The sequence below is a fragment of the Desulfocurvibacter africanus subsp. africanus DSM 2603 genome, assembly GCF_000422545.1.
Classification (GTDB): Bacteria; Desulfobacterota; Desulfovibrionia; order Desulfovibrionales; family Desulfovibrionaceae; genus Desulfocurvibacter; species Desulfocurvibacter africanus.
In genome coordinates this window covers 1-115,343 of the sequence record NZ_AULZ01000013.1, presented here as the reverse complement: position 1 = coordinate 115,343, position 115,343 = coordinate 1, and the positions used below count along the sequence as shown (strand labels likewise).

Here is a 115,343-nt window from a genome sequence, read left to right as displayed (position 1 = left end):
CGACGTGAACGCCGGCCTGCTCATCACCTTCGTGAATATCATCGGCGGCATCCTCATCGGCATGATCCAGAAGGACATGAACTGGATGGAGGCCGCCCAGATCTATACCCTGCTGACCATCGGCGACGGTCTGGTCTCAACCATCCCTTCGCTCATCATCTCGACCTCGGCCGGCATCATTGTTTCGCGCGCCGCGGCCGAAGCCAAGATGGGCGAGGAATTCCTGGCCCAGTTGACCTTCCATCCGCGGGCTCTCAAGCTCGTGTCGGCCATTCTGCTGGTTTTCGCGATCGTGCCCGGCATGCCCACGGTGCCGTTCCTTGTCCTTTCGGTATTGATCTTCGTCGTCTCCAAAGCCACCCAAGTGCACCGTGATTCCGTGGACAGTCTGGCTCCCGATAGAGGCAAGGCCAGCGGTAAACTCGGCTCCAAGTCCGGCGCCAAGGCCTTGCCGGGCGGCAAAGCCGGCGAGCAGCCTTCGAGCCTCGACACGCCGGAGGAAGTCCAAGCCCTGCTGCCCCTCGACGTGCTGGAGCTGGAAGTGGGTTACGGGCTCATCCCGCTCGTGGACGAAGAGCAGAACGGCAACCTGCTGGCGCGCATTCGCTCGATCCGCCGCCAGTTCGCCCTGGACATGGGCGTGATCGTGCCCTCGCTGCACCTGCGTGACAACCTGCAGCTCAAGCCGGGACAGTACACCGTGGTCATCAAGGGCAATGAGGTGGCCTCGGCCGAAATCCTCATCGACCATCTGCTGGCCATGGATCCGGGCGACGTGAAGCACCGCATCAAGGGCATCGAGACGCGCGAGCCGGCCTTCAACCTGCCGGCCCTGTGGATACCCGAACGTCAGAAGGAAGAAGCCATGCTCGCCGGATATACCGTGGTCGATCCCTCGACGGTCATAGCCACGCACCTGACCGAGGTATTCCGGCATAATCTGCACGAGTTCCTGGGTCGCCAGGAGATTCAGAGCCTGCTGGACCACTTGGCCAAACGCGCGCCCAAGGTCGTGGAGGAACTGGTGCCCGATATCCTGCCCCTGGGCAGCGTGCAGAAGGTGCTCCAGAACCTGGTCAAGGAAAACGTATCCATCCGCGACCTGCTGACAATCGTGGAGGCCATGGCCGACTTCGGCTCGGCCGTAAAAGATCCGGACCAGCTCACGGAGTATGTGCGCGGCAGACTGAGCAGGACCATCATCAAGCCCTACCTGGGCGGCGACGGCACCCTGTCCATGATCACCCTGCACCAGAGCCTGGAGCGCGTGTTTCAGGAAAACCTGCGCCAGACCGATCATGGCGCGTATCTGTCCATGGACCCCATGCAGGCCCAGCGCATTATCAAGGCCATCAGCAAGACGCACGAGAACGCCGTGGCCGGCGATGGTCAGCCGGTGCTGCTCACCTCGCCCTCCGTCAGGCCGCATCTTGCCCAGCTCATCACCAGGTTCATTCCGAACCTGCCGGTGATATCGCAGGCTGAGATTCCGTCGGAAATCCGTCTCCAAACCTTAGCAGTGGTGAACGTCGACAATGCAAGTTAGAATCTTTCGCGGCGCCGATTCTTCGGCAGCACTGGCACAGGTCAAGGCGGAACTCGGCATTGAGGCCGTGATCCTCGAGACGCGCGAGGTCATGGATAACGGCCGCAAGATGTGCGAGATCACCGCCGCCCTCGAACGCAATGTCGGCATGACCCGGGCCAAGCCGTCCGAGGCCTACGGAGATATGTCCTCCGTCAGCGCCCTGACGGGCGGTCCCGGAGCGGCGGCGCCCGAGTGGCACCGGGAATGGAGCGAGATCAAAAGCTGCCTCATGAGTCTCATGGGCAAGCAGCTCGACAAGGACAAGCTTTCGCCCAGGCAACGCCAGGCCTTGGATTACCTGGAGCGCGAGGGCGTGGACCCCAAGATCGGCGTGACCCTGTACAAATGCCTGGTCCTGGACAAACAGACCTCGCTTCTGGCCGCCCTGGCCGAAATCCTGTCCGTCCGGCCGTTGACGCTGGCCTCCTGGCCGGAAAAGATCCACTGCGTGGCGGGTCCATCCGGAGCTGGCAAGACCACCACGGTCATCCGCATGGCCCTGGCTGCCCAGCAGGAAAAGCCCGACCTGCGCATCTGCCTGGTCAATGCCGACGACCGCCAGGCCAGGGGGCGATTGGTGCTGCGGCACTACTGCGAGCTGTCCGGCTTCTCCTACCGCGAGGCGGGCAGCCGCGAGGACATCCTCAAGCTGCTGGACGAGGCCGACAATTTCGACCGCATCTATGTCGACCTGCCCGGCATGAGCGGCCCCCAGGTCCTGTCCGAGCGCCTGACGCTGCTGGGCCTTTCGGAAGTGGACGAATGCGCGTTCCATCTGGTACTCAGCCCCCACTACGGCAAACCCCAGCTGGATCACTTCCTGCGCGCCTTCTCCTTCGCCAGGCTCTCCTCCGTCATCTGGACCAAGCTGGACGAAGCCGCCAGCTTTGGCGGCCTGATAAACGTTGCCGACTCCTGCAGGGTGCCGATTTCCGCCGTGTCCTGGGCCGCGGGATTCAAGGATTGCATGGCCCCGGCGGAAAACATGCTCCTGTGGAAACTCATCTTCAAGCATGAGCTGCCTTGCGGGCAGGCTCCTGAAAAGCTACACGCGTAACTCCCAAAGGAGCTGCGAAACCTCATGGCATCATCTTTTCCTTTAGTCTTTTCAGTTACTTCGGGCAAAGGCGGCGTGGGCAAGACGAACATTTCCGTCAATTTGGCCTACTGCCTGTCCAAGCTTGGCAAACGTGTGCTCCTGCTGGACGCCGACTTGGGCTTGGCCAACGTGGATGTCCTGCTCGGCTTGGCTCCGAGCCTTAACCTCTTCCATCTTTTCCACGAAGGGGCGCGGCTCGATGACATCATCTACGCCACGCCGTACGGCTTCCCCATCTTGCCCGCCTCCTCGGGCGTGAGCGAGATGCTGGAGCTGTCCACGGGGCAGAAGCTCGAACTGTTGGAGTCCATGGACACCCTGGAGGACAAGCTCGATTACCTCATCGTGGATACGGGAGCCGGCATCAACGAAAACGTGCTCTACTTCAACCTGGCCGCCCAGGAAAAGCTCATCGTGCTCACTCCGGACCCGACCTCGCTGACCGATGCCTACGCCCTGATCAAGGTGCTCAAGTACAATCACGGCGTGGAGCGATTCAAGGTCCTGGTTAACATGGCCCCAAGCCCGAGCGCCGCGCGCGAGGTCTATATCAAGCTCTACCGCGCCTGCGACCAATTCCTGAGCGGCGTGTCTCTCGATCTCCTTGGCTCCGTGCCTTTCGATCCTGCTGTCAGGCAGGCGGTCATACGACAACAGCCGTTCTGCCATCTGCTCCCTCAGAGCGAGGCAAGTGCGAGCCTGCGTCAGGCGGCAGAGCGTATCACAACATGGGAAGCTGCGACGGAACTCGATGGTAACATCAAATTCTTCTGGAAAAAAATTCTGTTCCAGGAACAGTCCGTGGCTTGAGCTGGACTCCGGACAGACGCGTTGGGAAAACTTCGCCTCTCAGGATAGGGAGGAGATAGTCAGGCACTATGGCCCGAAAATCAAAATCATGGCCTTGCGCCTCAAGGCCAAGCTGCCCCAGACGGTAGAGCTTGGCGAGCTCATGAGCGCCGGAAGCCTGGGACTCATGGAGGCCTTGCAGAAGTTCAATCCCGAACTGCGCATCAAGTTCGAGACCTACGCCGAAAGCCGCATCAAGGGCGCCATGCTCGACGAGTTGCGGCGCATGGACTGGTACTCGCGGGGCCTGCGACAGCGCCTTCGGCTCATGGAACACACCGTACGCGAGATCGAGCAGGAGACGGGCCGGCCGGCCACGGTGCAGGAGATCGCCAAACGCACCGGTCTGAGCGAGAAGGATGTGGACATGGGCCTGGAGATGCTTCAAAATCAGCTCTGCCTGAGTCTTGATGCCATTTCCGAATGCGTGGCCTCCGTAAGTGATGCCGGCGTGGATGGCGACCCATATCAAAGTGCGGCATTCCAGGAACTTATTGACAAAATTACTTTGCTTATCGATGAATTGACCCCCAGGGAAAAACTGGTGCTCTCGTTGTATTACGGAGAGGAGCTGAACATGCGCGAAACGGCCAACGTAATGGAGATCACCGAGGGCCGCGTGTCCCAGCTCCACAGCCAGGCCTTGGGCAAACTCCGCAAGCTGTTCAAAGACCAGTACAATCTGGACGCTTATTGAGGAATCAAATGGCCTATGATGTAAATATGCAGGTGCTCGTTGTGGACGACTTCCCCACCATGCGCCGAATCATGAAGGATATCCTGCGTCAGCTCGGCTTCCAGAACATCGTCGAGGCGGAGGATGGAGTCATGGCCTGGGAAATCTTGGGAAAGCAGCCCATCGATTTCATCGTCGCCGACTGGAACATGCCCAAAATGACCGGCATCGAGTTGCTGCGCAAGGTTCGCCAGAGCAAGGACTACCAGAATATGCCTTTTCTCATGGTCACGGCCGAGGCCCAGCAGGAAAACATCATCGAGGCGGTTCAGGCCAAGGTCTCCAACTACGTCATCAAGCCGTTCACTGCCGACATACTCGAGCAGAAGATTGCCAAAATCTTCGCCTAGAGCTGACGCGAAACTCGTGGCGGACTGGAACCGACAACCATGATGCCCATCCTTCTGGCAGCAGACGCCAGCACCTCCCCGGATAAGACCGATACCAGCAAGCCCAAGGCCATGCTGGATCCAAGCAGTATTCAGGGCCAGGACCAGGCGCGGTCCAATCAGAAGGTCGAACTCGATCTGGATGACGCGCCCTTTCTCGATGAACCCGAGGAAGAGGAAGCGCCGCAGGAGTTCTTTGCCGAAGCCCAGGCCGAGGAACTGACCATTGCGGCGCCAAAGCCGGAAAATGCTCTCATCAAGCTGCTCAAGGACAAGAAGCTGCGCTGGCTGCTCTTGGCCTTGCTTCTGCTGGCGCTGCTCACCTTGACCACGGTCAAATTCATCCTCCCGGTGATTGAACTCAAGGAAGTGGCACAGGTTGAGGTCAAGCCCGTGCCCGAAGAGGAGGTCGAGGAACCCGCGCCCCCACCCCCACCCACGGAGTCCGAGGTCCAGGAGTTCGTCTTGGGCCTGGAGCCCTTCTGGGTCGAGAAGGTGGATGCCAAAGGCCAGGTGCACTTCCTTCATCTCAAGTTCGCCTTCACTTCCTTGAGCCCCGCTCTGGAGAATGAGGTCAAAATCAAGGCGCTGCTCCTGCGTGACGCCATCTATTACTATCTCAAGAATAAAGATTTTGAATTTCTGGCCGATACGAAAAACATAGAGGCTCTTAAGGCGGACCTCGTGTCGGTGCTCAACCAGTATTTGGGCAACGACCAGTTGGATACCATCTATGTAGAAAAGTACCTGGTCCAATGACATGCCGACTCCCTTGGATCTCTCGACGCTCATCGCCCAGATGCCGCATGTGTCAAAAGTGCAGAGCGCGACCGCGTCTCATCCGGACGCGCAACAGGCCGTTCTTGCTCAGCATGTGGCCGAGTTGCACAAGCGTCAGAACAGGATGATCGAGAAGGTCCAGAAGAAGGAGTCTTCCGCCCAGGTACACAAGGACAGTAACCCCAACGAAAAACGCAGCCTCGACCTTTCGGACGGCAGGAAGCGCGACGGCGGAGAGGGTGACCAGGAACAGGCTCCTTCGGCGTCCTCTCCCTGGGCCGGCAACATCATCAATCTCGAAATTTGAACGCGCAACAGCAAGGATCCCCTCCAAGTCATGTCCCTATCCAACTGGCTGTTATTGGCCTTGAGCGTAACAGAAGTCATGCTGCTTGGCGTGGTCATCTTCTTTTTCATGCGCCTCAAGCAGTCCGAGGCCATTCTTTCCCAACTACAGAGCAAGCAGGATGACCTGCTCAACAAGTTGCGCTTCAACGCCCAGCTTGAGCAGGAACTCGTATCCACATTCCAGCATCGCCAAGCCGAACTGATCGACCTGGACGCCAAAATCGAGGAACGGGCCAAGGACCTGCGGCGCATCATCAAACAGGCCGAGCAGTACTCCCGTTCGCCTCAGTTCCTGCGCGAGGTCATCCTGACCGGCTGGCGTAGCGGCAAGTCCGCCTCGGAACTGGCTCGCTCCACCGGGCTGAGCGTGGACGAGGTGGAACTCATCATCGGCCAAGCCAAATCCTGAGCGGATCAAACCGTGCGCGTGACTGGCGATGGCGGCGGTGGCCGGCCTGGCCAGGGTTTCTCCGGCGGCGACCGCGCCACGGACTTCCGGCGCAGTCACCGCGTGGGTCAAATCGTGCGGGGCGTGGCCCTGCGCACAGAGCCGAACCAAACCGGCCAGGCGGCTTTGCCCCATCTCGCCAATTTTTCCTGGTTGCGCATCGACGGCCATGAACTCCTGGCCAACGTGGGCCGGAACGTGGCCACGGGCGAAATCCTGATCCTGCGCATCGACGCGCTGGAACCGGACATTATTCTGCGCGAGCTGCGCGGTGACTCCGCAGCCGGTGTCGCGCTAAGCCGGCTCGTACCCACCTTTCGCGCCACGCGAGACCGCTTCGAGGCATTGTTGTGCGGCTTGCCAGACTGGCCAGATGCATTATTGGCTGTGTCTGCCCATGGACGCCAAGCCTGTTTCAACGAAATGCTGCAAGCCGACATGAGCCTGTTGGAAGCATATCTCGGCGTGCTGGAACTAGAGACGGCCTTGGACGTTCATTTGGCGAGCGCGCACGTCGCGCCGCACGGCGCCGCCCTACCGGAAGCCTCTGATGGGCAAACCCTGCGCTTTGCCTACCGCCCCTGGCTCCTGCCGGGTTTCCGCCAGTGCGAGTTGTTGACCTCTACCGCAACCGAGCCTCTTGATTATCCCAGCGCCATGCGCGAAACGCGGCTGAGCTTTGATTGCCCCGGTCTCGGACAGGGCGAACTGCGTTTGCTGCGCAAACACCCGCAAGCCGGCTTCCGCATCGGGCTAGCCGCGCCTAAGGCCGCACAGGCTTTGTCCTCGTCCCTGCAGGCCTGCGCCGAAGCCCTGGCGCAGCATGTGCCTGCCGACTTCCTGGGCGTATTCCGGTTAAGCGGCCTCACGGGTTTAGCCGCACTCCTGGACGCCGACACGCCCATTACCTATGGCCGTCGGATTTGAGTAGAGAACCAATGATGCACCAATTGCCTTTCGCTCCCAATGCGCCGTGGCTCGCGCCCCTGGCCGGCTTTTCGGACCTGCCCTTCCGCCTGCTCTGCCGCGAACTGGGCGCCGCTGTCACCGTGACCGAGATGATCAGCGCCAGGGGTCTGGTCTACGACAGCCGTAACACCCAGCCAATCCTGGCTACCGATTCCGCTGACTCGCCCCTGGTCGCGCAGCTCTTCGGCTCCGAGCCCAAGTTTATGGGCCAGGCCACGGATATGCTGCTGGCGCGTGGCTTCACCTGGTTCGACCTCAACTGCGGCTGCTCCGTGCCAAAGGTGGTCAAGACGGGCAGCGGCGCGGCACTCATGAAGGACCCTGACCTGCTCCTGGCCGTAGCCAAGGCCATGGTCGAGCGCGCGAGTCCGTTTCGCGTGGGCGTGAAGATGCGCCTGGGCTGGAATCCTTCCGGGGAGAACTACCTGGAGGTCGCCAAGGCCCTGGAGCAGGCGGGCGTCGGTTGGCTGACCCTGCACCCGCGCTATGCGCAGCAAGGCTTCTCCGGCCAGGCGGATTGGGCTGCGGTTGCCCGTCTGCGCCAAAGCGTGTCCATCCCGGTGTTGGCCAGCGGCGATCTGTTCACGGCCGAGGACGCCGTGCGTTGTTTGCAGGAGACCGGGGCCAGCGGGGTCATGTTTGCCCGCGGCGCTCTGCGCGACCCCGCCGTGTTCATGCGCCTGCAAGCAGCGCTCAACGGAGGCCAGGCTTCCGTGCCGAGCCTGGCCTGGATCATCCGCCGCCACGTGCAGCTCATTCACGAGCATGGCCTGCCTTCGCGCGAGCTGCTCAAGATGCGCACCATCGTGCCGCGCTACGTACGCCACATCGATGGTTGCAAGGAGTTGCGCCAGCGTCTGGTGATGTGTTCCTCCTGGGAGGAGCTGGAGCACATTGTACGGGATATCGAACGGATTGAAGCCTGCCCGCTCGTATGAGCGTGGAGTGCTGGACTAGTGACGATAGAAAAGGATTGACGCAACCGACTGCGTCATTCAAGAATCAGACGTAAGTATCATTCACTTTAGTAGCTCCACCAGAGGCATTCCATGGCCCAGCATAATATTCTTCTTGAAGCCGGCACCAACGAGCTTGAGATCGTCGAGTTCTACATCGACGAGCAGACTCCGGACGGCCAGTCCTACAAAGGCTACTACGGCGTCAACGTGGCCAAGGTCCTGGAGATCATCCGCCAGCCCACCATCACCGAGGTGCCGCAGGTTACGCATTCGTCCATTCTGGGCGCCTTCAACCAGCGCTCGCGTATCATCCCGCTGGTCGACCTGGCCATATGGCTCGACAAGACCCGCACCGAGCCCCTGGAGCCCAAGGTCATCGTCACGGAGTTCAACGCCGTGACCACCGGCTTCCTCGTTTCGGGCGTCACGCGCATTCACCGCATGAGCTGGGAGTCCGTGGAACCGCCAAACCGCTATGTCTCCTCATTTTCCAGCGACTCCATCACCGGCGTGGTCAAGATCGACGGCCGCATCATCTTCATCCTGGATCTGGAAAAAATCGTGGCCGAGATCAATCCGGGCATGCGCATGCGCCTGAATGCCGAATCGCGGAAAGGCGAAGGCGCGCGCTACCGGGCTATGGTCGTGGACGATTCGGCGCTCATTCGCAATATGCTCAAGTCACTGCTGGAGGGCGCCAACTTCAGCGTCGAGACCGCCGAAAACGGACGAGAAGGCTGGGATCGCCTGCAGGGCTACAAGGAACGTGCGGACCGCGAGGGTCGCGACCTGCCTGAATTCATCCAGATCGTCATCTCGGACATCGAGATGCCCAGCATGGACGGCCATTCCCTCACCAAACGCATCAAGGAGGACCCGGAGCTGCGCAGGCTGCCCGTGGTGCTCTTCTCCTCGCTGATATCGGACAAGCTGCGCCACAAGGGCGAGGCCGTAGGCGCGGACGACCAGATCACCAAGCCGCAGATCAACGAACTTGCCACACGTTCCAAGGAACTCATTGCCGAGCGCTTCGGCATCCCGGCGTAAAGATAAGCACACAACGTTCAAGGCCCCGCCGGAGTCGATCCGGCGGGGCCTTTTCTTTCATGCAATGCCAGGTCAGCAGATCCTGGGCAATTGCTCGCCTTCCAGCATGGACAGCATCCGGTGGCCGCCAAGAGGCGTGCGCATGACGACCTTGCCGGGATTCTCGGCCGTGACCGTGCCGATGCGCGCGGCATCCTTGCCCAGCGGGTCGGCGCGCAGGATGGACAGCGCGGCATCGGCCTGGGCTTCGGGCAGGATGCAGATGAACTTGCCCTCATTGGCCAGGTAGAGCGGGTCCAAGCCCAGGAAAGAGCACCCGGCCTTCACGGCCTGTTTCACGGGCAGGCTGGATTCCTCGATGAGGCAACCCGCGCGCGATTGACCGGCGATCTCGTTGAGCGTCGTGGCCAAGCCTCCGCGCGTTGGGTCGCGCAGCACGTGAATGTCGGGCAGGGCCTCAAGAAGCTTGAGGATAAGATGGCTCAGACAAGCCGAGTCGCTCTCCACCGGCGCATCGAAGGCCAGCCCCTCGCGCTGGGACAGGATGGTCAACCCGTGGTCGCCCATGCTGCCGCTGACCAGGATCGCATCGCCGGGACGGGCGCGATCGCCAGAGGGCGGAGTTTCGACCATGATCTGGCCTATGCCTGTGGTATTGATAAAAATCTTGTCGGCCTGACCGCGCGGCATGACCTTGGTATCACCCGTGACCACGGCCACGCCAGCCGCATCTGCAGCCTGGCCCAGGGAGGCCACGATGCGCTCCAGGTCGGCCATGGGCAGGCCCTCTTCCAGGATGAGCGCGCAGGTCAGATAAAGCGGCCGTGCGCCGAGCATGGCCACGTCGTTGACTGTGCCATGCACGGCCAGAGAGCCGATATCGCCGCCAGGAAAGAAGATGGGATCCACAGTAAAGCTGTCCGTGCTCACGGCCACGGGGCCGCGCAGGTCCAGCACGGCCGCGTCGTTGAGCCGGGCCAGTTCCGGACTCCGGAAGTGACTCAGGAGCAGTTCGCCTATGAGCCGGTGCGAAGCCCGGCCGCCGCTGCCATAATCAAGAAGAACCTTGGCGTCGTTCATGTGTCACCCTGGTCTGGTCCGGCGTTAACGAACCTGGGGAGGGCTTTGCCCTCCCCAGACCCCACCCACCAGGGAGCATGGCCCCCTGGACCCCGTATTCGAGCCGGCCGGAGGAACCGGCCGGCTCGGGGCATATTCGGCCTAAGCATGGCGAGCTTGTCCCTCCCCGTGTGTGAGCGAACTCTCCGCCGCTTCGGCGGAGAGTTCGCTCACACAATGCGGGGGGTCTGGGGGAGTCGTTACTCCCCCAGCCGCCGGAGGCATCTTAATTCCTGACAAGCCGACGGCTACGCATCGAGCTGGTACTTGAAATACGCCGCGCAACTGCCCTCGGTGGAGACCATGCACGGCCCCACGGGCGTGGCCGGGGTGCAGGCCTTCTTGAACAGAGGGCACTGATCGGGCCGCATCTTGCCCTTGAGCACTTCGCCGCAACGGCAGCCCGGCAGGGGTGGCACTTCGGGCAAGGTGAGGTCCAGGGCGCGGAAGGCGTCGTGCTCGGCGTATTCCTCGCGAATAGCCAAGCCGCTGCCCGGAATGGTCCCGATGCCACGCCATAGGGCATCGGCCGGTTCGAAGACCTCGTACATGACCTGCATGGCCTTGGGATTGCCGGCGTCGGCAACCACGCGGCGGTACTGGTTGACCACTTCGTGGCCGCCGGTGTTCTTTTGACGCACCAGGAACAACAGGGCCTGAAGCAGATCCAGGGGCTCGAAACCCGTGATGGCCGCGGGCAGGCCGCAATCGTCACCCAAGAACTTGTAGGGGTCGAGGCCGATGACCGCCGAAACGTGTCCGGGCAGGATGAAGCCCTCGATGCGCATTTCCGGGTCACTCAGCAGACCGCGCAAGGCGGGAGGAACGAGCTTGTGGAAGGGCAGGACCTTGAAATTGGCGAGTTTTTGCTCGCGGGCGGCCTTGAGCGTGGCCGCCACGGCAGGAGCCGTGGTCTCGAAACCGATACCCAGGAAGACCACCTGCCGGTCCGGGAGCTTGCGGGCCAGTTCCAGGGAATCGAAGGGCGAGTAGACCACGCGCACGTCGGCGCCGTCGGCCTGGGCCGTCTTCAGATTGCGGCCTTTGGGACCCGGCACTTTCATGAGATCGCCGAAGGTGGCTATGGTCACGCCGGGACGGGCGGCCAGTTCCAGGTAAGCCGCCACCTCGCGGTCGTGAGTCACGCAGACCGGGCAGCCCGGCCCTGTCAGGTGCACCACGTTGTCGGGCAGCAGAGTATGGATACCGCTCTGGAAGATAGATACGGTGTGGGTGCCGCAGACTTCCATGAAGCGCACGCCCTTGGACTCTTTGTGGATAAGATCCAGCAGCCTCCGGCACAGCTCGGGATCGCGGAATTTATCAAGAAAGTTCAAGGTTCAGCCCTTCCTGGAACAGCTTGAGTGTGGCCAAGCCCTCCTCGCGGTCGATACGACGCAGGGCGAAACCGGCATGGACGATGACGAAATCGCCTACCTGGGGCTGCTCGTCGATGATGTCCAGGCGCACCTGATGGCGCACCTCACCGACGCGCACGTCGGCTACACTCTCGTTGATGGCCTCGATCTCCATTGGCACGGCAAGACACATGACGTGATCTCCTCCGCCTGATGGTGGCGCGCTGAAATGAAATGTATATCCGGCCCCAATGAAGTAAGCAGAGCACGCGGTCACGTCAATGCAAATAGCCGTCATGGACCGGAACCAAGGCATGGCAATGCCACGTCTTGGCGGCAAACTGGAGATGAACCGGAGGGCGGCTATGCCACTTTCCTGGGAAGCCCTGGCGGCTAGCTCTTCATGTTCACGTACTGCAGGGGCAGATCCAGATCGGTCGTCTTGAGCATCTGGATGACCTCCTGCAGATCGTCGATCTTCTTGCCCGTGACACGCACCTGCTCATCCTGGATGGACGGCTGCACCTTGAGGCCCTTGTCCTTGATCAGCTTGACGATCTTCTTGGCCATGTCCTTGGAAATGCCTTCAACGATCTTGACCTCGGCCTTGACCTGTCCCTTGGATGTGGGCTCGACCTTGCCCCACTCCAGGAACTTAGGATCCACCTTGCGCTTGGCGCAGTTGGCCGCGAGCATTTCCTTGAGCGCCTTGATCTTCATCTCGTCGCCTGTAAGCACGCTGATCTTCTTGTCTTTTTTGTTCAGATCAATGACCGTGGTCACGTTGCGGAAATCGTAACGGGTCTCGACTTCCTTGCGCACGTTGTTCACGGCATTATCTAATTCCTGCTGATCCACTTGGCTGACGATATCGAACGAAGGCATGTCCGCACCTCCAAAATTCGTTGTTCCGGAGGCAGGTGCATATCAGAGGGCGGCGCATTTTGCCAGGGGTCAAGAGCTCTCGGAGGCGGGTGCGCGCAGTAGCGAGCGCGCGACGGGAGTATGCTCGATGAGTTTGAGGATGACAACAGCCGAGCCGAGCTCCAGCGCATTACGCTCTTCGATGCGCCCTTCTATGTAGTGCTGGATGCGCCGCACGGCGCTGAGGGACTGGACCAGGCCCCTGCCGCCTCGTCCGGCGCGGCCCGAGCGTTTGAACGGACCGGGCCGCTTGGCTCGGCACGACTCGCGCAGGAGGTCCAAAAGAAGCCTTTGCCATTCCGGGCTCGGCCCCACATGACGGTCGAGGATCTCCCGGATGCGCAGTATGCCGTACACCATATCCTCCAGCCGGCCGTAGTCCCGACCCAGGATGTCGTTCATGCGCAAGCGCATCGCCATGTCCGGAGTTTCGGCAGTTCCACATTCGCCGTCATCCTGTATTCCCGAGCCGGCGGAACCGGCGGAACCGGCATAGTCGCTCATGCGCAGAAGCTTGGCCATACTCCTCCCGTGCCCTCGTAATAGCATGCGGCCCGATGAAATACCGTTCAACGGCCTTTTTGTCTGATCGGCCGAAAGCCAGGGAAGTTTAGGGGCTTGCGACCGGCTTGCCAAAGCAACCGCACTCTTTGCCTTTCGCGCCCATCCCTGCTAATTCTTAATGTCATGCTTGCGGCAACAGCGCAGGCTCGCCTTTACAGCAAACGAACCACCGGAGCCTTCATGGCCTCGCCCTTTCCTTCCCGCTGCCGCCCCGAGTGGCGCACTCCCTCGGACGCGGAGTGCATCGGCTTCTGGGATATTCATGGCATGCCTGAGCACATCCGCCGGCATAGCCAGATTGTGGCGGAAGTGGCCACCGCCTTGACCGTGCGCGCCCGGGAGCTGGGGGCCGCGGTCTGCGTGCAGACCGTGCGCGCCTCGGCCCTGCTGCACGACCTGGGCAAGGCCTATACGATCGCCTTCGGCGGCAACCACAGCCAGATCGGCGCTGCTTGGGCCTCGCAGCTTACGGGCAATCCGCTCATTTCTCACGGCGTCCTCCACCATGTGCACTGGCCCTTCGAGCCCGACGTGGAACGTTACTTCCTGCCCCTGGCCGTGCTCTATGCCGACAAGCGCGTGCGCCACGACGTCATCGTCTCCGTGACCGAGCGCTTCCAGGACATTGCCGAAAGATACGGCCTGACAGAGGACATCAGGGATAAGATTCTCCTGACCATGGAAAATTCCATTGAAGTGGAACAACGCCTTAACGAATACCTAAAGGTCGATCTCAATGCGTGTGCTTTTGATCGCGGGAGGCTGGTCCAACGAGCGTGAAGTCTCTTTGTCCGGCGCGGCAAAGATTCATGAAGCCCTGCTGCGGCTGGGCTGCAAGGTCACGCGCCTGGATCCCGCCGAACGCTTCGACGACATCCTGGAGCTTGCCTCGGACTCTGACTTCGCCTTCATCAACATGCACGGCACGCCCGGAGAAGACGGGCTCGTGCAGGCCATGCTGGAGCAGGTGGACTGCCCATACCAGGGCTCGGGCCCCAAGGCTTCCTTCCTGGCCTTGAACAAGGCCTGCGCCAAGCAGGTTTTCGCCCGCGCCGGCATTCCCACGCCGCGCTGGGAATACCTGCCTCGCAGGCCCCAGGCGGGCTGGAGCACGAAGCTGCGCTTCCCGCTGTTCGTCAAGCCGAACATGGGCGGATCGAGTCTGGACCTGTGCCGCGCGGATAATGCCGAGGAGCTGACCCCGGCCATTGAGCGCATTTTTTGCCGAGGAGAAACGGTCCTGCTGGAAGAGGGCGTGAACGGCCAGGAAGTCACCAGCGCCATCCTGGGCGAGAAAGCGTTGCCGCTCATTCTTATCCAGCCTGCCGGCTGCGCCTTTTTCGACTACCGCTGCAAGTACACGCAGGGCGGCGCCAAGGAGATCTGTCCCGCTCCCATCCCGGAGCGGACCGCCCGCCGCGTGCAGGAGCTGTCCATGCGCGCGCACAAAGCCATGGAGCTGCGCGGGTATAGCCGCTCGGACTTCATGCTCGAAGGCGATGAGCCCTATATCCTCGAAGTGAACACCCTGCCGGGCATGACTCCCACGAGCCTCGTGCCCCAGGCCGCACACGAGGCCGGGCTGGACTTCGATGCGCTCATCAAGCGGCTCATGGATCTGGGGCTGGAGGCCCATGGCCGCAAGTTCGAGATCTAGCCTGCACAATTTTCTGACAGCCGACCGGTCCAACTGACGGATCCGAGTGGAGAGCACATGGAAGGACCTTTGGCCATGAGCATTGCTCGCGCCATCTACGGCCTGGGCTGGACCATGGCCATGCCCCTGCTGCGCCGCCACAAGCGGCTGAGTCAGGGCTACGAACAGCGTACCTTGCAGGAGCCCCTGCCCGAGGCCGGATTATGGATCCAGGCCGCCTCCGGCGGCGAGGCCTACCTGGCCGCGGAGCTGCTGCGCGCACTGGCGGACGAGGTTCCCCGGTTCACGGCCCTGGCCACGACCAACACGGCCCAGGGCTTGACTATCCTGGAGCAAGCCGCTGCCGAATTGAATGGAGACGAACAGGGTCGCAGGCTTTACACGGCCTTTTGCCCGTTCGACAAACCCGGAACCATGGCCCGGGCGCTGTTCCAGGTACGGCCCAAGGTAGTGGTGCTCCTTGAATCCGAGTTGTGGCCAGGACTGCTCACGTCATGCCGAAAGCGGGGCGTGCCGGTGGTGCTGGTTAACGGCCGCATGCGGCCGCGCAGCCTGGCAGGCTATCTGGCGGCCCAGGGATTCATGCGCGCCATGGGCCCGCGCGAAGCGCTGGCTATCTCCAAGACCGACGCCATGCGCCTCGGCCTGCTCTTCGGCCGCGAGCGCGTCTCCGTCATGCCCAACATGAAGTTCGACCGCGTGCGCCTTGGCCAGGAACTGCCCTATGCCCGCAATCCCCTGGCGACCATTCTGCGCGCCGGCGCGCCCTTCGTGGTGCTCGGCTCCGTGCGCACTGAGGAGGAGCCTTTGGTGGAGCGCGTCATCGCCGGTTTGCTGCGCGCGCGTCCGGGCACGATCGTGGGGTTGTTTCCCAGGCATATGGAGCGCATCACGACTTGGCAGGAACGCCTGACGCGCATGCGCATCCGCTGGACGACGCGCGGCTCCATGAGCGGGCCGGCCTCTCCGGGCACGGTCATTCTCTGGGACGCCTTCGGAGAACTCGACGCGGCGTATCACCTGGCCCGCGCCGCCTTCGTGGGCGGGAGCCTCGTGCCTCTGGGCGGCCAGAACTTCCTGGAGCCCCTGGCCGCGGGCGTGGCTCCGGTCATCGGCCCCCACTGGGACAATTTCGCCTGGGTCGGGACCGGCCTCATGGACCAAGGCTTGGTCCGGGTGGCCCGTACTCCGGAAGAAGTTGCCGGTGTATTGGTAGCCGATCTCAACAAACCGAGACCCAGGGATTTGTTGCGCGCCCAGGTTGAGGAGTACGTATCCACTCGCCGGGGCGGCGCGAAATTCGCGGCCGGGCGTATTGCGAAGTATCTCAATACAGACTAAAAGGCATGGGTTTGCACGTTATGAAACTACCTCCATGCTACGGCATCATACCAGCGCGCTACGCATCGTCGCGTTTTCCCGGCAAGCCGCTTGCGCCTATACTCGGACGTCCCATGCTCTGGCACGTCCATACGCGCGCCAGACTTTGCCCCGAGTTGACGCGGGTCGTGCTGGCTACGGACGACGAACGCATCGCCCAGGCCTGCGCGGAACTGGACATCCCGGCGGTCATGACCTCGGGCAGCCATGAAAGCGGCACGGATCGAGTCCTGGAGGCCGCGACCATTCTGGGAGTACCCGACGAAGCCGTGGTGGTGAACATTCAGGGCGACGAGCCGGCCCTGGAGCCTGCCATGCTATCGGCCCTGGTGGCGCCCTTTGCCGACGAAACCGTGCGAGTGACCACGCTGGCCAAGGAAATTTCCGCCGAACGGGCCGCCAGCCCCAATCAGGTCAAGGTGGCCATTGCCAAGGACGGCCGCGCGCTTTACTTCTCCCGCGCGACCATACCGTTCCCGCGGGACAACGCGCAGGCCACGTATTTCGGACATATTGGACTGTATGCCTTCCGTATGGAGACACTCAGGCGTTTCGCGGAACTCGGGCCAAGCCCGCTGGAGTGCCGGGAAAAGCTGGAGCAGCTGCGCCTGCTCGAAGCCGGCATCCCCATCCGCGTAGTGCTTACCACATTCGACAGCTGCGGCGTGGACAGTCCCGAGGACATCCAGCACGCCGAGCGCATACTCACGGAGAAAACCGATGCGAGCCCTTCTTGCGCTTGAGGACGGCACCTGGTTCGAGGGCCGTTCTTTCACCGGAGCCGGCGAAACGAGCGGCGAGGTCATCTTCAACACCGGCATGACCGGCTACCAGGAGGTACTCACCGATCCCTCCTATGTGGGCCAGATGGTCTGCATGACCTACCCGCACATCGGCAACTACGGAGTCAATCTGGAGGACGTGGAGTCCGATCGAGTGCAAGTGGAAGCCTTCATCGTCAAGGAGTGCTGCCCGACGCCCTCCAACTGGCGGGCCAAGGAATCTCTGCCCGGCTACCTCAAGCGCCACCGAGTCATGGGCATCGAGGGCATCGATACCCGCGCGTTGACCAGACACCTGCGCATCCATGGAGCGCAGCGGGGCATCATTTCCACGGAGGAGAGCGACCCGGCCCGCTTGTCGGCCCGCGCCCGCGAGCTGCCTAGCATGGAAGGCCTGAACCTGGCCGACAAGGTCACGCCCAAGGGGCCCTACGTTTGGACCGGCACGGAACCCAAGCCCGTGACGCTTACGAATGGCCATTACGATTGGCCCGGAACCGGACCACGCGTGGTGGCTTTCGACTTCGGCATCAAGTGGAACATCCTGCGCCTGCTCGCGGCCCAGGGTCTGGATCTGCTCGTGGTGCCCGCGTCCTTCACCGCTGAGCAGGTGGACGCCCTGGCCCCCGACGCCCTGTTCTACTCCAACGGCCCCGGCGATCCGGCAGCCCTGCCCGACGTGGTGGGAAACCTGCGCATCTTGTCCGAGCGCTATCCAGTGGCCGGCATCTGTCTTGGTCACCAGCTTCTGGGCCTGGCCATGGGCGGCAGGACCTTCAAGCTCAAGTTCGGTCACCACGGCCTGAACCATCCCGTCAAGGACCTGACCACGGGCAGGATAGAGATATCCTCGCAGAATCACGGTTTTTGCGTGGACGTTAGCAGCTTGGATTTCCTTGAAACAACCCACGTGAACTTGAACGACGGGACCCTGGAAGGCTTCCAGCACAAGCACAAGCCCATCCTGGCCATCCAGCACCACCCTGAAGCCGGACCCGGTCCGCACGACAGCAGGTATTTCTTCTCCAGGTTCCGGGACATGATCCGAAGCTCCACGGGGAAGTAGCGGGCGAAAGATAAAAACCAAGGAACGCCCATGTCCAACGAACTGACCAAAGCGCGCGCGTTCGTCGCCGCCGTTACGCCCAATGTCAAGCAGCGCAAGCTCGTGCCTGCCGTGAACAGCCTTTACGAGGGCATCAGCATTCTCATGCGCAACCCGCTCATGAAAGCCGAGCGGGAAGAATTCTCCAGGCTTATCGAGGGCGCCGTCTATCAGCTCAGCATCGACCAGGAGCTGAAGAAGGTCTACCCGCTGGTCATCAGCTATGAGCCCGGGCGCGAAAAGGATCTCCTGAACACCCTGCGCGATATCCTCAATGTGCTCACCTCCGAGACCACGGGCAAGGTCAAGGAGATCATCGCCGACCGCGACAAGCGCAAACAGGAAATCCTGCTCAAGGTCCAGGGCATGCTCGACCGCGGCGAGGCAAGCCTGGCCAAGTCAACGGCCGACCGCCTCGTGGCCGATTTCGCCTCGGACATCTCCCTGCGCGCCGACATAGCCGATCGCTTCCTGCGCGCCGAGTGCTATCCCGAGGCCTTCGCGTACCTAGAGGAAGCCCTGCAGCAGGACCCCGAGGCCATCTACCTCTACAACCGCATCGGCATCGTCCTGCGCAAGATGAGGGATTTTCTCACGGCCGAGAAGTACTACATGCGCGCCTTGGAATTCACGGACCAGGACGAATACCTGCTTTTCAACATCGGCCGCATGTACGCCGACTGGAGGCGTTGGTCCAAGGTCAAGGAATATGCGGAGAAGGCCCTGGCCATCAATGAGGGCTTTGACGAGGCTAAAAAGATGCTGGCCTTCGCGGAAAAGAAAATCGGGGCGGAATAGCCGCGCACCCGGATTTGAAAATCCTAGGCTGCTTTCCTCGTAAATACGCGGAGATGGCCCGGAACCGGCTGGTTTCTTGCATTCGACCCCGAAGAGTCTGTCATCGCTGCCCAGGCGCCAGTATACGGCCTGAGCCCAAGCCCGCATAGGCAACCAGTGCTCCAGAACAGAATTCCCGCTACATTGGAGGTCCGCTCCGGACCCGTGAACAAGCGTGTCGGCTTCGGCGCGCCCTGCTTTCTGGTGGCCGAAATCGGCCAGAACCACCAGGGCGACCCTGCCAAGGCCCGTGAACTGGTCATGGCCGCAGCCCGCTGTGGAGCCGATGCCGTAAAGTTCCAGAAGCGCGACGTGGACGCCCTGCTCACCCGCGCTGGACAAGCGCGTCCCTACACCGGACCCAATAGTTTTGGCCCCACCTATGGCGAACACCGCCGGGCGCTGGAGTTGTCGCTGGACCAGTTGGCAGAATGCAAAACCCTGGCGGAGAGCCTGGGCCTGGTCTTTTTCGCCACGCCGTGGGATCCCGTAAGCCTCGACCAGCTCACCCGAATCGGCGTGGGCCTGCTCAAGATATGCTCGGCGGACGTGATCAACCTTCCGCTTATCCGCCAGGCAGCAGCGCTCCAGCTCCCCCTCATCATCTCCACCGGCATGAGCGTGCTGGCGGAGATCGACGCGGCCGTAGCCAATGCCACGCGTTTTCACGAACAGATCATCCTCTTGCACTGCAACAGCACCTATCCCTGCCCACCCGAGGAAGTATCCCTGCCGGTCATGGAGCTCATTCGCCGACGTTATGGCCTGCCCGTGGGTTACTCGGGACACGAACTGGGCCTGGGGCCATCCGTGGCCGCCGCGGCATTGGGCGCTTGCGTGATCGAACGCCATTTCACGCTGGACAGGCGACTACCCGGCACGGACCACCAGGCATCCCTGGAGCCCGCCGAGTTCGCCAGCCTGGCGAGCATGGTGCGTGACGTGGAGAAGGCCCGGCTGGTGGGTGAAAAGCAGGTCTTTGCCGGCGAGCGCAATGCGGCCGCCAAGCTGCGCAAGAGCCTCGTGGCTGCGCGCGACCTTCCGGCCAACCACCGCCTGGGCGCGGAAGATTTTCTGGCCAAGAGCGCCGGCGATCCTCGGGACGGCATCTCTCCCCTGGAGCTTGAGCGCATCATGGGCAAAAAACTGCTAGTTGCCGTGCGGCAGGATGAAATGCTTGCCTGGAATATGCTGACAGGCTAGTGGAATGCACTATGAACATCGTGCATTTCTCCAAGAATTCCCTGGCCGGCGCGCCCCATAGGCTGGCTTCCACGCTCCAGAAGCATACAGTGCACGATGTCCGGCTGATTGACCTTAAGCGCTACGACCCCAGAACCGAGCATGGCTGGTTCGAGTACGACATCATCTTCTCCGAGCAGCAGGAAGAAGCCATTGAGGTCGCGCGCAAGGCGGACATCATCCACCTGCACAACTACCTCGATCTGGACAGCCGCGATTTCGCGCCCATAGATTTCCGCGACCTGCGGCGCAAGGGCGCGCTCTTCGTCCGCCAGTACCATTCCACGCCTCAGATCGTCGCCAAGCACATGGGCAAGCGGCCCGAGGAGATCGTCGCCTTCGACGAAGCGCCTACCCTGGTCATCTCCCAATACCCCGAGCGCTTCTATCCCAAGGCGCGGGTGGTGCCCAACATCCTGCCCCACAATCAGCTCGAATACTCCCCGCTCGTGCCGGAGCGCGACGGCGAGCCCACGTTGGACATCGCCTTTGCGCCGTCCAAGCTTACCAGCGCCTGGGAAGACCGCTGGAACACCAAGGGCGCGCCCGAAACCATGGCCGTCATGGACCGAGTAATGGAGCTGACGGGCTGCTCGGCCCGCACGGTCAACGGCATGCCTCTGAGCGAGGTGCTGCACATCAAGCGCCATGCGCGCATCATCCTCGACGACCTGGTCAACGGCAGCTTTCATCTTTCGGGATTGGAAGGCGTCTGCCTGGGCAAGCCGGTGCTTTGCTACCTGGACGCACGCACCGACTTCGTTCTGCGTGAGATATCGGGCGCAGCGGAAAGCCCGTTCCTCAATGTGCGCCTGGAAGACGCCGTGGAGGTGCTGCACTATCTCGTGGAGCATCCGGCCGAAACCGTGGCTTTGGGCAAGGCCGCGCGCACCTGGGTCGAAACCTACTGGCGAGACGATCTCCTGGCAGTGCAGTACACCCACGTCTACAACCGCTTGGCCCAGAATCCCGATCTGATCACCCGCCAACGCGCCTTCTCCCTCGACTCGCCCGGGGCGGGCTTCAAGGCCGCCGTGCTGCCTGAACTGCTCTACCAGAGCCGACGCAAGCGCTACTTCTCCAGCTGAACCGTCCCGTTCAACCCAGCCGCTCCGCCAGTTCTATGGCCGCACGCAGGCTGCCGAGGTCCGCGATGCCCTGGCCGGCGATGTCGTAGCCTGTGCCGTGGTCCACGGAGGTGCGCACAAAGGGCAGGCCCAGCGTCACGTTGACCGCCTCGCCGAAGTGTATCAGCTTGAGCGGCCCCAGGCCTTGGTCGTGGTACATGGCCAGCACTGCCGAGAAATCGCCGCGCACGGCCCGATGGAAAACCGTGTCGGCAGGGAATGGGCCCTCCGCGGCAAAGCCTTGCGCTTTGGCCTCCTCGATGGCCGGGGTGATGGTGTCGATCTCCTCGCGGCCGATGTGGCCCCACTCGCCGGCATGCGGATTGAGGCCGCACACGGCAACCGGTGCGGAAAGGCCGAGCCGTCGCGTAAAATCGCACGTATGGCGCAGGGCGCGCAGTACGCTCTCGCGCGTTATGAGCCCAGGCACATCCTTGAGCGGCGGGTGCGTGGTGACCAGGCTCACGCGCAGCTTGGGTCCGCACAGGTGCATGGTGACCTCGTCCGGCCCAAGCCCGGCCCGACGTGCCAGGAATTCGGTGTGACCGGGAAAGTCGAAGCCCGCGTCCTGCAACATGGCCTTGTTGAGCGGACAGGTCACCAGGATTCCCGACCATCCGGAGAGCAGCAGGTCGCAGGCCAGATCCAGGCTGTGGCCCGCGACGAGGCCGCCTTCGGCAGAGCCTCGGCCCAGCGGAACGCTGATGTCCCCGACACCCTCAGGCTCTAGGAGATAGAGCCCAGGCGCAAGGTTATATTCGGACGCATTAGCCGCGTTTTCATTATGCCTCGTGACGCTCTCGTCCAGACGCTCCCAACTCAAATCCGGAGCGAAACGCCGGGCCATATCCGCCAGGGAGGACTCCTGACCGATGAGCACGACGGGCCTGTTCAGGGGCGGCTGTTGCGCGAAAAGGCGACAGGCCAGCTCCGGGCCCAGGCCTCCGGGATCGCCGAGCGTTACGAGCAGGGGTTTCACCATTTAAATACCTTCGTTTCCGCAGCCGGACAGGGCGACACCATGCACGCCCACATCAGGACTGACGCGGATAATCTTATTGATTTCTTAGAGCATTTTGCTTTTGAGAATGCTCTGCAAGCCATGCGTCGGCATGGCTTGCCGCCGCGTAGGCGTAGGCGCAATTTACTTGCGCCGTCAACGCCGGAGCGGGCGTCTTATAAGCAATCTGCCTTAAGCGGATCGGAACCAGAAAAGCCCTGTCTTGCGGACACAAGCCGTGAAGAGAAGCGCCACCAAACCAGGCCGCGCTTCTCTTCACGCTTTATCAGGCAGGCTTGAAGGCCACGGCAGCCAAGGGCGGCAGGACCAGCTCCAGAGTGGCGGGCCAAGGTTCGCGGCGCACGTCCAGCGCCATGGCTCCGCCTCCGTTGCCGACATTGGAACCGCCGTAGCAGGCTGCGTCGGTATTGAGTATTTCGCGCCACCAGCCGGCCATGGGGCAGCCGATGCGGTAACCCCCACGCACCACCGGCGTGAAGTTGAAGACCCACAAAATGGGTTCGCCCCGGCTGTCCTTGCGCAGGAAGCTGATGACCGAATTCTCGTAGTCCGCGAAATCCACCCACTCGAAACCGGGCCAGTCGTGGTCGGCCTCATGCATGGCCGGCTCGGCGCGCAAAAGCGCATTCAGGTCACGCACCAGGGCCATGAGCCCCTGGTGGGGCGGATAGCCCGTGACCTCCCATTCGAGCTGGCGCTCGCTGCTCCACTCGTTCCATTGGCCGAACTCCGCACCCATGAACAGGAGCTTCTTGCCAGGGTGGGCCCACTGGTAGGCGAAAAAGGCTCGCTGATTGGCGAACTGCTGCCAGTAGTCGCCAGGCATCTTGGCCAGCAGGGCCTTTTTGCCGTGCACCACCTCGTCATGGGAGATGGGCAGCACGAAGTTTTCCGAGAAGGCATAGAGCATGGAGAAGGTCAGGTTATTGTGATGATGAGCGCGGTGAATCGGCTCCTTGGAGATATATTCCAGGCTGTCGTGCATCCAGCCCATATTCCACTTGAAAGTGAAGCCCAGGCCGCCGGTATAGAGTGGACGGGAGACGCCCGGCCAAGCCGTGGACTCCTCGGCGACCATGATGGCGCCGGGGTAGTGCTCGTGCACCACGCGGTTCAGCTCACGCAGGAAGCCGATGGCTTCGAGGTTCTCCTTGCCGCCCTGTTCGTTGGGCAGCCACTCGCCTTCCTGTCGCGAGTAGTCCAGGTAGAGCATGGAGGCCACGGCATCGATGCGCAGGCCGTCGAAGTGAAACTCCTTGAGCCAGTAGAGCGCATTGGCGAAGAGGAAGTTGCGCACCTCGTGGCGACCGTAATTGAAGATGTAGGTGCCCCAGTCCGGGTGCTCGCCCCGTCGCCAATCTTCATGTTCGAAAAGGGCCGTGCCGTCGAAGCGGCCCAGGCACCATTCGTCCTTGGGGAAATGGCCCGGCACCCAGTCGAGGATGACGCCGATGCCGGCCTGGTGGCATTGGTCCACGAAGTAGCGCAGATCCTCGGGCGTGCCGTAGCGCGAAGTGGGCGCGAAATAGTGGCTGGTCTGGTAGCCCCAGGACTGGTCCAGGGGATGCTCGGCCAGGGGCATGAACTCGATATGCGTGAAACCCAGGTCGCGCACGTAGGGGATGAGCTTGTCGGCCAGTTCGCGGTAGGTCAGGAAGTTGCCGTAGCCGCCGCCGTTTACGCGCCAGGAGCCGGCGTGGACCTCGTAGATGCTCACTGGCCTGTTGAAGGGCAATCCTTGCTCGCGGCGGCGGGCCATCCACTCGCCGTCGCCCCAAACATATTCGTCCAGGTGCCAGAGGATAGCCGCGTTGCCCGGCCGGCGCTCGGCGTATAAGGCGTAAGGGTCTGTCTTGAAAACGACGCCGCCGCAGGCCTGTTCCACTGCGAGTTTGTAGAAAGCGCCTTTGTTCAGGCCGGCGATGACTCCCGCCCAGATGCCCGAGTCGGCCACCGGGTACAGAGGCGATACACCGGGCTGCCAGCAGTTGAAGTCGCCGACCACGCTAACCGCGCGCGCGTTGGGCGCCCAGACCGCGAAACTCCAGCCCTTGGGATAGCCTTGCTCGCTGGCTTCGGCCTCGCTTCCCCCGGCGGGATGCGCACCAAGAAGGCGGTATATGTCCCAATGCTCGCCGCGGCCGAAAAGATACAGGTCGAAAGGCGGGATGTATGCCGGTTCCGTGCTGCAATACTGCATGGATTAGTGCCTGCGCTTTTCTTCTGACCGCGCGCAATATGAAGAAACCAGGCCCGATCGCGGATTCGTCCTGGCGCAATGTTTTAGTATCCCACAATCGAAAGCTAAAGAAGCCCGCCCTGCATTATAAACTTGGCAATGTTTGAGCAAGCTGACCCGCTCTGCCCAGGGTTGCTTTGCGCTCACCCAAAACAGGCCTTCCTGCCCACCTACTCGTTTTGCAGCGGTCTTCTAAAGCATTTTGTATTTCAGACGCTCCCTTCGGCGTTGACGGCGGAATTACATTCCGCCTACGCCTGCGGGGCGACAAGCCATGCCGACGCATGGCTTGCAGAGCATTTTCAAAAGCAAAATGCTCTAAACCGAAACCACGGAATTCTCGCTGCCTGCGAAGGCGTTGTACTCATACCTGTCAGCCGCCGGGTCGTTGCGCCAGTCGCTCTCGCCGAGCAGATAGCGATACTGGTAATCCCTGCCGGCTTCGAGATCGATGGTCACACTGTACTCGCCGGCCTTGGAGCGCTTCATGGGTGTGGCGGAACGGTCCCAGTCATTGAAGTCGCCCACGAGTTGCACCGTGTCGACACCGTTCGTCACCTCCTTGGGCAGGGAGAAGCTTACCTTGCACAGGGGTTTTGTCTTCAAATATTTTTTCTTCAGTGCCATGTGATGTCTCCGAATTCCCGCCGACTCCAGGGACGGCGTCATGGGCGTTGCGCAACTTACGCGTCGGTGCGGTGGTTCCGCGCCGGAGAGCGTCTATATCTATAATCAATCATATACGAACTTTGTCACAGGTACGCAAGCGTCGCAGGTCAGGCAGACACCGGGGCGCATCAGATCAAGATCAGGCCTGGATCAAAGTCGGATCGGGCTGCACACGTGCTCCCGCTTCCCGGTAGACCTCCAGGTACTTCTCCGCAGCCTTGTCCCAGGTGAAATTCTCCTGCATGGCCCGCATGACCATGGCTTGCCATTGCCCCTGATCCTGAAACAGGCTCACTGCCCGCTGGATGGCTTCCAGGAATTGCCCGGGCTCGGATCGCTCGAAGGTGAAGCCCGTGGACCGTGGATCGGGATGGGGCACGATCGTGTCGCGCAAGCCGCCCACGGCCGTGGCAACGGGCGGAGTGCCATAGCGCAGGGCGTACATCTGGGTCAGGCCGCAAGGTTCGTAACGCGAGGGCATTAGGAAAATGTCCGCGCCGGCCTGGATGCGGTGCGCCAAGTCCTCGGTGTAGCCGACCTGCACCGCGAGCCGTCCGGGGTATTCCTCCATGAGCTCCAAAAGCCGGGCCTCGTAGCTCAGGTCGCCCTCGCCCAGGACGATAACGCCAACGCCCATGTCCATGATCCGCGACATGATCTCGATGAGCAGGTCGATGCCTTTCTGGTCGCGCAGACGGCCGATGAAGCCCAAAAGAGGCCTGTCCTCGAGCATGTCTGAGAGGCAAAACTCGCGCAGGAGCATCTGCTTGCAGCGGTGCTTGCCGCTCAACTCCTCGTGTCCGTATGCGCAAGGCAGGAACTTGTCGTCGCGCGGGTCCCACACGCCATAGTCCGCTCCGTTAAGGATGCCGCGCAACCGATACGAACGGGCGCTCAGGATGCCCTCCAGCCCGCAGCCGAAGTCGCAGCCCAGGATCTCGCGGGCATAGCTGGGCGAAACCGTGGTGATCATGTCCGAGTAGGCGATGCCGGCCTTGAGCAGCGAAAAGTCGCCGTAATACTCCACGCCGTCCATGTGCCAGGCCTCGTGGGGCAGGCCGGACTCCCAGAACAGACGCGAGGAGAAGCGACCCTGGAAGGCCAGGTTGTGAATGGTCATGACCGTGCGGGTCTCGCGCCAGTACGGATCGTTGCGGCGCATGAATTCCAGGTAAGCCGGCACCAGTCCGCTCTGCCAGTCGTTGCAGTGGATGATCTTGGGCGCCTCGCCCTGGCGGCGAATCCACGACAAGGCGGCACGGCAGAAGAAGTTGAAGCGCTCGCAGTTGTCGAAGTAGTCGCCGGCATGAGTGTTGTAATAGTAGCGACGGTCGAAATACTCGCCCCGGGAGACGAAGTAGACCGGCACGCCCTCATAGTCGGCTTGGTAGATCTCGGCCGTGGTGGACGGCCACGGATAACCCACGGGGCAGTCGTCCGAAACCAGGCGGAGCTGATAGTTGCCGGTGCGCAGCCGGCCGTAGAACGGCGTAATGACGGCCGCGGGAATGCCCCGGTCGCGAATGGCCAGCGGCAGGGAGCCGAGCACGTCGGCCAGGCCGCCGGTCTTTGAGAATGGGTATATCTCCGAGGTGACAAAGAGCACCTGGGTTGCCGTGGCCATGTAACCTCACAATCCCTTGCGGGCGTTGCAATCCTTGCTTGAGGTACGGATCATCGAATGGCCAGCCGCCGTAGCGTTTGCAGGTAGTCGTCGAGGATCCTGGCGTGATCGAAGACCATGGGCTCGGGCCATTTGCCCGGCGCGAATACCTCGACGCCTGCCGCGTCATCCCCGGCCTTGAGCTCCGTCGGATCGACGGCAACGGCGGTGAACACGGTGGAGATGGTGTGCAGCCTGGGATCCCTCGCCGGGTCGGAGTAGACGCCGAAAAGGCCCGTCAGCTCAACGCGCAGGCCGGTTTCTTCCCTGGCTTCGCGCACGGCCGCCTGCTCCGCGGTTTCGCCATAGTCGATGAAGCCCCCCGGCAGCGCCCATCCATGCGGTTCGTTGCGGCGCTTGACCAGGACCACGCCGCGACCAGGGATCATGATTATGATGTCCACCGTGGGTGTCGGATTACGATAAGACATGAAATACTCTCCTACCGCACCAATCTGGCGCGGCTTGACCTCGTTTCAAGCCGATCCTAAACTTTTTCAGCCAACCACCGTCGGCAGCGCGGTGCGCACAGCCATATTCGCGCATGCCTTGCGCCGTTACCATCCACATGGCATCGCTCAACCTTCACATAAAACATTACGCTACCTCATTAGGATAAATGCATAAGCATGACAACATCATAATCGTTCATCGCGGAGCGCTCGGAGATTTTTTCCTGGCTTGGCCCGCCCTGCGGCAACTCCGCCTGGGCCTGCCGCATCAGCCGGCGTACTGGCATGGCCGATCCGATCGGCTGCCCTGGCTTGCGCCGCTCGGTATCCAGCCTTGCCCAGCCCCTCTCGCCGCCGCCGTGGAATCCCTGCATCCGGGCGGACCATGGCCAGCGGCCCTGGAGCGCAGCCTTGTCGCCTGGTTCGGCCTGGCAGCTACCGCGCCGATGCAGGACGAAAGGCTCTGGTATCTGCAAGGCCTGCGCTCGGTCGACGTGCAAGCAGCAACCGTCTCCGTTTGCCAAAGCTATAGCCTGCAATTGGAAGGAAAGGGAATACGCCGGGCGGAAGGCTGGAAAAATGGCTGGCGGCAGGCCTTGCCCGCCTGGGATGGACCGGGAGCGAAACGCCTGGCCCTGCTCTTTTCCGGAGCCGGACACAGGCTAAAGCAATGGCCGCTGGTCAAATTTCTTGAACTGGCTCACAGGCTGGAAGAGCTGGGCTTATCCCCCTTGTTCGTGCTCGGCCCGGCCGAAGTCGAGCGGGGTCTCGATACGGACGGCAAACCCTCCGTGCGGCTTGAAGACCCGCTTCATCTGCAAGATTTGCTGCTCTCGACCCGAGTGGCGATCGGCAACGACTGCGGCCCCATGCACCTGGCAGGCAGGCTCGGCGTGCCTGGCGTGGCCGTGTTCGGGCCGACCTCGCGCACCATGTGGGCTCCCGAGGGCATCACGGCCCTGGCCGCACCGTCCGATCTGGCCCCCTGCCGTCCGTGCACCCTGACGACCCACGACCTGCGCTGCCAGGACCCCATCTGCCTGCGGGCGATCAGCGTGGATATGGTCATGCACGCCGTGGAGGATTCTCTTTAGAGCATTTTGCTTTTGAAATGCTCTGCAAGCCATGCGTCGGCATGGCTTGTCGCCCCGCAGGCGTAGGCGGAATGTAATTCCGCCGTCAACGCCGAAGGGAGCGTCTGAAATGCAAAATGCTTTAGAGGCTTGTGGGAATGAGAATGCTGCCGACCCTTGGACCAGAGGGCCTGTCCTTTGGAGAGGCGGCTGGCGGAAACGCCGCCAGTCTTACCGGAGATCCAGCCAGAGATAGGGGCATTGACCGATTGCAGGTCCCTAAAAATGAAACCGGCTCCATGGGGACCATCCCCATGGAGCCGGCTTCCGCAAAAAAAGGAAGGATGACTGATTCCCTTCTAGCAACTCGCGGGCCAAACTTCGTACCGCAGGTTGGTTTCTGCGTAGTAGGCTGAATCAGTGACCCTTTTGATCGATACTATGCCCGGAACGGCCAGATATTCCGGCCAGATTGGTTCAAATATTTAAACCCCAAAAGCGCAAAGTCCGAACCAGGGCTTCGAGCCGGTACAATTCTTTTTACTCGCCTGGCCCGCGCAGCCGGAAGCCTGCCTGCTCCAGGGCCTGCTCGGGCACTGCCCCGATACGCAAGACCTCCAACCGGCAGCATCCCAGCAGGCGCACCACCGTGGAAGCCGCCCCGCCCGAAGGCCAGGGGTGCTCAAGCACGGCGGCATCCACCTCCGCCAGCAAGGCCGGATCAAGATCCTCCGGCCTGGCAGCCGCCGGCCGGCCACTCAGGTTGGCGCTGGTGGCGATGAGCGGCGCGCCCGACTCCAAACAAAGAGCCGCGGCCGTGGCATGGGCGGTCCAGCGCAGGGAGGTCAGCCCTTCTGCATCCTTCACCTGCGGAGCCAGGTCCCGGCGCGCCGGCACGATGATGGACAAGGGGCCGGGCCAGAAGAGGTCCGCCAGACGCGCGAAGTCGGAGTCCTCCAGTTCAGTGACCAGGCCGACCTGCTCCCGCGAGCCCACCACCAGCGGCAGTGGTTTGCCCTCGGGCCGGCCCTTGAGCCGGCACACGCGCGCGGCAGCCTCGGGCAGGAAGGCGCTGCCCCCCAGCCCGTACAAGGTCTCGGTGGGATAGATCACCACTCCGCCCCGCTTGATGGCTTCAATCGCTGCGTGAAAGCTGGTCATGCGTTGTTCCTGGATCGCCGGAGACATGCCCGAGGCAGGCTTTGCGTTCGCCCGGACTTTCGCCAGCCGGACTGTCCGTGCACGATGATTTCCGGTCCATGAGTTCCGGCGGGAATGCCAGGCCTCGAAACCTTGGCCAACTGCCCCGTGGGCATGGGCTCGGGTAAACAAGCCTAGCGGCTGACCCAATCCTTTTCCAGGAGCGCAAGCTCCTCGGGGCTCAGGCTGGCCTTGTCGTACATGCCCTTGGCCCAGCGCTGACGCCAGGCCTCGTACAGGATGATCGCCGCGGCCACAGAGACGTTCAGACTCTGCACCATGCCCATCATGGGAATATAGATTTCGCCGTCGGCCACCTGCGCGAGCTCGGGGCTCGCTCCGTTGTGCTCGTTGCCCAGGATGACCGCCGTCGGCGCGCTCAAGTCCCAGGCCGTAAGCGGCTTGGCCCGCTCGCTGAAGCCCGTGGCCAGGACCTGGAAGTTCTGGTCCTTGAGCCCCCTGTACATCGAGGTCGCATCGGAGTGGCGCGTGCGCATGACCCACTTACGCGCCGAGGCCGAAGACTTCTGGCCCAGGACTGGGAAGGCGCTCGTGGTGTAATACAGGTGCACGCTCGGCACGCCGAAGGCGTCGCAGCTGCGCAATATGGCCGAGACGTTGTGCGGGTCGTGCACATTGTCGATGACCAGCGTCAATCCCTTCTGCCGCCTGGCCAGCACCTGGCGGATGCGGGCCAATCTTTCGTCGGTTATGCAGTAGCGCATGGAGGCCTTTTAGAGACGCGCACGGCAAAAGGCAAGCGATGCCGCGCCTTGACCGGTTAAGACTGAGGCAGTATAGCCGGAACTTATTCGCGGCGCGCCATGCGCTTAATTGGGAATCCGGTGCGAGTCCGGAGCGGTCCCGCCGCTGTAAGCCCTGATCACCTGACCTCCACGATCATGCCTTGGGTCAACCATGCCACTGCCTGCGGGCGGGAAGGCGGCCCAAGGTGGGGCGAGCCAGAAGACCAACCGCGAAACGGCCCAAGGTAAAGGGATCAACGGCAACGGGGGCTTTGCCGAGGTCCGCACATGCGAAGGCCCTTCCGCATTTGGCGGCACAGGGTCTTTTCCATCTCACGCCCCCTCCTCATCGAAGGAGGACCCATGCGCATCCATCAACGTCTCTCAGCATTCCTATCCATCTGCCTCCTGGCCCTGCTCCTCGGCCTCCAGGCCGATCCAGCCCAGGCCCATGGCAAGACCAATGTCGAACCCAAAATCGGCATCCTGCTCGTGACCTTCGGCACCAGCGTGCCCGAGGCGCGCAAGGCCTATGCAACCATCGAATCCAAGGTCAAGGCCGCCTACCCAGGCGTTGAATTGCGCTGGGCCTACACGTCCCGCCAGATCCGCCACAAGGTCGCCACGGAGGAAGGCCTGCGCAACGCCTCGCCCGCCGGAGCTCTGGGCCGCATGCTCGACGACGGTTTCACCCACGTGGCCGTGCAGTCGCTGCACGTCATCCCCGGGCAGGAGTTCAACGACCTGACCGCCATCGTCGCGGCCTTCGGCTCCATGCCCAAGAGCTTCGAGCGCATCGTGCTCGGTCCGCCGCTGCTGTCCGGTCCCGAGGCCATGCAAGCCCTGGCCAAGGCCGTGCTGGCTTCCGTGCCCGGCCTTGGCAACCGCGAGGCCCTGGTGCTCGTGGGCCACGGCACCCACCATCTGGCCTCGGCCTTCTACCCGGCCATGCAGTACTACCTGCAGCAGGAGTCGGAGCGCGCCTTCGTGGGCACCATAGAAAGCTCTCCGTCCATGCAGGATGTCCTGGCCGACCTCGCCAAGCGCAAGATCGCCAAGGCCTACCTCGTGCCATTCCTGACCGTGGCCGGCGACCATGCCCGCAACGACATCGCCGGCAACGAGCCGGATTCCTGGAAATCGCAACTCAAGGCCAAGGGCATCGCTTGCCAGCCCGTCATGCGCGGTCTGGCCGAGGACCCCGCCGTGGTGGACATCTGGGTCGACCAGCTTGGCCTCAGCCTGAAAGCTCTGCGCGACGAACCCAAGGATAATGGATAACAGACTGAACATGGACGCTTCAGCCGCAAAACCAACATTGCGCGGCCAAACGCTTACAACGCCCAGGGCCAGGCTCTCGCTTCGCTGGGGAGCCTTCATGGGCCTGGCCCTGGCGTTGGTCCTGTCCATTCCCGCGGCCTGCGCCGTGGGGCCGCTGGACATCGGCTTTTCCCAGGCGGCGCAGGCTCTGTTGGACCTGTTCCGTTCCGTGCCCCTGACGGATGAGACCACGCGCGTGGTGGTCGTGGACCTGCGCCTCAGCCGCACGCTGCTGGCCGCTGCCGTGGGCGCAGGCCTGGCCGTGTCCGGCGCGGTGTTCCAGGGCATCCTGCAAAATCCCCTGGCCGACCCGTTCACCGTGGGCGTGAGCACGGGCGCGGCTTTCGGTGCATCCACGGCCATCTTCCTCGGCCTGTCGGCCGGGCTGCCGCTCATGGGCATGCCCTTCTTCTCGGACATGGGCCTGCTGCCCCTGGCCGGACTGGCCGGCGGCCTGGCTGCGCTGGCCATCGTCATCCTCCTGGGCCGTTCGGGCGGGACGCTGCGCCGCGAAACCCTGGTGCTGGCCGGCATCGTGGTCTCCACCTTCCTCTCGGCGCTCATCGCCCTGCTCAAGGCCCTGGACGAGGAATCGGTCACGAGCATCGTGTTCTGGATCATGGGCAGCTTCCAAGGGCGCGGCTGGATCCATTTAATCCTGTTTCTGCCCTATTTCTTGCTGGGCGCGGCGCTCATCGCCCTGCGCTCCCGCGAACTGGACATTCTGTCCCTGGGCGAGGTCCAGGCTCGTCAACTCGGCGTTGACGCGGCCCGCACGCGCACGCTGCTGCTCACCGCCGCCAGCCTCATCACCGCAGCCTCGGTTTCCGTGGCCGGGGTTATCGGCTTCGCCGGGCTGGTAGTGCCGCATGTAGTGCGCCTGCTCGTGGGCGGCGAGCACCGGCCGCTGCTGGCCTTCTCGGCCCTGGCCGGGGCATTGGCCCTGATCTGGGCCGACACCCTGGCGCGCAGCGTGCTGCACGGCGGGGCCGAACTGCCCGTGGGCGTGGTCACGGCGCTCCTGGGCGGGCCGTTCTTCGCCCTGCTCCTGCGCCGCCGGGCAAAAGAGTGGCGGCAATGATCCGCCTGGAGAACGCCACATGCGGCTATCCCGGCCCCGGCGGCCGGACAGTGCTGCACAACATCGACCTGCACGTGCATCGGGGATTGGTCACGGGCCTGCTCGGCCCCAACGGCAGCGGCAAATCCACGCTGCTGCTGACCATGGCCGGAGTGCTGCCCCTGCACAACGGCTGCCTGGAGATCGACGGCCACAACGCGGCCGGCCTGAAATCCAGGCAACGCGCACGCCTCGTGTGCAGCGTGCCCCAGTCCGCCGAGCCGCCGCAGGCCCTGGCCTGTTTGTCCGTGGTGCTCATGGGCCGCTATCCGTACCTGTCCTTTCTGGGCACGTACGGACCCGAAGACCGCGAGGCAGCCCTGGCGGCCATGGCTCAGACCGCGACTTTAAATTTCGAGCAACGCCCAGCCGATCAGCTCTCGGGCGGTGAATTCCGCCGCGTGCTGCTGGCCCGCGCCCTGGCCCAGGGCTCCGCGCTCATGCTTCTGGACGAGGCCACGGCCGGCCTGGACATGGCGCGTGCCGTGGAGGCCATGGACCTGCTCAAGGCCAGGGCGCGCCAAGGACTGACCGTATTGGCGGCCATCCACGACCTGAATTTGGCCGCGCTCTACTGCGACCGGCTGATCCTGCTGAAAAACGGCGGCGTGCTGGCCGAGGGACCAACGCACGAGGTCTTTCGCCCGGAACTGCTGCGGGAACTGTATGACACCAATATCGTTGTCGCCCCACACCCCGTCACCGGCGCGCCCCAGGCGCACCTGGTGCCCGGTGAGTAAGAGGGAAGAGAATGCAGGGAGGGCGCTGCCCTCCCCGCACCCCACCCGCCAGGGGGATGATCCCCCTGGACCCCACGTTTCTCGCCGGTCTGATGCCAGCGGAGGAACCGCTGGCATCAGACCGGCTCGGGGCTGGATTGCACACACGGTTTTGATCCCCACCCCGTGGGAGCGGCTTTTTCGCCGTTTCGGCGGAAAAGCAGCTCCCACACATCGGGGGGTCTGGGGGAGTCGTTACTCCCCCAGCCGCCGGAGGCATATTCTCTTCGCTTTAATCTTGGCCATTGTACTGCTGACGGCACCGGCGGCTTGGGCTGGGCCGGTCATCGTGGACGACCTGGGGCAGCGGGTGGAGCTGGCAGCGCCGGCGCGGCGAGTGATCCCGCTATATAGCGGCCTGGGCGAGATTGTTTCGGCCATGGGCTTGGGCGAACGCCTCGTGGCCCGCACCAATGTGGATAACTGGCCGACCGAAGCCCTGGCCAGGCCTTCCATTGGCACGCACATGCGCCCCAACATGGAGTTGATGCTGGGACTCAAGCCCGACCTGGTGTTGCAGCTTGCTGGCCGCGATGCGGCGCTGCAATCCGTGGAGGCAGTGCGCAACCACGACATCCCCGTGGCGGTCTTTGTCATCGACGATTTCGCCTCGCTCTTCACGGCCATGGAGCGCATTGGCATACTGCTGGGCGCGGAGGATGCGGCAAGGCAGGAAACCGCCCGCATCCAGGCCAGACTGGCGGCAGTGGATAAAGCCGTGGAAGGCGTGCAGCGCCCATCGGTTTTTTTCGAGGTGCGCTATCCCAACCTGCTGGCCGCGGGCAAGGATTCCATGGTCTCGGAAATCATCCGCCGCGCAGGCGGCGAGAACGTCGTAGCGCAGGGCAAAAAGCTCGTGCGCCTGAGCGAGGAAGTCCTGGTCGGTCTGAATCCCGAAGTCTATCTGGTGCAACAAGGCCCCATGAATCCCGCGCCGCCACACCCGTCCGGCCGCAGCCATTTCCGTACTCTGGCCGCCGTGCGTTCCGGCCGCGTGCTCATGGTGGACGAGGCCCTATACTCCCGGCCCGGTCCACGCAGTGTGCAGGCCGTGGAAGAACTTGCCACCTTCCTGCACCCGGACCGTTTCCCCAAACCATCTAGCAACAAAGACAGCAAGTGAGCACAAGCAAAGGCCTTCTCCATGCAGTGGGCGTTGGTCCCGGCGATCCGGACCTGATAACTCTCAAGGCCATCCGCGCCCTTAATGCGGCCGACGTGGTTTTCGCCGCGGCCTCGCCCAAGAACGACCATTCCCTGGCCCTGTCCATCGCCGCCGCGCATCTCAAGCCGAGCGTGCCCGTGGTGCGCCTAGACTTTCCTATGACTCGCGATGCCGAAGTGCTGTCGCGAGCCTGGGAAACCAACGCCCGCACGGTGCTGGAAGCCCTGAATGCCGGCAAGGATGCAGTCTTCCTGACTCTGGGCGATCCCATGACCTACTCCACCTGCGGCTACCTGCTGCGCACCCTGCGCGAAATGGACCCGGCCGCGCGTGTGGAGATCGTGCCCGGCGTGACCTCCTACCAGGCCGCCGCAGCCCTGGCCGGGCAAACCCTGGCCGAGTCGGGCGAAAGCTTCATCGTCCTGTCCGGCATTCGCGACGCCGAGGATTTGCAGCGCGGCCTGGAAGTGGCCGAGAACGCAGTGATTCTCAAAGCTTACCGCAACTTCCCGGCCATCACGCAGGCCCTGCGACGCACGGGTGCGCAGGATTCGGCCCTGCTGGTCAGCCAATGCGGCCTGCCGGGCCAGTCCGTGCACCGAGGCCTGGACCAGTGCCCCGAACAGCCGCCCTACCTTTCGCTGCTGTTGGTCAAACGCGGCAAGTCCTAGGCGGCTTCAAAAGGCGGATATGGCCCGGCGGTTGTAGACTTGTGGTTCCCAACTGCCGGAGCTTGACCGTGTCTTTGTCGCTGCACACCGACAAATCAACCATCATGGGTGAATAAAAACGATCGGGCCAGCCGGTTCCTCTGGCTGGCCCGAAAATTCGCGGGTCCAGGGCCGCGTCGGCCCTGGTGGGTGAGGGTTCGGGAGAGGGCAAAGCCCTCTCCCGGTTATTCGCTTGGCGAGCTTAAACGCTACGCAATAGTTCAGTCAGGGTCTGCGCAAAAGCATCCAGGTCGGCACGGTCGATGGTCAGGGCCGGCAGAAGCCGGAGCACCTTGTCCTGGGTCAGGTTGCACACGAAACCCTGATCCAGCAGGCTCTTCCAGATCCCCGCACCGGGGAAGTCCAGCTCGATGCCGATCATCAGCCCCATGCCGCGCACCTCACGGACCTTGCCGGGGCAGGCCTTGGCCATGTCGCGGAACAGGCCCTGGGCGTAGCTGCCCAGCTCGGCGGCGCGCTCGTCCAGCCGATCGCGCTGCATGATCTCCACGACCTTGTCGGCCGCGGCCGCCACCAACGCGCCGCCGCCGAAGGTAGTGGCGTGGGTGCCTGGGACGAAACCGCAGGCGATCTCGGACGAGGCCATCATGGCGCCCATGGGCAGGCCGTTGGCCAAGGCCTTGGCCGTGGTGAAGATGTCGGGCGTCAGGTCGAAGTGCTGATGGGCCCAGAAGCGGCCCGTGCGGCACAGGCCCGCCTGCACCTCATCGACCATGAACAGCACGCCGCGCTCGCGGCAAAGCCGCTGGACGGCCTGGGCGTATTCGGCGGCCATGGGTCGGATGCCGCCCTCGCCTTGGACGATCTCCACGAGCACGCCGGCCGTGCGCTCGTTGATGGTGGCCGCCAGGGCTTCAATGTCGCCCCAGGGCGCGGTGACGAATCCTCCGGGCATGGGCTCGAAGCCCTGCTTGAACTTGGCCTGGCCCGTGGCCGCGACCATGGCCAGGGTTCGGCCGTGAAAGGAGCCCGAGAGTGTGACAATTTCGTACGCGTCGCGTCCGCGCACCGTGCGCATGGCCCGCCGGGCCAGCTTGCAGGCGGCTTCGTTGGCTTCGGCCCCAGAGTTGCAAAAGAACACGCGACCGGCCGTGCAGGTGGACAGCAGCCGCTCGGCCAGGGCCACCTGCTCCTGCTGGTAGAAAAGGTTGCTCACGTGAATGAGCTTGTCGGCCTGGGCCTTTATGACCTCCACCACCTCGGGGTGGCCGTGGCCTAAGCTGGTCACGGCGATGCCCGAGAGCAGGTCCACGTACTCGCGACCGTCCAGGTCCCACAGACGGCTGCCCTTGGCTCTGGCCACGGCCAAGGGATAGCGGCCGTAGGTGGAGCAGACGGCTGCGTTGTCGCGGGCCTTGAGGGTCTCGAAAGTGCTGCTCATGGCGCATGCCTCCATCAGAGTGTTCCAGTATGGCCGAAGCCGCCCGAACCACGCCGGGTCGACGTCAGCTCGTCCACGATGCTCAGGCGCGCGGCGAAGTATGGAAGGAAGAGGAGCTGCGCCATGCGCTCGCCGCGCGCGATTCTGCGCTCCTCGCCCGAGGTGTTCAGCAGCCAGACCGTGACTTCGCCGCGATAGTCCGGGTCGATGACGCCAACGCCCTGGGCCACGGAGAGTCCGTCGCGCGCGCCCAGGCCGCTGCGCGAGAAAACGAAGCCGGCCAGGCCGGGCTGCTCGATTTCGATGGCCAAGCCCGCAGGCACGGCCGCGCGGCCACCGGCCGGTATGATCAGCTCGGGCTCGTCGATGCACGCGCGCAGGTCCAGGCCGGCCGAGCACTCCGTGGCGTAGGCCAGGGCATGCTCCCGCCAGACGGAGTGAAGGAACTTGACCTTGACTCCTACCGTGGGGCAACGTGATGGATTCGGCGAGCTGTGCGGCATTGGGCGGGCTCCTTGGCTGGGCCGGATGGCGATAAACCACAGATCCGGCGCGAAACCGGGAACGCATGGCAATAGGCCAGGGTTGTGTAAAATGCAAGCCATCGCGGCTAGTTCCGGCGCAGCCTTGCCTTTTTTACCCGCCGCTGGCAGAAAACGATACAATTGAAATGGCGAATCTTCGCTGACAGTTTGGCAAAACAAGCAGGCCGCCAGACCCATGAGAACTGAAACTCTGACATAACAGCGGCAGCGCATAATATTTTTCCGAGGAGTCGATAATGCGTCCACTTCGTTCCTTCAGCGTGGTAGCCAAGCTCCCGCCGAATCTTGCCCCCATGTGGGAACTGGCCTACAATTTCCTGTTCTCCTGGAACGACCAGATCGCCGATCTGTTCTCCCAGATCGACCAGCGCCTGTGGCGCGAGAGCGACGGCAACCCCGTGGCCTTCCTGAACAGCCTGCCCCAGATGACCTTGGACATACTGGCTCAGGACCGCTTCTTCCTTGCGCGGCTGAATGACCTGCTCGCCTCCCTGCGCCAGTACGTGGCCAAGGACCAGCCGACCATCAACTTCCCGCATAAGGCCGAGGACAAGCCGGTGGTGGCCTATTTCAGCGCCGAGTACGGCCTGGACCTGTCGCTGCCCGTATACTCCGGCGGCCTTGGCATCCTGGCCGGCGACCACCTCAAGTCCGCCAGCGACCTGAACGTCCCCCTGGTGGCCGTGGGTCTGTGCTACCAGCAGGGCTATTTCCGCCAATACCTCACGCCCGACGGCTGGCAGCAGGAGCGTTATCCGACTTACGATTTCGAGCAGTTGCCCATATCCCCGGTTCAGGACCAGGCTGGCCACCCCGTGCTCATTGAAGTGGATCTGCTGGGCGAAAAACTCAGGGCGCGCATCTGGAAAGCCCAGGTCGGCCGCGTTTCCCTGTACCTGCTGGACTCGAATATCGGCGATAATCCGCCGCATCTGCGCGGCGTCACGGCCCGGCTGTACGGCGGGGACCTGGAGATGCGCCTGCGCCAGGAGATCCTGCTCGGCGTCGGCGGCATCCGCGCCCTGTGGGCCATGGGCCTGGAGCCCAAGGTCATCCATATGAACGAGGGCCACTCGGCCTTCGCCGGCCTGGAACGCATCCGGGTGTTCATGAGCCAGCATAGCCTGTCCTTCGAGGCGGCCATGGAACTGGTGGCCTCCTCCTCGGTCTTCACCACGCATACGCCGGTGCCAGCGGGCAATGACCGCTTCCCGCCCGAGCTCATGCAGCGCTACTTCGATCCCTACGCGCGCCAGATCGGCCTGGCCTGGAAGGTCTTCATGGCCCTGGGCCGCGAGGACCCGCGCGACGACGGCGAGTTCTTCTGCATGACCGTGCTGGCTTTGCGGCTGTCGCGCTTCAGCAACGGCGTGAGCAAGCTGCACGGTCATGTGTCGCGAAACATGTGGAAGCGCGTCTGGCCCCAGTACCCGGTGGAGGACGTGCCCATCGGAGCCATCACCAACGGCGTGCACATGCCCACCTGGGTGGCCTACGACATGGCCCTGCTCTACGACCGCTATCTGGGACCGACTTGGAAGGAGGACCCGGACTGCGACCGCGTGTTCAAGCTGGCCGATACCATTCCCGAATCGGAGCTGTGGCGCACCCATGAACGCCTGCGCGAGCGGCTTATCGATTACGTGCGCTACCGCCTGCGCGAACAGCTCAAGCGCAAGGGCGCGCGGGCCAAGGAACTCGAGGCCGCGGACAGCGTGCTCAATCCCCAGGCCCTGACCATATGCTTCGCCCGCCGGTTCGCCACCTATAAGCGCGCCAACCTGCTGTTGCAGGACAGGGAGCGGCTGCTGCGCATCCTGAACGACAGCGAGCAGCCCGTGCAGATGGTCTTCGCCGGCAAGGCCCACCCTCACGACAACGAGGGCAAGAAGATCATCCAGCAGATCGTGCAGCTCTGCCGCATGCCAGAGCTGCGCAACAAGCTCGTGTTCATCGAGGACTACGACATGATCCTGGCCAAGCACCTGGTCCAGGGTGGCGACGTGTGGCTCAACAACCCGCGTAGGCCTCTGGAGGCCTGCGGCACCAGCGGCATGAAGGCCATGGCCAACGGCATGCTCAACCTGAGCGTGCTGGACGGCTGGTGGGACGAGGCTTACCAGCCGGACAACAGCGTGGGCTTCGCCATCGGCAAGGGCGAGGAGTACGACGACCTGGCCTACCAGGATTTCGTGGAGAGCCAGACTTTGTACAATGTGCTTGAGACCGAGGTCATCCCGGACTTCTACGACCGCGCCCACGACAGCCTGCCGCGCAACTGGATCAAGCGCATGAAGAAGGCCCTGGTGGAGCTTGGCCCGGTGTTCAATGCCCATCGCATGGTCGAGGAGTACAGCTGGCGCACGTACGCGCCGGCCTACGAGAACTACAAGCGGCTGGTGCGCGACAATTTCCAGCCGGCCAAGGACCTGGCAGCCTGGCGTATGGATCTCATGACCAAGTGGAGCCAGATCCGCATTCGCAACGTGCGCGCCGCGGCCGGGGACCAGATCCACGTCAAGCAGCCGCTGGTGGTGGAGGCCGAGATATTCCTGGACGGCCTGCGGCCCGAGGACATCCAGGCCGAAATCTACGCCGGCCCGTTGACCCAGGACGGCCAGTTCGCCCAGCGCACCACCACGATCATGCGCAACGAAGGCCTTGCCCAGGACGGCTGGCATCTCTACCGAGGCCAGACCATGCCGGGCGAGGCCGGACGCTTCGGCTTCACCATGCGCATCCTGCCGCATCATCCGTTGCTGCTGGATCCGCATTCATTGGGGCTTATCCGCTGGGTGGACGCACAGTAGAGCCTGAAACGAATCCGATCACGGGCGGGGCCGCAGGGCCCCGCCTTTTTTTGCGCCTTCCGGATAGAGCATTTTGCTTTTGAAAATGCTCTGCAAGCCATGCGTCGGCATGGCTTGCCGCCGCGTAGGCGTAGGCGCAATTCACTTGCGCCGTCAACGCCGGAGCGGGCGTCTTAAAAGCAATCTGCTCTAAAAAAGAACGAAAGTGGGCGAGCAAGATTTGCTACGGGTTGTTCGCCAGGCTCTCTTCCCGCAAGCCGGACAACTCACCTGCCTAGCTTTTTCATCATCTCACGATTGAAGGCCGGTATGTCGTTCGGGTTGCGCGAGAACACGTAATTGCCTTCCACCACGACCTCCTGGTCCTTGACCGTGGCTCCGGCCTTTTTCAACTCAGGCTGCACTTCGCTGTAGGCCGTGGCTGTCTTGCCCTGCATAAGGCCGGCCGAGATGAGGATCTGCGGGCCGTGGCAAATGGCCGCGATGGGCTTGTGCTTGGCGTCGAAGGCTTTTGCAATCTCCTGCACTTCCTTGATGTCGCGCAGCTTGGACGGCGCCTTGCCGCCAGGCAGAAAGAGCAGGTCGTAGCCGTCCAGGCCGTCCATGGAGATGTCCTTGACGCCCAAGTTGGCCTCCACCTCGTAGCCGTGCTTGCCCTTGACCTTGCCTTTGCTGGGCGCGGCCACGTCCACCTGTAGGCCCTCCTCTTTGAGCCGGTACATGGGCGCCAGCAGTTCGGTATCCTCGAATTCGTCGGCGGTAATTATGAGCACCTTCTTGCCGGATACGGCCATGGTTAACCTCCTGGGGTTTGGGATAACTCGAGTGATCAGCCCTAGTTTATCCCATAGCGGCTGCCATCAGGCAACCCGGCCATTGGATTTGAATCGCACTGATCATCCCGAGAGCATGAAATTTGGTATTCTTCAGATACGTTCAAAAAACCAAGCTGACGTAGTAATCTTCATTATCAGGCCAGCTAATATCGAGTTTTCCTCTATCTTGAGACAAGACCTGGCCTTGACGACTTCCGTCTCGGTGCGAGTCTACATATATATTTTAATGACTTAAGAGCTAATGAACAGGCTGTGACATTTTCAGCAAATAGAGGTTAATAAGTCTAGTCATTAAGGTACATTTTTTACAATGTCTTGCTCTTTACCTGCTTTAGCCATTCAGATTATACCCACTCCAGCCACCCAAAAGCGCAATTTTTTTTCGCTTGATAAGCGGAAAACCCCATGCGTGCATGCAATAGCATTCATGCATTCCACTCATGACTAAAATGAGTGGGCAATCAGTCTTATAATACGCATTATCGGGAGACGCACAGATGACTATTATGAAAACATTTATGGCCGTTTGCGGCGGTGCATGCCTGCTGGCCATCACAACCCTCATCTTGGTCGTCAACTACGACCTAGGCAACGAAATTGAAGAACAATATCGACAGAAAGCGGAAGTGCTTCTCTACAGCATGAAGGCCGTACGCTCGCATGTGGGAGGAGTCGTGCGCCCCGAGGCGACAAAACTTCTGGAAAAGGAAGACTTCGTCACTGAACTCCAATCGACTTCTTTCGCGGCCAACGGAGTGTTTTCCCGCATCCCCGAACCAATGAAGCACGGCATCACCTTCCGCACCGTGTCGACCAAGCCCCTCAATCCGACCAACAGGGCGACATCGGTTGAGGCCGAGCTCATCGGCCTTCTGGACCGCATGCATGCCGACAATCAAAAAGAGCTGATCTGGAAAGGCGTAAAGAGCATCAAGGGTATTGATACCTATGTCATAGCCGTGGGCGAGGCCAACAAGAAGAGTTGCCTGCCTTGTCACTCCAGGCCAGAAGATGCGCCCAAGTCGCTGCGCGGCAAGTACGCCTTTGACAGCCCGCACCGGTTGGAAAACAGGGTCGAAACCGCGGAGGTGGCCTATATCCCCCTTTCGACCGTGAGCGCTACCGTCATGAAATCCAGTCGGACGCTGCTTTTCATCGGACTTGCGGGCATAGCGACGGTCCTGGCGGCCATGTACCTGAGCTTCTCGAAGCTGGTGGGCAGCCCCCTGGCGCGTCTGGAGCGCTACGCCGCCAAGGTGGACGCGGGCAACCTGGACGCTTCCGCCGAGGGCGCGTTCCGCGCCGAGCTTGGCAGGCTCAAGCAGTCCATGGAGCGCATGGTCGATTCGCTCAGGCACAAAGTTCGTGAAAGCTCCCAGAAGGAAGAGGAAGCCCGACTCCACGCCCAGCAGGCCGAGGAAAACCATAAGGCAGTCACCGTGGCGCGCGAGCAGGCCCAGGCCGCGCATAGGGAAGGCCTGCGCACGGCGGCATCCAAGCTCATGACCATCACCGAGCGTATCCGCAAGAATGCCGGCGGGCTCACGAACCAAGTTAATCGCGCCGTCCAAGGCGCGCAGGATCAGCAGCACCGGCTGGAGGAGGCCGCCTCCACGGTGGAGGAGATCAACGCCTCGGTGCTGCAGGTGGCGGCGGATGCACGCGAGGCCGCGAACAGCTCCGAAGACACCAAGCGCAAAGCCCTCGAGGGCGCGGAAATCGTCAACCGCTCCGTGGAAGCCATCAACATGGTCAACAACATGGCTGCCTCGCTCAAGGGCAACATGACCGAATTGGGCGGCAAGGCCGAGGCCATTGGCCAGGTCATCGGGGTCATCAACGACATCGCGGACCAGACCAATCTGCTGGCCCTCAACGCCGCCATTGAAGCGGCCAGGGCCGGCGATGCGGGCCGAGGTTTCGCCGTGGTGGCTGACGAGGTGCGCAAGTTGGCTGAGAAGACCGTGGTGGCCACAAAGGAAGTTGCCGAGCACATCAAGGGAATCCAGGCAGCCGCGCGGCTGAATGTAACCGGCGTGGACCAGGCCAAGTCGGCCGTGGATGCCGCCACCGAGTTGGCCGGTTCATCTGGTCATTCCTTGTCGGCCATACTGACCCTGGCGGGCGGCTCGGCCGGCCGGGTACAGGACATTGCCGCCGCAGCCAACCAGCAGGCCGTGGCCACCGATAACGTACGGGCAACCCTTGAGAAAATCAGCCAGACCGCAGCGGACTACGCATCGGGCATGGCCGAGTCGGCCAAGGCCGCCATGGCGCTGGATACCATGGCCGAGGAATTGCGCACTCTCATCCACGAGTTGGAAAAGGATTAGAGCATTTTGCTTTTGAAAATGCTCTGCAAGCCATGCGTCGGCATGGCTTGCCGCTAGCTTCGGCGTAGGCGCAATTCACTTGAGCCTACGCCGGAGCGGGCTTCTTAAAAGCAATCTGCTATAGAATAAACCAAGAAAGCCGCCCGGTGGGAATCCACCGGGCGGCTTTCTTGCGGTATAGAGGCTTGGGGAGGATGGATCGAAAATCGTCTCGTCAGCCAGAACTCTCTGGCCTAGATGAACTGCCTTCGGTTAACAGCCGCCGCGCATCATGCCGCGCCCGCCTCGGGGACCGTTGCCGCCGCCGAAACCGCCGCAGTTGCCGTAGGCAGCGGGCAGGCCTTCCTTCTGCAGAGCGGCGCGGAAGGCTTCGCGCTGCGTGTACTGCTTAGCACGCAGGTCCTTGAGCTCGTTCACGAGCTGGGTGATGCGCTCGGGCTTGGTGTTCGGGTTCTGGGCAAGCGCATCCAACTCGGTCCTTTTGGCCCAGATATCCTGCTGCAGAGCAAAGCCTTTCTTCTGGTGCTCGGCGAACAGGGCATCAAACTTCTGCTGCTGCTCCGGGGTCAGGTTCTGGGCTTGGCCGGCGCCGTATCCAGGGCAGTTGCCCGGACCCCATCCGCCACGACCCACGCCGGGCTGGGCAAAAGCCAGGGCCGCGGTGATCAGCACGGCCAGTCCGCTGAGGACAACGATGCGCATGGTCTTGGTATTCATAGCTCCACTCCTTTAGCTTCCTGCGGTTTTTTCCGCTTGCTGTTGCCTTCATTAAGCAGAGAGCGTGCCATTTTGTTTGTTTAAATTATAACAGCAGCTTGCAGATAGATTTTTCTGGGTTTATTTTTGGCTTGTGCAGTTTAATGCACAAATGCATTAAATCCATTGCACAAGTGCAAGATTATTGCACAATGGATTTCAGCTTCTTCTCGCGGTTAGGACGTCCAGGTTGCCCTTGTTGCCGGGGATGGCTATTTAGTCCGAGCAGCGCATGGAGGAAATACCCATGATCAAGGCAGGCTTCCGCGAATACACCAAGGCCCTGTTGCGCACGGCCGACTACGTGCGCGACGCGCAGTGCGGCTGCGTGGTGGCGCATGTGCCCCTGCTGCCCGGCTGCATCACCCAAGCCGAGACGTTCGAGGATGCGCGCGACAACCTTATCGACGCCATGGAGCTGTGGATTCTCAACGGGCTCATGCACGGCGAAATCATGCCCGAGGTCGGCGGCATCTGCCTGGGTGCCTGTGCCTGCGAACTGGAAGAATGCGAGACCGGGGATGGCTGAACTGGTGCCGCTTTCCCGCCGGGAGCTGGTGCGCAAGCTGCGCCGCCTTGGCTTCGAGGGCCCCTACTCCGGTGGGCGGCATGCCTTCATGCTCGGCCGTGAAAAACGAGCCGTCATCCCCAATCCCCATGGCGGGGACATCTCTCCGGCCTTCATCCGCGAATTTCTCAAGCAGACCGGCATAGACGCCGAGAAATGGACATATGCCTGATATCGCGACCGACAACACAGCCAGGCGACGCTTCACCGTCACCGGTCAGGTGCAGGGCGTGGGCTTCCGCCCCTTTGTCTTCCGTCTGGCCCACGAGCTGGGACTGACCGGCAGCGTGCGCAACACGCCCGAGGGAGTGGCCGTGGAGGTGCAGGGCACACCCGAGGCCGTGGAAGTTTTCGGTCGCGACCTGCAAGGCAAGCTGCCGCCCCTGGCGCGCATTGTTGGACTGACACAACAGGAGCTGGAGCCCGAGGCCGGGGAACAGGAGTTCCGCATCCTGGCCTCCACAGCTGGTCACGGCCATCAGGTGCTCATCTCGCCCGATACGGCCACCTGCGCCGACTGCCTGGCGGACATGCGGGACCCGTCCAACCGCCGCCAATTGTATCCATTCACCAACTGCACCAACTGCGGTCCGCGCTACACCATCACCCGTTCCATTCCCTACGACCGGGCCACGACCTCCATGGCCTGCTTCCCCCTGTGCGACGCCTGCCGGGCCGAGTACGAGAATCCCCTGGACCGGCGCTTCCACGCTCAGCCCAACGCCTGCCCGGAGTGCGGCCCAAAGGTCTGGCTCACGGACAGGGACGGCCGGAACATGGCCGAGCGCGACGAGGCCATGCGCCGGCTGGCCGAGGCCCTGGCCGAAGGGCTGGTCTGCGCGATCAAGGGTCTGGGCGGCTTCCACCTGGCCTGCGACGCGACCAGCGCCATGGCCGTGGCCGTCCTGCGCGAGCGCAAGAATCGGCGCGGCAAGCCCCTGGCGGTCATGGTCCCGAACCTGGACACGGCCCGACGGCTGGCGGAAATCAACGCGGAAGAGGAACGCTGGCTGACGGGCAAGGAGCGGCCCATCGTGCTGCTGCGCCGCAGGCCCGACAGCCAGCTGGCGGCCGACATCTCGCCGGACACGCAGTTCATCGGCGTCATGCTCCCCTACACGCCGCTGCACCATGTGGTTTTTCATCATCTGCAAGGCCGCGTGGACCTGCCGGCTCTGGTCATGACCTCGGGCAATTTCAGTTCCGAGCCCATCAGCATCGGCAACCGCGAGGCCCTGCGCAGGCTGGCGGACATCGCCGACCTGTTCCTGCTGCACGACCGTGACATCCTCATCCGCACCGACGATTCGGTCCTGCGCGTGCTGCCGACGGGCAAACCGCAGTTCCTGCGCCGCGCGCGCGGCTTCACGCCCACTCCGATCTTTCTCGCCGGTAAAAGCCCGTCCGTGCTGGGATTGGGGCCGGAACTGAAAAACACTTTATGCGTGACCAAGGACGACCAAGCCTTCGTGAGCCAGCACATCGGGGACATGGAAAACCTGGAGACACTCGGATTTCATCACGAGATCCGGCAGCATCTCGTGTCCATTCTGCAAACCTCGCCCGTGGCTCTTGTGCGCGACCTGCACCCGGACTACCTGACCACGGCTTATGCCCTTGAGCAACGCGAACTGCCCGTGCTGACCCTGCAACACCATTTCGCACATGCCTTCTCGGTACTGGCCGAACACCGCCATCAGGGTCCGGCCCTGGCCCTGGCCCTGGACGGAACAGGCTTTGGCGAGGACGGCACCCTGTGGGGCGGCGAGGCCTTGTTCGTGGATACGCAGACCCTGGAACGCAAGCGGCTCGGCCATTTCGCACCGGCCCCGCTACCCGGCGGCGAGGCGGCCATCCGCGAGCCCTGGCGCATCGCCCAGGCTTACCTGTGGGCCTGCGGCATCACCACGCCGGACAAGAAGCCATGGCCGTGGCTTGCGGAACACGCGCAGGCCAGCGCATTCGTGGCGCGCATGCTGGAGCGCGACGTGAACTGCCCGCGCAGCACGAGTTGCGGCCGGCTGTTCGACGCGGTCTCGGCCCTGCTGGGGCTCAAGCTGAAAATCGACTACGAGGGCCAGGCAGCCATCGTTCTGGAGCAGGCCCAGGACCAAAACGTCAGTGCGGAATCCAGAGGCTATGCCTGCCCCCTGCTGCCAAGTCCGCTGGCTCCGGACGAGTCCACGATGCTCGATACGCTGACCCTGTTCCGGGCCGTGCATGAGGATTTCCAGGCTGGCGTTCCGACCGGGACCATCAGCCGCCGTTTCCACCTGGGGCTCATCGAGGGCCTGGCCGAACTCGCGTCTTCATTGGCCGAGCGCACCGGCGTGCGCACCGTGGCCCTGAGCGGCGGGGTCATGCTGAACCTGACCATGGCCACGCTGCTGCCCGAGGCCCTGGCTCGACGCGGGCTCACCCCGCTATCCCATGAGCAGCTCCCGCCGGGCGACGCCTGCATCTCCCTGGGCCAAGCCGCCTGGGGCCGCCGAGCCGTGGAGCTGGGCCTGCTCCGCCATCCGCCGCAGCCGTAGGGCTGTCCCCACAAGAGCCGGGGGCTTGCTCTTTCCGTACATGGCCCTGGCCGCCCACTCTCCGTTTATTACCAGTTTGTGTTCACTGTGGCCGATGCGTGGTAGTCTGGTCGTCCATTCGCCTATAGCAAGGAGGTACGACCATGAAGCGCATCTCGATTCTGCTAACGGCTACGCTGGCTGTCGCTCTGCTCTTGGGCGGCGGGGATCTACGCTTGGCCATGGGCCAGGCAAAGCCGCCCCAAAAAGCAGGCAAGGATTCGGTAAGCTGCATTGCGCCAGCAAAAGGGCCGATTTCGCCTCAAGGCGAGCCTGCGCAGGCGGGCGACGCCAATGCAACATCAGACGGCCTTCCGGTGATGCAAGCCCGAGTGGGCAAGCCCGCCCCGGACTTCGAGGCCAATGCGTTCCACAAGGGTGAGTTCAAGAATATCAAGCTATCTGATTATAAAGGCCAGTGGGTAGTGCTCTGCTTCTATCCGGGCGATTTCACCTTTGTTTGACCTACTGAACTGACCGCGGTTGCGGTCGTATATGACAAGCTCCGCCAGATGGGTGCCGAGGTGCTCGCAGTGAGCACCGACAGCCGCTTCACACATAAAATATGGCAGACGGACGAACTCTCCAAGATGGTCAAAGGCGGTGTGCCTTATCCCATGCTCTCGGACGCGGGAGGCCGCATCGGCCAAGTCTATGGCGTTTATGATGACGCGTCGGGCGTGGACATCCGGGGCAGGTTCATTATCGATCCGGATGGCGTCATCCAGGCCCAGGAGGTGTTGACGCCATCCGTTGGGCGCAATCCCTCTGAATTGCTTCGTCAATTGGCCGCGTTCGAGCTTGTGCGCGAGACCAGCAAGGCCACGCCCTCTGGCTGGCAGCCAGGCAGGCCGACGCTGACCCCAGGGCCGGATCTTGTGGGGAACGTATGGAAGGAGTGGAAGCCGGAGATGGCTTTTAGCCGCTAGCTACTATCATTGCGGCTCGATCTGCAGAAGAGGGTTGCGGTCACTCATTCTAAGTCAGGCAAACAAGCTGGACCGCAGCATCTAGAGTAGATTGCTTTTAAGACGCCCGCTCCGGCGTTGACGGCGCAAGTGAATTGCGCCTACGCCTACACGGCGGCAAGCCATGCCGACGCATGGCTTGCAGAGCATTTTCAAAAGCAAAATGCTCTAAACGCAATCCCTTCTGCAGTATTCACACCTGCATTGAAATCGATACAGGCTACAAAGCCTCTCCTATCTCTGAACCAGCTCGATCTCTTTGCAAGCGATCATGCCTTGCCATGCCAGCGCTCCATGTGCCGCCGGTGCGTCTCCAGATAAGCACCGGGCTTGAAGTGCGTGTCATAGAACTCCAGCTCCAGGTGGTGCGCCTGCAGGTACATGTGGCAGTACATGCTCGGGACCGTTGCCGGGAATCGGCCAAAGGTGTCCAGCACGTATTGGGCCTGTAACGCCACGCACTCGCGGAAGGCCTTGTCGTGAACCTGCGCGCTGCCTCGTACGCGGGGCGTGTCCCTGAACGGGCCGGGCGTATCCGGGTTGTAGGGACCGCCGGGTCCGAACTTGCGCTCGCAGAAGGCCTCCACGGCCGCGCGCATGTCCGGGTAATGCGGCGGGCAGAAACCCTCCATGACCCCCATCAGTCCAGTCGGGTTTGGCATCGGCCAGCGCGGGTCCGCATCGAAGCGGAAGCCCAGGCCCGGAGCCTCGGCCTCTCCGCTCGCGCCGAGCACCGCGAAAGGATTCAGGCCGTTGAACATCCAGCCGCCCAGGCCCATGGCCTGGAGCATGAGCGCGCCGGCATAACAAGCCGTGGAGATCTCGACCGTGGCCTCGGCCATGGTCATCTGATCGAGAAACGAAAGGGGCAGGGTTTCTTTAAGATCAGCCAGGTTGGCGAAACGCTCAAGACCCGGCACGCTGCGCTTATGCAGATCATCATGGATGACCTGCCCGTTTTGCAGATAGTAGCACAGGTTGGCGATGGTGTGCTGAGCCAGATCGGCCACCGGGATAACCAGCAGCGTTCCGGGGCGGTTGGCCACCCAGGTGTTGTGACCCTCGAAGTACGGAGGACGCGGCGGAAGGATCATCCTGGCGTCGGCGAGCTTGCGCACGCGGCTCTTGTGCGCAGCCAGGAGGTCTTCCAGGTCCAGAGAGCCGTCCTCATCCTTCTCGGCCAGGGCCGGGGCATCGCGCGTCGGCAGAAAAAACAACCCGCTGTCGTCGGTGAAGAATATCTCGCTCGTATGGAATCCGGCCCCCGAGGGAAAGGTTCGCCCGCCGGCCGCCCCGGCATAGTTGGACAAGTGCGGGGCGTAGAGCTTGTGGCGGTAGATGAGGTTGTGCCAGCCCGTGTTGCCGCCCACGGCCGTGACCACGAGCATGGTCTCCAAATCGCTGAGCGGCATTGGCTCATGGCCGGATTTATAAGCCAGCGGCCCGTCCGGGATTTCCGCGCCCAACGGAAAACGCCGCGAGCGACGACCCAGCAGAGCCTGCACGAGCGGAAAGGAGAGAGCTTCTCCGAATCCCGGCGGCATCCCATTCTTAGCCATCTTGCACCTCTTGTCCCACAAGCCGCAATAAAGAATCACAAAGCCCATGAAACCAGAGGAGCGGCCACTACGAAAGTATTTTCATGGCCTGTGGTCAAACTCGGACAGTCAGGTCAGTGTAAGTCCGATGCTCCTTTCGGAGCGTGTCCTATGGTTGTGTACAGTGTTCCGGCATAAAAAAGAAAGTTGTGATCCCGCTGGAACCGACAACCGTCAGGAGGTTCAAATGGCCTTCAATCCTTTCAAGGAAAAGGGACTGCCCGCCGAGAAGCAGTATACCAACTGGAATACTCTTAATGTGAAGCCGTATGATAAAGGAGCGATAGACCCCTATACCCGCTGCCGAATCATTCTCGTCAACGGAGCTGAGTTCGAAGCCAACTGGTTCGGCCACAGCTGGGCCCGCCACTGCGACGATCCCGAAGCCAAGCGGCAGATCGCCATGACGCGCAGGCTGGAGCAGATGCAGCAGAAGATGATCAGCGCTCTTATTCCAGCCAACGAGTCCGTCCTGGAGCACACCATAGGCTACGAGCAGGTGGCCGTGGACCTGACGGCCTGGCTGGCCAGGCATGAGCCAGATCCGCTGGTCAAGGCCGGCCTGGATTTCGCCTTGCTGGAAGATTTCGACCACCTGTACCGCTATGCCAACCTGCTGGAGATGCGACAGGGCATCAAGGCTGAAACCCTGGTGGGCAAGTATACCGAGATCATCCCCGGCCGGCCGACCATCGTCGAGCATCGCCATCCCTTCGACGACGTGCGCAACCACTATGACGCCACCAAGGCGGATATCCGCACCAAGCTGAACTCCATGACCATTGTGGCCGCCGAGCAGCAGACCATGAACTACTACATGAATCAGGCCAACAGGCTTGAGGACACCGTGGGCCGCGGGCTGTACTCCGAAATCGGCATGATCGAGGAGCAGCACGTCACTCACTACGAATCACTGCTGGATCCCACCCTGTCCTGGAACATGATGCATGTCATGCACGAGTACAACGAATGCTACCTGTACTGGTCGTGTATGCAGACCGAGTCGGATGCGCGCATCAAGAAAATCTGGGAGAACCACCTGGAGATGGAGATCGGCCATCTGCATGCTGCGGTGGAGCTCATGAAGCGCGTGGAAGGCAAGGATCCTGTGAGCGAATTCCCGAACGCCTTCCCCGAGCCCCTGACCTTCGAGAGCAACGTGGATTACGTGCGCAACATACTGGCCGAGCAGGAAAACCTGACCGCCAACCTGGCCGACTACGTGCCTGTATCCAGCCTGCCCAAGGACCACAGATACTTCCAGGTCCAGCAGATCATCAACGATGGCGGCACGCCGTCCCAGCAGGTCATCACCGAGCACATCGAGAAGATGGGCCAGGACTACCGCTGGGAGCTGGCCGGCGCCCATCCGGTGGAGCGCCTGCGCGAGCGCGAACGGGCCGTGGCGTAAACACGGATTGGACACGACGGAGCGGTCCGGGAAGGTCCGCCCAACTCGAGGGTGATTCACACCTTTGAGCCCGTTTAAGCTGAATTATCAGGACAGGACTTCGAGCGCCTGATAGAGTGTATGGGAGCGGGTCTTGCCCGCTCCCTTATTCCGATGCGATGCTCGGCTTGGAGCCGGACGCATCGCCCGCGCATTCCCTGGCGACCGTTTCCCCATGTCCGGGATGGATGCGCATGCTGGAGGGCGAGCCATGAAAGGCTCGCCCTCCTATTCATGACGATAACCGACCGGAGGTGGATATGGCGTCGAGAAAGCCCTCAGCCGATTATACACGGCCGAGCGAATCCGAACTGCGCGAGAAGCTGACTCCCCTGCAGTTCCGGGTCACCCAGGAAGAGGGCACCGAACTGCCCTTCAAAAACGAGTACTGGGACAACAAGCGCGAAGGCATCTACGTTGATGTCGTCTCAGGCGAGCCCCTGTTCAGTTCCAAGGACAAGTACGATTCGGGCACGGGCTGGCCGAGTTTCTGCAAACCACTGGAGCCCGAAAACATCGTCGAACGGGTTGACGACAAGCTGCTCATGCGCCGCATCGAGGCTCGCAGCAGGCATGGCGATTCTCACCTGGGCCATGTCTTCCCCGACGGCCCGGCTCATACGGGTCAGCGCTACTGCATGAACTCCGCCGCCCTGCGCTTCATCCCCAAGGAGGAACTGGAGCGGGAGGGCTACGGCGAGTACCGGAAGCTTTTCGAGTAGACGGCTGTCGCACCCGAGTCTGTAGAGCAGATTGCTTTTAAGACGCCCGCTCCGGCGTTGACGGCGCAAGTGAATTGCGCCTGCGCCGAAGCTAGCGGCAAGCCATGCCGACGCATGGCTTGCAGAGCATTTTCAAAATCAAAAGCTCTACCCGCCGGCCGGCGTTAGTATTTTCGCAGTGCCCAGGCCGCCCTTTATTCTAGCTTGGGGATCGGCCAGGATGTTGAAGGAGTCGAGAAACTCCAGGGCCTTGTCCGTGGGAAAATCGTAGTCGCCGGCAGTGAAGCGCGTCATGTAAAGTGTCGGACCCAGGTTGTAGTAACGAGCAAGGGTGCGCGATTCGGCTGGTTCGCGCAGTATGAACTCTCTGCCTTCGTTGCCTCGAAACCAGATGGTTCGCTCTTTTGTGGTGCTCCCCTCAAGGCGCTCCTCGGTTGAGCGCACGGCCCGGCGCAGCACGAGTTCGGTCATGCTGTTACGGTTGTGCGTTACAAAGCCCGCAAAATACTCCCAGTCACCCTTTTTCAGGATATAGGACTCACCTTTGGTGCCTTCCTCGGCATTGGTGCGAGCCTTGGGTTGCTCCGGAAACCAGATCTCGAAGGCACCCGCGGCTGAAACAAAATTGGCCTTGCCGTTGGGTTCGTGCGTGGTGCGCCCAGTAGACTCAACCCCTGCGCTCGTGTCTTGCCCCACCGCCTCTGGACCGGCCATCTCCGCTCCGCAGCCCACCAGGAGCAACGCCGCGAATCCCGCCACGCAGAACGCGAGGAACGGCTTCATGATCACCTTGCCTTCATACGGCAGAATTCCTTCGCGACGCATGCTCTCCCTCCCTGTTGCGGACCAGGCGATCACGACTGTTAACTGACTGTTGAAAAAGCCGTCCTGGCTTTTTTCAACTCCGGATGCTTCGCATCCGGCGGGCCATCCTAGCCCGCACAGCCTGTTTTTCAACAGGCTGTTAAGCCTATCATATAGGCATACTAGAGTCAGCCGAATCCGATGCAAGGAGTTTCTCTCTCTCGAGGGAACATACAGAGCCCTGAAATCAGGGCCGGAGTTAGACTTTAACGGCAACCCCTGCTATTTCTTGATTCTTGTGCGCCGAAACGGCCAACCATCAACCAGGCGGGTTGCCATGCGAGTGCTTCGCGTCCAATACAACAATCACACTTTCTACGCCTCCTTGCACGGCGATGAGCTCATGTGCCTCAACAAAGCCCTGGGCCTCAATCAACCCATCCCGCTACGCGAAGTGGCCGTGGTCCCGCCGGTCATGCCCACAAAGATTGTCTGCTCGGCGATCAACTATCGCAGCCATGCGCAGGAGATGCAAAAGAACGTGCCGGACGAACCGGTCATCTTCCTCAAGCCGCCATCCTCGATCATCGGGACCGGCATGCCCATCATCTTGCCGGCCATGTCCAACCGCGTGGACCATGAAGCCGAGCTGGCCGTGGTCATGGGCAAGGCCTGTCGCAATCTGGAGCCCGACGAGGTTGCGGAGCACATCTTCGGCTATGCTTGCGCCAACGACGTAACCGCCCGGGACCTGCAGAAAAAAGACGGTCAGTATGGCCGAGCCAAAGGCTTCGACAGCTTCTGCCCAATCGGCCCCTGGATTGAAACCCAGGTGCCCGATCCAAGGAACCTGGCCATCGCGGCGCGCGTGAACGGCAACCTCATTCAGCAGGGTAATACACGGGACATGCTCTTCCCGCCTTTCGAGCTGATCAGCCATATCTCCAAAGTCATGACCCTGCAGCCTGGCGATGTGGTGCTCACGGGCACTCCGGAAGGCGTCGGGCCTTTGCGCCACGGCGACGAAGTGCGCGTGGAGATCGAAGGCGTGGGTATCCTCATCAACAGGGTCGTTGCCGAGAAGGCCGGAGAGAGCGAGAAGGAAACTCCCATGCAGTAGGCGATATGCTTGCCAAGCTCTCCCGGATGAGTTAAATATCCCCGCTTTCAAATCGCACGCCCCGTTGTAAGCCCAGGGTGCCCCCATGGTGGGGGTTGGGCCCAGGGGCGGAGGAAAAACCCGCAAGGAGAAGCCTAATGTCCTACGTCAGTATGAAACAGATGCTGGAGACCGGCGTCCACTTTGGACACCAGACCCGCCGTTGGAACCCCAAGATGCGCCCGTTCATTTTCGGCGCTCGCAATGGCATCCACATCATCGACCTCCAGCAGACCGTGGGCCTGTTCCGCACCGCCCATGATTTCATCGCGGACTCCGTCGCCGCGGGCGGCTCGTGCATCTTCGTCGGCACCAAGCGCCAGGCTCAGGAAGCCATCAAGACCGAGGCCGAGCGCGCCGGACAGTACTACATCACCAACCGCTGGCTGGGCGGCACGCTGACCAACTTCCAGACCATCTCCAAGTCCATCGAGCGCCTCAAGAAGCTTGAGGCCATGTTCGAGGACGGCACCATCAACCGCTACAGCAAAAAGGAAATCTCACGCATGTCTCGTGAGATGGGAAAGCTGAGCGGAGACCTGGGCGGCATCAAGAACCTGGAAGGCCTGCCTAGCGTGGCTTTCGTAATAGACCCCAATCGCGAAGAGATCGCGGTCAAGGAATGCCGCAAGCTGGGCATCCCCATCGTGGCCGTGGTGGACACCAATTGCGACCCCGATCTCATCGATTACGTGATCCCCGGCAATGATGACGCCATCCGCGCCATCAAGCTCTTTGTCACGGCCATGGCCGACGCCTGCGTCGAGGGCAAGGCCCGCGCCGAGGAGCAAGGCACCGCCAAGCGGGATAAGTCCGCCAAGCCCAAGGCCGCGCCCAAGGCTGTCGAAGGCTTGGATACCGACGATGCAGATGTGACCGAGGAGGCATAAATGGCTATCAGCGCTTCGATGGTAAAAGACCTGCGCGAAAAGACCGGCGCGGGCATGATGGATTGCAAGAAGGCCCTGGAGGCCACGAACGGCGAAGAAGAAGCGGCCGTCGCCTGGCTGCGCGAAAAGGGCCTGGCCAAGGCCGCCAAGAAGGCCGGCCGCGCCACCTCCGAAGGCCTCATCGGCTCTTACGTCAGTGAAGACGGCAAGGTCGGCGTGCTCGTCGAGGTCAAGTGCGAGACCGACTTCGTGGCCAAGAACGACAAGTTCCAGGACTTCGTGGTCCAGCTGGCCAAGCAGGTCGCCAAGCAGAACCCGGCCACCCTGGCCGAGACGGATTACCAGGGCGGGCAGTCGGCTACCGACGCTCTGTCCACGCTGATTTCCGTGCTGGGCGAGAACATGCAGCTCGGCCGTTTCACGCGCCTGGAGCGTCAGGCCGAGGGTGGCTTCGGCCTGTATGTCCACGCCAACGGCAAGATCGGTGTGCTCGTGGAGTTCGCCTGCCCGGATGCCGTGGCCTCCAAGCCCGGCTTCCAGGACTCTGCCAGGGACGTGGCCATGCAGGTGGCCGCCGTGAGCCCCATCTGCGTCTCCTCGGATCAGGTTCCCGCGGACCTGCTGGCCAAGGAGAAGGAAATCTACAAGAACATGGCCATGGAAGAGGGCAAGCCCGAAGCCATCGCCGAGAAGGTCGTCATCGGCCGCATACAGAAGTACTACAAGGATGTCTGCCTGCTGGAGCAGCCCTTCATCAAGGAAGACAAAAAGAGCGTCGGCGCCATGCTCAAGGAGGCCGGCAAGGCCCTGGGCGGCGAGATCAAGGTCAACCGCTTCGTGCGCATGGCCTTGGGCGAAGACGCAGCAGCCGAAAAAGAGTAGCGCAAGCCACACGAAAACGGGCCGCAAGGCCCGTTTTTTTTGCCCGGACGCGACCCAGCCGGACTGCGCGCCCGGAAAGACCACGGAGGAATGATCTCAGGATGGACAAGCTTCTCTACAAGCGCATACTGCTTAAGCTCTCGGGCGAGGCCTTGGCTGGCGATCAAAAATACGGCATCGAGCCGCAGACGATACACGCCTTCGCGCAGGAGATCGCCGAAGTGGCCGACCTGGGCTGCGAAGTCGTGCTGGTCATCGGCGGCGGCAACATCTTCCGTGGCATGTCCGGGTCCGCCAAGGGCATGGACCGCGCGTCGGCCGACTACATGGGCATGCTGGCCACGGTCATGAATGCCCTGGCCGTGCAGGACGCCATTGAGAAGCTCGGGCGCGAAACGCGCGTGCTCACGGCCATCGCCATGCGCGAAGTGGCCGAACCCTACATTCGCCGCCGCGGCATACGTCACCTCGAAAAAGGACGCGTGGTCATCTGCGCGGCGGGAACCGGCAATCCTTATTTCACCACTGATACTGCCGCGGCCCTGCGAGCCATGGAACTCAAGTGCGGAGCCATTCTCAAGGCCACGAAGGTGGACGGCGTCTACGATAAGGACCCCATGAAGCACGCCGACGCCGTCATGTTCAAAAGAGTCACCTACCTTCAGGCCCTGGAGAAGCGTCTCGGGGTCATGGACGCCACGGCCATCTCCTTGGCCATGGACAACGATCTGCCGATCGTCGTATTCAATCTTTTCACCAAAGGGAACATCATGCGTGTGGTCCTGGGTGAGGATATCGGCACCATCGTCACAGGAGGTTAGCTCATGCAAAAGGAAATCAAGGAACTGGAAACCCGGATGCAGAAGGTTGTCGAAAACCTCAAACGCGAGTTCGGGCGCCTCCGCACCGGCCGGGCCTCCACCACTCTCTTGGAAGGCATCAACATCGACTACTACGGATCCAGCACGCCGATCAGCCAAGTCGCGTCCGTGGCAACTCCAGACTCCCGGACCATAACCATCCAGCCGTGGGATCGCGGGTCCTTCGGCCCTATCGAGAAAGCCATCATGACCTCGGACCTCGGCCTGAATCCGGTCAATGACGGCAAGATCATCCGCATCAGCCTGCCGCCCCTTACCGAAGAGCGCCGCAAGGACCTGGTCAAGCTGGGCAAGAAGTACACCGAGGAAGGCAAGGTCGCCGTGCGCAACATCCGCCGAGACGGCAACGATACGCTCAAGAAGTTGGAGAAGGACAAGACGATAACCGAGGACGATCTGCGCCGCGGCCAGGACGAGATCCAGAAATTGACCGACAAGTATGTAGCCAAGTGCGACGAAGCGCTGGCGGTCAAAGAAAAAGAAATTATGGAGATTTAGTCCCGCCCATGAGTCTGCCGCAACATTTGGCCTTAATCATGGACGGCAATGGCCGTTGGGCCGCGCACCGTGGGATGAGCCGCACCGAAGGGCACGAGGCCGGAGTCAAGACGGCCCAGAAAGTCTATCGGCACTGCCGGAATCTGGGCATCCGTCATCTGACCCTGTACGCGTTCTCCAAGGAGAACTGGCAGCGTCCCAAGGATGAGGTCAGCTTTCTTTTTGGGCTCGTCACGCGCTACTTCACCCAGAAGGAGCTGCGCGAGCTCATGGAACGCGATATCCGCCTGCAGGTTCTGGGAGAACTTGAAGATTTGCCCGCGACCACGCGCAAGGTTTTAGAGAGCTACATGGAAAAAACCGCGGGCAACTCCTCCATGACTCTCAACCTTGCCCTGAATTATTCTGGCCGGGATGAGATCGTGCGGGCCGCCCGCCTGCTCCTGCAGGATGGCTTGCGCCCCGAGGAGATCACCGAAGAGGCTCTGGCCAGCCGGTTGTACACCGTTGGCCAGCCCGACCCGGATTTCATCGTGCGCACCAGCGGCGAATACCGCCTGTCCAATTACCTGCTCTATCAAGCCGCCTATTCCGAACTCTACTTCACGCATACCCATTGGCCGGATTTCGACGAGGCCGAGCTGGACAAAGCTCTGGCCGAGTATGCCCATCGCCAGCGCCGCTTCGGCCGCACCGGCGAACAGGTCGAAAGCCCGACCAAGTAGGCGTTTTTCAAGACTGCCGAGGTCCAGGAAGCCCAAGCTTTCTGGACCTCGGCATGTCCGTGGGCATACGCGCGCTCTCGGTACTGGAGCAGTCGCGCGTAGTTGGGGCGGTGGAATCGGCATACCTGCTTTACCTGTCGGGCTGACGTACGTGCCCATCAACGGGCCCGATCCTCTGCTTTTCCAGAAAAAGCGGCTAAGAAGCCCGGCCTTTCATCAACCGAACAATTGACCTGCATCACAGCCATAAGGAGTGAAATCATGTCCAATCCCTTCGTGCTCCTGGAAACGAGCGAGGGCGACATTCTCATCGAGCTGTTCGCCGACAAGGCCCCGGTCACGGTGGAGAATTTTCTGCGCTACGTGGACGAGAGCCACTATGATGACACCATATTCCACCGGGTCATCAAAAACTTCATGGTCCAGGGCGGCGGAATGACCCTGAACATGAAGCCGAAGCCCACCCGCGAGCCCATCGCCAACGAAGCAGCCAACGGTTTGGCCAACAAGGCCGGCACCGTGGCCATGGCCCGGGCAGCAGGCATGGACTCGGCCACGGCCCAGTTCTTCATCAACGTCGTGGATAATGCATCCCTGGACCACAAGGACGCCACGGACGCGGGCTATGGTTATGCGGTCTTCGGAGAGGTGGCCGAAGGCATGGACGTGGCGCTCAAGATCAGCAAGAAGCGCACGCGCCACTTCCAGGGCCACGACGATGTGCCCGTGGACCCCGTCGCGCTCATCAGCGCGCAACGTTTCGAAATCTAGCGGAGGAGCAATGCGGGAGGGACTGGAGAGGAGCGCGCGCAAGCGGTTCATCGGTTTGGGCCTGTTCACCCCGGAACGCATTAGGCGACTCATCCAGGCCGGGTTCGCCGCAGCCTGTGTTCTGGCAGGCTGGCGGCTGCACCTTTTCTTGCTCTGGGCTCGCGGAGAGGCTGCGGACTTCGCTCCGCGCCCTCCCCTGGCCGAGGGGTTCCTGCCCATCAGCGCCCTGCTTGGGCTCAAAAAGCTGCTTTTGTCCGCACAATGGGACCTGATCCATCCGGCCGGGCTGGTCATCCTCCTGGCGGCCCTGGCCACGGCAATCCTGTCGCGCAAGGGTTTCTGCGGCTATGTCTGCCCCGTGGGTTTATTGTCCAACGGTATGGAGCGACTGGGACGCAAGCTCGGCACCCTGCGCCGACCGCCCAAGTGGATCGACTGGCCGATTATGGCCGTCAAATATGGATTCCTCGGCTTTTTCCTCTACTCCATCCTGGGTATGAGCCTGCCTCAGGTGGACGCCTTCCTGAGCAGCCCCTACAACCTTACCGCCGATGCGCGCATGTTGGCCTTTTTCCAGGATATCTCTCTCGTGGGTATCGGCGTGCTCGTGGCTCTGGTCCTGGGCAGCCTGCTGGTGCCCAATCTCTGGTGCCGCAACCTTTGCCCCTATGGGGCGCTGCTGGGCCTGCTGGCCTTGGCCTCGCCCGTGGCCGTGCGCCGCGACACGGATACATGCGCTGGTTGCGGCCGCTGCTCGCGGGCCTGCCCCATGGCCATCCGTGTGCAGGACACGCCTCGCGTAAATTCTCCCGAGTGCATGGGCTGCCTGTCCTGCGTGCAAGCCTGCAAGGACGGCTGCCTGTCGATGTCCCTGGGCCGGCGACGCATGCCCTGGATCACCATGGGCCTGGCCGCGCTGCTTATCATGCTCGGTGCCTGGCTGCTGGCCGAGGCCGCGGGCGTCTGGCAAAGCCCCATCCCCGCGCATATGCTGCGCATGTTCTACACACTGCCCTTATAACGCGCCTGCGTAGCACATTTGCACTCATGTCAAGGCCGACTCGGGCAAACCGAGTCGGCCTTTGTCATTTCCCTCTTGTTTGCTAGGATTCATCCACAAACAGAACTGCTTGCGCATGCAGTTTTTCAACTGGCGTTTGCTTACGAGGAAGATGGCATGAGCGAGAGCCAGGAAAAAGCCTCAGCCCGGCCAGGCCCGTCCCGCAAGGTCGTGGTCCTTGAGGACTCGTTCCGGGTGACCGAGATGACCCTACCGCCAGGCGGCGAGGTCAGGCCGCACCGCCACACGTGGATGACCGACGTGTTTTACGGTCTGGCCGGCGAACTGCTGTTGAAGGTCGAAGGGCAGGAGGCTTTTCGGCTCGCCTGCGGAGCCAGCGCCGAGGTGCGCCCAGGCCTGCTGCACGGCGCACGCAACGTAGGCGCGGACGAGGGGCGCTTCCTGCTCGTACAGCACGGCGGCCGCTACGATTTCGTGGAGCCCTCGGAAGATATGGCGGAATAGGAGCCTGCAAGAGGGCCGGTCTCCTCTGCAACCACGGAACGATCGCGACCCTGTTCCTTAGCGCAATACAAGGCGCGGTCCACGCGGGCGAAGAACTCCGTGGCCGAGAGGGGGCAAATTCTGTCCGTGCCCGCCACCCCCAGGGAAGCGCGCACGGTGAAGGTCGTTCCGGCCAGGGAACGCGCCGGTCGGGACTTGATAGCCTCGCGAATGCGCTCGGACACGGCCAGGGCATTATCGGTGGTCGTACCCGGCATGATCACCGCGAACTCCTCGCCGCCCACGCGGGCCACGGTATCGCCCTGGCGCACAGTGCTACAAATGATCTCGGCGACTTCGGACAGTACGACATCCCCGGACTGATGACCGTAGGTGTCGTTGATGAGCTTGAAATGGTCCAGATCCAGGAGCACTAGGGACATGGGTAGACTGTAGCGGGTATAATTGGCGAACTCTCGCTCCAGGGCCCGGTGGAAGAAGCGCGTGTTGTAGGTTCCGGTCAGGTGGTCCATGACCGAAAGCTGGGCAAGATGATCCTCCTTGCGACCGGCGTACCAGCCGAACAGCCCGAAGGAAAGCATGGTGCCCAGCAGCATGTAGGCCATGAGCGCATAATGGTAAGTGCTATCGGCATGCTGGCTGAAGCCTGTCGCGGCGCTGATTACAAGCCAGCCCATTGGTGCGCCGACGCCCAAAAGCGCACCCTGGAGCATGCGTTTAAAGGCGCGCTTATTCGGACGCCCGATAAAGACCGATTTCCGGTCTGCGGAATAGTTGCGAGCCATTGCATCTTGCAGGCCCAAGCTAACAACGCGGGCCATTTTGCTTAAAGGCGCTAAGGAACTCGGGGTTATTTAGCCGTGATATCCGTTTTGTCAACATATCGGACTCCCGCTCTCTGCTGTGCCCGCATTGGACCGCCATCGGAACTATGCTACCTTTCCTCATAGCTGTTCAACTTGAGACTGAGCGAGGTAATGAATGGCAGACAAGCCACACGAGCGAGGAGCGAACGACGGACCCGAAGCCGCCATCCAACAGCCGTGGGCCAGGGCTGCCAAGGAAGTGCTGGACGATCTCGGCGTGGACCCTGGCCAAGGCTTGGGTCAGGGCGACATCGGGCCGCTGTTGGAGCAATACGGAGAAAACCGTCTGGCCGCACGGCGCAAGCGTTCGGCCTGGAGCATCCTGCTCGACCAGCTCAAGAATCTCGTCGTCGCCCTGCTGGCTGGCGCCGCCGTGGTTTCGTACATCTTCGGCGAGTGGCCCGAGGCCGTGGCCATCCTTATTGCTCTGGGCATCAACGTGTTCATCGGCTTCTTCACCGAACTGCAGGCCACACGTTCCATGGAAGCCCTGCAACGCATGAGCGGCACCAAGGCACGGGTGCTCCGCGGTGGTTCGGCCAAGGAAATCCCGGCCGTGGAACTTGTCCCGGGCGACATACTCGTGCTGGAGAGCGGAGATGTCGTGGCCGCGGACGCGCGCATCGTGGAGTCCAATCGTCTGCAGGCTGACGAGTCCGCGCTCACGGGCGAATCCGTGCCCGTGGGCAAGAGCGTGAAGCCCGTGGAGAAAGACGCGCCCATGGCCGAGCTGACGAACATGCTCTTCAAGGGCACGGCCCTGACCGTGGGCTCGGGCAAGGCCGTGGTCACGGCTACGGGCGTGCGCACGGAGCTTGGCCATATCGCCGAGATGGCCGAGGCGGCCAAGGGCGAGGAAACGCCCCTGGAGAAGCGCCTCAACGCGCTCGGTCAGCGCTTGTTCTGGGTCGTGCTGCTGGTCGCGGCCGCGGTTATGGTCAACGGGTATCTGGTGGGCATGGAAACCTACCTGCTGATCACCACGGCCGTTGCCCTGGCCGTGGCGGCCATCCCGGAAGGTCTGCCCATCGTGGCCACCGTCGCCCTGGCCAGGGGCATGTGGCGCATGAATGCGCGCAATGCGCTCATCAACAGACTTTCGGCCGTGGAAACCTTGGGCTCGACCAGCGTCATCTTCACGGACAAGACCGGTACGCTCACCGAAAACCGCATGCATCTGCAGCGAGTGGCCGTGACAGGACAGAGCGGCATCGCCGAGATACCCTTGGACGGAAAGGATTCCTCCGGGAGTGGAGATCCGGCCGGATCCTCGGACAGCCCGGCTTTCAAGCGCATGCTTGAAGTCGGCGTACTGTGCAACAACGCCCAGATCGGTGGAGAGGACAAGGCGAGCGTGGGCGACCCTCTGGAAATCGCCCTGCTCCAGGCCGGCAAAACCAAAGGCATAAACCGCAAGGAGCTCCTAGAGGCCAAGCCCGAGGTGCGCGAGGACGCTTTCGATCCCGAGCGCGCGCTCATGGCCACTTGGCACAAGGAGGGCGATGGTTTCCTGGTGGCGGTCAAGGGCACGCCCGAGTCGGTGCTGGAAGCCAGCACGCGCGTGCTCGGTCCGGACGGCGAACAGGACCTGACGGACGACGCCAGGGACGAATGGCGGAGGAAGAACTCGGAGATGGCCGCGCAGGGGCTGCGCGTGCTCGGGTCGGCCATGAAGCGCACGGGAGATGAACACGACGACTCGTACGAGGATCTGACCTTCCTCGGCCTGTACGGACTCATGGACCCGCCGCGCAAGGGAGTGGATAAAGCCATCGAAAAGCTGCGCCGGGCGGGCATCAAGGTCGTCATGGTCACAGGCGACCAGCCCATGACCGCCAAGAGCATCGGCGAAACCCTCAAGCTGTCCAACGGCCAAAGGCCCATGGAAGGCAAGGAGCTGGGCGACCCGGACAAGCTGTCCGAAAGCAAGCGCAAGGAACTGCGCGATACGACCATCTTCTCGCGCGTCACGCCCGAGCAGAAGCTCAACCTGATCGCCCTGTATCAGAAGACCGGGGCAGTGGTGGCCATGACCGGCGACGGGGTAAACGACGCCCCGGCGCTCAAGAAGGCTGACATAGGCGTGGCCATGGGTCTGCGCGGCACTCAGGTGGCTCGCGAGGCCGCGGACATGGTGCTCAAGGATGACGCTTTCCAGACCATCGTCGCGGCCGTGGAGCAAGGCCGGGTCATCTTCAGCAACATTCGCAAGTTCCTGATCTATCTGCTCTCGGGCAACATCGGCGGCATCATCATCGTGGGCACGGCCATCCTGGCCGGACTGCCGCTGCCGTTGCTCCCACTGCAGATCCTGTTCATCAACATGCTCTTCGACGTGTTCCCGGCCCTGGCTTTGGGCGTGGGCGAGGGCGATCCCATGGTCATGGACGCACCGCCGCGCAAACCAGGGGAGCATCTGGTGACCGGCAGGCATTGGGCCTTGGCCGGGGCTTACGGCCTGCTCATCGCCGTCTGCGTGCTCGCGGCCTTCTGGCTCGCGCTGAACCGCTACGGCCTGGACGAGAGCCAAGCCGTGACCGTGTCATTTCTGACCCTGACCTTCGCGCGCATGCTGCACACCTTCAACATGCGCGATCCCGGCCCGCACGTCGTTGTCAACGAGGTGACCAGCAACCCCTTTGTATGGGCCGCGCTGGGACTGTGCGGTGCGCTTATCGCAGCGGCGCTGTTCGTGCCATCCCTGGCGGAGATTCTGCGCGTGCACGAGCCGGGGCGGACAGGCTGGACCCTAATCCTGACGGGCAGCTTCACACCCTTCGTGGTCATCCAGCTGGGCAAGGCCTTGCTCGGCTTGCGCAGCCGGGAGCATCGGACGCAGGCCGCGTGAGTGTAGCCCGGACTGTTTTTCAGGCGGTAAGGCGCAAAGCCTCGGATAAACAGCCTGTTAGAGCATTTTGCTTTTAAAATGCTCTGCAAGCCATGCGTCGGCATGGCTTGCAGCGGCGTAGGCATAGGCGCAATTCACTTGCGCCGTCAATGCCGGAGCGGGTGTCTCAAAAGCAATTTGCTCTAAAGCCGCTTGAGGCAGGCCTCCACCTCGTCGATCATCTTCTTGGGTGTGGAGGCTCCGGCCGTAAGGCCCACGCAGTCGAAGCGAGATATCTCCTCCAACGGCAAGGCCTCGACCGTTTCCACGTGCAGGCAGGGAATCATGCGGCTGGCCACCACCTGCACCAGGCGGCGCGTGTTGCCGCTGTTGAACCCGCCCACCACGACCATCAACGCCACCTCGTCGGCCACGCTCGTGGCCTCGTCCTGGCGCAGCTTGGTGGCGTCGCAGATGGTGTTGAGCACCACCAGATCCATTTCCGGCAACTCGCCCAACTCCCCGGCAAGCGCCTCGAAGGTGACCAGGTCCTGGGTGGTCTGGGAAGCCAGGCAGTATTTTTCATCCTTGGCGAGCATGCCGAAAAGGGCTGCGCGGTCGTCGAATACGTGCGCGCCCGCCGCGGCATAGCTGAGCAGGCCCTTGACCTCGGGATGGCTCTCCTCGCCGTATAGCAGCAGCTTGCGGCCTTCGGCCGTGCTGCGGGCGATGAGCACCTGGGCCTTCTTGACCTTGGGACAGGTGGCGTCCACGATGGTCACATCCCTCCTGCGCAACCGTTCCTCTATATCCTTGGGCACGCCATGGGCCCGGATCACCACCGAAGCGCCGGCCGGAATGTCCTCGGGCGACTTGGCGGTAATGACTCCCTTGGCCGCATACTCGGCCAAGACCTGTGGATTATGGATGATCGGCCCCAGAATGTAGATGGGCCCCTTGCCAGAACGTTCCTCCAGCAGCAAGTCCAGCTTCTTCAGGGCCAACTCCACTCCCATGCAGAAACCGGCGGTTTCCGCTCGAATGACCTTCATTGACTGTCTCCTGATGTCTACGCCGGGTCGCTCCGGCCATCGTGCCTCGCAAACCATCAAGTATAGTATTGCCCGGCATCAGGGCAACCGGCTCCAGCCTCACGCTTCGGACAAAAAGATCCGCTCCGGATACCTGCCCATGGTTGATAAAAGCTAATAATCCGTCCGAGGCTTGAACCGCCGGCCCAGCCGCGCTAGATTTGTCATCCTGGGACCAATACCTGCAACAAGAAGGACTCACCGTGGGAATTCCCGCCATCCAGGCCGCACGCATCGGTACATATATCCTGAAGCAGAAGCTCTCCGGCAAGCGACGCTTCCCGCTCGTGCTCATGCTCGAACCGCTTTTCCGCTGCAACCTGCACTGCAAGGGCTGCGGCAAGATCACCTACTCCAAGGAGATCATGGACCGGCAACTCTCGACACAGGAGTGCCTGGACGCGGCCGAGGAGTGCGGGGCGCCGGTGGTGTCCATACCCGGCGGCGAACCGCTCCTGCATCCGGATATCCCGGCCATCGTAGACGGCCTGGCCGCCCAGAAACGTTTCATCTACCTGTGCACCAACGCACAGCTCCTGTCCTCACGCATGGGCGAATTCCGCCCTTCGCCCTACCTTAACTTCAGCGTGCACCTGGACGGCCTGCGCGAACGGCACGACGCCATGGTTTGCAAGCAAGGCGCCTATGACCGCGCCGTGGCGGCCATGCGCAAGGCCCTGGACCAGGGCTTCCGCGTGACCACCAACACGACCTTCTTCAAAGGCCAGACCTCGGAGGCCGCCGCTGAGCACTTCGACGCCCTCATGGCCCTGGGAGTGGAAGGCATGACCGTGTCGGCGGCCTTCAGTTACGAGGCCGCAGCCGATCAGAACGGCTTCATGTCCCGCCAGGAGGCCATGACCTTGTTCCGCGACATCTTCCGCCTGGGCCAGGGCCGGAACTGGCGATTCAACCACTCCAGCCTGTACCTCGACTTCCTGGCCGGCCGCGAGGACTACGCCTGCACGCCCTGGGGCACGCCTTCGCGCAACGTGCTCGGCTGGCAGCGTCCGTGCTACCTGCTGGACGACGGCTATGCGGCCAGCTTCCGCGAACTCATGGAGGAGACCGACTGGGAGCGTTACGGCCGAGGCCGCGACCAGCGCTGCTTGAACTGCATGGTGCACTGCGGTTTCGAGCCCTCGGCCGTGACCGACGCCGTGCACAGGCCGCTCAAGGCTTGGCGTTCCAGCCGCCTGCCCGTAGAGGCGCGGGCGGGTTGAGCCTTCAAGCAGGACTAATGGGGCAATGCTCCGCTTTGCTCAGGGAGTCTCGAGTATTTTCACACCGAGTAAGCCTGCTTGTCTCGCGCGGTCGTTTTTTCAAAAGGATTAAAGCGGACACGAGAGTAGATTCTCCAGGGCTCAAACAGTTTATTCGCGCCTTTTCCGCCGCGCCAGGCGCGGGGGTTACGTAAAGGATTGACCCGTGTTATGTCGTGTTTGACACAGATTGCAAGAACCCCAGTTGATCGTTTCTCGACACGCCAGGAGGTCGGCATGGACAGATATGAATCGTATTATCGTTCCCTTTACACGGTGGCCATGATCGTCAACTCGAGCCTCGACCCTTCAACCGTGCTGCAAACCATCGCCGAGCAGGCAGCCAAGGCCATGCAGGCCAAGGGCTGCTCCATCCGTCTGCGCGACAGGACGGGGAAAAGGCTTCTTCCCAGCGCGGCCTGGGGGCTGTCCAAGGAATACATGCGCAAGGGACCGGTGGAGATAGCGCGTAGCGAAGTGGACCGCGAAGCGCTCACCGGCAGGATCATCTTCATCCCCGACGCCACGACAGATCCGCGCTTTCAGTACGGCAAGGCGGCCAAGGACGAAGGCATCGCCTCGGTGCTGGTCGCGCCCCTGACGGTCGAGGAATCGCCCATCGGAGTCATGCGCATCTACTCCGGCACCCCTCGCAATTTCGATTCGGCGGAAGAGGAATTCCTGCGGGCAATCGCCGCCCTGAGCACCGTTGCCATCGAGAACGCCAGGCTGCACCAGGCGCTCAAGAAGGATTACGAGATGCTCGCTTCGTTCGAATACCGGGTCTTCGAGGATTAGCCAGGAGGAACCTGAGATGGATAAGCTTCGCATAGGAATCAACGGCTTCGGCCGCATCGGCCGCCAAGTGCTCAAGGCCATGCGCGAGCGCCACGGCGACTCGCTGGTCGTCGTGGCCGTGAACGATCTTTTCGATACCGCCACCAACGTGCACCTGCTCGAATTCGACACCAACTACGGTCGGACGCCTTTCGAGGTGCGCGCCGAGGGGACCGATATCCATTACGGAGGCTGGAACATCAAAAGTTTCGCCAGCCGCGACCCCAAGGAGATTCCCTGGGGAGATCTCGGCGTGGACCTGGTGGTCGAGGCCACGGGCATATTCACCACGGGTCCTAAGGCCAGGGCCCACCTCGATGCCGGGGCGCGCAAGGTGATCATCAGCGCGCCCGCCAAGGAGGAGGACGTGACCGTGGTGCTGGGCGTGAACGAACAGGATTACGATCCGGCGCGGCACCATATCGTATCCAACGCATCCTGCACCACCAATTGCCTTGCCCCGGCGGCCAAGGTCGTGCACGAGGCCTTCGGCATCGTATCCGGCCTCATGTGCACCGTGCATGCCTACACCAACGACCAGCGCATCCTCGATTTGGCGCACCGAGACCTGCGCCGCGCCCGTGCCGCCGGCCAGAACATCATCCCCACCACGACCGGTGCGGCCAAGGCCGTGGCCCTGGTCATCCCTGCGCTCAAGGGCCGCATCGACGGCTACGCCCTGCGCGTGCCCACGCCCACCGTTTCGGTGGTGGACTTCGCTTGCAACCTGGAGCGAGAAACCAACACGGAGGAACTGCGCAAGGTTCTGCGCGAGGCAGCCGAGGGACCGCTTGCGGGCATCCTGGGCTACAGCGATCGGCCGCTGGTTTCCATGGATTTCAAGGGCGATCCGCATTCAGGCATCGTGGAGGCAGACTTCACGCGCATGCAGAACAGCACAATGGCCAAGCTCGTGATCTGGTACGACAACGAATGGGGCTATTCCTGCCGTGTCGCGGACTTGGCCGCCTACATCCACAAGGCGGGCGTCGCGCGCTAGGCCTTCAGCCTCGCTCCTCGGGCAGCAAAGCTCCGGCGCGCGCCATGGCGGCCACGGCCCGACGCAGGGACCCCAGGGCGGCCGAGAACTCGCGTTGCGAAGCCAGCAGGTCGGCCAGCAGGGTCGGCCTGCGCGCGAGGCTGCACAGGAGCCGGCCGGGTTTGACCCTGCCCTGCTCGTCCAGCAGGCGCGGCAGTTCGGGCGGCAAATCACGTCCAGCGGAGTCGCACACGGCGCGCAGCACGAGCAGAGGCAGCCCGGCCCTGGCGGCTGCGTCGGCCACTCCGGCGCTTTCCAGATCTGCGGCCAGAGCCCAGCCGCTACGCCACAAATCCGCCTTGTGCGCCGGGCTGAGCACGGGCCGTTCCAGGCTCACGATCCGTCCCAGTCGGATCTTACGCTGAGGAGTATGTGTAAGCGCAGAGGCCAATATGGCAGGCAGGGCTTGTCTGACCCATGCGCAAGAGAGTGGAATGCTTGCCAGGCTTTCGCCTCCATCCCTTCCAAATCCATCCAAGGCTACAGATTCGGCCAGCACCAGGTCGGCGGCTTTCAGGCCCGGAGCCAGTCCGCCCGAAACGCCCAGGCACAGCAAGGCCTGGACGCCATGGCCCACGAGGAGTTCTGCGGCCTTGCGCGCGGCCGAAACCCCAGGGCCAGAACGCACGCAAAGCAACTCCAACCCGTTCAGGCTCGCCCGGCGCACCGCAAAGCTCGTGTTGGAAACGACTGCCTGCCATCGGCTCCCCTGAGGCAAGACCGCCCCCTCCAGGGACAATGCCGTGACGATTCCCAGCGTTCTCCGACTCGGATACGCAAGAGAAGCCGAATGCTCCTTGATCATGTGCGCGGCACGACCTTGAAGGGCAGCCTGTGCGGGCTCGGCAGCCGCATCTCGTCTTGTCGCATGCGTCCGCCTTTGGACAATCGACGATAGACGCCCAGGGCCCACAGCGGGAAGTATTGGCTGTAGCCGTGATAGAGCAAATAGAAGACTCGCGGAAAACCCGTGCCCGTGAACAGCCGCTCATCCCAATTCCCGTCCGGCAGTTGATTGCTCACGAGATAATCGATGCCGCGACGCACGGCCCTGGAGTGTTCCTCGCCGGCGGCCATCAGGCCCAGCAGGGCCCAGGCGGTCTGAGAGGGTGTGCTCCTGCCCCGTCCGCCCAGGCTGGAATCGAAATAGGTATAGCAGCTCTCGCCCCAGCCACCATCGCCGTTCTGGCGGCTCAGCAGCCAGTCAACGGCCCGCCGGACGTACGGCGCGCGCATGTCCTCGCCGATCTGGCGCAAGCCCATGAGCACGGACCATGTGCCATAGAGGTAGTTCACGCCCCAACGGCCATACCAGGAGCCGTCCGCCTCCTGCTCCTTGCGCAGGAATTCCAGGCCACGGGCAGCGGGTTTGAAGGAACGGTCGAAGCCGAGCATGCCCAGGAACTCCAGGCACCGGCCCGTGAGGTCGGCGGTACTCGGGTCCAGCAGCGCGCCGTGATCGGCGAAGGGGATGTTGTTCAGGTGCAGCTTGTTATTGTCCACGTCAAAGGCGGCCCAGCCGCCATCCGAACTTTGCAGGCCCAGGGTCCAGTTGACGGCCGCGCCGATGCGCTCCTGATAGCGCGGGTCGTCAAGGGCTCCGGCGCGCAACAGCGCCATGAGCACCATGGAGGTGTCGTCCACGTCGGGATAGAAATCGTTCTCGAACTGGAAGGCCCAGGCCCCTGCCTGCAAATCCGGAGAGTTCTGGGCCCAGTCGCCCCAGGCGAAAACCTGCTTGGAGAACAACCAGTCCACGCAGGCCTTCATGGCCGGGCTGTCGGCGCTCGCGCCAGCCTCCAGCGAGGCCGACAGGCTCAGGCAAGAGTCCCATATGGGCGACACGCACGGCTGACAGAAGGCCTCGTGCTCCTTCTCCACCAACAGGTCGTCCAGGGCCTTTATCCCGCGGGCCATGTCCGGCTGGCTGTCGGGGTAGCCCAGCACGCGCAGGGCCATGACGGCATTGGCCATGGCCGGAAAGATCGCGCCGATGCCGCCCTCGCCGCGCATGCGCTCAACGGTCCAACGCTCGGCGCGGCGCACGGCTTCCTCGCGGATGCCCACGGGCAGGCAGCCTTCGGTGCATTTGAGAATGCGGTCCAGCAGGATGAACAGATTCTTGCGCCCGCTCTTGACGCAGAAGCCGTCCAGGTTGCGCAGGTTCTCGGGATTTTGCAGGAACAGCTCGCGCACGCCCTGGTCCGGCTCGATGTGCGCCACGGGCCTCCGGGCGTACAGGATGAGCAGCGGCACGACCACCGTGCGCGACCAGTAGGAAACCTTGCGCAGGTGGAAAAAGAACCAATCCGGGAGCATGGTGATCTCTATGGGCATGCACGGCGCAGTGCGCCAAGGAACCTGGCCGAATATGGCCAGGGCGATGCGCGTGAACACGTTGACCTTTTCGGCGCCGCCCATCTCCAGCACCCTCTGTCGGGCGCGGGCCATGTGCGGCGCGTCGGGCGCATCGCCCAGGAGCTTGAGGGCGAAGTAGGCCTTGACCGTGCAGCTCAGGTCCGCCGGGCCTTCGGTATACAGTGGCCAGCCGCCGTCGGGCAGTTGCCGGTTGCGCAGGTAGCGGGCGATCTTGTCCCGGAGCTCGGGGCGCATGTCCCGGCCCAGGAAACGTTGGAGCATGACGTATTCCGAAGGGATGGTCGCATCCGCCTCCAGATCGAAAACCCAGTAGCCTTGTTCGCTCTGCAGCCCCAGCAGCCGGCTCAGGGCCGTGCCCACGGCGGTTTCCAGGCGTCCGACGGGCGCCAGGGGACCGGGCAAGGGGACATCGCGCAGGGTCACGGGCCGCGCAGGATCGCGTACGGGACTTGTGCTGGCGTTTTCTCTATTCCCGATTATATCCATCGCATCCTTCCTTGTGGGAGTATGAGCGTTCGCACATGCGTAAACTGTCCCATCAAGCCATATAGAGTGCCAAAAACGCTGGCTCGGGGCAACGCGGCGGGCCTGATTCGCGTTATTAATCATAGTTCATAAGCAATACATCCCGCGGCACCGCCGTTCATATGTCTTCCAAGGAGGTTGCCCGCGCTCCTCTCACCTCCAGAATGACTCACTTTCCGCATGGCCCACTCAAACCTCTGCCCTTGCCAAGGATAACAGGCTCTTCCCCGAAATAATCATGCACAGGCCTAGGAGGACAGCTCCTCGGAATAGACCTGCATCTTCTGCGCAAGCTTGGTCATGAGCGCATCAAAGCCCTCCCGACCCAGGATGGAGGTGAATTGGGAACGGGTCATGGCCAACTGGCTCACGTCACGCACAATGATGTCCACAATCAGCCACCGCCCCTCCTGCGCACGCAGCTTGTAGGTGAAGTCAACCGTTTTGCCGTCCGAGCGGGTCAGGGTGCTGACCACTGTGGCCTGGTCGCCTTGCGTGTCCACCTTCGTGATGTCGAATTGCTGGCCGTTGTAGCTGTCGAAACGCTCGGCATAAGCGGACACGGACCAATCCAGGTATGCCTCGCTGTACTGCCGCTTCTGCTTGTCGCTGAAGTCCCGCCAGAACCGGCCGGCAGAAAACCTGGCCATGAAACGATCGGCGAATATGGTGTCTATGACCGGAAACAGGAGCTTGTAACGCCCCTCGAATCCGAGCTTTTCGCCGCCGCGCATGGCGGACAGCAAAGTCCTGTCGAGGCGCTCGATGGTTTCGGCCGGACTCAGGCCCTTGGCCTGTGCGGCCGTCTGGGCAGCCCAAGCCGCCTGAATCGGAAGGGCTGCCAGGACGGCCAGCAGGACCGCTAGAGACAGCAGGCGCGCGGCTGGTTTCCAGGGCATGATCGCTCTCCCTTGGTTGCGCCGCCGGCGCATCGGCGGGCGGACGGTTTTCCAATCATCTCTGACTATAGGCCAGCCGCAAGCGCCGGGTCATTATTTTTCCGACTCCGACCGTTATACGAGAGCGAGAGCATGATTCCCGCCAGTGTTTGTCAAAGGTCTCGCTGGAGTGTATCTGGTTGGGTGGACTGACAGGGAGGAGGGATCCGCCAGGCATGAAACGAACCGCGCTTTTCGCCCTGGCCGCAGGCTTGGCCCTGTTGCTGGCCTTGGTGCTGCGCCATGGCCCGTCCGGCATACTGGCTGCCCTGGCCGTGGCCGGCTGGTCGGTGTTGTGGGTGGCAGCCTACCATCTGCTGCCCCTCTTCCTGGACACTCTGGGTTGGGCCATGACCATGCCCCGAGGACGCGGACCGGGCTTGGGCATGTTGCTTCTGGCGCGCTGGGTGGCCGAATCGTTCAATACGCTGCTGCCCGTGGCCCAGGTGGGCGGACATGTGGCCCGCGCAAAGCTGATGGCAGGCCGAGGCGGGCCGGACATGGCCCTGAGCCCGAGCGAAAGCGGAGCCACCGTGACGGTGGATGTGACCCTGGGCCTAGTGACACAGTTCGCCTTCGCCCTGGCCGGCGTGCTGGCCACCCTGCCCTACCTGGGCGCGAGCGGCGATCGTTTGCGCCTGTGGGGCGGCACCGGGTTTGGAGCCCTGCTCCTGGCCGGCTTCGTGCTGGCCCAAAGGGCCGGCATGTTCACAGCGGCGGCCCAGGTGCTCCAAGGCCTTACCCGGGGCCGGCGTCTGACGGCGCTGCTCGGCGAAGCCAAGGCCATGGACACGCACATCCGGGCCACCTACGCGGCAAAGGGCAGGCTGGCTCTTGCGGCCGGTCTGCGGCTTCTGGGCTGGTTGAGCAAGAGCGGGGAAAGCTGGCTCGCGTTGCATTTTCTCGGCGTGCCTGCGACTCTGGGAGATGCCCTGGTCCTTGAAGCCCTGAGTACGGCCGCAGCCAGCGCGGCCTTCATGGTGCCCGGCGGCCTGGGTGTGCGCGAAGGATCAATCCTGCTCCTGGGCGGCATGCTCGGCATCACGCCCGAGGTCGCCCTGGCCTTGGCCCTTATCAAACGCGCCCGCGAGATCATCCTGGGCGCGCCCGGTCTGGCCGTCTGGCTGTGGATCGAGGCGCGTGGCTGGCGAAGCCGCCATGGCAAGGGACAAAGCCAATCCGCCCCGGACAGGGCTTTCGTCAAGGAATCCCGGAACTGAAGCCGTCGCGTGACGGATCACGTTTAATCGGAGTCGGCATGCCCCTGCGCCGCATACGCAAGAACATCCCCTGCATGCCCCGTTGGGTCGTCCAGGCCGTGCTGGCCCACCCCGGCCTCACGCTCCTGCTGGCCGTTGCCCTGACGGGCTGGCTGGGCTGGTATACCGTCAGCCACTTCGCCATCAGCACGGATATGACCGAAATGGTTTCGGACGAGCTGCCTTTCCGCCAGATGCGCAAGAAGCTCGACCAAGCCTTTCCCGGACAGCGCGAGACGCTCGTGGCGGTCGTGGAGAGTGATGCTCCCGAAATGGCCCGCGCGTTTCAGGAAAAGCTGGCCGCCCGGCTGCGGCGGATGGCTCCGGAGGCAGGGCTCGAATCGGTTTTCGCGCCGGGAGCGGACGAGTTTTTTCGCCGCAACGGCATTCTTCTGCGCGAGCTGGACCAGGTCGAGGAGACCGTGGACAATCTGGCAGGGGTGCAGCCCTTCCTTACGCCTCTGGCCGAAGATCTGAGCCTGCCCTCGCTCCTTTCGACCTTGGGCGACTTTCTCATCGTGGGCGGTCAGGAGCTTGAGGACGCGGAAACCCTGCCCAAGCTTTTCGCTTCCATGAACAGGACCATCGAGGGGGCCCTGCAGGGTCGGCTGGAGTATTTGTCCTGGCAAGAACTCATGCGTGGTGATGACGGGCAGGAGGACGAAATCTCGCGTGAGTTCGTGGTGGTGCGGCCCAGGCTGGACTACGGAAAGCTCAACCCTGGCCGGCAGGCCATCCAGTCCGTGCGGGCCGCGGCTCAAGAAGTGGAGCAGGAAGTGCCGGGCGTGCGCGTGCGCCTGACGGGCAACGTGGCCCTCAAGAGCGACGACCTGCGCAGCGTGGAGAGCAGTGTGGGGCTGGGTTTCGGTCTGTCCTTCATCGCCGTGGCCGCGCTGCTCTACATAGGCCTGGCCTCCTGGCGCATGGTCCTGGCCTGCCTGGCCACGCTGCTCATGGGCCTTACCTGCACCCTTGGCTTCGCCATGCTGGCCATCGGCCGACTGAACCTCATCTCCGTGGCCTTCGTGGTGCTTTATATCGGCCTGGGCATCGACTACGCCATCCAGTACAGCCTGAGTTATCGCGAAAACATGCGCAGACATCTGGAAAAGCACCAGGCCCTGGCCCAGGCGGCCGAGGAAACCGGCAACGCGCTTATGCTTTGCTCGGTGACCACTGCCCTCGGCTTCTACTCCTTCGTGCCCACGGCCTATATCGGCGCCTCGGAACTGGGTCTCATCTCCGGCACGGGCATGTTCATCATTCTCGCGGCGACCATGACCGTATTGCCGGCCATGTTCGCACTCATGCCCACGGACCTGACCCAAGGCCGCAGCCTGAGCCTGGGGCGGCGAGTGTCGCGCTTTCCCGCCCGAAGAGCCCGCCTGGTAACCGGCTCGGCTGCCGTATTGATCATTGCCTCGCTGGCGCTTTTGCCCGGCGTGCACTTTGACGCCAATCCCCTGAATCTTTCGGATCAGGATGCCGAGTCCGTGGTCACGGCCAGGGATCTTTTCCGCACTGGCGACAATTCGCCATGGAACATATCGCTCCTGGCCCATAGCCGGGAGGAAGCGGCCCGCGAGGCCGCCCGGCTGGCCGAGTTGCCCGAGGTGGCCCGCACGGTGCACATCGGCGACTTCCTGCCCACGGACGTAGAGGACAAGCTCACGGCCCTGCAGGATTTGGAGTTCATCCTGCCGCCCCTGCCGCCCGCGCCCGAGCCCATCGAGGTACGCCACTGCGAGTATGCAAGCTGTCGCGCGGCGTTCGAGAATTTTGGCCAGGCGCTGGAAACCTATCTGCGTGAGTCGGGCCAGGGCCAGTCCGAGGCCGCAGGGCTGCTGGCGAGCGTACGGGAACTCACCGCTCGCCTCTCCGACCCTCAGGCCGGCGAATCCGCGCTGCGTCTGCTGGAACAGGCCATGCTGCGGCCCATGGCCGCGCTGCTTGAGAGCCTGCGCGACCTGCGCCGCGCCGAGCCCTTCGGCCTGCGAGACCTTCCGCCCGAACTGCTGGAACAGTATGTTTCGCCCCAGGGCGTCTATCTGGTGCAGGCTTTCCCCTCGCAGGACCTCTCCATTCCCGAGAACCAGAAGCGTTTCGTGGCCGCCGTGCGGGCCGTGGACCCCGAAGTTACGGGACCACCAGTGGCCGTGCTCGAATCAGGGCAAACCATCTCCGGGGCTTTTTTGCAGGCCATGCTCATCGCCGTGGGGCTTATCAGCCTGTTCCTGCTGCTGGTGTTGAGAAGTGCGCGAGAGACGGCGCTGATGCTCATGCCACTTACGCTGGCCATCCTCTACACGCTGGGGACCATGACGGCTCTGGGCATTGCCTTCAATTTCGCCAACATCATCGTGGTGCCGCTCATCCTGGGTATCGGCGTGGATTATTCCATCCACCTCGTGCAGCGCTACCGCTCGGGAAACGAATCTGCAGAGGAGTTGCTTGGGACGGCCACGGCGCGGGGCGTGCTGTTCAGCGCCCTGACCACGACGGCCAGCTTCGTGAGCCTGGCTTTTTCGCCGCACGACGGCATGGCCGGCATGGGCTTGCTGCTGACCGTCTCCATCGGCCTCATGCTCCTGGCCACGCTCATGATCCTGCCCGCGGTGCTGGCCCTTTGGCCCGGTTTGGCGAACAAGCATAAGAAGGCGCGCTGAGAGGTATTGGGTATGGATCTGGTCATAGGCGGCAGCGGCTTTATCGGCAGCCATCTCGTCAGCCTGCTCCAGGCCGCGGGAAGGCTGGTGCGCGTATTCGATCGCAAGCCCTGGCATACGGACCTTCCGAAGCCCGCCGAAATCCTGCTGGGCGACATCCGCGACGGCCGAGCCGTGCAGGAGGCCGCCCGAGGCTGCGAGCGCGTCTTCCATCTGGCGGCCAATCCCATGCTGTGGGACCGCAACCCGGATGTGTTCGATCAGGTCAACCGCCAGGGCACCGAGAACGTCATCCGGGCCGCGCGCGAGGCCAAGGTCCAGCGGCTCGTATACACCTCCACCGAGTCCATCCTCACGCCGCGCGACCATCCGGGCCCCATAACCGAGGACGTGCGCGTGACCGAGGAGGATCAGCTCGGGCCTTACTGCCTTTCCAAGTACCGCGCCGAGCGGGCCGTCCTGGAACTGGCCGCCTCGGGCTTCGACGCCGTGGTGGTCAACCCGACCATGCCGCTGGGTCCCGGCGATCGCAACCTGACTCCGCCGGGGCGCATGGTGCGAAATTTCCTGCAAGGCAAGATCAAGGGCTACATCGACTGCAGGCTCAACTTCGTGGACGTGCGCGACGCGGCCATGGGCCACATGCTGGCCGCCGAACGCGGGGTGCCGGGCCGGCGCTACATCCTGGCCGGCCATAACCTGAGCGTAAAGGAGCTGCTGACCATGGCGGCGCGCGAGGCAGGCATGAAGCCGCCGGCTTTCCGCGTGCCCTATGGCTTGGCTCTGGCCTTCAGCCGGATGGAGGAATGGTGGGGCCGGCGCACGGGCCGCCAGCCAATGTCTTCGGTGACGGGCGTGAAGCTATGCCGACGCTCGATGGCCTTCGACGGCAGCCGTACCTGGCGCGAACTGGGCGGCGCGGAAGGCTTCCGCATACGGCCGCTGGCGGACACGTTGCGGGATACGCTGCGCTGGCATCTGGAAGAGATGGGAAGATGACTACGGCTTGAAGCCGTACTCATCAAAAACGTCCTTCAGCTCGGCATAGACTATATCCTTGGTCAGGCCGAACTCTTCCAGGGAATAGGCGTGCTCGCTTTTGTAGCCCCTGGCTCTGCCGGCTTCCTGAGCCAGCCAGTCCTTGTAGTTAGGGCTCACGGGGATGCAGAACACGTCATAGATGCGCTTCACGGTAGCGGCCGGGTCGGCCACGAGATCCTCGTAGCGCACCTCCAGGAAACGATCGGGCGACAGGCCGCGCTTCACTTCCAGAATGGTCCGGTAGTACTCGAAGATCATGGTCGCCACCTGGCGCATGGCCGGACCGTTCTTGGCCGCATGCTGCGGGGCCAGAGTGGGCAGGGGCGCATGGAACATGCTCATGAGCGAGGGCACCGACTCGTAGGGATGGCGCACCAGGTGCACGATGCGCACGTCGGGCACGGCGGCGAGGACCAGGCGCAGCCTGCCGGCGATGAGCGCGACCTTCTCCAACAGTATCCGGTCCGGCTCCGCCTTGCCGTTGGCCCGCGTGACGCGCGTTGCGTAGACGTGCCGCTTGAGGCAGTCCTTGAAATACAGGCGCAGATGCACCGGGTCGTCCTCGGGCAGGCGGTCCGGGAACTTGAGCTGCGGCAGTTCGTCCAGATACGGGAAGAGCAGGGACACCAGCGGGCTCAGGAAGGCATAGACGAACAGCATTTCGTCCGATTCGGCCTTGTCCGGTCCCGTGGGATGCATTTTTTCCCAGCCTGAAAGCCCCTTGCGCATGACATAGGCCAGCATCCTGGCAAAGGGCGCACCGATCTCGCGGTCAAATCGGCCGAGCAGGCTGAAAAGCCTGTAATAGGTCACGGCCGGAAAGATGGTTTGCCAGAGCTTGAAGCAGGTGAAGCGCTCGTCTCCGGCCATGAGCCGGTGGGTGAAGGTTGTTCCGCTGCGCGGATTGCCTATGATGAAGATGGGTCGCCTGACCTCCTGAGAGCGCCAGCCCGGATAAAAAAAGTCGTCCAGGATGCGCCCGGCGATGACAACGGCGCGCAGGACCAGGAACAGAGCCGAGAAGATCACGGCGAAGAGCATGTGCCGGACCGAGAGCGGCCTGCGGGTGAACACGAGCGACATGGCCTTAAGGAATGTGGGAGTATGGAAGTACATGGCGCGTCCTTTGCGTTAACGGCACAACCCGTCAGAGATACCCGCACTGACGGGGCGTTGCAAGGGGGACGGCGAAATGGCGCACCTGCTTGCGCGGCGGTGTGCCGCCATGCGGGCATATTGAGACGCCATGGGCTTAGCTGGGGGCTCCGCCCGCAAATAAAAATGTCTCGGAGATCCCTTGCAAATAAAACGCACGTGTGTAGAATCTAGTCCGTTTGCCATGAACAAAATGCATCAGGATAATGACATGCAGCTTTGGTTAAAAAATATCCACAATAGGATAATTCAGCAACTCAGCAATACCGTCAAAGGTATTGCCCTGTCCCTTGGCTTTTGCAAGAAGCCACCGGGAGCCATCGTCTAGCGTCATTGCTTCGCTGCAACGAAAAGGCCCCATCTCCGCAGGAAATGGGGCCTTTCTTTTTACAATTCAAGGAGAGCAAGATGAGACAGAGTCGATTTAATTCAATCAAGAACAACATTGAAACAGAGATTGCCAGCATTCGTGAGGCATTGCAGAAATGGTCTTCCTACAATGAATCGCAAGATCCCATAACTGTCAGCGAACTGGCCGGAACCGGCATGAGCTATCTCGCCTGGAAGAAGCGCATGGACCAGCGGCTATTCGAACTGTCCAGGGCTTTGAGTAGAATGGAAGGCGAGAACTACGGCACCTGTGCGGATTGCGGTGAGGACATACCCATCCAACGCCTGGAGGCTGTGCCCGACACGGTGTACTGCGTTGGCTGCATGCGACACAGGGAAGGTTAGGCCGGTATTGCCGCCGCAGATGGCTGGGGCGGTCACTCGGACATTCGTCAGGAGGTCGTGATGCGCGGCGTGCGGCCTCCCCTCTTCGCCCAGAGCAGATTGCTTTTAAGACGCCCGCTCCGGCGTTGACGGCGTAAGTGAATTGCCTAGGCCGAAGCTAGCGGCAAGCCATGCCGACGCATGGCTTGCAGAGCATCTTCAAAAGCAAAATGCTCTAGCTACAACGCTTTGGGGCGGAGCTTGCGGGCCGTCCCGGAGCTGCTATGCTGGGTCATGGTCAGAAAACCGCGCGTATCCAACTACGACATCCTGCTTCGGGCCATGCGCGAGTTGCGTCCCGTAAGCGCCGTATACGGTGGCCATTACCGCGAGATGTGCCCGCACGTGCTGGGCCGCAAGCGCGACCGGCTGCATTGCCTGTTCTACCAATACGGCGGCGAAAGCAGCGCGGGGCCGGTCAGCGACGGCTCGCCGGAGAACTGGCGCTGCATTCCCGTGGCCGAGCTCACGGCCCTGCGCATCCACGAGGGTCCCTGGCATTGGGGCCCGTCGGGGCATGGAGGAACTCAGACCTGCGTGGACGTGGTGGAAGCGGTGGCGGGCAGGAAGACAATCGGCGCCGGTCTCGGCCCTGATGCGGCCTCGCCCTGAGCCGCATGCGGCCATCCCCTACTCGGCATCTTCGACCGTACCGCTGTAGAATGGCCTGTCCGGTTCGTCTCCGGGCATGTGGATGGTATCTTGAGGTTCGGCCACCGGCTGCTCCGGGCTGTCCAGCCCTGGAGGCAGGTCGTTGAAGTCCCGCGCCTCCAGCCCCTGCACGCGCATGTTGCCGATGATCAGGCTCATGCTCTCCCCCACGCTGATGGGAAAGATAACGTGCCGAAAGCTCATGTAGTAGACCCGCCAGGGCGCGGGGTTCAGTTCCAGCAACTCCTGGTTGCCCGTACGCACGGGCATCGGCAGCTCATAGCGCTCGCCGCTTTTCTCGCGCACGAGAATGGCCTTGACCGGCCTGGACATGAACGCCAGGGCCGCTTCAGGATCCGTGACGTGGTAGCGGAATTCCGAACGCTGTCCCCACTCCTGCACGAACAGGCCTATGGGCTCGATACCCCAGGTTTCGGGCGGGACCGTGGCTTCGGGCAGGGGAGGCTCCTTGAGCCCGCAAGCCGAAGCCAGCAGGACGGACAGCAGCAGCAATACGACCAACCGGGCGGACCGAAGGCCTTTCCTGGGGCGTGCGTAACACGGCTCGTTGGCGGGTATTCTCATGCTCGCTTGGGCTCCATTGCTGCTTGTGGCGCTGCCCTTCCATGGCCCATGCCCGGCGTTTTGGCAAGCCGGCAGCCATATGGGCTCTCCTGAGCATGAAACTTTTGTAATCGGTCTTCCCATATCTTCAATTGAGCCTAGATTCTTGGCACACATGCACTACCGCCGGCCTTTTCGGCGCGCTTCCTGGCGGAGGGCGCGCTTCCCGGCCGAGCTTTTTTATCGCAAATCTATGCACAAGACCCTGATTGGGGTAATCTGGATGCCATGTCTAATATCATCGATGCCATGATAGACCGAGGAATGCTGCAACGCGACGAACTGCGCCGCGTTGTGGCCAACAGCCGAACGGGCGAACCGCCCTACAAGGTGGCCATACGCACGGGCCTCGTGTCGGAGGACGACTTTCTCGGCCTGGTGGCCGCGGAACTCGGCATACCCTTCATCAAAACCCTTCCCGAGACGTACGACCCCGAGGCCTTCTCCCGCATTTCGCCGCTGTTCATGCAGGAGCACGCCTTCGTGCCCATGGCCGTGCACGACGACAAACTATCCATCGTCATCAGCGATCCCTTCGACCATATCGTCATCGATACGCTCAAGAAACTATTCAGGGTGGGCGATATAGAGCTGGCCATAAGCCGCGAGGAATCCATCCGCGCCTGGATCCAGGCCCACTACCTGCACGGCGAGCACCGCCAGCAGGACAGTGATGACGAGCAGGCCGCCGAACCAGAGTTCCTTGCCTTCGAGGATGTGGAGCAGCTCAAGGATTTGGCCTCCGAGGCCCCGGTAGTCAAGAAGGTCAACCTCATCCTGACCAAGGCCGTGGAGAGCGCGGCCAGCGACATCCACCTGGAGACCTTTCAGGATCGCATCCAGGTGCGCTTCCGCATCGACGGAATCCTGCAAGATTTCGAGGCCCTGCCTCGTCATCTGCAACAGGCCATCGTCTCGCGCATCAAGATCATGGCCCGCCTGGACATCGCCGAACGCCGCCTGCCCCAGGACGGCAAGATGTTCCTCAAGATCGCCGGCAAATCCATAGACATGCGCGTGTCCTGCCTGCCCACGACCCACGGCGAGTCCGTGGTCATCCGCCTGCTGGACCGCACGTCCATCTCGTTTTCCATGGAGAAACTGGGCTTTCCGGCCCTGCAACTGGAGGCCTTCGACCAGCTCATTCGCCAACCCCACGGCATCGTCCTGGTCACCGGCCCCACAGGCAGTGGCAAAACCACCACGCTCTACTCGGCCCTCAACACGCTCAACTCGCCGGATAAAAAAATCATCACCATCGAGGATCCGGTGGAATATGACCTGGACGGCATCAACCAGGTTCAGGCCAATCCGAAAGCCGGATTGACCTTTGCCAGCGGTCTGCGCTCCATCGTGCGCCAGGACCCGGATGTGATCCTCATCGGCGAGATCCGCGACCGGGAAACGGCGGATATCGCCGTGCAGTCGGCCCTCACGGGCCACCTGGTCTTCTCCACCCTGCACACCAACGACGCGGCAGGCGCCGTGACGCGGCTGGTTGAGATCGGAGTGGAGGACTACCTGCTGTCCTCGTCCCTCTTGGGCATCCTGGCCCAGCGACTGCTGCGAGTGCTCTGTCCGGCCTGCAAGAAACCCTTTCTGCCTGATGAAGCCTTGGTCCGCAGGTTGGGCATGCCCTGGACGCCCACTCCGGCCGAACCACTGTACGAGGCCGTGGGCTGCCCCAAGTGCAGCAATACCGGCTATCGCGGCAGGACGGCCATCTTCGAGGTCCTGCCCGTGAGCGACGAAGTCAAGAGCCTCATCCTGGAGAGCAAGAGCTCCACGGCCATCCGCGATCTGGCCGTGAGCCAGGGCATGCAGCTGCTTCGTGACAGCGGCTGGGAAAAGGTGCGCCAGGGCCTGTCCTCGGCCACGGAAGTCCTGCGCGTGGCGGGAGGCTAAGGTGCGGGAAGGCATGCGCATGGCCATGGACGACACGACCCAGGCGGCGACCCAACTGGAGTACGCCTATCGGGCCGTGGCCAGTGACGGACGGGTTGCCACCGGGACCATGACCGGCGAGAACGAGCGCCAAGTGGCTCTCGCTCTGCAACAGAAAGGCTTGGTGCCCCTGGAGATAACTCCCCCGGCGGGCGCGGAGCAGGCTCGGTCGCGTCGCGGCCGGCGCAAGGTCGTTGCAATCCCGGGCATACCCCGCGCAATCCGCGCCGGGAGGACGCCGCGCGTCAGCCGTGTGCGCAACAAGGCGCTCATCGCCTTTGCCGAGAATCTGTCTATGCTCTTGTCCGCGGGCATCGCCCTGGACAAGAGCCTGTTCATCATCACCGAGCTGACCGAAGGCCGCGTCTTTCGCAAGGTGGTGGCCGACGTGCACGAGCGCATACGCGAGGGCAGCTCCCTGGGCGACGCCCTGGCCCAGCACCCCGGAGCCTTTCCACCGGTCTTCGTGAGCATGGTCACGGCCGGCGAAAAGGGCGGAATCCTGGAGGCGGTGCTGGACAAGCTCACGGACTACCTCAAGAACGTGCAGGAGATTCGCGAATACCTTGTTTCGTCCATGATCTACCCGGCCATCCTGTCGCTGACCTCGGCCGTGTCCGTATTCGTGCTGCTCACCGTGGTCCTGCCGCGTTTCGCCACCATCTTCGACGACCTGGGCGCGGCCATACCTCTGCCCACGCAGATCATGCTCGCGACCGGAGCCTTCCTGCGCGGCTGGTGGTGGGCCATGCTCCTGGCCGCGCTGCTGGCGGTTCTGGGTTTCCGCTCCTGGGCTCGCACTCCGGGCGGCCGCCTGGCCTTCGACAGTTTCAAGCTGCGCGCGCCGCTGGTGGGCTCCATCATGGTGCGCATCGAGCTGGCGCGCCTCTCGCGCACGCTGGGCACGCTGCTTTCGAACGGCGTGTCCATCCTGGCCTCGCTCAACATCGTGCGCGGCGTGGTCCAGAACAGCGACCTCAAGGGCCGCCTGGGCCAGATCATCGAGGACATCAAGCAGGGCGTGCCCCTATCGCGCTCGCTGGCCGCCATCGAGTACATGCCATCCCTGGCCGTGCACATGATCGGCGTGGGCGAGCAGACCGGCCGGCTGGACGCCATGCTGCACAAGGTCGCCGATGTCTATGACAAGGAGCTGCGCGCGAGCATCAAGTCCTTCACATCCATTTTCGAACCGGCCGTGATTCTCGTGCTCGGTCTGGTTATCGGCATAATGGTCGTGTCCATAATGCTGGCGATTTTCAGCATCAATGAAATCGGCGTCTGATCGGCGCGAAAAGCAAGAGAGAGGTTAAGACATGGATTGCCATAACGAACTCCTTCACCGTCGCGCCCGCCAAGGCGGGTTCACCCTCATCGAGATCCTCATCGTGGTCTTCATCATCGGCCTGCTGGCCGCCCTGGTTGGGCCGCAGCTCTTCAAGCGCGTGGGCGGGGCCAAGCAGAAGATGGCCCGCACGCAGATCGAGGTGCTGGGCACGGCCCTGGACACCTACCGCTTGGACGTGGGCCAGTACCCTTCCAGCGAGCAAGGCCTGACGGCGCTGGTAACCCAGCCCGGCGACGTGCAAACCTGGGACGGCCCTTACCTGCGCAAGGATGTTCCCGCCGATCCCTGGGGCAGTCAGTACATCTATCGCAGCCCCGGCGAACATGGCGAATACGACCTGCTGTCCTTGGGCGCGGACAAGGCCGAGGGCGGCGAAGGAGAGAACCAGGACGTGGCGAGCTGGGAGAACTAAGGCGTGTTTCGCGTGAGGATTGAATGGGGCGGCATCCGCCAGGACGGCTCGCCCATCCTCACTCTTCTCCCGCAAGGGAACCTGGGGACATCCGTCCAGGCACCGTCCGTGCGGCAGGGCGGCTTCACCCTGCTCGAAATCATCGTGGTCGTGCTCATCATTTCGCTCATGGCCGGGGCCGTGGCCGGCATGGCTTACCGTCAGAGCGACGCCTTCCGACTCACGCTGGCCGGCCGGCAGGTCTACGGTTTCCTGCGCTCGGCGCGCAGCTTCGCCCTGCTGGACGAGCGGGAGAACCCCTGTCTGTACGATCCGGCCACCCGTGAGCTGACGGAGCAGGCCCGAGGCAAGCGCTTGCGCCTGCCCGATGGCGTGAACCTGGCCTGGAGCGAATCCGTCGGGACAGCCGAGCCAGAGGAAGACCGAGAGGAAGGCGTTCCCGTGGCGCGCTTCTACCCCGATGGTTCCTCGGACGGCTCGGGAGTGCTGTTGTATGCGGGCAGGAGGGAGCTGCGCCTGAGCCTGGACCCGGTCTTCGGCTGGGTGCGCCTGGAAATGCAGCCTCAGGGAGCAGGCTGATGAGCCGCGCGCACGGCATGCCCGGCGCTTCCGCCCAGCCCGTCCAGATCGGCCAGGCCAGCCAGGTTAGCCAGGCGGGCTTCACGCTCATGGAGGTCCTCGTGGCCGCGGTCATCGTGGGCCTGACCGTGTCGGTCTTCTTTCAGCTCCTTTCCGGGAGCCTTCGGCTGGAGGTTCGCAGCCGCCAGACAGCCGAGGCCGTGGTGGAGTCGCGTATGCTCTTCGACCAGCTCATGGCCATGGACGTGCGCGATGATGAGTACCCCTGGAGCGGTGAGGCCGAAGGCCGCGCCTGGAACGTGAGCATGTATGCCGTGGATGTGCCCGCACCCCTTGATGCAGATGCGCAGTCCGACGAGCAGTCCGAGGATGAGCTGCTTACGGTGCGAACCCCCTCGGAGCTGTACAGGTTCGTGCTCGACTTCACGGCCAAAGGAGGTCGCAATGTGCGCCTGTCCCTCTACCGGGATTACGAGCCGGGCTATTTCAACGACGATTTCAAGAACGACCATGTGCAGGAGCTTGCCGAGGGCGAGCGGCCGGTGCTGGAGGAGTTGCCCCCGGCCGAAGAGCTAGAGGCGGCTCAGGAATGAGACACACGGCACTTATCGCCACACATGCCGGGGTCCGGGGGGAGGCTCTCCCCCCGGCCGCCGGAGGCTATTCACGCCTTGAAGCGAATCGTGTTCAGGCCGGTTTCACGCTCCTGGAGGTGGTCATCTCCCTGACCATACTCTCCTTGCTCATGCTCGTGCTTTATATGGCCTTTTCCACCGCGGCCACGGTCTGGAGCCGCACGGACGACGGAGACTCGCCAAAACAGCGCCAGGAAACAGTAAGCAGGCTGCTGGCCGACGATTTTCGCGGGCTGCGGCCTTACACCCTCAACTGGGAGCAGGGCCGCGACTTCGCCTTTGCCGGAGCCAAGGGCACGGTTTTCTACGTGACCACCGGCGGACTCGGCTCAACGGATCGCGCGGACCACGGGCTGTTCTTCGCCTGCCTCTTCCTGGCCCCGGAGGAAAGAACCAGGCCGGGCAGGGATAGTGCGCAGGCCTTGTACCTCTACAAGTCGCCCTACCCTGACGAGGACTACTTCCTGGCCTTGCACGATTTCGCCACGAGCACTGGCGACACCCGCGCTTCCTGGCTTCCGCCCGAAAGTATGCGCGAACGCTCCCGCTTGCTTCTGGGCCATCTGGGCGAGGCGGCCTTCAGCTTCTCGGCCGGAGCGGCCATTTTACCGGAGGAGCAGGACGCAAGCCCCTTTGCCGCCAGCCGTCTCCTGCCCGAGGAAGACTGGGCCAAGCAGTCCCTGCCGGCGGTGACACAGCTTGAATACGCACTTGACGGACAGGTGTTCAGGGCGCTGGCCATGTACGGAGGACTGACGGAATGAGCCGACGCACATCGACCATGGGTCGAATCGCATACGGGCGCGCACCAGGCGGATTCGCCCTGGTGGCCGTGCTGTGGGTAACTGCCATATTGGCGGCCATCGCCACTGGCTACGCCACCATGGCGCGCCTCCAGGGCCAGGAAGCCTTGCACGGACTCACGGCGGCCAAGCAGACCTACCTGCTCCAGTCAGCCCTGGCCAAGGGCGAGCATGAGCTGCGTAAGTACACGCTCAATCGGCATCTGCTGGCGCGCAAGGACGAACTTGAATCCATCGGCCAAAAAACCCTCGGGCTCTGGTGGCCTCGCCACGAGGCCTACCGCATCCGGCTGGAGGACATGAACATGGCCGTGCGCCTGGTGGGGGATACGGGTAAGCTGGACGTCAACAGCCTGGACTACGCCCGCTGGGTCACGCTCCTGGCGGCCTGCGGCCTGGAGGACTCGGCTGAGATCACGGCCGTGGCCAACTCCATCGTCGACTGGACCGATGAGGACACCAACTTTAGCATCGGCGGGGCCGAGAACGACTACTACCAGGGCCTGGACAAGCCCTACCTATGCAAGGACGGCCCGCTGGAGAGCATCGAGGAGCTGCTGCTCGTCAAAGGCGTCACGCCGGAGCTGTACCACGGCACGGACGAACGGCCGGGGTTGAGCGACCTGCTGGACGTAGGCGGCAGCCAGGACAAGCTGGACATCAACTCCGCCTCGCCCAGGGCCTTTCTGATGATCCAGGGGTTGAGTCCCGAGACGATCGCGGAGCTGGAAACAATCCGCAAGGCCGAGCCGATCACCCGCCTGGCGGATCTGGCCGACGTATTGCCAGCCGAATCCATGGCCATTCTGCGCCAGCACTTCGACATCGTGCCACCGAAAACCGTCTTCCTGGAGGCTGCCCGCATCCTGTCCGATGACAGGCTTGGCGCTCTGGTTCGGCGAGCATCATCCTCGTGACATCCGAAGGCATACCCTTATGAAGAAAATCTCATCTCTCTGGCCGGTCGCCGTCTTCCTGCTGCTGCAACCCGACCGGGTCCTGCTTTACCGCTACGGGTACACGCCCTGGAACCGGGGCAAGCTCCTGGACAGGAAAACCTACCTGTTGGACGAAGAAGACGGCCCAGCGGAAGAGGCCCTGGCCAGAACCCTGACGCGCATCACGGCCGAGTTCCGGCCAGGCGCCGACGATTCCTGGTACCTGGGACTGCCTTTGCGCTACTTTACCTTCGTGGAGTTCAACCTGCCGCAGGCTGCCGTCGACAATCTGGACCAGGCCGTACACTACGCTCTCATGCGCCACGTGCCTTTCGATCTGGAGTCCACGCACGTGCGCCATGACAGCCAGCCCGCAGGCGAGCAGCTCCTTGTGAGCGCCACCGTGGTGCCCAAGGACGAGCTGTCCCCGCTGCTGGAGGATGCCGCATCAGCGGGCATCGCCGTGTCGGCCGTGCTGCCCTCCCTGGCCTTGGTGGCCCGTCTGCACGAAGAGAACGGCTTCTATATATCCGGGGGAGAGACCGAAACCGAGGTGTTGGGCTGGAAAGACGGCCGCATCATCTTTTCGGCCTGGGACCTGGCGCAGCGACCCGAAGCCGGAGCGACCTTCCTGGCCCGCACCAGGCCTGCCATGGTCAATGCTCCCCTGCCAGGCGACTGCCGCCATTTCCTTTGGGAGCAGGAAATCGAGGTGCGCGAAGCAGCATCGGCATTGTCGCTTGCCCCGGAAGCCTTGGCCGTACTGGATCAGCTCCCCAAAAATCCGGGCAGAGCCTTGGCCGACTTTCCCTACCAGATCGGGCTGGTGCCCGAGTCCGTCTTGCGGCGCAGGCGCATCTCCTTCTGGGTCCAGGCTGCCACCCTGCTGCTGGTATTGGTGGCTGTGTTGAGCATTCCCCTGGCCCACCTGGCCGGTTTGAATGCAAAGCTGGGCCGGCTTGACGCCATGATCACGGAAATCAGCGCCACAACCGACGAACTCACACGCATGCGGGCCGAAAACGAGCGCATCGTAACCGAGCTGCGCCGGCTGGCCAACGCGCAGGGCAACGCTCCCGTGCCGGCCGAGGTACTGCGCGAGTTGACCGAGATCCTGCCGCCGGACGTCTGGCTGACCACGCTGGTCATGGACCGTGAGCGTGTTGAGTTGCGCGGCACCGCAGCCTCGGCCACGACGGTCATCGAGCAGGTGGAGGCATCACCGCTGTTCAAGGAAGCCCGCTTCGACTCGCCCGTGACCAAACGGGGCGACAAGGAACTATTCAAGGTATTGGCCGGCCTGGAGCGCCAGCCTGTGCAAGGAGGCTAGCGCATGGAACAGGATGCCACCCTTTCCGCCGCCAAGCGCAAAAACGTGCTGTTGGCCGTTGCCGCGGCTCTGCTCGTGATCACCAGCGTCTACTATGCCTGGAGCTGGTACGACGGTTATATGCAGGAGCTGCGCTCGGCCATCGAACTGCGCCAAGTCCAGTACGACAAGCTTTCGCGTTTGGCGGCGAACCGTGGGCAGTACGAAAAGCTGCACCAAGCCCTGACCGGCTTCCGGGACACGCTCGTTTCACAGCGCTTCATCACGGGCCGCACGCTGCCGCTGGCCGAAGCCCGCTTCCAAAGCATGGTCACCCAGATGGGCCAGGATGCGCGGATCAACATCCGGGCCACCAAGATACTCCCAAAGGCTAATCGCGACAATTTGACCGTGCTCAACCTGAGCATCAACGCAAGGGGCGAGATCGGGGCCATCCGCGACTTCATCCTGGCCGTGCAGCAAAGCCCACACAGCATGTGGTTCGACCAACTAGAGATCAAACAGATCAGCTCACGCGAGGAGCGTTACTTCTACTTCGACGCTCGGCTGGCCGCACTGACCAGCCAATGAGTTGGATTATTCATCCATGACTTGCCATTATCCTCGCTAAACAGGTAAGAATGGCAGCATCCCGGACCATCTCCGACCAGCGTGGGTAGGGGAGCGGACCGGCGCAACGGACTGACGTCCTCCCGGTTACCGAGGGCGTCAAGCTACGAGCGATAAGGGATGCACATGCGACACGCCTTGACCATTCTCCTGCTCATCACAGTCGGCATCTCATCCTGCGCCGATTACAACCGCAACGAGACCTTCCTTCCCGTCGGAAACATGGTGGACCGAAAGGGACCCGCGCAATCCGCCCGCAAACCCGAGTTCGGACCGCAGCAGCCTGACTCGGCCCAACCAGACACCGGGGATGTTCTTGAGGAGGTGGAGCAGTCCAACCGCCGCCTTAACGCGCGGCTGGACAAAGTCCTTTCAGGCGAGTCACGGGGTGCCAGGCGGATCAAGGACATGCCCGAGGAGGGCGACGGCGGACAGCAGGTGGCCTTCGACTACCTCAACGCGGACATTGCGGAGGTGACGCGCCTGATACTGAACCAGCTGGGCGCCAACTACATCCTGCATCCGGGAGTCAAGGGCAGCGTGTCCATTCATGTTTCCGACACCCTGACCCGTGCCCAGATAGAGGAGATGCTCCAGGCCCTCCTGCGCATGAATGGAGCCATCATGCTGCGCGACGGTGAGTTGTGGAAGGTGGTGCCCCTGTCCGAGGCTCCGGCCCTGGCGCCCCTGGAAGGCATATTCCTGTCCGGCGAAGGCCGCTCGCCCACACGAGGGCAGGTCGTGCGCGCTTTCAAGCTCGACTACATGCCCGCTCCCGAAATCATGAACGTCATCAAGCCTTTCTTATCCAAAGGCGCACTGGTCTACGCTAATGATGAACGGGGGCTGCTGCTGGTGTGCGACTTTCCCCATTCCTTGCTCAAGATCGAGCAGGTCATCAACCTCTTCGACGTGAGCGTTTTCGCCGATATGCACATGCGCGTGTACACCCTGCGATACGTGCCGGCCGCCGACATGACCCAAGATCTTCAGGACCTGGCCCTGAGCACGGGCATCAACACGCCCAAGGGAGTCCAGAAAGTGACATTTCTGGCCATGGAGCGATTGAACATGGTCCTGGTGGTGGCCAGGACGCGCAGTATTCTGGATTTCGTTGATATCTGGGTCGAGGAACTTGATCAGGATATTCCACAGCTCGTGAGGGCCGGCAGGGCCGAAAACATCTTCGTCTACTACGTGCAGAACGGCGACGCCGAGGAAATCGTCAAATCCCTGGAGGGCGTCTTCGCCACGAAGACCGAGGGACGGACAACCACAGCGCCCCGGCAGGAACAGAACGGCCAGGAACAGCAGAACCAACGTGCCCCGGGCGCGGCCATCGCCCCAGCTCAGCAGGGACAGCAGCCAGGTCAGGGCCAAGTGCCCATCGGCCAGCAGATAGCCCAACAGCGCGAGGCTCCGCAGGCCCGGCAACGCGATACCAACATTACTGGCGAACTGACCGGAGAGGTTGTCTTCGTGGTCGACGTCACCACCAACTCCATCCTGACACGAGCAAACTCCGACGACTACCGGACCGTGCTCTCGGTCATCGAGAAGCTGGACATCTATCCCAAGCAGGTGCTCATCGAGGTCATCATCGCCGAGGTTTCGCTGGATGATGAAACCCAACTAGGCATCGATTGGCGTTACCTGCTGGACCTGACCGGCAATGCCAGCATCGATTTCAGCCTGAGCAACACTCCCGCCACCCTCAACAGCGGCCTGGCCGTAACGCTGGTGGACGGCGACCGACTGCGCTCGACTCTGAGAGCGCTTGCCACCAAGAACCGCACGCAGATCCTGTCCTCTCCGCACATACTGTCCTCCAACCACTCGGAGGCCAAGATCGACATCGGCCAGGAGGTGCCCATCCTGACCCAAGTCACGGAAACGACCGACCCCACAACCTCCGAAACCACAACTTCGGTGCAGCAGAATATCCAGTACCGCAACACGGGCATCCTGCTTTCGGTCACCCCACACATCAACGAGCGTGGATTGGTGCGCATGGAGCTCAGCCAGGAGATCAGCTCCATAGAGGATACCTCGGTGGGCGCCATCAATTCCCCGCTGTTCCGCAAGCGGCTGGCCACCACCACCGTGGTGGTCAATGACGAACAGACCATCGTCATCGGCGGTCTCATGGAGCAGAACAATACCAACAACGAGAACAACGTGCCGCTTATGCACCGCATTCCCTTGATCAAGTATCTTTTCGGCTATGAAATCCAGAGCTATCAAAACCGGGAACTGCTCATTTTCATTACTCCGCATGTGGTGGAAAGCCGCGAGGATAACGACTTCATCTCCAAGAATTTCATCAAGCGCCTGCAGAGCATCAAGCGCTCCATGCTCAAGAGCTGATTTGCCTCCTTGGGCTAAGGAGCTTATATGCAAGGGGCGCTTGGCGCCCCTTTACGTTTTGCCGAGCCGACAAGCCCACGCATGCCAAAGCACCCCCACGCGACCACACCGGCCGAGATCCTGCGCACGATCTTCGGCTACGCATCTTTCCAGGGCCGACAGGAAGAGATCATCACGCACGTGGCCGACGGCGGCGATGCCGTCGTGCTCATGCCCACGGGCGGCGGTAAGTCCCTGTGCTACCAGATCCCGGCCCTTTTGCGGCCGGGCCTGGGTGTGGTGGTATCGCCGCTTATCGCGCTCATGCAGGATCAGGTGGGCGGCCTCACGCAGATGGGCGTGGCCGCGGCCTGCCTCAATTCGGCCCTGACGCCCTCCGCAGCCCGCAGTGTGATCGAGGACATGCTCGCCGGCCGGCTGGACCTGCTCTATGTCGCGCCGGAGCGGGCAGTGCGGCCCGATTTCCTGCGGCTGCTCGGTCAGGTCGAGCTGGCCCTGTTCGCCATCGACGAAGCCCACTGCGTATCCCAGTGGGGTCACGACTTCCGGCCCGAGTACCGTGAGCTGGCCGTTCTAGGCCGGGCCTTTCCCGGCGTGCCGCGCATCGCCCTCACGGCCACGGCCGACGAGCCCACCAGGCGGGACATCCTGGCTGGACTGGACCTGCATGGCGCGGCCTTGTACTGCGCCAGCTTCGATCGCCCCAACCTGCGCTACATCGTGAAGCCCAAGGACCACCCGTTCCGGCAGCTCATGGAATTCATCCGCCGCGAGCATCCCGGCGAGGCAGGCATCGTCTACTGCCTGAGCCGCCGTAAGGTCGAAGAGACCGCTGCGCGCCTGGCGAAGGAAGGGCTGCGCGCCCTGCCCTACCATGCAGGCTTGCCCTCGACGGAACGTGAGCGCAACATGGATGCCTTCATGCGCGAAGAAGGCCTGATCATGGTTGCCACCGTGGCCTTCGGCATGGGTGTGGACAAGCCCAATGTGCGTTTCGTGGCTCACCTGGACCCGCCGCGCAGCCTGGAGGCCTACCACCAGGAAACAGGCCGCGCGGGTCGCGACGGATTGCCTGCCGATGCCTGGATGGTCTACGGCCTGCAGGATATCGTGGCCATGCGCGCCATGCTGCGCGGGGAGGAGGCGCAGGTCTCGGGCAGTCAGGATCACGACGGCCTGGCACACAAGCGCCTGGAAGCGCGCAAGCTGGATGCGCTGCTGGGCTATTGCGAAACCACGGCCTGCCGGCGCACGGTTCTGCTCGGCTACTTTGACGAAAACTTCCAAGGCCCGTGCAACAGCTGCGACTGCTGCCTGGAGCCGCCCGAGACCTTCGAGGGCACGGTGGTGGCCCAGAAAGCTTTATCCAACGTCTTCCGCACAGGCCAGCGTTTCGGCGCGGGCCATCTGACGGACGTACTCCTGGGCCGGGCCTCGCCGCGCGTGCTGGAACTGGGCCACGACCGCTTGAGCACCTTCGGCATCGGCACCGAGCTGGACCGCGACGGCTGGATGTCCGTGCATCGGCAACTCGCCGCCTCCGGCTACCTTTCCGCCGATCCCGACAGCTATGGTGGATTGCGCCTGACTCCCAAAAGTTGGGATGTACTAAAGAACGGCAGATCGGTGAGCTTCCGGCGCGACGCTAAGCGTTCAGCACGCCGCGCAACGCGTGCAGGCGGTACGGGTTTGCCGGCCACAGGTGAGGCTCGCGGCCTGCTGGTAAAGCTCAAGGAGCTGCGCATGGCCCTGGCCCGCGAGCATGGCGTGCCGCCTTATGCCATTTTTCCGGACCGCACCTTGCTGGATTTCGTGCGCCTGCGGCCCGCGGATCAGCGCGCCTTGTGCGCTGCCTTCGGTGTGGGCGAACGCAAGGCCGAGCGGTTCGGCCCGGCTTTCCTGGCCTTGCTCGAAGCTTACGCCATTGAGCACGGCAGGCCCACGCCAGCACCTGAGCCCGAACCAGAGACTACCGGCAACAGAGACGAACCCTCGGCCAGCCTGGGCACACGTCGACGCGGGGACTCGGCTCGCGAAAGCCTGGAGCTGTTCCGCGAGCTGGGCAGCGTGGAAGCCGTGGCTGCCCGGCGTGCGCTGAAGGCCTCCACGATCTGGTCGCATATGACCGATGCCGTGGCCCATGACGAATTGGACGGATTGGCCGTATCCGGACTGCAATCAGAAGAATATGAGTGCCTGTCGGAAACCTTGCGCCTGTTCGCACGCGAAGGCTTTCTGGGCCTCAAGCCGGCTCATGAAGCCTTGGGAGAAGTCTATTCCTACGAGTTGCTGCGCCTGGTCTGGGCCGATATCGGCCGCACGGCCAACTTGGAGTAGACCGGATTTTCACGCAGCCAACTTTTGTTGCAACGCCTGGGAATTTTGCAGTCGAACCAAGAGAAGGCGCTGCCCTCTCTTGGACTCTCACCCGCCAGGGAAATGACTTCCCTGGACCCGCTTTTTCTCTTTCCTTGTAACCGGCTATAGCTACACCGCCAATCTCGTACCCCACGACGGCAATTCGTGAATTGAGCGGTGTCAGGTTCGCGAGGACACTGCTTCAGGAGCTTTGTCCAACTCGCCTGTGCCCTGGTACATGGATCAGATGGTCGGGGCGTTCTGGATCCAGATGCCTAATCTTGGTAATATTGGATTTCGAAAGACACTCCACTCACAATAGTATAAACGCACTGCTGAATATAGAATTTATTTTGACCTGATTAGAGGGTGGTGATAAAGGCAAACGGTATCCTGCTTCCGCTCCTGCATTTATGAGAAGACCGCAATCGCTTTGTTCTCTCATGAATTTCGTCTATATAAGGACATAACGCAGTATCCACCAATCCCATAAGCTTACGAGAGGAAAATACAATGAAACTATTTTTATTTACTATCTACATACTACTTATTGGACTTTCCGCTTGTTCTCATAAAACAATGAACAGTTATAATCCGCCTCAACCTCGACAGGTGGCGTCCGGTATTATTGTTCAAGCTGACCAGGCGAAAGTCCTTTCAATGATCAGGAACTATGCTCAATCGCGGTTTTATGTACTTGATGAAACGCGAGCCGATAAAGGACTCCTGTCATTCAGCGTGGGCGTTTCGGATATCGCGCAGTATGTTGATTGCGGTTCCCGCACGGCCGGATATGGTGGTCGCTTTAGCAGTCTGAAGACCTCCACTTCTCAGGCTGCTGCCGAGCGCTACTCGCTTAAATATATCGATATGGAAGCCAATAAGGTTGTCACCGAGGCCGTTGAAAACGGTTATAATATCAAAGTCGGAATAATATGCACACCTGTTGAAGGTGGCACGCTTGTAGATGTCAATGCACAGTATACAATAACAGGTCGAAAAACCATTCGAGCCAGATTCAAAAGAACTATCGCAACCGATTATGAGGTCGCATTTAATTCAAAGACTCAACCGGGAGTCGGGGGCGGCATGACTTGCTATTCTGTAGGAATTTTGGAAAAGGACGTGCTTGATTGGATTATGCTTCATATAAAAGGCGCTGAAGCAAATAGCTAGAAACCATCCCATAAATAGGGCCTGTTCATTCCCGGCTCAGGCCCTATTCTGCCTTATGAGCAAATATGATTACCTGACGGACGAGAAGTAGGCGGTCCTTGAGCCCCTGATCCCTGAGCCCAAGCGACGTCCCGATGGTCGAGGCAGGCCCTGGAAGCCAAACCGCAAAGTCCTTGCCGGCATTCTTTGGATCCAGCACACCGGCGCAGGTGGAGATCGAGCGTCTGTCCGCCTTACTTGGGCGTTCAGACGCATCACCATACGGTGGGAATACCACGCCGAGAATTTCAGGGGGTTTGCCCATCTCGCCTGTGCCCTGATCCTTCTCCTCAGGTATTAGTGCACTTTGCACTTGAACTGGGTGAGGGCGCTGCCCTCTCCCAGACCCACTCCCGCCAGGGAAATAATTTCCCTGGACCCTCATTTCATTCGCAAGCTACTTTAATCGATGACTTCTTAGATGGAAAAGGCCCGCACTCCTTGCGGAGGGCGGGCCTTCGAATTTGCGGAATGCGCCGGCTACTGCTTCACTTGGTTCTGACGGGCCTGCATGTAGATGTCGCGGATGGCCGCGTAAGGGTCCAGGGACGCCTTCTTGAGGGCCTCGTAGTCGCCAAGGCGGAAGGACAGTTCGTTGACGTTATCGCCGGCCCTGATGGCCAGGGGCACCCACAGACGTTCGGAATCGGACCAGTTCTTGAGCTGCTTGTCCTCGTCACCGAAGTCCCAGAACAGCCAGGTCAGAGGGTCAAGGAAGTAGTCGCCCGTATCGCCGACCAGATCCCTTGCCGAACTGGGTCCGAGAAATGGCAAGTACAAATAGAAGCCTTGGCCAATACCCCAGACACCCAAGGTCTGGCCCAGGTCCTCTTCGGGCGGATCGAGATCCACGCCCTTGGCCACATTGACCAACCCACCCAGGCCGAAAGTCGAGTTGAGCAGGAAGCGCCCGGTTTCCTGGGCCGCTCGTCCCGGCTTACCCTGCAGCAAGCTGTTTACGAAACGGATAGGAAAGCGCAGATTGTAGAAGGCATTGGAAATGCCCCTGCGCAACGGCTGGGGCAGCACGGCTTCCCATGTCCGCGCTACGGGCTTGGCAGCATAGAAGTAGAAGTAGTCATTGAACCAGAACATTGCCCGGTTGAATCCCTCCAAGGGATCGGACACGCTCGGGGCCAGCGCTAAGTCATCGGCTTCGTAGTATTCCGAGAATTCATCCTCGAATTCATCTCCGGGCTCCTGGCGGGCGGTATCGCCCTGTATAACCCCTCCCGTGGCCTGGGCCACCATGGTCATGCCCAGTTCAGGCCGATGCGGCTCTCCTGTTCCAGTTAGAGCCAAGGCCTGCTGCGAGTGCGACAGGGTAGCCAGACCGAGCACGCAGACAATGGCCATACGGATCAGGGTCATGCTTCCTCCGGCTTCAGGAACTCGCCTTCTGACGTAGTTGCCGCAGCAAGCTCTCGGGTGAGCCCTTGGCCAGAATGTCATTGAACTGGCTGCGATAGTTCATGACAAAACTGACGCCCTCCACGAGCACATCGTACGTGCGCCATCTGCTTCCGTCGTTGTACATCCGATAGACCACGGGGATTTCCTTGCCCTTGGACACGACCACCGTGCTGACCTCGGCCTTGTTGTCGTTCGCCTTGGTTTCACCGGTTATGAGCACTTTCTCGTCGGTATACTCGCGGATGCGGTCGATGTAGGTCTTCTCCACCAGGTCCGCGTAGAGTTCCGTGAACTCTTCCTGCTGCTTCGGATCGAGCTTGCGCCAATCGCGGCCCAGGGTGATCTGCGCAAAGCGCTTCTTGTCCATGAATTTCTCGGCCACGGCGGCAATGCGCTGCCTCTGCTCGTCGGCTCTGTCTGGGGCCTTGAGCTTGGGGTCGCGCAGTATCACAAGGATTTCATCCACGGCGCTCCTGATGACCTGCGTCGGCTCCGCGGCGGACGCAACCCCGGCCATGCCAATAAGTAGAAACACAACCAAGGCGCAAACAGTCTTCCTCATCACTCCCCTCTGAGCGTTCATTTTTCTTCCTTGCTCCCACCCACGTCGCCGAAGGCGTATTTGCTTATCAGCGACTCGATGTCCAGGGCGGACTCGGTCTCTGTGATAATATCGCCTTCCGCGAGGCTTTCGTCCAGCCCTCCAGGCGAGAGAGCCACGTATTTGTCGCCGATGAGCCCGCTGGTCTTGATCGAGGCTATGGTGTCCTCGGACAGCTTGATTCTTCTCTCAATCTGCATGTCCACCATGGCCATGTAGGTTTCCTGGTCCAGGTATATGCGGGTGATGCTGCCGACCTTGACCCCGGCCATCTCCACCGAGCCGCCGGGGCGCAGGCCGCCCACGGAACTGAAGCGGGCCTTGAGCAGATAGGTGTCAGCGCCGAAGACCTCCAGTCGGCCGAGCTTGATCGTCAGATAGGCCACGCATAGCAGCCCTATAAGCACGAAGATGCCGACGGAGGTTTCCATGGTGTACTTTTTCATTGCGCGATATCGCTCCTGCGCTCCGGGTTTTGGCATTCAAGCTGGGCCAGCACTCGCTGCCGAGCCAGGGCTCCGGCGGCAAGCTCCTTGAGGTCGGCGCCCTGCCGGCCGGGAACGACCCCGGCATGGATGGAAAAGTTGAAGCAGTTTCGGGGATAACTCTTGTGCTGCAGCACATCGAGTTTCTTCAGTTCGCGACCGACCTCTTTGCAAATGTTTTCGGCCTCGCGCACCCCGTTCTCGGGCAGCACCGTGAGGATCTCATCCGTGCTGAAACGCGCGGAGTACCCTGCCCCTCCAACCGTTCGGTCCACGATGCTTGCAAGGGACTGGATGACATGCTGCGCCGCTATGTGGCCCACATGCTCTTCCACGGAGCCGAGATTCTCAATGCGGAAGACGATTATCGCGCCCTGGGATTTGCTGCCGGCAAAACCGCGCAGATAGCGGCGCTCGAAACGCCGGCGGGTATCAAGGCCGGTCAGTTCGTCCTTGAGGGACTGCAAGCTGTTGGCGAATTCCTCCACCACCGGATGATCGAGCTGCTCCAGATCCAGGGGCGAACCCTCGAAGATGAACTTGCGCTCATAGAGGATGGCTATGCGGTTGGAGATGTAAAATACGTCCGGGATGTCGTGGCTCACCAGCACGGCCGTGAAGCCGAAGCGCTTCTGGTAATGGGCGATCATGGACAGCACGGCGTTCTTGCGGATGGGGTCGAGGCCCGTTGTGGGCTCGTCAAAGAGCACGATGGCCGGATCGGTGATGAGCGCCCTGGCCAGGGCCACGCGCTTGGCCATGCCGCCCGAGATCTGCGATGGATACTTGTCCGGCACCTCGGCCAGTTCGAGCTGGCTCATCTTGGCCATGACCTTCTCGCGGATCTCCGTCTCGCTCATGCGAGTCTTCTCTCGCAGCGGCAGGGCGATGTTCTCGAAATTGGTCATGGAGTCGAAGAGCGCGTTGTGCTGGAACATATAGCTGAATTGGCGCTTGACGGCTCTGCGTTCCTCGCCGCTCATGGCGCTCAGGGCCTTGCCGCGAAAGAGAACTTCACCTTCGTCGGGCGTGAGCAGGCCGATGATGTGCTTGAGCAGCACGCTCTTGCCCACTCCGGACTTGCCGATGATGGTCGTGACCTGTCTCTCGTAAATGCACAGGTCGACCTTGTCGAGGATCACACGCTCCCCGAAGGCTTTGGTCACGCCCCGAAATTCGATCAATGGTTCCCTAGCCATGCGCGCTCTCCCTCACAGCAGAAATGATGTGAGTACGTAGTCCCAGACGAGGATGGCCACGCAGGAGATGACCACGGCCGAGGTTGTGGCTTGGCTGACGCCCCGAGCGCCGAATCCGTCCTGGCGCAGATGGGTGAAGTAGCCCTGATAGCAGCAGATGGACGAGACCAGCAGGGCGAAAAACACCGACTTGACGAAGCCGCCGGTGACGTCCTGCATGACCACGTTCGTCTCGATGCGATAGAAGTAGTCGCCGTGACTCAGGTGCAGGAGCGCCACGCCCGATATGTACCCGCCGAGGATGCCGAACACGTTGAACAAGGCCGTGAGCAGGGGAAAGCTTAATAGCGAAGCCGCCATCTTGGGGCTGACCATGAAGCGCACGGGATTGATGTCCATGGTGTCCAGGGCGTCGATCTGCTCCGAGATGCGCATGATGCCGATCTCGGCGGCCATGGCCGATCCCGCGCGAGCCGTGATCATTATGGCCGTCAGCACCGGTCCGAGCTCGCGGATGAGCGAGAGGGCCACGAGCGCTCCCAGCACCCCCTCGGAGCCGAACTTGACCAGAGTGTAATAGCCCTGGAGCCCAAGCACCATGCCCGTGAACATGCCGACCAGCGCAATGACGAAGATGGAGCGCGAGCCGATGAAGTACACTTGCGCGAGTATCTTCCTGAATTGCCACGGCATGGACAGGATATGCCAGAACGCCAGCCCGGTGAAGATGCCCCACCCTCCGAGCTCCCTGACGGCAAGGATGATCTGTCTACCTGCGAAAGCAAACGGAGCACCTAGTATTGCTGCCTGAATCGCCATGTACTCCCCGAATGCCGGCCGACTGCTGTTTTTGCTCACTCCGGCGAGAGCCGGCGGCATGGCGTATGCGTATACGATCGAAACACTTTTCCGGTCAACGAGTATAGGCTATTAGCCGAGCCTTGGCTGAATCAGCCATTGCACGCCCTGCTCCAGCTGGCTGGACTTGGTTCGGCGTCAACGCCGGATTTTAGAATGCATAGCAGTACATGCCTTTGACGGCTTTTGCAAACCCTGTCTGATTTTGTCCTGACTTTAGCTAAATAGTTAGTCATGTAAAGCAATTTCCGCCATATGCAGGTTATTTCCTCTGGCGTTTTCATGTGTTGTCCTGTACTGAGAAGTCCTTCGTACCACAAATAGTCCTTGATACAAATAGTGCAGCCTTCGTATTACCCTTCAACGCAGGAAGAGGTGTGCCCGTGCATTCGTTTCGTCTTGCACTCATTGCAGCGGCTCTAATACTATTCGGCGCATCGTCCGGCTACGGCGCCGGCTTCGCCATGTATGAATACGGCGCTCGTGGCAACGCTCTCGGCGGCGGCCTGGTGGGTCGAGCCGATGATCCCTCGGCCCTGGCTTACAACCCTGCAGGTATTACGCAGTTGGAAGGCACGGGCTTCATGGCTGGCTTCACGACCATCAATCCCGAGGCGAGCGTAGAGATCGACGGGACCACATACGATGCCGAAAGCAAATTCTGGACGCCTCCCCATCTTTACGCGACGCAGCAGTTGAATGATACTTTTTGGCTAGGCTTCGGTGTCTACTCCCGTTACGGCCTGGGCATCGAGTACGACGAGAACTGGGCCGGCCGCTACAACGTGTACGAGGCGAACATCCAGAGCCTGTCCATGAGCCCGACCCTGGCAGTCAAGGTGACTGATTGGCTGTCCGTGGCCGCCGGCCCTGAGATCATGTGGTTTGAGTTCAGTCAGAAGAAGAAGGTTGATCCTACTGTAGTAGCGGGAACCACGAGCCTTGCTACTGATGTAGACGCGCAGCTCGACGGCGACAGCTGGGGATACGGTGGTGTAGCGAGCATACATATCACTCCTGCAGACTGGCTACGCCTTGGTGCCACATATCGGAGCCAAGTCAAGCAAGAGGTAAAAGGTGAAGTTGACTTCACTAAAGGCGCAACGCCTCTTGGTCTTGCGGCATACTATAGCAGCATGTTCAATGACACCGATGCGAGTGGTACAATCACCCTTCCCGATTCATATACATTCGGCGTGGCCGTGTACCCCACGGACAAACTCTCCCTGGAATTTGATGCGATCTACACCCGCTGGTCCAGCTATGATGAATTGAAGATAGAATACGACAAAGCAGTTGTGCCCGCTATTGGCGGAAATCCCGCTGTTAATTCCTATGAATCCCAGAAGGATTGGGACGACGTTTGGCGCTTTCAATTCAGCGCCGAATACGCTCTGCTTGCGTGGCTCGACTTGCGCGCGAGCTATGTCTTCGACGAGAGCCCGATCCCCGATGGTCATGCCGACTACATGGTGCCAGCCAATGACCGACATATGTTCGGCGTAGGCACCGGCTTCCATATCACTGAGAATCTAGACGTGGACCTAGCATACAACTACCTGCACATCACCGACCGAAAGTTCAACCCCACGGCTGAACAGAGTGATGAGAACGTCGCTGGCAGCAGCAATACATTCAAGAACGGCCACGCTCATATGTATGCGCTCAGCGTAGGCTACCGCTTCTAACTCCGCTCCGCTTCTCTTATTCGCTTCTTGACCGGGAAAGGGACCTGCCCTTTCCCGGTTTTTTCTTTATCAAGCACCCTGATCTAGCCATATCCCTGTACTGAGCCAATGTTCTTATATGGCCAAGCAACCGGGCTTTCGACGGACCGTCCACTACGCCAAGGTCCATTTCACCTCATCTGACTTTGGGTGTGAAACGAGACTGTGCCTCAGTGCGCCGTTTTCGTCTCACACGTACAAACCTTGCGCAGACACTCCCTGTCCATGCATGTTCCAATCAAGAGATTCCACGCTTTACGCAAAGTGCATGCATCTTGCTCAACGTCATGTCGCCAGTCGTGGCCATGTAGTTTACGGCCATGACGACCTTATGCGCACATCACAATTCCAAGGGAGAGACGTCGTGAATCGAAGCCTGATGCCATGCCTTACCATTTTGCTGCTTTTGATTTGCTGCGCTGAGCAAGCCACCGCCCAAGGGGTGCATAAGAGCGGGCCGTATGTCGGATTGCGACTGGGACCATCCTTTGTCTTCAGCGACGACATGGAAATCGACGCCGCCGGGCGCGGATACATCCTGTCAGGATCGGATGACGATGAAGGCGTGCTGGGTCTTGGAGTTCTTGGCGGCTACGATTTCTACCCTGCCTACAGGCAACCGATTCGCCTTGAATTGGAGTACATGGGACGCAGCGACTTCGATTATTCCTACGGCAATGGAACCACCAATGTAGACGCGGACATCGGGGTGAGCACGCTTTTCCTGAACGCCTACTATGACTTCCGCACCAGCACCATATGGCAGCCATACGTAGGCATCGGCCTGGGTTCGGCGTTCCATGACATCGATGCCGGCGTATCGGGCAATTATGCCAATTTCAGCGGCGATGACGAATCCTCCGACCTGGCTTGGAACATCGGCGCTGGCGTGGGCCTGCGAGTTAATCCGCGCGTGATGCTCGATCTCGGCTGGCGCTACGCCAACTTCGGCACGGCCAAATACAATGTCCGCGGTAACACTGTAAGCACCGATTTGCGTGCCAGCGAGTTTCTGGCCGGGCTGCGCTACGAGTTCTAGCGCCCGCAATGATCATGGACTCTGTACTCGATATTGCCTATTCATGAGGCGCGCGGCGCACACCACCGACGCCAAGATCACCGCAAGGAGACGGGATGCTGACGGAAACAATCACTCGGTTCGCGGTCCAGTGTCTGGAAGCGACGGGATACCTGGGAGCGGGCTTGCTCATGGCCTTGGAGAGCATGATCGCACCCGTGCCCAGCGAAGCGGTCATGCCCTTCGTGGGCTTCCTCGTGGCTGACGGTCAATGGAGCCTCTGGCCTGCGCTCGCGGTCACAAGCCTCGGCTCCTTGCTTGGCTCGCTGCTCTCCTACCTCATGGGCTACTATGGTGGGAAGCCCGTGGTGCTCAAGCTCGGCAGGTTCCTGCTCCTCGATGCCCACGACCTGGAGATCACCGAGCGCTTCTTTCAGCGCCGCTGCTGCACCTGGGCCGTGTTCGCCAGTCGCTTCGTGCCTGTGATCAGACATCTCATTTCCATCCCTGCCGGCGTCGGCCGCATGAAGCTATTGCCATTCATGGCCGTCACGGTCGTCGGCGCCACGCTCTGGAACGGCTTTCTGCTCGCGTGCGGCATGCTGCTGCGCGAACACTGGGGCATTGTGCAGCGCTACTCACACCAGGTCGATATTGTCGTGGTCCTGCTCATGGGCTTGGCCGCAGCCTGTTTCATCTATATGCGTCTGCGATCCAAGCGGATCGCCCCTGTGCCGACCGGCGAGTAGTCCCGCCGTCACCAGCCTCCTGATAATGAAAGGGCTTGCGGTTTGAGCCGCAAGCCCTTCTTTCGTTTTCCTAGAGCAGATCGCTTTTAAGACGCCCGCTCCGGCGTTGACGGCGCAAGTGAATTGCGCCTACGCCTATGCGGCGGCAAGCCATGCCGACGCATGGCTTGCAGAGCATTTTTAAAAAGCAAAATGCTCTATACCTTGAGTAACCCTCGCCGTTCCCGCTCGGAGCACCCCAAAGCCGCCATAAAAAAGCAGGGCCGCCCGAAGGCGACCCTGCATGCTTGCTTGATATGGAGTACGGACCGGCTATTCGCGATCCGCCACACCCAGGGGTTCGTCCAGTTCCTCCAGGAACTTGTCGGGACGCTCGGCCTGGTCGGGCACATCGATCTCGGCCTCCATGTAGCGCCGGTATCCGGTGCCGGCCGGGATGAGCCGACCCACGATGACGTTTTCCTTGAGGCCGCGCAGTGCGTCCTCCTTGCCCTGGAGCGACGCCTCGGTAAGCACCTTGGTGGTCTCCTGGAAGGAGGCCGCGGAGATGAACGAGTCGGTGGTCAAGGAGGCCTGGGTGATGCCCAGCACCAGAGGCTCGGCCACGGCGGCCTTGCGGCCGTCAGCGATGCACTGCTGGTTCTCCTCCATGAACTTGTGCTTGTCCACCTGCTCGCCGGCCAGGAATGTCGTGTCGCCCGGATCGGTGACACTGACCTTCTTGAGCATCTGGCGCACGATGATCTCGATGTGCTTGTCGTCGATGCTCACGCCCTGGAAGCGGTACACGTCCTGGATCTCTTCCACCAGGTAGCGGGCCAGAACCTTCTCACCCTTGATCTTGAGGATGTCGTGCAGTTCGGGATAGCCCTCGGTAAGCAGCTCGCCCGATTCCACGAAGTCGCCCTCGCTCACGGTGATGTGCTTGCCCTTGGGGATGAGGTATTCCTTGGAGTCGCCGGTCTCGGGCGTGACGATGATCTTGCGTTTGCCCTTGGTGTCCGGACCGAAGGAAACCACGCCGTCGATCTCCGAGACCACGGCCAGATCCTTGGGCTTGCGAACTTCGAACAGCTCGGCCACGCGCGGGAGACCACCCACGATGTCCTTGGTCTTCGACGTTTCGCGGGGCTTGCGCGCTATGATGTCGCCGGCCTTCACGAAGTCGCCGTCGCGGATCATGATGATAGCGCCCACCGGCAACTGGAAGGTGGCGTTGACCATGCTATCGGGCCGCACCTTGACCCTGCCCTCTTCGTCCACGATGGAGATCGCGGGCTTGAAGTTGGTGGAGCGGTACTCGATGATGGTCTGCGTAGTGCGCTTGGTGGCCTCGTCCATCTTCTCTTGGTAGGTCTTGCCTTCCACGATATCCGAGAAGCGCACCGTGCCCTCGACGTCGGACACGAAGGGTTCGTTGAAAGGGTCCCACTCGGCCAGCATCTGGCCCTTCTTGATCAGCGACTCGGACTCCACGAACAGCTTGGCGCCGGAAGGCAACAGGTACTTCTCACGCTCGCGGCCCTGCTCGTCCACGATTGACAGCTGGCCGCTCTTGTTGAGCACCATCCAGTTGCCCTCGGCGTTCTTGACCGTCTTCACGCGGTGCAGCACGGCACGGCCGTTATGGCCGGACTCGACGCTGGAACGCTCGATTTCGCGGCTTGCCGTGCCGCCGATGTGGAACGTACGCATGGTCAACTGCGTGCCGGGCTCGCCGATGGACTGGGCGGCGATGATTCCGACAGTTTCACCAACGTTGACCAGACGTCCGCGGGCCAGGTCGCGGCCGTAGCACATGGCGCACACGCCATGGCTGCTGGCGCAGGTCAGACCCGAGCGGATGGTCATGGAGTTGAGCGCGGCATCGTCGATCTTCAGGGCCACCTGCTCGTCGATGACCGTGTTGGCGGGAATGATCAACTCGCCCTTTTCGTCATCGTAGATGTCAAACATGGTCACGCGGCCAAGCACGCGCTCCGACAGCTTCTGCTTGATGTCGCCGCCCTTGATGAGGTGCGAGACCTCCAGGCCGTCGACTGTGCCGCAGTCTATCTCACTGATGATGACATCCTGCACGACATCCACCAGACGACGGGTCAGGTAGCCGGAGTTCGCGGTCTTGAGCGCCGTATCGGCCAAGCCCTTTCGCGCGCCGTGCGTGGAGTTGAAGTACTGCAGAACCGAGAGGCCCTCGCGGAAACAGCTCGTGATGGGCGTCTCGATAATCTCGCCCGAAGGCTTGGCCATGAGGCCGCGCATGCCGGCAAGCTGGCGCATCTGGTCCTGGTTACCTCGGGCGCCCGAGGTTACCATCATATAGATCGGGTTGAAGCTGGAGTTGGCTTCCTTCTTCCCGGTCTTGGGGTCCACCAGGATGTCGATGGAGATCTCTCTCATCATCTCCTTGGCCACATCGTTGGTGCACTTGGTCCAGACGTCCACCACCTTGTTGTACTTCTCAGTACGCGTGATGATGCCTTCCTGGTACTGGCGCTCGATATCATCCACCTCATCATGGGAGGCCTGCAACAGCGGAGCTTTCTTCGCCGGGATGCTCAGGTCCTTGACGCCGATGGTCACGCCGGCGCGAGTCGCGTACTCGTAACCCATGTCCTTGAGGCGGTCGCAGAGGATGACCGTGGCCTTGATGCCGGAGGTGCGGTAAGCCTCGCTGACCAGACGGGCGATGTTCTTCTTGTTGAGCACCACGTTGCCCATCTCGAAGGTCATCTCCGCGGGTAGGATCTCGCTCACGATCACGCGGCCAGGCGTGGTGTCGTGCAGCTTGCCGTCGATACGCACCTTGATGCGCGAGTGCAGGTCCACGACTTCGTTATCGACAGCCGCGATGACCTCCATCTGATCGGCGAAGATCTTTCCCTCGCCCCTGCTGAAGGAGCGCTCCACGGTCAGGTAATACAGACCGAGCACTATGTCCTGGCTCGGGTTGATGATGGGCGAACCGTTGGAGGGCGAGAGAATGTTGTTGGTGCTCATCATAAGCACGCGGCACTCGATCTGCGCCTCCACGGACAGCGGAACGTGCACGGCCATCTGGTCACCGTCGAAGTCGGCGTTGTACGCCGAGCAGACCAGCGGGTGCAGACGGATGGCCTTGCCCTCGACCAGCAGCGGCTCGAAGGACTGGATGCCCAAGCGGTGCAGGGTCGGCGCGCGGTTGAGCATGATGGGATACTCGCGCACGACCTCTTCCAGGATGTCCCAGACCACCAGCTCTTCGCGCTCGACCATCTTCTTCGCGCTCTTGATGGTCGAGGCGTAGCCCCGCTCCTCAAGCTTGGAGTAGATGAAGGGCTTGAACAGCTCCAGGGCCATCTTCTTGGGCAAGCCGCACTGATGCAGCTTGAGCTTGGGGCCCACCACGATGACCGAACGGCCGGAGTAGTCCACGCGCTTGCCGAGCAGGTTCTGGCGGAAGCGGCCCTGCTTACCCTTGATCATGTCCGACAGGGACTTGAGCGGGCGGCCGTTGGTGCCGGTGATGGCCCGGCCGCGGCGGCCGTTGTCGAACAGGGCGTCCACCGCCTCCTGGAGCATGCGCTTCTCGTTGCGGATGATGATATCCGGCGCGCCCAGCTCCAGCAGCCTTTTCAGGCGGTTGTTACGGTTGATAACCCTGCGGTACAAATCGTTCAGGTCGGAGGTGGCGAAGCGGCCGCCGTCCAGCGGCACCAGGGGCCGCAGTTCGGGCGGGATGACCGGAACGACTTCCATGATCATCCACTCGGGCTTGTTGCCCGAATCGCTGAACGCCTCCACGATCTTGAGCCGCTTGGTCAGCTTCTTCTTTTTGGTCTGCGACTTGGTGGTCTGCGACTCTTCGCGCAGTTCAACTCGCATCTTCTCCAGGTCCAGCTCTTCCAGCAGAGCGCGCACGGCCTCGGCGCCCATGCCCACGCTGATGGCTTCCTCGCCGTAGTGGTCGATGACCTGAAGGTACTGGTCCTCGGAAATGACCTGATACTTGGACAGGTTCGTATCCCGAGGATCCATGACTACATATGAATCAAAGTAAAGCACCTTCTCAAGATCGGCCATGGTCATATCGAGCAGGGTGCCGATCTTGGAGGGCAAGGTCTTGAGGAACCAGATGTGCGCCACGGGCGCGGCCAACTCGATGTGGCCCATGCGCTCGCGCCGCACCTTGGATGCGATGACCTCAACGCCGCACTTCTCGCAAACGATGCCACGGTGCTTCATGCGCTTGTACTTGCCGCAATTGCACTCGTAGTCCTTCACCGGCCCAAAGATCTTGGCGCAGAAGAGGCCATCGCGCTCCGGCTTGAATGTCCGGTAGTTGATGGTCTCCGGCTTCTTCACCTCGCCAAAGGACCACTCGCGGATCTTCTCGGGCGACGCGATGGAGATCTTCATGGCCTTTATTCCCTGGGCGGGAATGCTCGTGGCCGAGGTCTGGCGGAATGCGAACAGATCATCCAACGTCATATTTAAACCCTCGCACTATCAAGGTTGCGAATCATGCCAAGGAGCCTTGTCCGCAAGCCATGGCTACCTTTCAGGAGCCCGGTTCTTGCCGACTCTTTTGCGCTCCTCGGGGATGAGCGTCACGTCGAGGCCCAGAGACATGAGTTCCTTGACCAGGACGTTGAAGGACTCGGGCAGGCCCGATTCCAGGAAGTTCTCTCCCTTGACGATCTTCTCGTACATCTTGACGCGCCCGGTGACATCGTCGGACTTGACCGTCAGGAACTCCTGCAGGAGGTTGGCCGCGCCGTAAGCCTCCAGAGCCCAGACTTCCATTTCGCCAAGCCGCTGGCCGCCAAACTGGGCCTTGCCGCCAAGGGGCTGCTGCGTCACCAGAGAGTATGGGCCCGTTGAGCGGGCGTGAATCTTTTCATCCACCAAGTGGTGCAGCTTGAGCATGTACATGACGCCCACGGTAACCCTGTTGTGCAGCATATCACCGGTGCGGCCGTCGAAAAGCACGCTCTTTCCGTCATCGGGCAGGCCGGCTTTCTTGAGCAGGCCCCATATGTCATCCTCGCTGGCTCCATCGAAGACCGGTGTCTTGCATACGAAGCCGTTGCGAATCTCTTGCAGGCTGGCCTTGAGTTCTTCGGAGTCCATGGCGTCGATAAGCTCGCCCATGTCCGTGAAGATCTCCTTGGCCTGTTGACGCAGAACCTCGTCGGCCGCGCCGGAATCAACCAACTCCGCAAGCTGCTTGCCGAGTTCCTTGGCGGCCCAGCCAAGGTGCGTTTCCATGATCTGGCCGATGTTCATGCGCGAAGGCACGCCAAGCGGGTTGAGCACGATGTCCATGGGGGTGCCGTCGGCGAAGAAGGGCATATCCTCCGCGGGAAGGATGTTGGAAACAACGCCCTTGTTACCGTGACGGCCGGCCATCTTGTCGCCCACACTCAACTTACGCTTAACGGCGATGTAAACCTTGACCATCTTGATCACGCCCGGAGGCAGATCGTCACCCTCGGTGACCTTGGTCTTCTTGCGCTCGTAGACATTGCGAATGAAGCGCACCTGACGCTCGTAGTCGTCAAGGATCTGCTTCACGGACTCGTTGGTGTCGCGGCTGACGAACATGCCGGCCAGCTTCTTGAGCGGCAACTGCTCCAGGACTTCCATGGTCAGGGACTTGTTCTCCTCCAGGAGCACTTCGCCCTTCTTCTTGCCCATGATGGTCTGGTTAACGCGATTATTTTCCGCCACGCCCCATATACGCCGGATCGTGGCTTCGTTGAGGCCCTGAATATGCTGAGTCTCCATACGGTCGAGCTTATGCAGCTCGTAATCCTCGATGAGCTTGGTGCGCTCATCCTTGTCGCTGGAGCGGCGGTTGAAAACCTTAACGTCGATGATCGTGCCCTCGATTCCAGGCGGAACCTTGAGGGAAGTGTTCTTCACGTCGCGGGCCTTGTCGCCGAAGATGGCGCGCAAGAGCTTCTCTTCCGGGGTCAACTGCGTCTCACCCTTGGGTGTGATCTTTCCCACCAGGATATCATCGGGCGCGATCTTGGCGCCGATGCGGATGATGCCCGACTCGTCGAGGTTTCTGAGCATCTCCTCGCCGACGTTGGGAATGTCGCGAGTGACCTCTTCAGGTCCCAGCTTGGTATCGCGGGCCACCAGCTCGAACTCCTCAATGTGCACGGAGGTGAACACATCCTCCTTGACCACACGCTCGGAGATCAGGATGGAGTCCTCGTAGTTGTAACCGCACCAGGGCATGAAGGCCACGAGCAGGTTCTTGCCCAGGGCCAAGTCGCCGTCCTGGATGCCAGGTCCGTCAGCGAGCACTGCGCCCTTCTTGACCACTTGGCCGGGATGGACCCGCGGCTTCTGGCCGAAGGACGAGTTCTGGTTGGACTTATGATACTTCTGCAACTCGTAGGAGCGCACGCCACCGGATTCGGGGAAGACCTCTCCGTCATAGACCACGACCACGCGGTCGGCATCGGCATAGGACACGACGCCATCGTGCTCGGCCAGCAGGCAGGCGCCTGAGTCGCGGGCCACGGTGCCTTCCATGCCCGTGCCGACCAGCGGCTTTTCGGTGCTGATGAGCGGCACGGCCTGACGCTGCATGTTGGAGCCCATGAGCGCGCGGTTGGCGTCGTCGTGCTCCAGGAAAGGAATCAACGCAGCGGAGATGGACACGATCTGGCCAGGCGAGATGTCCATGAGCGTGATGTCTTCACGCGGGGCCATGAACACGTCACCCTTGATACGCGCAGTAACCAGCGGTTCCGCGAAAGAGCGGCTCTCGTCCAGCGGCGCGTTGGCCTGAGCAATGACATGATCGGCCTCGCGGGAGGCATCCAGATAATGGATCTCGTCCGTGACCTGGGCGTTCCTGATAACGCGGTAAGGCGTCTCGATGAAACCGTAATCATTGACCCGAGAGAGTGTGGTCAGCGAGACGATAAGACCGATGTTCGGTCCTTCCGGCGTCTCGATGGGGCAAATGCGTCCGTAGTGCGAGGTGTGCACGTCGCGCACCTCGAAGCCGGCGCGCTCGCGGGTCAGACCGCCGGGTCCGAGAGCCGAAAGCCTGCGCTTGTGGGTCACCTCGGACAGTGGATTGGTCTGATCCATGAACTGGGACAGCTGCGAGGTTCCGAAGAACTCCTTGAGCACGGCTGCCACAGGCTTGGGATTGATAAGGTCGTGCGGCATGAGCGTGGCGACCTCTTGCAGGCTCATGCGCTCCTTGATCGCCCGCTCCATGCGCACCAAGCCGATGCGGTACTGGTTTTCCACCAGCTCGCCAACGGGCCTGACGCGACGGTTGCCCAGGTGGTCGATATCGTCGGCCGGGCCATGCGTGTCCTTGAGGAAGGCGAGCTGCTTGATGGCGCTCAGGATATCCTCGTTGGACAAAGTACGCTCGTCCAGAGGCCTGTCCAGGCTCAGACGCGCATTGAGCTTGTAGCGGCCCACGGGAGACAGATCGTAGTAGTCCGCGTTGCGGAACAGATTCTCGAAGAAGCTGGCCGCGATCTCGGGGGTCGGCGGAGAACTGGGGCGAAGGCGACGATAGATCTCAACCTGAGCCTGCTCAAGGTTGTCGGTCTTGTCCAGCATGAGCGTGTCGCGCAGGGACGAAGAGACATCCGCGCCGCGGGTGTACAGAGCCTGGAAGGTGCTCAGGGACGAGCGGCGCAGGTTCTCAAGCATATCGAGATGGATTTCCTCGCCGGCCTCGCCGATGACCTCACCAGTCTCGGTATCCACGATATCCGTGGCCAGGAAAAGGCCGAACAGCAAGTTGGGATCGATCTCGAATTCCTTGATCCCGGCCTCGCCTATCAGGCGCCAATGGCGCTTGGTGATGGGCTTGCCAGCCTTGGCGATGACCTCGCCCTTTGCGTCCACTATGTCGGCAAAGGCGTTGTCCTTGCGGTAGGATTTGGGATCGAATTGCAAGAATACCCGTTCGCCGTCCAGACGGTAAGTCTCGCGCTCGTAGAAGTAGTCCAGGATATCCTGCTTGGTAAGGCCCATGGCCTTGAACAGTATGGTCGCGGGCATCTTCCGGCGACGGTCGATGCGCACGTACAGGATGTCCTTGTGGTCGTAATCGAAATCCAGCCAACTGCCGCGCATGGGGATGACACGGCAGGAGTACAGCACGCGCTTGCTGGAGTGTGTCTTGCCGGAATCGTGCTCGAAGATGATGCCGGGCGACCGCTGGAGCTGGTTGACGATGACACGCTCGGTTCCATTAATGATGAAGGTGCCCTTCTCGGTCATCAACGGGATTGTGCCGAAATAAATATCCTGTTCCTTGATGTCGCGGATGGTCCGGTTGCCGGACTCCTCGTCCACGTCATAGACCACCAGGCGGACCTTGATGCGTATGGGCGCTTCGTAGGTCAGGCCCTTGGAGATGCACTCGACCTGATCGAACTTGGGTTCGCCGATCTCATAGCTTACGTAATCGAGGCTGGCGGTCTTGTTAAAGTCCTCGATGGGGAACACCGAGCGGAAGACGCCCTCCAGGCCGTAGTCCTCCCGGCTTGCCGGCGGGACATCCATCTGCAGGAACTGCATGTAAGAATCAATCTGCAAGTTCAGCAAATGTGGTATGGATAACGCGTAGCTTATTTTCCCGAACTGTTTGGCAAGTTGGCCCATGGTATCCTCATCAACCTAGTTTCGGTTAACTGGGAGTATGCCCGATATTGTTGACACGCCGATGATTTCGGAGGTATCGGCGCGGTTGTATGCTCCTGGGAAGACGTCGCACAAATTGCAATGTGCGGACGTTGTGAGTGTGGACATCGAAGTGTTCATGGTCAAGGGTGTGACCTTCCTCTAAAATCCTACACGATCGGTCCACAAAGAGCGAGACTAGATTAAGACAACCTTGAGCACTGCTCAGCGCAAGGCTTCTCAAAACGGGTAAAAGAGCGCAAGACTCCCTGCGGAGCCCTGCGCTCTTCCCGTCTAAAGGAAAGAAGTAGTAATCTACTTGACTTCGACTTCAGCGCCAGCCTCTTCAAGCTGCTTCTTTGCAGCCTGGGCGTCATCCTTGGACACGCCTTCCTTGATGGCGGAAGGAGTGCCGTCAACCTTGTCCTTGGCTTCCTTGAGGCCAAGACCGGTGAGAGCGCGCACGACCTTGATGACGGCGATCTTGTTGCTGCCGGCACCCTTGAGGATAACGTCGAACTCGGTCTTCTCCTCGACTGCCTCGGCGGGAGCGGCCGCGGGCATGGCAGCCATGGCCATCGGGGCCGCGGCGGACACGCCGAACTTCTCCTCGAGCTCCTTGATGAACTGGGACAGCTCGAGCACGGTCATGCCGGCGATGAAATCGACTACTTGCTCTTTGGTGATATCAGCCATTTGGGATACTCCTCTCGAATGTGTTACGCTTGTTTAGGCTGCCTCGGCCTTCTTGTCCTTGAGCGCGGTCAGGACATTGAGCAGGCCGCGGGGCACGTTGGCCAACAGCGAGACAAAGTTGGTGGGCACGGCGTTCATGGTGCCAAGGACCATGCCGAGCAGTTGCTGCTTGCCGGGGAGCTTGGCCAGATCCTGGACTTGGGCTTCGGTCAGAAGCTTGCCTTCCAAGCTGGCGAAACGCACGGAGAACTTCTTGTTGACCTTGGCGTACTCAACCAGGGTCTTAGCCACGACAACCGGATCGTCAAACCCGAAAGCTATGGCGTTGTTCTCCTTGAGGCGTTCCCCAAGGGGCTTGTGCATGCCGCTGGAAGTGGCAATGCGAGCCAAGGTGTTCTTGACCACGGCGTAGTCCACGCCTGATTCGCGCAGCTTAACGCGAAGCTCGGTGATCTCTTCAACCTTGATGCCCTTGAAGTCCGTGACCACACAAATGCTCGCCCGGTCGGCTCTCGCCTTGATCTGGTCGATAATCTGCGCTTTTTCCGACCTGTTCACGTGTCTCTCCTGGATTAGGAGGTTAACCGGGCGGGAGAGGAGCCAATCAGTCTACCGCGGGAGATTAAGGGCCTTCGCCCGCCAGCGGTCTTGGACTCACTATCCCATGGGTATTCTATATATTATAATCAAGACTAAGCTAAAAAGCCTAGCCCGCCTTTACCTAACCCTCGACAAACTTGCGAGCTTCGACCGAGTCGATCCTGAAGCCAGGTCCCATGGTCGTGCTTACAGCCATGCCCTTGATATACGTGCCTTTAGCCGTGGAGGGCTTGAGGCGCAGGATCTGATCGGCGATCGCCTTGAGGTTTTCCAAAATCTTGCCGGGCCCAAAGGAAACCTTGCCCAGAGGGGCATGCAGCACGCCGGCCTTGTCAACCTTGAACTCAACCTTACCGGCCATCTGCTCCGAGACCGCCTTGGCGAGGTCAAAGGTAACCGTACCGGTCTTGGCATTGGGCATGAGTCCGCGGGGACCCAGCACGCGGCCGATTTTACCGACCTGAGCCATCATATCAGGCGTCGCGATGGCTTTGTCAAATTCGAGCCAACCGCCCTGAATCTTCTCGATCAGGTCCTCGGCGCCAACGAAGTCGGCACCGGCGGCCTTGGCTTCGGCCTGCTTCTCGCCCTGGCAGAACACGGCGATGCGCACAGTCTTGCCCAGACCGTTCGGCAGCGAGACAGCGCCGCGCACCATCTGGTCGGAGTATTTGGGATTCACGCCGAGATTGAAGGAAATATCCACAGTCTCATCAAACTTGGCGTAGGCCCTCTCGACGGCATGCTTTACGGCCTCTTCAACCGAAAAGCGCTGCTCGAGAATATCGAGTCCTTCAATTGCCTTACGAAACTTTTTACCATGCTTGGGCATCTTTGGATCCTCTCCTACACGACATCTATGCCCATGCTGCGGGCGGTACCCATGATGGAGCGGACGGCAGCGTCCAGATCCTTGGCCGTCAGGTCCGGCAACTTCAGCTTAGCAATCTCGCGGACCTGGTCCATGGTGACTTTGCCAACCTTGTTGCGGTTGGGTTCACCGGAACCCTTCTCCAGCTTGGCGGCTTTCATGACGAGCACGCTAGCCGGCGGCGTCTTGGTGATGAAGGAGAATGACCGGTCAGCATAGACGGTGATGATGACCGGAATAATCATGCCCTTCTGGTCCTGCGTCTTGGCGTTGAATGCCTTGCAGAACTCCATGATGTTCACACCTTGCTGGCCCAGGGCCGGGCCTACCGGTGGCGACGGATTCGCCGCGCCGGCCGGAATCTGCAATTTGACTTTGCCAGTGATTTTCTTGGCCATTGTCTTTTAAACCTCAACGCTTGCCGTTGCTTGTAGCCACTAGCTCTTGCTCACCTGGACGAAATCGAGCTCAACGGGGGTCTGGCGCCCAAAAATGGATACCGAGACCTTGAGCTTGCCCTTGTCGTAATTGACTTCCTCGACAGAGCCGTTGAAGCCGCTGAAAGGGCCGTCAATAACCCTGACTTCGTCGCCGCGTTCGAAGTGGAACTTTGGCCTGGGTTTTTCCTGCCGCTGTTCCATCATCGTCAAAATTTTCTGGGCTTCGCTGTCGCGCATAGGCGTGGGTCGGTTCTTACCTCCCACAAAACCCGTGACTCTGGGGATGGTCTGTACAAGATGCCAAGAGAAGTCCGTCATGATCATTTGAACCATGATATAGCCGGGATAGAACTTACGCGTACTCGTACGCTTTTCGCCCTTGACCAGCTCAATGACCTTCTCCGTGGGCACCACCACTTCCTTGATGAGTCCCTGCTCCTGCCCGGTGCGCATCATTTCGCGGATGGTCTGCTCCACACGATGCTCGAATCCCGAGTAGGTGTGCACGATGTACCAGCGTGCTTTAGTATCGTTGGTTTCACTCATGCATACACCTAGGACAGGACTACCTGAATCAGTTTGGATAGCAGGGAATCTACCACTCCCAGGAAAATGCCCATGAGTGCGACCACGACGAGCACCGCAATAGTGGTCGCAGTGACCTCCTTGCGGGTAGGCCAAACCACTTTCTTGAGCTCACCCTTGGACTGCTCGAAGAACTCGCGCAACTCAGAAACGCGAGTACCAATGGTATTGGCTTCCGGCTTCGCTGCAACCTGGGTCTTGCCAGGCTGGACAGTCTTTTTGGTCTCTTCGGTGGTCGTCTTTGTCTGCTTAGCCATGGCCATCCCAAATTTGTGGCAGGCCAGGAGGGATTTGAACCCCCAACCCCCGGATTTGGAGTCCGGTGCTCTACCGTTAGAGCTACTGGCCTATCAGATTGCGCCTGGGGCCAAGAGCCCCAGGCGGATCAACCAAATGCTTACTTCACTTCCTTGTGCGCCGTGTGCTTACGGTCCCACGGGCAGTACTTGTTCAGCTCAAGTCGCTCGGAAGTGTTTTTCTTGTTCTTCATTGTAGCGTAGTTGCGACGCTTGCACTCGGTGCATTGCAACTGAATATTGATTCGCATCTGTATTTACTCCGTGATTTCGGAGACAACGCCGGCGCCCACGGTGCGTCCGCCCTCGCGGATGGCGAAGCGCAGGCCCTTCTCCATGGCGATGGGGGCGATCAGCTCGACCATGAACGTGGCATTGTCGCCGGGCATGACCATCTCCACGCCCTCGGCCAGGGTCACCACACCGGTGATGTCCGTGGTGCGGAAATAGAACTGCGGACGATATCCGGAGAAGAACGGCGTATGACGGCCGCCCTCTTCCTTGGACAGAATGTA

At 61.7% G+C, this 115,343-nt stretch carries 106 protein-coding genes, 1 tRNA gene and 1 riboswitch (1 of these 108 running past the window's edge); of the genes, 66 read left to right on the top strand and 41 right to left on the bottom strand.

The window, feature by feature from the left end; translation table 11 throughout:
- From flhA to H585_RS0110380, 11 genes are all read left to right on the top strand, one after another.
- Positions 1–1,546, top strand: the 3' portion of a protein-coding gene (gene flhA, locus H585_RS0110430) for a flagellar biosynthesis protein FlhA (RefSeq protein ID WP_014258351.1). It extends 626 nt beyond the left edge of the window; the window shows 1,546 of its 2,172 coding nt (coding positions 627–2,172); the start codon falls outside the window, past its left edge; it ends in the stop codon at positions 1,544–1,546.
- The gene (locus tag H585_RS0110425) at positions 1,536–2,645 is read left to right on the top strand and encodes a flagellar biosynthesis protein FlhF (RefSeq protein WP_027367776.1); all 1,110 of its coding nucleotides are present in this window, start codon (positions 1,536–1,538) and stop codon (positions 2,643–2,645) included. Before flhA ends, H585_RS0110425 begins: the two co-directional genes overlap by 11 nt.
- Before the next feature lie 24 nt (positions 2,646–2,669).
- On the top strand, positions 2,670–3,497 hold the full coding sequence (locus H585_RS0110420; protein ID WP_014258353.1) for a MinD/ParA family protein: 828 nt from the start codon (positions 2,670–2,672) through the stop codon (positions 3,495–3,497).
- Positions 3,439–4,233: a FliA/WhiG family RNA polymerase sigma factor gene (locus tag H585_RS0110415; protein ID WP_014258354.1), complete on the top strand. Its 795-nt coding sequence runs from the start codon at positions 3,439–3,441 to the stop codon at positions 4,231–4,233. Before H585_RS0110420 ends, H585_RS0110415 begins: the two co-directional genes overlap by 59 nt.
- A gap of 8 nt (positions 4,234–4,241) precedes the next feature.
- Positions 4,242–4,622, top strand: coding sequence for a response regulator (locus H585_RS0110410; protein WP_014258355.1), 381 nt, complete (start codon positions 4,242–4,244; stop codon positions 4,620–4,622).
- Between the two features lie 39 nt (positions 4,623–4,661).
- Positions 4,662–5,420, top strand: coding sequence for a flagellar basal body-associated FliL family protein (locus H585_RS0110405; RefSeq protein WP_027367775.1), 759 nt, complete (start codon positions 4,662–4,664; stop codon positions 5,418–5,420).
- Between the two features lies 1 nt (position 5,421).
- The gene (locus H585_RS0110400) at positions 5,422–5,748 is read left to right on the top strand and encodes a hypothetical protein (RefSeq protein ID WP_014258357.1); all 327 of its coding nucleotides are present in this window, start codon (positions 5,422–5,424) and stop codon (positions 5,746–5,748) included.
- Between the two features lie 30 nt (positions 5,749–5,778).
- Positions 5,779–6,198 (top strand): hypothetical protein, encoded by a 420-nt coding sequence (locus H585_RS0110395; protein ID WP_005985142.1) that lies wholly within the window; start codon positions 5,779–5,781, stop codon positions 6,196–6,198.
- Between the two features lie 12 nt (positions 6,199–6,210).
- On the top strand, positions 6,211–7,164 hold the full coding sequence (locus H585_RS0110390) for a hypothetical protein (RefSeq protein ID WP_027367774.1): 954 nt from the start codon (positions 6,211–6,213) through the stop codon (positions 7,162–7,164).
- Positions 7,165–7,175: 11 nt separating this feature from the next.
- On the top strand, positions 7,176–8,144 hold the full coding sequence (locus tag H585_RS0110385; protein WP_027367773.1) for a tRNA dihydrouridine synthase: 969 nt from the start codon (positions 7,176–7,178) through the stop codon (positions 8,142–8,144).
- Positions 8,145–8,255: 111 nt separating this feature from the next.
- A complete protein-coding gene (locus H585_RS0110380; protein ID WP_027367772.1) occupies positions 8,256–9,212 on the top strand; it encodes a chemotaxis protein in 957 nt (318 codons plus the stop codon).
- A gap of 72 nt (positions 9,213–9,284) precedes the next feature.
- On the opposite strand, the gene hypE is transcribed toward H585_RS0110380, so the two are convergent.
- The 5 genes from hypE to H585_RS0110355 form a co-directional block, all read right to left on the bottom strand.
- Complete coding sequence (gene hypE, locus H585_RS0110375; protein WP_027367771.1) at positions 9,285–10,292, bottom strand: hydrogenase expression/formation protein HypE; 1,008 nt, start codon at positions 10,290–10,292, stop codon at positions 9,285–9,287.
- 287 nt (positions 10,293–10,579) lie between these two features.
- A complete protein-coding gene (hypD, locus tag H585_RS0110370) occupies positions 10,580–11,668 on the bottom strand; it encodes a hydrogenase formation protein HypD (protein ID WP_027367770.1) in 1,089 nt (362 codons plus the stop codon).
- Entirely contained in the window at positions 11,655–11,882 is a 228-nt protein-coding gene (locus H585_RS0110365) for a HypC/HybG/HupF family hydrogenase formation chaperone (protein WP_005985128.1), read from the bottom strand. The genes hypD and H585_RS0110365 overlap by 14 nt, the downstream gene beginning before the upstream one ends.
- Before the next feature lie 200 nt (positions 11,883–12,082).
- Positions 12,083–12,574 (bottom strand): YajQ family cyclic di-GMP-binding protein, encoded by a 492-nt coding sequence (locus tag H585_RS0110360; RefSeq protein ID WP_005985127.1) that lies wholly within the window; start codon positions 12,572–12,574, stop codon positions 12,083–12,085.
- 69 nt (positions 12,575–12,643) lie between these two features.
- Positions 12,644–13,135, bottom strand: a complete 492-nt coding sequence (locus H585_RS0110355; RefSeq protein WP_005985125.1) for a hypothetical protein — start codon at positions 13,133–13,135, stop codon at positions 12,644–12,646.
- 222 nt (positions 13,136–13,357) lie between these two features.
- On the opposite strand from H585_RS0110355, the gene H585_RS0110350 reads away from it, so the two are divergent.
- The 8 genes from H585_RS0110350 to H585_RS21330 all read left to right on the top strand — a co-directional run bounded on the left by H585_RS0110350 (position 13,358) and on the right by H585_RS21330 (position 21,268).
- Positions 13,358–13,957, top strand: coding sequence for an HDIG domain-containing metalloprotein (locus tag H585_RS0110350; RefSeq protein ID WP_027367769.1), 600 nt, complete (start codon positions 13,358–13,360; stop codon positions 13,955–13,957).
- Positions 13,914–14,834 carry a D-alanine--D-alanine ligase family protein gene (locus H585_RS0110345; protein WP_027367768.1) on the top strand — a complete coding sequence of 307 codons (921 nt, stop codon included), beginning with the start codon at positions 13,914–13,916 and terminating at the stop codon, positions 14,832–14,834. The genes H585_RS0110350 and H585_RS0110345 overlap by 44 nt, the downstream gene beginning before the upstream one ends.
- A gap of 57 nt (positions 14,835–14,891) precedes the next feature.
- Entirely contained in the window at positions 14,892–16,175 is a 1,284-nt protein-coding gene (locus H585_RS0110340; RefSeq protein ID WP_027367767.1) for a 3-deoxy-D-manno-octulosonic acid transferase, read from the top strand.
- Between the two features lie 20 nt (positions 16,176–16,195).
- Positions 16,196–16,957, top strand: a complete 762-nt coding sequence (kdsB, locus tag H585_RS0110335; RefSeq protein WP_027367766.1) for a 3-deoxy-manno-octulosonate cytidylyltransferase — start codon at positions 16,196–16,198, stop codon at positions 16,955–16,957.
- Positions 16,935–18,062 carry a glutamine-hydrolyzing carbamoyl-phosphate synthase small subunit gene (gene carA / locus H585_RS0110330; protein ID WP_027367765.1) on the top strand — a complete coding sequence of 376 codons (1,128 nt, stop codon included), beginning with the start codon at positions 16,935–16,937 and terminating at the stop codon, positions 18,060–18,062. Before kdsB ends, carA begins: the two co-directional genes overlap by 23 nt.
- 30 nt (positions 18,063–18,092) lie before the next feature.
- Positions 18,093–18,899, top strand: coding sequence for a tetratricopeptide repeat protein (locus tag H585_RS0110325; protein WP_014258368.1), 807 nt, complete (start codon positions 18,093–18,095; stop codon positions 18,897–18,899).
- Positions 18,900–19,055: 156 nt separating this feature from the next.
- Positions 19,056–20,141 carry an N-acetylneuraminate synthase family protein gene (locus tag H585_RS0110320; protein WP_027367764.1) on the top strand — a complete coding sequence of 362 codons (1,086 nt, stop codon included), beginning with the start codon at positions 19,056–19,058 and terminating at the stop codon, positions 20,139–20,141.
- Between the two features lie 11 nt (positions 20,142–20,152).
- Complete coding sequence (locus tag H585_RS21330; protein WP_034627800.1) at positions 20,153–21,268, top strand: glycosyltransferase; 1,116 nt, start codon at positions 20,153–20,155, stop codon at positions 21,266–21,268.
- 10 nt (positions 21,269–21,278) lie between these two features.
- Here the strand turns inward: H585_RS21330 and pdxA are convergent, their stop codons facing one another.
- The 5 genes from pdxA to H585_RS0110290 form a co-directional block, all read right to left on the bottom strand.
- Entirely contained in the window at positions 21,279–22,289 is a 1,011-nt protein-coding gene (pdxA, locus tag H585_RS0110310; protein WP_027367763.1) for a 4-hydroxythreonine-4-phosphate dehydrogenase PdxA, read from the bottom strand.
- Between the two features lie 304 nt (positions 22,290–22,593).
- The gene (gene glgB / locus H585_RS0110305) at positions 22,594–24,528 is read right to left on the bottom strand and encodes a 1,4-alpha-glucan branching protein GlgB (protein ID WP_014258372.1); all 1,935 of its coding nucleotides are present in this window, start codon (positions 24,526–24,528) and stop codon (positions 22,594–22,596) included.
- 357 nt (positions 24,529–24,885) lie between these two features.
- Positions 24,886–25,194: an isoamylase early set domain-containing protein gene (locus tag H585_RS0110300; RefSeq protein ID WP_005987243.1), complete on the bottom strand. Its 309-nt coding sequence runs from the start codon at positions 25,192–25,194 to the stop codon at positions 24,886–24,888.
- A gap of 181 nt (positions 25,195–25,375) precedes the next feature.
- Positions 25,376–26,860 (bottom strand): glycogen synthase GlgA, encoded by a 1,485-nt coding sequence (glgA, locus tag H585_RS0110295; RefSeq protein WP_027367762.1) that lies wholly within the window; start codon positions 26,858–26,860, stop codon positions 25,376–25,378.
- A 50-nt stretch (positions 26,861–26,910) separates the two neighbouring features.
- Positions 26,911–27,330: an NUDIX domain-containing protein gene (locus H585_RS0110290; protein ID WP_051183080.1), complete on the bottom strand. Its 420-nt coding sequence runs from the start codon at positions 27,328–27,330 to the stop codon at positions 26,911–26,913.
- Between the two features lie 188 nt (positions 27,331–27,518).
- On the opposite strand from H585_RS0110290, the gene H585_RS0110285 reads away from it, so the two are divergent.
- The gene (locus H585_RS0110285; RefSeq protein ID WP_027367760.1) at positions 27,519–28,445 is read left to right on the top strand and encodes a glycosyltransferase family 9 protein; all 927 of its coding nucleotides are present in this window, start codon (positions 27,519–27,521) and stop codon (positions 28,443–28,445) included.
- A 519-nt stretch (positions 28,446–28,964) separates the two neighbouring features.
- Here H585_RS0110285 and H585_RS0110280 read toward each other — a convergent pair.
- Together H585_RS0110280 and H585_RS0110275 are read right to left on the bottom strand one after the other, a co-directional pair.
- Complete coding sequence (locus tag H585_RS0110280) at positions 28,965–29,585, bottom strand: L-threonylcarbamoyladenylate synthase (protein ID WP_027367759.1); 621 nt, start codon at positions 29,583–29,585, stop codon at positions 28,965–28,967.
- A 173-nt stretch (positions 29,586–29,758) separates the two neighbouring features.
- Positions 29,759–30,349 carry a TrmH family RNA methyltransferase gene (locus H585_RS0110275; protein WP_014258378.1) on the bottom strand — a complete coding sequence of 197 codons (591 nt, stop codon included), beginning with the start codon at positions 30,347–30,349 and terminating at the stop codon, positions 29,759–29,761.
- Positions 30,350–30,422: 73 nt separating this feature from the next.
- A riboswitch (cobalamin riboswitch) is annotated at positions 30,423–30,617 on the top strand.
- A gap of 116 nt (positions 30,618–30,733) precedes the next feature.
- Here H585_RS0110275 and H585_RS0110270 point away from each other — a divergent pair.
- The 5 genes from H585_RS0110270 (at position 30,734) to cobI (ending at position 35,425) form a co-directional block, all read left to right on the top strand.
- Positions 30,734–31,651 (top strand): sirohydrochlorin cobaltochelatase, encoded by a 918-nt coding sequence (locus H585_RS0110270; protein ID WP_027367758.1) that lies wholly within the window; start codon positions 30,734–30,736, stop codon positions 31,649–31,651.
- 97 nt (positions 31,652–31,748) lie between these two features.
- Positions 31,749–32,771: a FecCD family ABC transporter permease gene (locus H585_RS0110265; protein WP_027367757.1), complete on the top strand. Its 1,023-nt coding sequence runs from the start codon at positions 31,749–31,751 to the stop codon at positions 32,769–32,771.
- Complete coding sequence (locus H585_RS0110260; RefSeq protein ID WP_027367756.1) at positions 32,768–33,550, top strand: ABC transporter ATP-binding protein; 783 nt, start codon at positions 32,768–32,770, stop codon at positions 33,548–33,550. Before H585_RS0110265 ends, H585_RS0110260 begins: the two co-directional genes overlap by 4 nt.
- A gap of 277 nt (positions 33,551–33,827) precedes the next feature.
- Entirely contained in the window at positions 33,828–34,712 is an 885-nt protein-coding gene (locus H585_RS0110255; protein WP_027367755.1) for an ABC transporter substrate-binding protein, read from the top strand.
- Positions 34,709–35,425: a precorrin-2 C(20)-methyltransferase gene (cobI, locus tag H585_RS0110250; RefSeq protein WP_027367754.1), complete on the top strand. Its 717-nt coding sequence runs from the start codon at positions 34,709–34,711 to the stop codon at positions 35,423–35,425. The genes H585_RS0110255 and cobI overlap by 4 nt, the downstream gene beginning before the upstream one ends.
- Before the next feature lie 241 nt (positions 35,426–35,666).
- Here the strand turns inward: cobI and H585_RS0110245 are convergent, their stop codons facing one another.
- Both H585_RS0110245 and dut read right to left on the bottom strand, forming a co-directional pair.
- Positions 35,667–36,866 (bottom strand): aspartate aminotransferase family protein, encoded by a 1,200-nt coding sequence (locus H585_RS0110245; RefSeq protein ID WP_027367753.1) that lies wholly within the window; start codon positions 36,864–36,866, stop codon positions 35,667–35,669.
- 14 nt (positions 36,867–36,880) lie between these two features.
- Entirely contained in the window at positions 36,881–37,369 is a 489-nt protein-coding gene (gene dut / locus H585_RS0110240) for a dUTP diphosphatase (protein WP_027367752.1), read from the bottom strand.
- A gap of 278 nt (positions 37,370–37,647) precedes the next feature.
- On the opposite strand from dut, the gene glgP reads away from it, so the two are divergent.
- Positions 37,648–40,221 (top strand): alpha-glucan family phosphorylase, encoded by a 2,574-nt coding sequence (gene glgP / locus H585_RS0110235; protein ID WP_014258386.1) that lies wholly within the window; start codon positions 37,648–37,650, stop codon positions 40,219–40,221.
- 266 nt (positions 40,222–40,487) lie between these two features.
- On the opposite strand, the gene H585_RS0110225 is transcribed toward glgP, so the two are convergent.
- Positions 40,488–41,015 carry a type 1 glutamine amidotransferase domain-containing protein gene (locus tag H585_RS0110225; protein ID WP_014258387.1) on the bottom strand — a complete coding sequence of 176 codons (528 nt, stop codon included), beginning with the start codon at positions 41,013–41,015 and terminating at the stop codon, positions 40,488–40,490.
- Positions 41,016–41,554: 539 nt separating this feature from the next.
- Between H585_RS0110225 and H585_RS0110215 the strand changes: the two genes are divergently transcribed.
- Positions 41,555–43,390 (top strand): methyl-accepting chemotaxis protein, encoded by a 1,836-nt coding sequence (locus H585_RS0110215; protein WP_027367750.1) that lies wholly within the window; start codon positions 41,555–41,557, stop codon positions 43,388–43,390.
- A gap of 252 nt (positions 43,391–43,642) precedes the next feature.
- Here the strand turns inward: H585_RS0110215 and H585_RS0110210 are convergent, their stop codons facing one another.
- Positions 43,643–44,107, bottom strand: coding sequence for a Spy/CpxP family protein refolding chaperone (locus H585_RS0110210; RefSeq protein ID WP_027367749.1), 465 nt, complete (start codon positions 44,105–44,107; stop codon positions 43,643–43,645).
- 286 nt (positions 44,108–44,393) lie between these two features.
- On the opposite strand from H585_RS0110210, the gene H585_RS0110205 reads away from it, so the two are divergent.
- The 4 genes from H585_RS0110205 to prxU all read left to right on the top strand — a co-directional run bounded on the left by H585_RS0110205 (position 44,394) and on the right by prxU (position 48,216).
- A complete protein-coding gene (locus H585_RS0110205; protein ID WP_027367748.1) occupies positions 44,394–44,675 on the top strand; it encodes a type II toxin-antitoxin system HicB family antitoxin in 282 nt (93 codons plus the stop codon).
- Complete coding sequence (locus H585_RS0110200; RefSeq protein WP_027367747.1) at positions 44,668–44,886, top strand: type II toxin-antitoxin system HicA family toxin; 219 nt, start codon at positions 44,668–44,670, stop codon at positions 44,884–44,886. The genes H585_RS0110205 and H585_RS0110200 overlap by 8 nt, the downstream gene beginning before the upstream one ends.
- The gene (gene hypF / locus H585_RS0110195; RefSeq protein WP_027367746.1) at positions 44,879–47,248 is read left to right on the top strand and encodes a carbamoyltransferase HypF; all 2,370 of its coding nucleotides are present in this window, start codon (positions 44,879–44,881) and stop codon (positions 47,246–47,248) included. Before H585_RS0110200 ends, hypF begins: the two co-directional genes overlap by 8 nt.
- Before the next feature lie 221 nt (positions 47,249–47,469).
- Positions 47,470–48,216, top strand: a complete 747-nt coding sequence (gene prxU, locus H585_RS22540) for a thioredoxin-dependent peroxiredoxin (protein WP_081678646.1) — start codon at positions 47,470–47,472, stop codon at positions 48,214–48,216.
- A gap of 308 nt (positions 48,217–48,524) precedes the next feature.
- On the opposite strand, the gene H585_RS0110180 is transcribed toward prxU, so the two are convergent.
- Positions 48,525–49,814 (bottom strand): hypothetical protein, encoded by a 1,290-nt coding sequence (locus H585_RS0110180; RefSeq protein ID WP_027367743.1) that lies wholly within the window; start codon positions 49,812–49,814, stop codon positions 48,525–48,527.
- Positions 49,815–50,040: 226 nt separating this feature from the next.
- Here H585_RS0110180 and H585_RS0110175 point away from each other — a divergent pair, with 226 nt between their 5' ends.
- On the top strand, positions 50,041–51,264 hold the full coding sequence (locus H585_RS0110175; protein WP_027367742.1) for a hypothetical protein: 1,224 nt from the start codon (positions 50,041–50,043) through the stop codon (positions 51,262–51,264).
- 299 nt (positions 51,265–51,563) lie between these two features.
- Positions 51,564–52,025 carry a peptide-methionine (R)-S-oxide reductase MsrB gene (gene msrB, locus H585_RS0110170; protein WP_027367741.1) on the top strand — a complete coding sequence of 154 codons (462 nt, stop codon included), beginning with the start codon at positions 51,564–51,566 and terminating at the stop codon, positions 52,023–52,025.
- Positions 52,026–52,172: 147 nt separating this feature from the next.
- On the opposite strand, the gene H585_RS0110165 is transcribed toward msrB, so the two are convergent.
- Positions 52,173–52,850 carry a hypothetical protein gene (locus H585_RS0110165; RefSeq protein WP_027367740.1) on the bottom strand — a complete coding sequence of 226 codons (678 nt, stop codon included), beginning with the start codon at positions 52,848–52,850 and terminating at the stop codon, positions 52,173–52,175.
- A gap of 316 nt (positions 52,851–53,166) precedes the next feature.
- On the opposite strand from H585_RS0110165, the gene H585_RS0110160 reads away from it, so the two are divergent.
- The 9 genes from H585_RS0110160 to H585_RS0110120 all read left to right on the top strand — a co-directional run bounded on the left by H585_RS0110160 (position 53,167) and on the right by H585_RS0110120 (position 60,160).
- Entirely contained in the window at positions 53,167–53,949 is a 783-nt protein-coding gene (locus H585_RS0110160; protein WP_005982840.1) for a fumarylacetoacetate hydrolase family protein, read from the top strand.
- A 137-nt stretch (positions 53,950–54,086) separates the two neighbouring features.
- Positions 54,087–54,878, top strand: a complete 792-nt coding sequence (gene rpsB, locus H585_RS0110155; RefSeq protein WP_014258398.1) for a 30S ribosomal protein S2 — start codon at positions 54,087–54,089, stop codon at positions 54,876–54,878.
- On the top strand, positions 54,879–55,760 hold the full coding sequence (tsf, locus tag H585_RS0110150) for a translation elongation factor Ts (protein WP_014258399.1): 882 nt from the start codon (positions 54,879–54,881) through the stop codon (positions 55,758–55,760). It begins immediately after the preceding gene.
- Positions 55,761–55,861: 101 nt separating this feature from the next.
- Positions 55,862–56,581 (top strand): UMP kinase, encoded by a 720-nt coding sequence (pyrH, locus tag H585_RS0110145; protein ID WP_005982848.1) that lies wholly within the window; start codon positions 55,862–55,864, stop codon positions 56,579–56,581.
- Positions 56,582–56,584: 3 nt separating this feature from the next.
- Positions 56,585–57,139, top strand: coding sequence for a ribosome recycling factor (gene frr / locus H585_RS0110140; protein WP_014258400.1), 555 nt, complete (start codon positions 56,585–56,587; stop codon positions 57,137–57,139).
- An 8-nt stretch (positions 57,140–57,147) separates the two neighbouring features.
- Entirely contained in the window at positions 57,148–57,864 is a 717-nt protein-coding gene (locus H585_RS0110135) for an isoprenyl transferase (RefSeq protein WP_014258401.1), read from the top strand.
- Between the two features lie 261 nt (positions 57,865–58,125).
- Entirely contained in the window at positions 58,126–58,635 is a 510-nt protein-coding gene (locus H585_RS0110130) for a peptidylprolyl isomerase (protein WP_027367739.1), read from the top strand.
- Positions 58,636–58,645: 10 nt separating this feature from the next.
- The gene (locus H585_RS0110125) at positions 58,646–59,656 is read left to right on the top strand and encodes a 4Fe-4S binding protein (protein WP_027367738.1); all 1,011 of its coding nucleotides are present in this window, start codon (positions 58,646–58,648) and stop codon (positions 59,654–59,656) included.
- Between the two features lie 156 nt (positions 59,657–59,812).
- Positions 59,813–60,160: a cupin domain-containing protein gene (locus H585_RS0110120; protein WP_027367737.1), complete on the top strand. Its 348-nt coding sequence runs from the start codon at positions 59,813–59,815 to the stop codon at positions 60,158–60,160.
- Here the strand turns inward: H585_RS0110120 and H585_RS0110115 are convergent.
- Positions 60,121–60,837: a GGDEF domain-containing protein gene (locus H585_RS0110115; protein ID WP_244432521.1), complete on the bottom strand. Its 717-nt coding sequence runs from the start codon at positions 60,835–60,837 to the stop codon at positions 60,121–60,123. The two genes, H585_RS0110120 and H585_RS0110115, sit on opposite strands and share 40 nt — an antisense overlap.
- A gap of 304 nt (positions 60,838–61,141) precedes the next feature.
- Here H585_RS0110115 and H585_RS0110110 point away from each other — a divergent pair, with 304 nt between their 5' ends.
- On the top strand, positions 61,142–63,874 hold the full coding sequence (locus tag H585_RS0110110; protein ID WP_027367735.1) for a cation-translocating P-type ATPase: 2,733 nt from the start codon (positions 61,142–61,144) through the stop codon (positions 63,872–63,874).
- A gap of 182 nt (positions 63,875–64,056) precedes the next feature.
- Here H585_RS0110110 and ispH read toward each other — a convergent pair whose 3' ends face one another.
- Positions 64,057–64,905 carry a 4-hydroxy-3-methylbut-2-enyl diphosphate reductase gene (gene ispH / locus H585_RS0110105; RefSeq protein ID WP_027367734.1) on the bottom strand — a complete coding sequence of 283 codons (849 nt, stop codon included), beginning with the start codon at positions 64,903–64,905 and terminating at the stop codon, positions 64,057–64,059.
- 242 nt (positions 64,906–65,147) lie between these two features.
- Here ispH and hpnH point away from each other — a divergent pair, with 242 nt between their 5' ends.
- From hpnH to gap, 3 genes are all read left to right on the top strand, one after another.
- Complete coding sequence (gene hpnH / locus H585_RS0110100) at positions 65,148–66,167, top strand: adenosyl-hopene transferase HpnH (protein WP_027367733.1); 1,020 nt, start codon at positions 65,148–65,150, stop codon at positions 66,165–66,167.
- A 276-nt stretch (positions 66,168–66,443) separates the two neighbouring features.
- Entirely contained in the window at positions 66,444–67,004 is a 561-nt protein-coding gene (locus H585_RS0110095) for a GAF domain-containing protein (protein ID WP_014258411.1), read from the top strand.
- Between the two features lie 16 nt (positions 67,005–67,020).
- Positions 67,021–68,043 (top strand): type I glyceraldehyde-3-phosphate dehydrogenase, encoded by a 1,023-nt coding sequence (gene gap / locus H585_RS0110090; protein WP_014258412.1) that lies wholly within the window; start codon positions 67,021–67,023, stop codon positions 68,041–68,043.
- A gap of 4 nt (positions 68,044–68,047) precedes the next feature.
- On the opposite strand, the gene H585_RS0110085 is transcribed toward gap, so the two are convergent.
- The 3 genes from H585_RS0110085 to H585_RS0110075 form a co-directional block, all read right to left on the bottom strand.
- Positions 68,048–68,887, bottom strand: a complete 840-nt coding sequence (locus tag H585_RS0110085) for a phosphorylase family protein (RefSeq protein WP_027367732.1) — start codon at positions 68,885–68,887, stop codon at positions 68,048–68,050.
- The gene (gene shc, locus H585_RS0110080; protein WP_027367731.1) at positions 68,884–70,947 is read right to left on the bottom strand and encodes a squalene--hopene cyclase; all 2,064 of its coding nucleotides are present in this window, start codon (positions 70,945–70,947) and stop codon (positions 68,884–68,886) included. The genes H585_RS0110085 and shc overlap by 4 nt, the downstream gene beginning before the upstream one ends.
- Before the next feature lie 287 nt (positions 70,948–71,234).
- Positions 71,235–71,885: an ABC transporter substrate-binding protein gene (locus H585_RS0110075; protein ID WP_027367730.1), complete on the bottom strand. Its 651-nt coding sequence runs from the start codon at positions 71,883–71,885 to the stop codon at positions 71,235–71,237.
- A gap of 215 nt (positions 71,886–72,100) precedes the next feature.
- Between H585_RS0110075 and H585_RS0110070 the strand changes: the two genes are divergently transcribed.
- The 3 genes from H585_RS0110070 to H585_RS0110060 are packed head-to-tail and all read left to right on the top strand — an operon-like array spanning position 72,101 to position 76,848.
- Complete coding sequence (locus H585_RS0110070; protein ID WP_027367729.1) at positions 72,101–73,144, top strand: lysylphosphatidylglycerol synthase domain-containing protein; 1,044 nt, start codon at positions 72,101–72,103, stop codon at positions 73,142–73,144.
- A gap of 38 nt (positions 73,145–73,182) precedes the next feature.
- On the top strand, positions 73,183–75,849 hold the full coding sequence (locus H585_RS0110065; protein ID WP_027367728.1) for an MMPL family transporter: 2,667 nt from the start codon (positions 73,183–73,185) through the stop codon (positions 75,847–75,849).
- 12 nt (positions 75,850–75,861) lie between these two features.
- Positions 75,862–76,848, top strand: coding sequence for an SDR family oxidoreductase (locus H585_RS0110060; RefSeq protein ID WP_027367727.1), 987 nt, complete (start codon positions 75,862–75,864; stop codon positions 76,846–76,848).
- Here the strand turns inward: H585_RS0110060 and H585_RS0110055 are convergent, their stop codons facing one another.
- Positions 76,849–78,006, bottom strand: a complete 1,158-nt coding sequence (locus H585_RS0110055; protein WP_014258419.1) for a sulfotransferase family protein — start codon at positions 78,004–78,006, stop codon at positions 76,849–76,851.
- 447 nt (positions 78,007–78,453) lie between these two features.
- Between H585_RS0110055 and H585_RS0110045 the strand changes: the two genes are divergently transcribed.
- Both H585_RS0110045 and H585_RS0110040 read left to right on the top strand, forming a co-directional pair.
- On the top strand, positions 78,454–78,780 hold the full coding sequence (locus H585_RS0110045; RefSeq protein WP_027367726.1) for a TraR/DksA family transcriptional regulator: 327 nt from the start codon (positions 78,454–78,456) through the stop codon (positions 78,778–78,780).
- 273 nt (positions 78,781–79,053) lie between these two features.
- Complete coding sequence (locus H585_RS0110040) at positions 79,054–79,431, top strand: hypothetical protein (protein WP_027367725.1); 378 nt, start codon at positions 79,054–79,056, stop codon at positions 79,429–79,431.
- A gap of 18 nt (positions 79,432–79,449) precedes the next feature.
- On the opposite strand, the gene H585_RS0110035 is transcribed toward H585_RS0110040, so the two are convergent.
- Positions 79,450–80,055, bottom strand: a complete 606-nt coding sequence (locus H585_RS0110035) for a hypothetical protein (RefSeq protein WP_027367724.1) — start codon at positions 80,053–80,055, stop codon at positions 79,450–79,452.
- Positions 80,056–80,322: 267 nt separating this feature from the next.
- On the opposite strand from H585_RS0110035, the gene gspE reads away from it, so the two are divergent.
- The 12 genes from gspE (at position 80,323) to H585_RS0109975 (ending at position 94,593) form a co-directional block, all read left to right on the top strand.
- Complete coding sequence (gspE, locus tag H585_RS0110030; RefSeq protein WP_027367723.1) at positions 80,323–81,999, top strand: type II secretion system ATPase GspE; 1,677 nt, start codon at positions 80,323–80,325, stop codon at positions 81,997–81,999.
- Between the two features lies 1 nt (position 82,000).
- The gene (locus H585_RS0110025) at positions 82,001–83,323 is read left to right on the top strand and encodes a type II secretion system F family protein (RefSeq protein WP_027367722.1); all 1,323 of its coding nucleotides are present in this window, start codon (positions 82,001–82,003) and stop codon (positions 83,321–83,323) included.
- Between the two features lie 31 nt (positions 83,324–83,354).
- A complete protein-coding gene (gene gspG / locus H585_RS0110020; protein WP_014258426.1) occupies positions 83,355–83,798 on the top strand; it encodes a type II secretion system major pseudopilin GspG in 444 nt (147 codons plus the stop codon).
- 3 nt (positions 83,799–83,801) lie between these two features.
- Positions 83,802–84,377: a prepilin-type N-terminal cleavage/methylation domain-containing protein gene (locus H585_RS0110015; protein WP_027367721.1), complete on the top strand. Its 576-nt coding sequence runs from the start codon at positions 83,802–83,804 to the stop codon at positions 84,375–84,377.
- Entirely contained in the window at positions 84,377–84,970 is a 594-nt protein-coding gene (locus H585_RS0110010) for a type IV pilus modification PilV family protein (protein ID WP_027367720.1), read from the top strand. Before H585_RS0110015 ends, H585_RS0110010 begins: the two co-directional genes overlap by 1 nt.
- The gene (locus H585_RS0110005) at positions 84,967–85,776 is read left to right on the top strand and encodes a PulJ/GspJ family protein (RefSeq protein ID WP_027367719.1); all 810 of its coding nucleotides are present in this window, start codon (positions 84,967–84,969) and stop codon (positions 85,774–85,776) included. Before H585_RS0110010 ends, H585_RS0110005 begins: the two co-directional genes overlap by 4 nt.
- Positions 85,773–86,732 carry a type II secretion system minor pseudopilin gene (locus H585_RS0110000; RefSeq protein WP_027367718.1) on the top strand — a complete coding sequence of 320 codons (960 nt, stop codon included), beginning with the start codon at positions 85,773–85,775 and terminating at the stop codon, positions 86,730–86,732. The genes H585_RS0110005 and H585_RS0110000 overlap by 4 nt, the downstream gene beginning before the upstream one ends.
- Before the next feature lie 19 nt (positions 86,733–86,751).
- A complete protein-coding gene (locus H585_RS0109995) occupies positions 86,752–88,083 on the top strand; it encodes a PilN domain-containing protein (protein WP_027367717.1) in 1,332 nt (443 codons plus the stop codon).
- 3 nt (positions 88,084–88,086) lie between these two features.
- Positions 88,087–88,653, top strand: a complete 567-nt coding sequence (gspM, locus tag H585_RS0109990; RefSeq protein ID WP_027367716.1) for a type II secretion system protein GspM — start codon at positions 88,087–88,089, stop codon at positions 88,651–88,653.
- 159 nt (positions 88,654–88,812) lie between these two features.
- Entirely contained in the window at positions 88,813–91,059 is a 2,247-nt protein-coding gene (gene gspD / locus H585_RS0109985; protein ID WP_244432520.1) for a type II secretion system secretin GspD, read from the top strand.
- Between the two features lie 81 nt (positions 91,060–91,140).
- Complete coding sequence (recQ, locus tag H585_RS0109980) at positions 91,141–93,396, top strand: DNA helicase RecQ (protein ID WP_034627818.1); 2,256 nt, start codon at positions 91,141–91,143, stop codon at positions 93,394–93,396.
- A gap of 534 nt (positions 93,397–93,930) precedes the next feature.
- Entirely contained in the window at positions 93,931–94,593 is a 663-nt protein-coding gene (locus tag H585_RS0109975; RefSeq protein WP_027367713.1) for a hypothetical protein, read from the top strand.
- A gap of 519 nt (positions 94,594–95,112) precedes the next feature.
- On the opposite strand, the gene H585_RS0109965 is transcribed toward H585_RS0109975, so the two are convergent.
- Genes H585_RS0109965 through H585_RS0109945 form a run of 5 tightly spaced genes read right to left on the bottom strand, consistent with a single transcriptional unit; the run spans position 95,113 to position 99,149 of the window.
- The gene (locus H585_RS0109965; protein WP_027367711.1) at positions 95,113–96,003 is read right to left on the bottom strand and encodes an MlaA family lipoprotein; all 891 of its coding nucleotides are present in this window, start codon (positions 96,001–96,003) and stop codon (positions 95,113–95,115) included.
- Positions 96,004–96,016: 13 nt separating this feature from the next.
- Positions 96,017–96,607, bottom strand: coding sequence for a Tgt2/MlaC family protein (locus tag H585_RS0109960; RefSeq protein WP_027367710.1), 591 nt, complete (start codon positions 96,605–96,607; stop codon positions 96,017–96,019).
- Positions 96,608–96,624: 17 nt separating this feature from the next.
- Positions 96,625–97,092, bottom strand: coding sequence for an outer membrane lipid asymmetry maintenance protein MlaD (mlaD, locus tag H585_RS0109955; RefSeq protein ID WP_005982924.1), 468 nt, complete (start codon positions 97,090–97,092; stop codon positions 96,625–96,627).
- Positions 97,089–98,330 (bottom strand): ATP-binding cassette domain-containing protein, encoded by a 1,242-nt coding sequence (locus H585_RS0109950; protein ID WP_027367709.1) that lies wholly within the window; start codon positions 98,328–98,330, stop codon positions 97,089–97,091. Before H585_RS0109950 ends, mlaD begins: the two co-directional genes overlap by 4 nt.
- A gap of 12 nt (positions 98,331–98,342) precedes the next feature.
- Complete coding sequence (locus H585_RS0109945; RefSeq protein WP_027367708.1) at positions 98,343–99,149, bottom strand: MlaE family ABC transporter permease; 807 nt, start codon at positions 99,147–99,149, stop codon at positions 98,343–98,345.
- A gap of 416 nt (positions 99,150–99,565) precedes the next feature.
- Between H585_RS0109945 and H585_RS0109940 the strand changes: the two genes are divergently transcribed.
- The 3 genes from H585_RS0109940 (at position 99,566) to H585_RS0109930 (ending at position 102,682) form a co-directional block, all read left to right on the top strand.
- Positions 99,566–100,876 (top strand): OmpP1/FadL family transporter, encoded by a 1,311-nt coding sequence (locus H585_RS0109940; RefSeq protein ID WP_244432519.1) that lies wholly within the window; start codon positions 99,566–99,568, stop codon positions 100,874–100,876.
- 118 nt (positions 100,877–100,994) lie between these two features.
- Complete coding sequence (locus tag H585_RS0109935; RefSeq protein ID WP_338042135.1) at positions 100,995–101,954, top strand: outer membrane protein; 960 nt, start codon at positions 100,995–100,997, stop codon at positions 101,952–101,954.
- 95 nt (positions 101,955–102,049) lie between these two features.
- On the top strand, positions 102,050–102,682 hold the full coding sequence (locus H585_RS0109930) for a DedA family protein (RefSeq protein ID WP_014258442.1): 633 nt from the start codon (positions 102,050–102,052) through the stop codon (positions 102,680–102,682).
- A 312-nt stretch (positions 102,683–102,994) separates the two neighbouring features.
- Here H585_RS0109930 and rpoC read toward each other — a convergent pair whose 3' ends face one another.
- The 11 genes from rpoC to H585_RS21315 all read right to left on the bottom strand — a co-directional run.
- A complete protein-coding gene (gene rpoC, locus H585_RS0109925; protein ID WP_014258443.1) occupies positions 102,995–107,152 on the bottom strand; it encodes a DNA-directed RNA polymerase subunit beta' in 4,158 nt (1,385 codons plus the stop codon).
- Positions 107,153–107,215: 63 nt separating this feature from the next.
- Positions 107,216–111,322, bottom strand: a complete 4,107-nt coding sequence (gene rpoB, locus H585_RS0109920) for a DNA-directed RNA polymerase subunit beta (protein ID WP_027367705.1) — start codon at positions 111,320–111,322, stop codon at positions 107,216–107,218.
- 333 nt (positions 111,323–111,655) lie between these two features.
- Positions 111,656–112,036: a 50S ribosomal protein L7/L12 gene (gene rplL / locus H585_RS0109910; RefSeq protein WP_014258445.1), complete on the bottom strand. Its 381-nt coding sequence runs from the start codon at positions 112,034–112,036 to the stop codon at positions 111,656–111,658.
- Between the two features lie 33 nt (positions 112,037–112,069).
- Positions 112,070–112,594: a 50S ribosomal protein L10 gene (gene rplJ / locus H585_RS0109905; protein ID WP_014258446.1), complete on the bottom strand. Its 525-nt coding sequence runs from the start codon at positions 112,592–112,594 to the stop codon at positions 112,070–112,072.
- A gap of 163 nt (positions 112,595–112,757) precedes the next feature.
- Positions 112,758–113,468 (bottom strand): 50S ribosomal protein L1, encoded by a 711-nt coding sequence (rplA, locus tag H585_RS0109900; RefSeq protein ID WP_005982946.1) that lies wholly within the window; start codon positions 113,466–113,468, stop codon positions 112,758–112,760.
- 14 nt (positions 113,469–113,482) lie between these two features.
- Complete coding sequence (gene rplK / locus H585_RS0109895) at positions 113,483–113,905, bottom strand: 50S ribosomal protein L11 (RefSeq protein WP_005982949.1); 423 nt, start codon at positions 113,903–113,905, stop codon at positions 113,483–113,485.
- Between the two features lie 39 nt (positions 113,906–113,944).
- Positions 113,945–114,493 carry a transcription termination/antitermination protein NusG gene (gene nusG / locus H585_RS0109890; protein WP_005982951.1) on the bottom strand — a complete coding sequence of 183 codons (549 nt, stop codon included), beginning with the start codon at positions 114,491–114,493 and terminating at the stop codon, positions 113,945–113,947.
- Between the two features lie 8 nt (positions 114,494–114,501).
- Complete coding sequence (gene secE, locus H585_RS0109885) at positions 114,502–114,789, bottom strand: preprotein translocase subunit SecE (protein ID WP_014258447.1); 288 nt, start codon at positions 114,787–114,789, stop codon at positions 114,502–114,504.
- Positions 114,790–114,805: 16 nt separating this feature from the next.
- Positions 114,806–114,881 (bottom strand) — tRNA-Trp (locus H585_RS0109880).
- Positions 114,882–114,929: 48 nt separating this feature from the next.
- Complete coding sequence (rpmG, locus tag H585_RS0109875; RefSeq protein WP_014258448.1) at positions 114,930–115,079, bottom strand: 50S ribosomal protein L33; 150 nt, start codon at positions 115,077–115,079, stop codon at positions 114,930–114,932.
- 6 nt (positions 115,080–115,085) lie between these two features.
- Positions 115,086–115,343: EF-Tu C-terminal domain-related protein (locus H585_RS21315; RefSeq protein ID WP_034627746.1), on the bottom strand; the 258-nt coding region annotated here is incomplete at its 5' end.

Coding starts and splice junctions, on each gene's coding strand:
- H585_RS0110425 (WP_027367776.1), top strand. CDS start 1,536: ATGCAAGTTAGAATCTTTCGCGGCGCCGATTCTTCGGCAGCACTGGCA.
- H585_RS0110420 (WP_014258353.1), top strand. CDS start 2,670: ATGGCATCATCTTTTCCTTTAGTCTTTTCAGTTACTTCGGGCAAAGGC.
- H585_RS0110415 (WP_014258354.1), top strand. CDS start 3,439: ATGGTAACATCAAATTCTTCTGGAAAAAAATTCTGTTCCAGGAACAGT.
- H585_RS0110410 (WP_014258355.1), top strand. CDS start 4,242: ATGGCCTATGATGTAAATATGCAGGTGCTCGTTGTGGACGACTTCCCC.
- H585_RS0110405 (WP_027367775.1), top strand. CDS start 4,662: ATGATGCCCATCCTTCTGGCAGCAGACGCCAGCACCTCCCCGGATAAG.
- H585_RS0110400 (WP_014258357.1), top strand. CDS start 5,422: ATGCCGACTCCCTTGGATCTCTCGACGCTCATCGCCCAGATGCCGCAT.
- H585_RS0110395 (WP_005985142.1), top strand. CDS start 5,779: ATGTCCCTATCCAACTGGCTGTTATTGGCCTTGAGCGTAACAGAAGTC.
- H585_RS0110385 (WP_027367773.1), top strand. CDS start 7,176: ATGATGCACCAATTGCCTTTCGCTCCCAATGCGCCGTGGCTCGCGCCC.
- H585_RS0110380 (WP_027367772.1), top strand. CDS start 8,256: ATGGCCCAGCATAATATTCTTCTTGAAGCCGGCACCAACGAGCTTGAG.
- hypE (WP_027367771.1), bottom strand. CDS start 10,292: ATGAACGACGCCAAGGTTCTTCTTGATTATGGCAGCGGCGGCCGGGCT.
- H585_RS0110365 (WP_005985128.1), bottom strand. CDS start 11,882: ATGTGTCTTGCCGTGCCAATGGAGATCGAGGCCATCAACGAGAGTGTA.
- H585_RS0110360 (WP_005985127.1), bottom strand. CDS start 12,574: ATGCCTTCGTTCGATATCGTCAGCCAAGTGGATCAGCAGGAATTAGAT.
- H585_RS0110355 (WP_005985125.1), bottom strand. CDS start 13,135: ATGGCCAAGCTTCTGCGCATGAGCGACTATGCCGGTTCCGCCGGTTCC.
- H585_RS0110350 (WP_027367769.1), top strand. CDS start 13,358: ATGGCCTCGCCCTTTCCTTCCCGCTGCCGCCCCGAGTGGCGCACTCCC.
- H585_RS0110345 (WP_027367768.1), top strand. CDS start 13,914: ATGCGTGTGCTTTTGATCGCGGGAGGCTGGTCCAACGAGCGTGAAGTC.
- H585_RS0110340 (WP_027367767.1), top strand. CDS start 14,892: ATGGAAGGACCTTTGGCCATGAGCATTGCTCGCGCCATCTACGGCCTG.
- kdsB (WP_027367766.1), top strand. CDS start 16,196: ATGAAACTACCTCCATGCTACGGCATCATACCAGCGCGCTACGCATCG.
- carA (WP_027367765.1), top strand. CDS start 16,935: ATGCGAGCCCTTCTTGCGCTTGAGGACGGCACCTGGTTCGAGGGCCGT.
- H585_RS0110325 (WP_014258368.1), top strand. CDS start 18,093: ATGTCCAACGAACTGACCAAAGCGCGCGCGTTCGTCGCCGCCGTTACG.
- H585_RS21330 (WP_034627800.1), top strand. CDS start 20,153: ATGAACATCGTGCATTTCTCCAAGAATTCCCTGGCCGGCGCGCCCCAT.
- pdxA (WP_027367763.1), bottom strand. CDS start 22,289: ATGGTGAAACCCCTGCTCGTAACGCTCGGCGATCCCGGAGGCCTGGGC.
- glgB (WP_014258372.1), bottom strand. CDS start 24,528: ATGCAGTATTGCAGCACGGAACCGGCATACATCCCGCCTTTCGACCTG.
- H585_RS0110300 (WP_005987243.1), bottom strand. CDS start 25,194: ATGGCACTGAAGAAAAAATATTTGAAGACAAAACCCCTGTGCAAGGTA.
- glgA (WP_027367762.1), bottom strand. CDS start 26,860: ATGGCCACGGCAACCCAGGTGCTCTTTGTCACCTCGGAGATATACCCA.
- H585_RS0110290 (WP_051183080.1), bottom strand. CDS start 27,330: ATGTCTTATCGTAATCCGACACCCACGGTGGACATCATAATCATGATC.
- H585_RS0110285 (WP_027367760.1), top strand. CDS start 27,519: ATGCATAAGCATGACAACATCATAATCGTTCATCGCGGAGCGCTCGGA.
- H585_RS0110280 (WP_027367759.1), bottom strand. CDS start 29,585: ATGACCAGCTTTCACGCAGCGATTGAAGCCATCAAGCGGGGCGGAGTG.
- H585_RS0110275 (WP_014258378.1), bottom strand. CDS start 30,349: ATGCGCTACTGCATAACCGACGAAAGATTGGCCCGCATCCGCCAGGTG.
- H585_RS0110270 (WP_027367758.1), top strand. CDS start 30,734: ATGCGCATCCATCAACGTCTCTCAGCATTCCTATCCATCTGCCTCCTG.
- H585_RS0110265 (WP_027367757.1), top strand. CDS start 31,749: ATGGGCCTGGCCCTGGCGTTGGTCCTGTCCATTCCCGCGGCCTGCGCC.
- H585_RS0110260 (WP_027367756.1), top strand. CDS start 32,768: ATGATCCGCCTGGAGAACGCCACATGCGGCTATCCCGGCCCCGGCGGC.
- H585_RS0110245 (WP_027367753.1), bottom strand. CDS start 36,866: ATGAGCAGCACTTTCGAGACCCTCAAGGCCCGCGACAACGCAGCCGTC.
- dut (WP_027367752.1), bottom strand. CDS start 37,369: ATGCCGCACAGCTCGCCGAATCCATCACGTTGCCCCACGGTAGGAGTC.
- glgP (WP_014258386.1), top strand. CDS start 37,648: ATGCGTCCACTTCGTTCCTTCAGCGTGGTAGCCAAGCTCCCGCCGAAT.
- H585_RS0110225 (WP_014258387.1), bottom strand. CDS start 41,015: ATGGCCGTATCCGGCAAGAAGGTGCTCATAATTACCGCCGACGAATTC.
- H585_RS0110215 (WP_027367750.1), top strand. CDS start 41,555: ATGACTATTATGAAAACATTTATGGCCGTTTGCGGCGGTGCATGCCTG.
- H585_RS0110210 (WP_027367749.1), bottom strand. CDS start 44,107: ATGAATACCAAGACCATGCGCATCGTTGTCCTCAGCGGACTGGCCGTG.
- H585_RS0110205 (WP_027367748.1), top strand. CDS start 44,394: ATGATCAAGGCAGGCTTCCGCGAATACACCAAGGCCCTGTTGCGCACG.
- H585_RS0110200 (WP_027367747.1), top strand. CDS start 44,668: ATGGCTGAACTGGTGCCGCTTTCCCGCCGGGAGCTGGTGCGCAAGCTG.
- hypF (WP_027367746.1), top strand. CDS start 44,879: ATGCCTGATATCGCGACCGACAACACAGCCAGGCGACGCTTCACCGTC.
- H585_RS0110180 (WP_027367743.1), bottom strand. CDS start 49,814: ATGGCTAAGAATGGGATGCCGCCGGGATTCGGAGAAGCTCTCTCCTTT.
- H585_RS0110175 (WP_027367742.1), top strand. CDS start 50,041: ATGGCCTTCAATCCTTTCAAGGAAAAGGGACTGCCCGCCGAGAAGCAG.
- msrB (WP_027367741.1), top strand. CDS start 51,564: ATGGCGTCGAGAAAGCCCTCAGCCGATTATACACGGCCGAGCGAATCC.
- H585_RS0110165 (WP_027367740.1), bottom strand. CDS start 52,850: ATGCGTCGCGAAGGAATTCTGCCGTATGAAGGCAAGGTGATCATGAAG.
- H585_RS0110160 (WP_005982840.1), top strand. CDS start 53,167: ATGCGAGTGCTTCGCGTCCAATACAACAATCACACTTTCTACGCCTCC.
- rpsB (WP_014258398.1), top strand. CDS start 54,087: ATGTCCTACGTCAGTATGAAACAGATGCTGGAGACCGGCGTCCACTTT.
- tsf (WP_014258399.1), top strand. CDS start 54,879: ATGGCTATCAGCGCTTCGATGGTAAAAGACCTGCGCGAAAAGACCGGC.
- pyrH (WP_005982848.1), top strand. CDS start 55,862: ATGGACAAGCTTCTCTACAAGCGCATACTGCTTAAGCTCTCGGGCGAG.
- frr (WP_014258400.1), top strand. CDS start 56,585: ATGCAAAAGGAAATCAAGGAACTGGAAACCCGGATGCAGAAGGTTGTC.
- H585_RS0110135 (WP_014258401.1), top strand. CDS start 57,148: ATGAGTCTGCCGCAACATTTGGCCTTAATCATGGACGGCAATGGCCGT.
- H585_RS0110130 (WP_027367739.1), top strand. CDS start 58,126: ATGTCCAATCCCTTCGTGCTCCTGGAAACGAGCGAGGGCGACATTCTC.
- H585_RS0110125 (WP_027367738.1), top strand. CDS start 58,646: ATGCGGGAGGGACTGGAGAGGAGCGCGCGCAAGCGGTTCATCGGTTTG.
- H585_RS0110120 (WP_027367737.1), top strand. CDS start 59,813: ATGAGCGAGAGCCAGGAAAAAGCCTCAGCCCGGCCAGGCCCGTCCCGC.
- H585_RS0110115 (WP_244432521.1), bottom strand. CDS start 60,837: ATGGGCTGGCTTGTAATCAGCGCCGCGACAGGCTTCAGCCAGCATGCC.
- H585_RS0110110 (WP_027367735.1), top strand. CDS start 61,142: ATGGCAGACAAGCCACACGAGCGAGGAGCGAACGACGGACCCGAAGCC.
- ispH (WP_027367734.1), bottom strand. CDS start 64,905: ATGAAGGTCATTCGAGCGGAAACCGCCGGTTTCTGCATGGGAGTGGAG.
- H585_RS0110095 (WP_014258411.1), top strand. CDS start 66,444: ATGGACAGATATGAATCGTATTATCGTTCCCTTTACACGGTGGCCATG.
- gap (WP_014258412.1), top strand. CDS start 67,021: ATGGATAAGCTTCGCATAGGAATCAACGGCTTCGGCCGCATCGGCCGC.
- H585_RS0110085 (WP_027367732.1), bottom strand. CDS start 68,887: ATGATCAAGGAGCATTCGGCTTCTCTTGCGTATCCGAGTCGGAGAACG.
- shc (WP_027367731.1), bottom strand. CDS start 70,947: ATGGATATAATCGGGAATAGAGAAAACGCCAGCACAAGTCCCGTACGC.
- H585_RS0110075 (WP_027367730.1), bottom strand. CDS start 71,885: ATGCCCTGGAAACCAGCCGCGCGCCTGCTGTCTCTAGCGGTCCTGCTG.
- H585_RS0110070 (WP_027367729.1), top strand. CDS start 72,101: ATGAAACGAACCGCGCTTTTCGCCCTGGCCGCAGGCTTGGCCCTGTTG.
- H585_RS0110065 (WP_027367728.1), top strand. CDS start 73,183: ATGCCCCTGCGCCGCATACGCAAGAACATCCCCTGCATGCCCCGTTGG.
- H585_RS0110060 (WP_027367727.1), top strand. CDS start 75,862: ATGGATCTGGTCATAGGCGGCAGCGGCTTTATCGGCAGCCATCTCGTC.
- H585_RS0110055 (WP_014258419.1), bottom strand. CDS start 78,006: ATGTACTTCCATACTCCCACATTCCTTAAGGCCATGTCGCTCGTGTTC.
- H585_RS0110045 (WP_027367726.1), top strand. CDS start 78,454: ATGAGACAGAGTCGATTTAATTCAATCAAGAACAACATTGAAACAGAG.
- H585_RS0110040 (WP_027367725.1), top strand. CDS start 79,054: ATGGTCAGAAAACCGCGCGTATCCAACTACGACATCCTGCTTCGGGCC.
- H585_RS0110035 (WP_027367724.1), bottom strand. CDS start 80,055: ATGAGAATACCCGCCAACGAGCCGTGTTACGCACGCCCCAGGAAAGGC.
- gspE (WP_027367723.1), top strand. CDS start 80,323: ATGTCTAATATCATCGATGCCATGATAGACCGAGGAATGCTGCAACGC.
- gspG (WP_014258426.1), top strand. CDS start 83,355: ATGGATTGCCATAACGAACTCCTTCACCGTCGCGCCCGCCAAGGCGGG.
- H585_RS0110010 (WP_027367720.1), top strand. CDS start 84,377: ATGAGCCGCGCGCACGGCATGCCCGGCGCTTCCGCCCAGCCCGTCCAG.
- H585_RS0110005 (WP_027367719.1), top strand. CDS start 84,967: ATGAGACACACGGCACTTATCGCCACACATGCCGGGGTCCGGGGGGAG.
- H585_RS0110000 (WP_027367718.1), top strand. CDS start 85,773: ATGAGCCGACGCACATCGACCATGGGTCGAATCGCATACGGGCGCGCA.
- H585_RS0109995 (WP_027367717.1), top strand. CDS start 86,752: ATGAAGAAAATCTCATCTCTCTGGCCGGTCGCCGTCTTCCTGCTGCTG.
- gspM (WP_027367716.1), top strand. CDS start 88,087: ATGGAACAGGATGCCACCCTTTCCGCCGCCAAGCGCAAAAACGTGCTG.
- gspD (WP_244432520.1), top strand. CDS start 88,813: ATGCACATGCGACACGCCTTGACCATTCTCCTGCTCATCACAGTCGGC.
- recQ (WP_034627818.1), top strand. CDS start 91,141: ATGCCAAAGCACCCCCACGCGACCACACCGGCCGAGATCCTGCGCACG.
- H585_RS0109975 (WP_027367713.1), top strand. CDS start 93,931: ATGAAACTATTTTTATTTACTATCTACATACTACTTATTGGACTTTCC.
- H585_RS0109965 (WP_027367711.1), bottom strand. CDS start 96,003: ATGACCCTGATCCGTATGGCCATTGTCTGCGTGCTCGGTCTGGCTACC.
- H585_RS0109960 (WP_027367710.1), bottom strand. CDS start 96,607: ATGAGGAAGACTGTTTGCGCCTTGGTTGTGTTTCTACTTATTGGCATG.
- mlaD (WP_005982924.1), bottom strand. CDS start 97,092: ATGAAAAAGTACACCATGGAAACCTCCGTCGGCATCTTCGTGCTTATA.
- H585_RS0109950 (WP_027367709.1), bottom strand. CDS start 98,330: ATGGCTAGGGAACCATTGATCGAATTTCGGGGCGTGACCAAAGCCTTC.
- H585_RS0109945 (WP_027367708.1), bottom strand. CDS start 99,149: ATGGCGATTCAGGCAGCAATACTAGGTGCTCCGTTTGCTTTCGCAGGT.
- H585_RS0109935 (WP_338042135.1), top strand. CDS start 100,995: ATGGCCAAGCAACCGGGCTTTCGACGGACCGTCCACTACGCCAAGGTC.
- H585_RS0109930 (WP_014258442.1), top strand. CDS start 102,050: ATGCTGACGGAAACAATCACTCGGTTCGCGGTCCAGTGTCTGGAAGCG.
- rpoC (WP_014258443.1), bottom strand. CDS start 107,152: ATGACGTTGGATGATCTGTTCGCATTCCGCCAGACCTCGGCCACGAGC.
- rpoB (WP_027367705.1), bottom strand. CDS start 111,322: ATGGGCCAACTTGCCAAACAGTTCGGGAAAATAAGCTACGCGTTATCC.
- rplL (WP_014258445.1), bottom strand. CDS start 112,036: ATGGCTGATATCACCAAAGAGCAAGTAGTCGATTTCATCGCCGGCATG.
- rplA (WP_005982946.1), bottom strand. CDS start 113,468: ATGCCCAAGCATGGTAAAAAGTTTCGTAAGGCAATTGAAGGACTCGAT.
- rplK (WP_005982949.1), bottom strand. CDS start 113,905: ATGGCCAAGAAAATCACTGGCAAAGTCAAATTGCAGATTCCGGCCGGC.
- nusG (WP_005982951.1), bottom strand. CDS start 114,493: ATGAGTGAAACCAACGATACTAAAGCACGCTGGTACATCGTGCACACC.
- secE (WP_014258447.1), bottom strand. CDS start 114,789: ATGGCTAAGCAGACAAAGACGACCACCGAAGAGACCAAAAAGACTGTC.
- rpmG (WP_014258448.1), bottom strand. CDS start 115,079: ATGCGAATCAATATTCAGTTGCAATGCACCGAGTGCAAGCGTCGCAAC.